This is a genomic window from Corynebacterium sp. 5QC2CO, from assembly GCF_024580435.1.
GTDB classification, from domain to species: domain Bacteria; phylum Actinomycetota; class Actinomycetes; order Mycobacteriales; family Mycobacteriaceae; genus Corynebacterium; species Corynebacterium jeikeium_D.
In genome coordinates, this window is sequence record NZ_JANIKI010000008.1 from 1 (window position 1) to 101,508 (window position 101,508).

General features: G+C 59.0%; 80 protein-coding genes and 1 riboswitch. Of the genes, 50 read left to right on the forward strand and 30 right to left on the reverse strand.

The features are described from left to right. Positions 1-832: biotin/lipoyl-containing protein (locus NQ014_RS07650; RefSeq protein WP_306438545.1), on the reverse strand; the 832-nt coding region annotated here is incomplete at its 3' end. A 173-nt stretch (positions 833-1,005) separates the two neighbouring features. Continuing rightward, positions 1,006-2,544 carry a leucyl aminopeptidase gene (locus tag NQ014_RS07655; protein ID WP_257074602.1) on the reverse strand — a complete coding sequence of 513 codons (1,539 nt, stop codon included), beginning with the start codon at positions 2,542-2,544 and terminating at the stop codon, positions 1,006-1,008. 222 nt (positions 2,545-2,766) lie between these two features. On the opposite strand from NQ014_RS07655, the gene NQ014_RS07660 reads away from it, so the two are divergent. Both NQ014_RS07660 and NQ014_RS07665 read left to right on the forward strand, forming a co-directional pair. Next, complete coding sequence (locus tag NQ014_RS07660; RefSeq protein ID WP_257074603.1) at positions 2,767-3,882, forward strand: branched-chain amino acid aminotransferase; 1,116 nt, start codon at positions 2,767-2,769, stop codon at positions 3,880-3,882. Positions 3,883-4,371: 489 nt separating this feature from the next. Beyond that, the gene (locus tag NQ014_RS07665) at positions 4,372-6,249 is read left to right on the forward strand and encodes a VWA domain-containing protein (RefSeq protein WP_257074604.1); all 1,878 of its coding nucleotides are present in this window, start codon (positions 4,372-4,374) and stop codon (positions 6,247-6,249) included. A 579-nt stretch (positions 6,250-6,828) separates the two neighbouring features. Here NQ014_RS07665 and NQ014_RS07670 read toward each other — a convergent pair. The 4 genes from NQ014_RS07670 to NQ014_RS07685 all read right to left on the reverse strand — a co-directional run bounded on the left by NQ014_RS07670 (position 6,829) and on the right by NQ014_RS07685 (position 10,218). After that, positions 6,829-7,701, reverse strand: coding sequence for an adenosylcobinamide-GDP ribazoletransferase (locus NQ014_RS07670; protein WP_257074605.1), 873 nt, complete (start codon positions 7,699-7,701; stop codon positions 6,829-6,831). Positions 7,702-7,706: 5 nt separating this feature from the next. After that, positions 7,707-8,744 carry a nicotinate-nucleotide--dimethylbenzimidazole phosphoribosyltransferase gene (gene cobT / locus NQ014_RS07675; protein ID WP_257074606.1) on the reverse strand — a complete coding sequence of 346 codons (1,038 nt, stop codon included), beginning with the start codon at positions 8,742-8,744 and terminating at the stop codon, positions 7,707-7,709. A 104-nt stretch (positions 8,745-8,848) separates the two neighbouring features. After that, complete coding sequence (locus NQ014_RS07680; protein ID WP_257074607.1) at positions 8,849-9,442, reverse strand: bifunctional adenosylcobinamide kinase/adenosylcobinamide-phosphate guanylyltransferase; 594 nt, start codon at positions 9,440-9,442, stop codon at positions 8,849-8,851. Positions 9,443-9,453: 11 nt separating this feature from the next. Then, positions 9,454-10,218 carry a DUF3043 domain-containing protein gene (locus NQ014_RS07685; protein ID WP_257074609.1) on the reverse strand — a complete coding sequence of 255 codons (765 nt, stop codon included), beginning with the start codon at positions 10,216-10,218 and terminating at the stop codon, positions 9,454-9,456. 313 nt (positions 10,219-10,531) lie between these two features. Between NQ014_RS07685 and NQ014_RS07690 the strand changes: the two genes are divergently transcribed. Further along, entirely contained in the window at positions 10,532-10,873 is a 342-nt protein-coding gene (locus NQ014_RS07690) for an iron-sulfur cluster assembly accessory protein (protein ID WP_005512007.1), read from the forward strand. Between the two features lie 186 nt (positions 10,874-11,059). On the opposite strand, the gene asnB is transcribed toward NQ014_RS07690, so the two are convergent. Continuing rightward, positions 11,060-12,985, reverse strand: a complete 1,926-nt coding sequence (asnB, locus tag NQ014_RS07695) for an asparagine synthase (glutamine-hydrolyzing) (protein WP_257074610.1) — start codon at positions 12,983-12,985, stop codon at positions 11,060-11,062. A 499-nt stretch (positions 12,986-13,484) separates the two neighbouring features. On the opposite strand from asnB, the gene NQ014_RS07700 reads away from it, so the two are divergent. Both NQ014_RS07700 and NQ014_RS07705 read left to right on the forward strand, forming a co-directional pair. Further along, positions 13,485-14,660, forward strand: a complete 1,176-nt coding sequence (locus NQ014_RS07700; RefSeq protein ID WP_257074611.1) for a cytochrome c oxidase subunit II — start codon at positions 13,485-13,487, stop codon at positions 14,658-14,660. Between the two features lie 35 nt (positions 14,661-14,695). Then, positions 14,696-15,142 (forward strand): cytochrome c oxidase subunit 4, encoded by a 447-nt coding sequence (locus tag NQ014_RS07705; protein WP_048732551.1) that lies wholly within the window; start codon positions 14,696-14,698, stop codon positions 15,140-15,142. A 163-nt stretch (positions 15,143-15,305) separates the two neighbouring features. Here the strand turns inward: NQ014_RS07705 and NQ014_RS07710 are convergent, their stop codons facing one another. From NQ014_RS07710 to NQ014_RS07730, 5 genes are all read right to left on the reverse strand, one after another. Beyond that, positions 15,306-17,033, reverse strand: a complete 1,728-nt coding sequence (locus tag NQ014_RS07710; protein ID WP_257074612.1) for an ABC-F family ATP-binding cassette domain-containing protein — start codon at positions 17,031-17,033, stop codon at positions 15,306-15,308. Positions 17,034-17,201: 168 nt separating this feature from the next. After that, complete coding sequence (locus NQ014_RS07715) at positions 17,202-18,830, reverse strand: cytochrome bc complex cytochrome b subunit (protein ID WP_257074613.1); 1,629 nt, start codon at positions 18,828-18,830, stop codon at positions 17,202-17,204. Next, positions 18,827-20,038, reverse strand: a complete 1,212-nt coding sequence (locus NQ014_RS07720) for a ubiquinol-cytochrome c reductase iron-sulfur subunit (protein WP_257074614.1) — start codon at positions 20,036-20,038, stop codon at positions 18,827-18,829. The genes NQ014_RS07715 and NQ014_RS07720 overlap by 4 nt, the downstream gene beginning before the upstream one ends. Beyond that, a complete protein-coding gene (locus NQ014_RS07725; protein WP_016423027.1) occupies positions 20,035-20,925 on the reverse strand; it encodes a c-type cytochrome in 891 nt (296 codons plus the stop codon). Before NQ014_RS07725 ends, NQ014_RS07720 begins: the two co-directional genes overlap by 4 nt. A gap of 75 nt (positions 20,926-21,000) precedes the next feature. Next, positions 21,001-21,615, reverse strand: coding sequence for a heme-copper oxidase subunit III (locus NQ014_RS07730; protein WP_088611596.1), 615 nt, complete (start codon positions 21,613-21,615; stop codon positions 21,001-21,003). A gap of 537 nt (positions 21,616-22,152) precedes the next feature. On the opposite strand from NQ014_RS07730, the gene trpD reads away from it, so the two are divergent. Continuing rightward, positions 22,153-23,220 (forward strand): anthranilate phosphoribosyltransferase, encoded by a 1,068-nt coding sequence (gene trpD, locus NQ014_RS07735; protein ID WP_257074615.1) that lies wholly within the window; start codon positions 22,153-22,155, stop codon positions 23,218-23,220. Here trpD and NQ014_RS07740 read toward each other — a convergent pair. Next, entirely contained in the window at positions 23,217-24,806 is a 1,590-nt protein-coding gene (locus tag NQ014_RS07740; RefSeq protein ID WP_257074616.1) for a DEDD exonuclease domain-containing protein, read from the reverse strand. The genes trpD and NQ014_RS07740 overlap by 4 nt on opposite strands. A 413-nt stretch (positions 24,807-25,219) precedes the next feature. After that, positions 25,220-25,362: riboswitch (cyclic di-AMP (ydaO/yuaA leader) on the forward strand. Positions 25,363-25,376: 14 nt separating this feature from the next. On the opposite strand from NQ014_RS07740, the gene NQ014_RS07745 reads away from it, so the two are divergent. The 7 genes from NQ014_RS07745 (at position 25,377) to NQ014_RS07775 (ending at position 32,594) form a co-directional block, all read left to right on the forward strand. Further along, positions 25,377-25,955 (forward strand): C40 family peptidase, encoded by a 579-nt coding sequence (locus NQ014_RS07745; RefSeq protein ID WP_257074617.1) that lies wholly within the window; start codon positions 25,377-25,379, stop codon positions 25,953-25,955. Positions 25,956-26,300: 345 nt separating this feature from the next. Beyond that, positions 26,301-27,371: an NlpC/P60 family protein gene (locus NQ014_RS07750; protein ID WP_373467715.1), complete on the forward strand. Its 1,071-nt coding sequence runs from the start codon at positions 26,301-26,303 to the stop codon at positions 27,369-27,371. Positions 27,372-27,425: 54 nt separating this feature from the next. After that, positions 27,426-28,580: a glycosyltransferase family 4 protein gene (locus NQ014_RS07755; RefSeq protein ID WP_257074620.1), complete on the forward strand. Its 1,155-nt coding sequence runs from the start codon at positions 27,426-27,428 to the stop codon at positions 28,578-28,580. Between the two features lie 9 nt (positions 28,581-28,589). After that, positions 28,590-29,603, forward strand: a complete 1,014-nt coding sequence (locus NQ014_RS07760) for an ROK family glucokinase (protein ID WP_257074621.1) — start codon at positions 28,590-28,592, stop codon at positions 29,601-29,603. A gap of 102 nt (positions 29,604-29,705) precedes the next feature. Further along, positions 29,706-30,497 (forward strand): lysophospholipid acyltransferase family protein, encoded by a 792-nt coding sequence (locus NQ014_RS07765; RefSeq protein WP_257074622.1) that lies wholly within the window; start codon positions 29,706-29,708, stop codon positions 30,495-30,497. A 151-nt stretch (positions 30,498-30,648) separates the two neighbouring features. Then, positions 30,649-31,140 (forward strand): polyadenylate-specific 3'-exoribonuclease AS, encoded by a 492-nt coding sequence (locus NQ014_RS07770; protein WP_016423018.1) that lies wholly within the window; start codon positions 30,649-30,651, stop codon positions 31,138-31,140. 68 nt (positions 31,141-31,208) lie between these two features. Further along, positions 31,209-32,594 (forward strand): class II 3-deoxy-7-phosphoheptulonate synthase, encoded by a 1,386-nt coding sequence (locus NQ014_RS07775; protein ID WP_005510339.1) that lies wholly within the window; start codon positions 31,209-31,211, stop codon positions 32,592-32,594. Positions 32,595-32,648: 54 nt separating this feature from the next. On the opposite strand, the gene NQ014_RS07780 is transcribed toward NQ014_RS07775, so the two are convergent. After that, the gene (locus NQ014_RS07780) at positions 32,649-35,018 is read right to left on the reverse strand and encodes a Stk1 family PASTA domain-containing Ser/Thr kinase (protein ID WP_257074623.1); all 2,370 of its coding nucleotides are present in this window, start codon (positions 35,016-35,018) and stop codon (positions 32,649-32,651) included. 79 nt (positions 35,019-35,097) lie between these two features. Between NQ014_RS07780 and NQ014_RS07785 the strand changes: the two genes are divergently transcribed. After that, a complete protein-coding gene (locus tag NQ014_RS07785; protein WP_005510311.1) occupies positions 35,098-35,472 on the forward strand; it encodes an Rv2175c family DNA-binding protein in 375 nt (124 codons plus the stop codon). 28 nt (positions 35,473-35,500) lie between these two features. Here the strand turns inward: NQ014_RS07785 and NQ014_RS07790 are convergent, their stop codons facing one another. The 4 genes from NQ014_RS07790 to NQ014_RS07805 all read right to left on the reverse strand — a co-directional run bounded on the left by NQ014_RS07790 (position 35,501) and on the right by NQ014_RS07805 (position 41,022). Continuing rightward, positions 35,501-36,481, reverse strand: coding sequence for a phytoene/squalene synthase family protein (locus tag NQ014_RS07790; protein WP_257074624.1), 981 nt, complete (start codon positions 36,479-36,481; stop codon positions 35,501-35,503). A 6-nt stretch (positions 36,482-36,487) separates the two neighbouring features. Further along, on the reverse strand, positions 36,488-38,104 hold the full coding sequence (locus NQ014_RS07795) for an alpha-(1->6)-mannopyranosyltransferase A (RefSeq protein ID WP_257074625.1): 1,617 nt from the start codon (positions 38,102-38,104) through the stop codon (positions 36,488-36,490). Between the two features lie 86 nt (positions 38,105-38,190). Continuing rightward, positions 38,191-39,891 (reverse strand): phytoene desaturase family protein, encoded by a 1,701-nt coding sequence (gene crtI, locus NQ014_RS07800; RefSeq protein ID WP_257074627.1) that lies wholly within the window; start codon positions 39,889-39,891, stop codon positions 38,191-38,193. Positions 39,892-39,909: 18 nt separating this feature from the next. Further along, positions 39,910-41,022: a polyprenyl synthetase family protein gene (locus NQ014_RS07805; RefSeq protein ID WP_049170256.1), complete on the reverse strand. Its 1,113-nt coding sequence runs from the start codon at positions 41,020-41,022 to the stop codon at positions 39,910-39,912. Between the two features lie 66 nt (positions 41,023-41,088). Between NQ014_RS07805 and metF the strand changes: the two genes are divergently transcribed. Beyond that, positions 41,089-42,075 carry a methylenetetrahydrofolate reductase [NAD(P)H] gene (metF, locus tag NQ014_RS07810; RefSeq protein WP_373467712.1) on the forward strand — a complete coding sequence of 329 codons (987 nt, stop codon included), beginning with the start codon at positions 41,089-41,091 and terminating at the stop codon, positions 42,073-42,075. A 3-nt stretch (positions 42,076-42,078) separates the two neighbouring features. On the opposite strand, the gene NQ014_RS07815 is transcribed toward metF, so the two are convergent. Beyond that, positions 42,079-42,753, reverse strand: a complete 675-nt coding sequence (locus tag NQ014_RS07815; RefSeq protein ID WP_257074628.1) for a DUF3153 domain-containing protein — start codon at positions 42,751-42,753, stop codon at positions 42,079-42,081. Continuing rightward, entirely contained in the window at positions 42,734-43,324 is a 591-nt protein-coding gene (locus NQ014_RS07820) for a GNAT family N-acetyltransferase (protein ID WP_257074629.1), read from the reverse strand. The genes NQ014_RS07815 and NQ014_RS07820 overlap by 20 nt, the downstream gene beginning before the upstream one ends. 207 nt (positions 43,325-43,531) lie before the next feature. On the opposite strand from NQ014_RS07820, the gene NQ014_RS07825 reads away from it, so the two are divergent. From NQ014_RS07825 to NQ014_RS07930, 22 genes are all read left to right on the forward strand, one after another. After that, positions 43,532-44,020 carry an SAV_6107 family HEPN domain-containing protein gene (locus tag NQ014_RS07825; RefSeq protein ID WP_257074630.1) on the forward strand — a complete coding sequence of 163 codons (489 nt, stop codon included), beginning with the start codon at positions 43,532-43,534 and terminating at the stop codon, positions 44,018-44,020. 229 nt (positions 44,021-44,249) lie between these two features. Continuing rightward, complete coding sequence (locus NQ014_RS07830) at positions 44,250-44,693, forward strand: DUF3040 domain-containing protein (protein ID WP_257074631.1); 444 nt, start codon at positions 44,250-44,252, stop codon at positions 44,691-44,693. A 706-nt stretch (positions 44,694-45,399) separates the two neighbouring features. After that, entirely contained in the window at positions 45,400-45,831 is a 432-nt protein-coding gene (gene mraZ, locus NQ014_RS07835) for a division/cell wall cluster transcriptional repressor MraZ (protein WP_005510286.1), read from the forward strand. 261 nt (positions 45,832-46,092) lie between these two features. Continuing rightward, positions 46,093-47,133 carry a 16S rRNA (cytosine(1402)-N(4))-methyltransferase RsmH gene (gene rsmH / locus NQ014_RS07840; protein WP_257074632.1) on the forward strand — a complete coding sequence of 347 codons (1,041 nt, stop codon included), beginning with the start codon at positions 46,093-46,095 and terminating at the stop codon, positions 47,131-47,133. Between the two features lie 64 nt (positions 47,134-47,197). Continuing rightward, entirely contained in the window at positions 47,198-48,013 is an 816-nt protein-coding gene (locus tag NQ014_RS07845) for a hypothetical protein (protein WP_257074633.1), read from the forward strand. 170 nt (positions 48,014-48,183) lie between these two features. Continuing rightward, the gene (locus tag NQ014_RS07850) at positions 48,184-50,265 is read left to right on the forward strand and encodes a peptidoglycan D,D-transpeptidase FtsI family protein (protein WP_373467713.1); all 2,082 of its coding nucleotides are present in this window, start codon (positions 48,184-48,186) and stop codon (positions 50,263-50,265) included. Positions 50,266-50,402: 137 nt separating this feature from the next. Further along, positions 50,403-51,959 carry a UDP-N-acetylmuramoyl-L-alanyl-D-glutamate--2,6-diaminopimelate ligase gene (locus NQ014_RS07855; protein ID WP_257074634.1) on the forward strand — a complete coding sequence of 519 codons (1,557 nt, stop codon included), beginning with the start codon at positions 50,403-50,405 and terminating at the stop codon, positions 51,957-51,959. 150 nt (positions 51,960-52,109) lie between these two features. Next, positions 52,110-53,636, forward strand: a complete 1,527-nt coding sequence (gene murF / locus NQ014_RS07860) for a UDP-N-acetylmuramoyl-tripeptide--D-alanyl-D-alanine ligase (protein ID WP_257074636.1) — start codon at positions 52,110-52,112, stop codon at positions 53,634-53,636. Continuing rightward, a complete protein-coding gene (gene mraY, locus NQ014_RS07865) occupies positions 53,637-54,743 on the forward strand; it encodes a phospho-N-acetylmuramoyl-pentapeptide-transferase (RefSeq protein ID WP_257074637.1) in 1,107 nt (368 codons plus the stop codon). It abuts the gene before it with no gap. Next, complete coding sequence (murD, locus tag NQ014_RS07870; protein ID WP_257074639.1) at positions 54,740-56,218, forward strand: UDP-N-acetylmuramoyl-L-alanine--D-glutamate ligase; 1,479 nt, start codon at positions 54,740-54,742, stop codon at positions 56,216-56,218. Before mraY ends, murD begins: the two co-directional genes overlap by 4 nt. Continuing rightward, a complete protein-coding gene (gene ftsW / locus NQ014_RS07875) occupies positions 56,211-58,019 on the forward strand; it encodes a putative lipid II flippase FtsW (protein ID WP_257074640.1) in 1,809 nt (602 codons plus the stop codon). Before murD ends, ftsW begins: the two co-directional genes overlap by 8 nt. A gap of 4 nt (positions 58,020-58,023) precedes the next feature. Further along, a complete protein-coding gene (gene murG, locus NQ014_RS07880; RefSeq protein ID WP_257074641.1) occupies positions 58,024-59,196 on the forward strand; it encodes an undecaprenyldiphospho-muramoylpentapeptide beta-N-acetylglucosaminyltransferase in 1,173 nt (390 codons plus the stop codon). 13 nt (positions 59,197-59,209) lie between these two features. Next, the gene (gene murC / locus NQ014_RS07885; protein ID WP_257074643.1) at positions 59,210-60,703 is read left to right on the forward strand and encodes a UDP-N-acetylmuramate--L-alanine ligase; all 1,494 of its coding nucleotides are present in this window, start codon (positions 59,210-59,212) and stop codon (positions 60,701-60,703) included. A gap of 4 nt (positions 60,704-60,707) precedes the next feature. Beyond that, positions 60,708-61,484 carry an FtsQ-type POTRA domain-containing protein gene (locus NQ014_RS07890; RefSeq protein ID WP_257074644.1) on the forward strand — a complete coding sequence of 259 codons (777 nt, stop codon included), beginning with the start codon at positions 60,708-60,710 and terminating at the stop codon, positions 61,482-61,484. A gap of 268 nt (positions 61,485-61,752) precedes the next feature. Beyond that, the gene (gene ftsZ, locus NQ014_RS07895) at positions 61,753-63,069 is read left to right on the forward strand and encodes a cell division protein FtsZ (RefSeq protein ID WP_257074645.1); all 1,317 of its coding nucleotides are present in this window, start codon (positions 61,753-61,755) and stop codon (positions 63,067-63,069) included. A 6-nt stretch (positions 63,070-63,075) separates the two neighbouring features. Then, positions 63,076-63,798 carry a peptidoglycan editing factor PgeF gene (gene pgeF, locus NQ014_RS07900; RefSeq protein ID WP_257074646.1) on the forward strand — a complete coding sequence of 241 codons (723 nt, stop codon included), beginning with the start codon at positions 63,076-63,078 and terminating at the stop codon, positions 63,796-63,798. Positions 63,799-63,920: 122 nt separating this feature from the next. Next, entirely contained in the window at positions 63,921-64,442 is a 522-nt protein-coding gene (gene sepF / locus NQ014_RS07905; RefSeq protein ID WP_257074647.1) for a cell division protein SepF, read from the forward strand. Positions 64,443-64,505: 63 nt separating this feature from the next. Continuing rightward, a complete protein-coding gene (locus NQ014_RS07910; protein WP_048731166.1) occupies positions 64,506-64,805 on the forward strand; it encodes a YggT family protein in 300 nt (99 codons plus the stop codon). 398 nt (positions 64,806-65,203) lie between these two features. Beyond that, entirely contained in the window at positions 65,204-66,217 is a 1,014-nt protein-coding gene (locus NQ014_RS07915; protein WP_257074648.1) for a DivIVA domain-containing protein, read from the forward strand. Between the two features lie 420 nt (positions 66,218-66,637). Beyond that, positions 66,638-69,898: an isoleucine--tRNA ligase gene (gene ileS, locus NQ014_RS07920; protein ID WP_257074649.1), complete on the forward strand. Its 3,261-nt coding sequence runs from the start codon at positions 66,638-66,640 to the stop codon at positions 69,896-69,898. A gap of 15 nt (positions 69,899-69,913) precedes the next feature. Beyond that, the gene (locus tag NQ014_RS07925; RefSeq protein WP_257074650.1) at positions 69,914-71,380 is read left to right on the forward strand and encodes a DNA polymerase IV; all 1,467 of its coding nucleotides are present in this window, start codon (positions 69,914-69,916) and stop codon (positions 71,378-71,380) included. A 66-nt stretch (positions 71,381-71,446) separates the two neighbouring features. Further along, positions 71,447-72,109: a DapH/DapD/GlmU-related protein gene (locus tag NQ014_RS07930; protein ID WP_257074651.1), complete on the forward strand. Its 663-nt coding sequence runs from the start codon at positions 71,447-71,449 to the stop codon at positions 72,107-72,109. 1 nt (position 72,110) lies between these two features. Here the strand turns inward: NQ014_RS07930 and NQ014_RS07935 are convergent, their stop codons facing one another. Further along, positions 72,111-73,112 (reverse strand): asparaginase, encoded by a 1,002-nt coding sequence (locus tag NQ014_RS07935; protein ID WP_257074652.1) that lies wholly within the window; start codon positions 73,110-73,112, stop codon positions 72,111-72,113. Positions 73,113-73,236: 124 nt separating this feature from the next. Here NQ014_RS07935 and NQ014_RS07940 point away from each other — a divergent pair, with 124 nt between their 5' ends. Further along, a complete protein-coding gene (locus tag NQ014_RS07940; RefSeq protein ID WP_257074654.1) occupies positions 73,237-73,980 on the forward strand; it encodes a hypothetical protein in 744 nt (247 codons plus the stop codon). Positions 73,981-74,156: 176 nt separating this feature from the next. Here the strand turns inward: NQ014_RS07940 and NQ014_RS07945 are convergent, their stop codons facing one another. Beyond that, positions 74,157-75,185 (reverse strand): hypothetical protein, encoded by a 1,029-nt coding sequence (locus NQ014_RS07945; RefSeq protein WP_257074655.1) that lies wholly within the window; start codon positions 75,183-75,185, stop codon positions 74,157-74,159. Between the two features lie 90 nt (positions 75,186-75,275). Here NQ014_RS07945 and lspA point away from each other — a divergent pair, with 90 nt between their 5' ends. The 4 genes from lspA (at position 75,276) to rarD (ending at position 78,650) form a co-directional block, all read left to right on the forward strand. Beyond that, positions 75,276-75,845, forward strand: coding sequence for a signal peptidase II (lspA, locus tag NQ014_RS07950; protein ID WP_257074656.1), 570 nt, complete (start codon positions 75,276-75,278; stop codon positions 75,843-75,845). A 68-nt stretch (positions 75,846-75,913) separates the two neighbouring features. Continuing rightward, a complete protein-coding gene (locus tag NQ014_RS07955; protein WP_042389388.1) occupies positions 75,914-76,825 on the forward strand; it encodes an RluA family pseudouridine synthase in 912 nt (303 codons plus the stop codon). Then, the gene (locus NQ014_RS07960) at positions 76,822-77,547 is read left to right on the forward strand and encodes a hypothetical protein (protein WP_257074658.1); all 726 of its coding nucleotides are present in this window, start codon (positions 76,822-76,824) and stop codon (positions 77,545-77,547) included. The genes NQ014_RS07955 and NQ014_RS07960 overlap by 4 nt, the downstream gene beginning before the upstream one ends. Before the next feature lie 134 nt (positions 77,548-77,681). Next, on the forward strand, positions 77,682-78,650 hold the full coding sequence (gene rarD / locus NQ014_RS07965) for an EamA family transporter RarD (RefSeq protein ID WP_257074659.1): 969 nt from the start codon (positions 77,682-77,684) through the stop codon (positions 78,648-78,650). Here rarD and NQ014_RS07970 read toward each other — a convergent pair. The 3 genes from NQ014_RS07970 to NQ014_RS07980 form a co-directional block, all read right to left on the reverse strand. Next, entirely contained in the window at positions 78,647-80,074 is a 1,428-nt protein-coding gene (locus NQ014_RS07970) for a D-arabinono-1,4-lactone oxidase (protein ID WP_257074661.1), read from the reverse strand. The two genes, rarD and NQ014_RS07970, sit on opposite strands and share 4 nt — an antisense overlap. Continuing rightward, positions 80,071-81,360, reverse strand: coding sequence for an alanine racemase (locus tag NQ014_RS07975; RefSeq protein ID WP_257074662.1), 1,290 nt, complete (start codon positions 81,358-81,360; stop codon positions 80,071-80,073). Before NQ014_RS07975 ends, NQ014_RS07970 begins: the two co-directional genes overlap by 4 nt. An 80-nt stretch (positions 81,361-81,440) precedes the next feature. Beyond that, positions 81,441-81,605: a hypothetical protein gene (locus tag NQ014_RS07980; protein WP_005510327.1), complete on the reverse strand. Its 165-nt coding sequence runs from the start codon at positions 81,603-81,605 to the stop codon at positions 81,441-81,443. A 246-nt stretch (positions 81,606-81,851) separates the two neighbouring features. Between NQ014_RS07980 and dnaE the strand changes: the two genes are divergently transcribed. The 3 genes from dnaE to NQ014_RS07995 all read left to right on the forward strand — a co-directional run bounded on the left by dnaE (position 81,852) and on the right by NQ014_RS07995 (position 90,548). Next, the gene (gene dnaE, locus NQ014_RS07985; protein ID WP_257074663.1) at positions 81,852-85,409 is read left to right on the forward strand and encodes a DNA polymerase III subunit alpha; all 3,558 of its coding nucleotides are present in this window, start codon (positions 81,852-81,854) and stop codon (positions 85,407-85,409) included. Between the two features lie 56 nt (positions 85,410-85,465). After that, positions 85,466-86,761 carry a threonine ammonia-lyase IlvA gene (ilvA, locus tag NQ014_RS07990; RefSeq protein ID WP_049190440.1) on the forward strand — a complete coding sequence of 432 codons (1,296 nt, stop codon included), beginning with the start codon at positions 85,466-85,468 and terminating at the stop codon, positions 86,759-86,761. 106 nt (positions 86,762-86,867) lie between these two features. Further along, positions 86,868-90,548 carry a hypothetical protein gene (locus tag NQ014_RS07995; protein ID WP_257074664.1) on the forward strand — a complete coding sequence of 1,227 codons (3,681 nt, stop codon included), beginning with the start codon at positions 86,868-86,870 and terminating at the stop codon, positions 90,546-90,548. Here NQ014_RS07995 and treZ read toward each other — a convergent pair. Further along, positions 90,545-92,461 (reverse strand): malto-oligosyltrehalose trehalohydrolase, encoded by a 1,917-nt coding sequence (gene treZ, locus NQ014_RS08000; protein WP_257074665.1) that lies wholly within the window; start codon positions 92,459-92,461, stop codon positions 90,545-90,547. The two genes, NQ014_RS07995 and treZ, sit on opposite strands and share 4 nt — an antisense overlap. Before the next feature lie 128 nt (positions 92,462-92,589). Here treZ and NQ014_RS08005 point away from each other — a divergent pair, with 128 nt between their 5' ends. Next, on the forward strand, positions 92,590-93,291 hold the full coding sequence (locus NQ014_RS08005) for a YigZ family protein (protein ID WP_373467714.1): 702 nt from the start codon (positions 92,590-92,592) through the stop codon (positions 93,289-93,291). Positions 93,292-93,297: 6 nt separating this feature from the next. On the opposite strand, the gene NQ014_RS08010 is transcribed toward NQ014_RS08005, so the two are convergent. Further along, positions 93,298-94,044 carry a helix-turn-helix domain-containing protein gene (locus NQ014_RS08010; protein ID WP_257074671.1) on the reverse strand — a complete coding sequence of 249 codons (747 nt, stop codon included), beginning with the start codon at positions 94,042-94,044 and terminating at the stop codon, positions 93,298-93,300. A 152-nt stretch (positions 94,045-94,196) separates the two neighbouring features. Between NQ014_RS08010 and NQ014_RS08015 the strand changes: the two genes are divergently transcribed. Then, complete coding sequence (locus NQ014_RS08015) at positions 94,197-94,442, forward strand: hypothetical protein (protein ID WP_005510313.1); 246 nt, start codon at positions 94,197-94,199, stop codon at positions 94,440-94,442. Continuing rightward, positions 94,443-94,835 carry an RNA-binding S4 domain-containing protein gene (locus tag NQ014_RS08020; RefSeq protein ID WP_016422972.1) on the forward strand — a complete coding sequence of 131 codons (393 nt, stop codon included), beginning with the start codon at positions 94,443-94,445 and terminating at the stop codon, positions 94,833-94,835. Here the strand turns inward: NQ014_RS08020 and NQ014_RS08025 are convergent. The 3 genes from NQ014_RS08025 to NQ014_RS08035 all read right to left on the reverse strand — a co-directional run bounded on the left by NQ014_RS08025 (position 94,783) and on the right by NQ014_RS08035 (position 100,152). Beyond that, positions 94,783-95,949, reverse strand: coding sequence for a GTP pyrophosphokinase family protein (locus NQ014_RS08025; protein ID WP_257074673.1), 1,167 nt, complete (start codon positions 95,947-95,949; stop codon positions 94,783-94,785). The two genes, NQ014_RS08020 and NQ014_RS08025, sit on opposite strands and share 53 nt — an antisense overlap. Next, on the reverse strand, positions 95,939-98,401 hold the full coding sequence (treY, locus tag NQ014_RS08030) for a malto-oligosyltrehalose synthase (RefSeq protein WP_257074674.1): 2,463 nt from the start codon (positions 98,399-98,401) through the stop codon (positions 95,939-95,941). The genes NQ014_RS08025 and treY overlap by 11 nt, the downstream gene beginning before the upstream one ends. Positions 98,402-98,514: 113 nt before the next feature. Then, positions 98,515-100,152, reverse strand: coding sequence for an exonuclease domain-containing protein (locus NQ014_RS08035; RefSeq protein WP_257074676.1), 1,638 nt, complete (start codon positions 100,150-100,152; stop codon positions 98,515-98,517). Between the two features lie 324 nt (positions 100,153-100,476). Here NQ014_RS08035 and NQ014_RS08040 point away from each other — a divergent pair, with 324 nt between their 5' ends. Both NQ014_RS08040 and NQ014_RS10985 read left to right on the forward strand, forming a co-directional pair. Continuing rightward, on the forward strand, positions 100,477-100,719 hold the full coding sequence (locus NQ014_RS08040) for a HigA family addiction module antitoxin (RefSeq protein WP_005510305.1): 243 nt from the start codon (positions 100,477-100,479) through the stop codon (positions 100,717-100,719). A gap of 131 nt (positions 100,720-100,850) precedes the next feature. Continuing rightward, positions 100,851-101,508 (forward strand): helix-turn-helix domain-containing protein (locus tag NQ014_RS10985; RefSeq protein ID WP_257074679.1); only part of this gene is annotated, 658 nt, incomplete at its 3' end.

Consider the following 101,508-nt stretch of genomic DNA (forward strand, 5'->3'; position numbering starts at 1 on the left):
CCTTGTCGGTGGAAACCTCGAGCAGTGGCTCGTCGACCTCGACGGTGTCGCCGACCTTCTTCAGCCAGGTGGTGATGGTGCCTTCGGTGACGGATTCGCCAAGCTCCGGCATCTCAACGTCAGTAGCGTCGCCAGCGTCAACGTCAGTGGAGTCTTCCTCAGTCTCCTCGTTAGCCTTTACTGGCTCCTCGTCCTTCTCGACTGCGGCAGATGCCTCTTCAGCCTCTTCCTTGGCAGCCGGAGCAGCGTCTGCATCGCCAACGCGTGCGATGACTTCGCCGACGTCAACGGTGTCGTCTTCGTCGTAGAGGACCTCGAGCAGGGTGCCTGCGACTGGGGAAGGAATTTCGGTGTCGACCTTGTCGGTGGAAACCTCGAGCAGTGGCTCGTCGACCTCGACGGTGTCGCCGACCTTCTTCAGCCAGGTGGTGATGGTGCCTTCGGTGACGGATTCGCCAAGCTCCGGCATCTCAACGTCAGTAGCAGAACCGGAAGCGGCCTTCGGTGCTTCCTTCTTTGGCTCTTCAGCGTCTTCCTTCGGAGCCTCTTCCTCGGTCTCCTCAGCGGAATCGTCAGCGCCTTCCGGCTCTTCGCCCGGCTCGCCGACCTTTGCGATGACCTCGCCAACATCGACGGTGTCGTCTTCTTCAAAGAGAATCTCGGTGAGAACACCGGCGACCGGAGATGGAATTTCGGTGTCGACCTTGTCGGTGGAAACCTCGAGCAACGGTTCGTCGACCTCGACGGTGTCGCCGACCTTCTTCAGCCAGGTGGTAATGGTGCCTTCGGTAACTGATTCACCGAGCTCCGGCATCTCAATAGAGGTCGCCATGTTTGTGCACTCCTCGAAAAGTTAAGAAATCTCGTTTTAAGACGGTTATTACAAATTAGCTTACAGGTTGAAAACTCTGCTTGCCCCGTGGGCTGCGCCCGCTTTCGACTGGTGCGTGGAATAGCTCATTCCAGCCATGATTCCAGCCGGGCGGGGCGCAGTCGGATGACCGGCTACTTCGTTGCCAAATCCTCAATCACAGAGAACATCGTCCGAACCGGAACACCAGTGCCCCGCTTCGGGGTATAACCATACTCCCCGGTGGTGTTGAAGGCCGGACCGGCAACGTCGATGTGAACCCATTCAACATCGTCGCCAACGAATTCCCGCAGGTATGCAGCTGCAACGCTCATGCCGCCAAAGCGAGAGTTCGTGACATTCCGCAGGTCAGCTACCGGCGACTTCAGGGCCTCTGCTAGCTCAACTGGAATCGGCATTGCCCAACCATTTTCACCAATGCTCTGAGACAACTCTGCAACACGGTCACGGAACTCGTCGTTCCCCAGGACACCCGGGGTGCGCTCGCCAAGAGCGACTAGCTGCGCACCGGTCAGGGTGGCGGTGTCAATCAGGTGAGTCGGCTTGTCTTCGCAGGCGCGGACAATGGCATCTGCGAGTACGAGGCGACCCTCTGCGTCGGTATTCAGAATCTCAATGGTCTTACCGCCGTACTGTGTGATGACATCGCCCGGACGGTACGCCTTACCGCCCGGCATATTCTCCGCCATCGGAACGGTTGCAGTCACCGGGGTGGATACACCTAGGCGAGCAGCCAGGACGACTGTGGCAATAACAGCCGCAGCACCGCCCATATCGGAGATCATGTTCTCCATGCTGGCGCCCGGCTTCAGCGAAATACCGCCGGTATCAAAGGTGATGCCCTTACCGACCAGGCCCAGCGAATTCTCTGCTGACTCATCGCCCTTCCAGATCAGGCGCACCAGGCGCGGCCCGCGCGAGGATCCACCACCCACGGCATTGAGGCCTCCGAAACCGCCGGCGCGCAGAGCGTCGTCGTCAAGCACCTCGACCTCGAGCCCCGCGTCACGGCCCAGCGCTGCAGCAGCGTCAGCAAACGTCTCGGGGTAGAGGTGCGACGATGCTGTATTGACGAAGTCACGCGCGGTGGCAACGGCATCCACAATCGCTGCAGCGCGCTTTACGACGTCGTCATCAGCGCCCAACACAACCACCTTCTGGGTGGCCTCGTTGCTTTCTTCGGTGCTCTTCTGGCCGGAGTAAGAGTAAGCGCCCAGTGCGAAGCCCTCGGCAGCTGCCTGCGGATCGATGGCGCCGAGAGTGTTAAAGACCACCTTGGCCTTGGTCATACCCCGGGCAGCGGCGCCGCAGGCACGGCGGATGTCCTCTGCATCCAGGTCCTCAGAACCCACGCCAACGCCCGTGACACTGTCGACATCCAGGCCAGCAGGAGCAGGGATGGTGGTCACGGATTCGGCCTTAGCGCTGGCGGAAACTGCCTCAAAGGAGGCGAGCAGCTGCTCTGCAACCGAACCGATGGCCTCGGGTGCGACCAGCTCGAGACCATCCTCGCCGTCGATAAGCGCGACGAGAACCGCGTCGGCGTCCGCGGGCAGAGACTTGTCGGTAGCGATGACCACGCGAGTGCCGATAGCCGGCAGGTAATTGGACAAAACAGCGGCGTTGCGAGAGGCGCCGAGCTGTGCCGAATCATTGTTAGCGGGGACTGACATGTAGTTGCATCTCCTTGTAGTCGTACTATGTGGTACACCACCGTATCCCTATTTGCCGGTTCGTGTCCTTCACCCCTGGACAGCGGACTGACGAGCCAGCGCCACGACTATTGGAATGTACCCGCGCCTAGTGCCCGCGACGCTGACATTGCCCTGACTAACACGGTCTTTCGGGGGCGAGTATTGATACGACTCGATCCTCGACGGTTTAGGATGAAAGACATGTCTGCTTTGGAATTTGCAATCGAACGTAACCCGAATCCACTCTCTGATGCTGAGCGCGAGGAGATTCTGGCCAACCCTGGTTTTGGTAAGCACTTCACCGACCACATGGTCCGAATTGACTGGACTGCAGACAAGGGCTGGCATGACGCCAAGCTGCAGGCATACGGTTCGATTGAAATGCAGCCGTCTTCTTCGGTCCTGCATTACGGGCAGTCGATTTTTGAGGGCCTGAAGGCGTATCGCATGCCGGATGGTTCCATTGTTACTTTCCGCCCGGAGCAGAACGCTCGTCGCTTCCAGCGCTCAGCTGACCGCATTGCAATGCCGCAGCTGCCGGAGGAGACCTTCCTTGAGGCAATCCGCCTGCTGGTTGAAGCCGATGCGGCATGGGTGCCGCCAGCGGGTGGCGAAGAATCCCTGTACCTGCGTCCAATCATGTTCTCCACCGAGAGCACCCTGGGCGTGCACCCGTCGAACTCTTACACCTTCCTGCTCATCGCTTCACCTGCTGGCGCGTACTTCTCCGGTGGTATTAACCCGGTGACCGTGTGGATCTCCCACGAGTACGTGCGTGCCGCGCCGGGCGGCACCGGTGCTGCGAAGTTCGCAGGAAACTACGCAGCTTCGCTGGCGGCTCAGCAGCAGGCAGAGGAAAAGGGCTGCGACCAGGTTGTGTGGCTGGACGCTGTCGAGCGCAAGTACATCGAGGAGATGGGCGGCATGAACCTGGCGTTCATCTACCCGGATGAGACCGCTGACGCTGGCGTTCGGTTGGTGACTCCAGAGCTGTCTGGTTCGCTGCTGCCGGGCATTACTCGGGCATCGCTGCTGCAGGCTGCCCAGGATCTGGGCATGAATGTCGAGGAGCGTCGCATTTCCACCGAGGAGTGGAAGAATGATGCCACTTCCGGTGTTATGAGCGAGGCATTCGCCTGCGGTACCGCTGCTGTCATCACGCCGGTCGGTTTCGTGAAGTCCGCTGAGGGCGAGTTTGAGGTCAACGGCGGCGAGACCGGTGAGTGGACCATGAAGCTGCGCGAGCGGCTGACCGGTATCCAGCACGGCGAGGTTGAGGACACCCACGGTTGGATTTACAAGCTCGTTGAGGCTTAGTTTCGGCGTAGGTCGGCAAAGAATAATTTAATAGTGGTTACGAGAATTAGTACTTTCGCAGCCCCTGTTCAGTATTCGCTGGTCAGGGGCTGCGTTTTTGCTTTGCTGGCTCCCCAACAGCTGTGCCGTTTTCTCATGGTTCATGAATTGTTCAGATGGCATTTGTTTAGCCGTTAAAAACATCTCTAGCGTGACCGGGGTCACTGTGAAAAACTACCAACACGATTGATTTTTGTAGTTGGGAAAACAGTTTGAGGCGCTGTGATGGTGGTAGTTCAAGACTTTTTTAAAGATAGTTTTTCGTCAAGTAGTTCAAAGCGCCTAAGAGTAACCATCGTTGTCACTCTGTTGTTGGCTGCGTGGACGGTTGGGTTTAGTGCGATTCCGGCTCCGGTCGCGGCAGCCCAAGATTCGCCTTCACCGTCCGGGGTGGAAGAGCCCGCTCCTACGGGCGAAGGGGGCACAGGCAAAGCAAAAGCAGAGCTAATCATGGATCTGTCTGGCTCGATGCTTGCCGACGACGCCGGAGGCACCCGCCTCGATGCGGCAAAGCGCGCATCCACGGAGCTGATTGACTCCCTCCCGGATGATGCGCTGCTTGGCATGCTGGTTTATGGCCAGCGCGAATCCAGTGATGAATCCAACCGCGAGCGTGGTTGCCAGGACATCGAGGTGCTGTCGCCTGTCCAAAAGGTCGACAAAGAAGGCCTGAAGAGCAGGATTGCCGGATTGGAAGCTCAGGGCTACACGCCGATCGGCAATGCACTGCGTAAGGCGGCGGATGAGCTTGGCCCAGACGGTGAGCGGTCAATTATTTTGGTCTCTGACGGTATCGACACCTGCGCGCCGCCACCGGTGTGTGAGGTTGCGAAAGAATTGGCGGGGCAGGGTGTTGGTCTGACGATTCACACCGTGGGCTTCAAGGTCGATGAAGAAGCTCGCGCTGAGCTTGAGTGCGTTGCGCAGGTATCCGGTGGACAGAGCATGACTGCGGACGATGCCACCCAGCTCGCAGACCACATGAAGTTCTTAACTCAGCGGTCAGTGCAGGGCTACGAAACCACGGGTACCCCGTTCGAGTTCTCCGAGACTAAGGAAGGCGCGAAATGGCTCGGCGAGGGCAAGTACCAGACGACGCTGGTGCCAGAGGTTGCCCAGCACGATCGCACCCCGCTCTACTACCGAATCGCAGTGCCGAAGGGACACAACGCGATTGTTACCTCAAAGGTGTTAGCGAATATCGATGCTGAGGGTAAGGGCCAGCAGGATGTCCGAACTGAAGTTGACGAAATCATCAATGAAACTGGCGGAAAATGCCAGGACGACGGTCGTATGGGGTCGCTGACTGGCGCCGAAGCTAGTGCCGATTCGTGGACTCCAACTTCGGCTGATGCAAGCATTCTTGCATGGGATAGTGACCGCATCGAATCCAGTTGCGATCAAACCAAGTGGCTCGTCGCAAACAACGTGTGGGTCTATGACGGTGATTCAGTAGCGGACTATCGTGATGAACCCGTGAAGGTCGAGGTTAGCGTCCAGTTTGAGCCAGTGCTGAAGAATCAGGATGCTGACAAGCTAAATGAAGGACGGTCTTCCTCGACTGGGGACAAAGCCTACAAAAAGGCCACTTTTGGAGAGGCCAAGCCCGTAAACGGCGGCAATAACGCAGCCCAAGCGCCGGAAGTTAAATCTGGGGAAACCATCTCTGACACAATCGTGCCCGGTGAACAGAAGTTCTACAAGATCCCTGTCGAGTGGGGTCAGCGACCAGTGATTGCTGCCCGCACCAGCAATTCGGAGCGCGACAATGCCGATTCGATGGGAGTTGCCCTGCTGAATCCGTTCGAGGTTTCCGTTGCGGATGGAACGATGCACTTTTATAGGGATTCCGAGGACCTGAATTTGGCAACAGATCGTCCGATTGAGTACAACAACCGAGAATCTAATGTTGGTGGACGACCTGTAGCCAACGCCGGTTACTACTACGCGACCGTCCGAATGGCTAACTATCGCCCAGATGAAGAGGTCAGTGGTATCGATCAGCCGTTCCAGCTCGCATTCCTCCTGGACAACAAGCCAACTAAGGGGCCTGACTGGCGACCGACCGACAAGAACGGCCCGACTCCATCCGATAAGCCGATTCTGGCCAAGGGAGAGTCGGAACAGGAATCGTCAAAGGACTCGTCAGAAGACGCGTCGAAGGAATCTGACTCCTCGGATACGGATTCTCAGGCATCCGCATCCTCGTCGGACATGGAAGACGAGGGTATGAGCCCGCTGGTTATTGGCACCGTTGTGGCAGTGGTCGCCGTGTTTATTGGCATCGTCGGCGCAATCGTCTACCAGAATAAGAAGCGCAAGGAGTAGACAAACCGTAACGTAAGCTCAGGAAGCTCCTGAGCAGGGGGAGGGAGGGGAAGGCAGCAAAAGTGTGTCCGCCTGGCGTATCGCTGTGGGCACATTTTTGCTACTTAGCCACAAAAACTGACAACTCCAAGAATTATGGGCTGCAGATGTGAAACTGTGTGAGTTTATGACACTTTCAGGCCATTTCTCGGGCCATTTTTGACATAAACGCAGTCAGTAACTCGCATCGACCCGCCGCCAGCCATAACCGCAGTCAGTAACCCCACCGAACCCACACCCCACCGAACCCAAACCCCACTGAACCCAAATCTGGGAGTGTCACCCCAACAAAGAAAAGCGCGTCCCGTGCATTGCTGCGGAGGGACGCGCTTTTTTAATTAGCTGGGAGGCTAGAAGGTGTGCTCGTTCTTGGCGCCCCGGCAAACGGTCGGCGCAAAATAATTTGGGCGAGCCCCGAAACGAGCCTCCTGTACTCCGCCTTCCCGGCGGTGTGCCCTTAGAATACGTCCGCGTCAAAGCCACCGTCAATAGTTCTTTTTAAAGAAAACCCCAACGGGGGCAATGCGCGCATTTTCCCTGCTAGAACCCTATGGCAAGTACCACGGCACAGACTGCGCACGTTACCTCAATGACTGCACCAAACACGTCGCCGTTGACCCCGCCAAACCTCTTCACGCAATGCCGCGTCAGCAGCAGTGTAACGCCAAAGCTCAGTGCACAAGCGACTACGCCTACGAGCCCAACCACCCAGCCCGACACAGCGAGCAGTAGTGTCCACCAGCAGGTCACCGTGACTGTGGACTGAGTACCGGCAGTCAGAGAGCCGAAGCCACTGTTCGAAAAAGGCGGAAATCCACGCCAGCAGGCAGTCGTTGCCGCCGCGCGAGAGGCCACAAAAGGCAAGCACAGCGCAACCACACCAGGCCACACCTGGCCACCAGACCACTGCGACAGCACACTCGCCACAATCACGGCAAAAGCAGTCGTCGTCGTCAACATCGTCAACACAATGGAGCCCACGCCCATTGGGCCGGTGCTCGGATCGCGCAGCACCTCCCGCGCCCCCTCCGGCGGCTTATACGAGCCGAGGGCATCCGCCACATCCGCCAGCCCATCCAGGTGCATCGCGCGGGTCAACATCTGTGCCACCACCATAATCAGGGCGCCGCCGAGGATCGGGGTGACGTCGTAAAGCGTGGGCGTGCGTGACGACGACGTTGCGAACAGCCCCGCCGTGATGAGAACTGCACCCGCGGCAGGAACGAGCCCAGCTACTGGCAGTGCAGCGATGGCGCGACGGCCGGTAATGCGGTCGAACACGCTCGCGCCTTTGAAAGGCAGGACGGTGAGCCAGGACAGGGCAGTGGTGATGGCCTCAGCGACGGCATTGCCGTGTGCGGAGGGATCGCCGTCGAGGTTGTCCTGGTGAGACGGGCCGGCTTTGTCGGACAAGTCGATTAGTCCTTGGTGCTTACGCCTGCGTCGGCGAAGGTGGCCATGTTGCGCAGGACGGATACGCCGGACTTGACCAGCGGTAGGGCAGCGACGGCACCGGAGCCTTCGCCAAGACGCATCCCGTATTCGAGAAGTGGTTCCTTATCCAGGTGTCGGAGGGCGAGCGCGTGCGCGGGTTCTGCCGACTTGTGGCCGGCGACCCACCAATCGCGGGCGCCTGGAGCGAGCTGGTCAGCTAGCAGAGCGGCGGATGTGACAACCACTCCGTCCAAAATCACAGGAGTGCGACGCACCGCTGCTTGCGCCAAGAATGCGGCCATCACGGTCATATCCGGTGAGGAAATACGACGGAGTACCTCGACCGGGTCATTGCGCAGGCGACGCACGCGGAACATGGCATCGCGGACGGCAGCGACCTTGAGCTTCCACCCCTCGTCATCAATGCCAGTGCCTCGGCCGACGACGACCACCGGTTCGGAGTTGGTCACGGCACCAATCAGCGCTGCGGCTGGAGTGGTGTTTCCGATGCCCAGGTCGCCGGCAATGAGCAGGTCAGCGCCTTCATCAACGGCCGCGTCGGCAATCGCGATGCCCGTACGAATGGCCTTATCGACTTCCTCCTCGGTCATCGCATTCTCCCGGTCGATAGAACCACAGCTGCGACGGATACGGTATGGCCCTTCGGCATCGTGGTCGAGGGAAATGTCCACACCGGTAACAGTGGCTCCCGCGATGTCAGCGATAGCGTTCACGCCGGCACCCTTTGCCTCGATATTGGCAAGCATCTGGATAGACACCTCGGACGGGTACGCGGACACCCCGCCCTGGGCAACACCGTGGTCACCAGCGAAGACATAAACACGACAATCGTCCAGGTCACGCGGAGGGCATTCTCCCTGGCACGCCGAAATCCAAATGCCGAGCTCTTCCAACCGGCCGAGTGAGCCTGCGGGTTTAGTCAACTGCTCATGGCGCGCGCGGGCGGCCTGTTCAGTCTCTTCGTCAGGGCGTGCTACCGGTCCAAAATAATCCGCGTTCATACTCTCAAACGCTACCCGAAAACGATTTGTGTACCGACCATTGGTGCACAGTTATTCGCATTGCTAGGCAGGCCGTTATAGGGGGGGAGCGGCATGGAGTGAATCTAGCTCGCCGCCTTGACTTCCATGGGGCAGCCAGCCACAACTAGGACAACACGATCACAGATAGCTGCGAGCTGCTGGTTGAGAAGGCCAATTTCATCACGGAAAAGCCGCCCTGAGCGGTGTTCGGGAATGACACCGAAGCCCACTTCGGGCGACACAATGAACAGGTCGGAATTTGGGGGGAAGTTGCGCACGGCGTCGACAAGCGAGTGCGTCCACGGCGCGACGCTGCCCCTCGGCGCCTCCCACAGCCCCTGCGCGTCGATGATGTGCGTCAGCCAGGTGCCGACATCGTCGAGCAGCATGCGCCGCTTCGGCGACGCGAGAGCTTCCGTCGCATCGACGTCATCAACCGCCTGCCAGGTCACTCCGTGCTCTTGTGCCTGTGCTTGACGACGAATGCGGTGCTCCTCGACCCTGGAGTGAAAGTCGCTATCACCGGGCCAGGGCCGTGCTGTTGCGATGTAGTGCAACACCGTTGAGGCTGCGGCATCTGAGGCACCGCCGGTTGAGGCTGCGGCGGTGGCTAGCAGCTCGTGCTCAGCCCATGAGGACTTGCCTGAGCGGGCGCCACCGAGAACCAGAGTGCGCATGGCAGATGAGGCTACTTGATCTCGTCGCCGATGTTGACCTGCGGACGCGGAGTACGCAGACGACGCGGCTGAGAAGCGCGGGAGTAAGCATAGAAGCCCAGTCCCCAAGCTCCCTCGGTGGTCTTCGGGAAGCGCTCACGCGTCAACTTGATGGCACGGCGGCCGATGTAAATGCCCTCGATAATCAGGGCGATGATGAGAACCATCGCGATGAGAGATGCGATGTTGGCCAGCTTCGGCAGGGAAGTGCCAATCATCATAATCAGCAGCAGAATCAGCGCGAACGGGAGGAACACGTTAGCGAGGAAGCGACGGGAATCAACCCAGTCGCGGACAAACTTGCGCTCAGCGCCCTGGTCACGCGGCAGCATGTAGCGCGGATCGCCGGCGGCCATACGCTCGTCGGCAATGCGACGCTGCTCACGTCGCTCTGCTCGCTCGCGCGCCTTGGCGGCCTTGAGCTCTTCCTTGGACATGGAGGCCTTGAGCTCCTTGCGGCGCTGGCGGGCTTCCTTAGCGGTCAGCGGCGCCTCGACCGGGCCACGGCGGATGCCGCGTTCGCGCTCAACCTCGTTGCGCTTCGGAGTGGGGCGCCCCTTCTTGGGAGTAAAAGCACCGCTGTGCTTCTTCTCGGGCTGCTGAGACTCCGAAGCGGTGTCCTTGGCTCCGCTGGATGCGGTCGCGTCGGTGGCTACGTCTCCGGCGTTGGTTGCGTCAGCTTTAGTTGCGTCAGCTGCCTTGGGCTTTTTGTCATTCTTTTTCCACGGTAGATTCACGACCCCAGATTATAAGGTCTCCAAGGTGCTTCCCTAATTAGGTTGCAGGTTGAGGGCCAGGGTCCGGGGCAAGGGCGTGGTTTTTGGGGTGGCCGCAGCGTGGGGTGGGAGGGGAGAGAGTGCGGTTGTGGCGTGGGAAGCCGTGGTGCGGTTGCGAGGTGGCGGCAAGAAGAGACTTCAGAAAAAGAGAAAGAAAAAGAGAACCCAGAATTGGGAATTAAAGACTGGTCGGTAAGGTTGTGATAAATAATGACGTAGCCGACCTTGGGGTCGACTCGCATACTTAAACACTTCAACAAGGAGGACACGCGCTATGACTACTGCTCAGAGCACTGGCGTTACCCTGACCGAAGCTGCGGCTGCCAAGGCAAAGGCACTTCTGGACCAAGAAGGTGCCACCGACCTGGCACTGCGTATTTCCGTGGCTCCGGGCGGCTGCGCCGGCCTGCGCTACCAGCTCTACTTCGATGACCGCAGCCTCGACGGCGATGTCGCCGAGGTTTTCGGTGGTGTCAAGCTGGTTGTTGATCGCCAGTCGGTTCCGTACCTGTCCGGTGCCACTATCGACTTCGCTGACACCATTGAGCAGCAGGGCTTCACCATCGATAACCCGAATGCCACTGGCTCCTGTGCTTGCGGTGACTCCTTCAACTAAGTCATTAGCTGAGCAGAGCTGTTAGCAGACGCTGTAAAAAGCGTCGGATAGTAAAAGGCTCGGACCTCACTCTTGTTAACTGGGTGAGGTCCGAGCCTTTTCTTTTGGTTGCGCCGGCTATGGTGGCAGCCTGCCGGGGCAGGATGGGGTTGAGGCGCGGGGACCGTCGTAAAGCGAACTAGCGAACTAGAGCTCGACGGGGTAGTCGCGCTGCTCGATGTCTGGCGTGATGCGGTCTTCGATGAAGATGCCGTGCCAGACCATGAAGGCCAGGATGGTCCACAGGCGACGGGAGTGGTCGCGCTCGGTTGGGTGGTGCTCGGCGAGCATCTTGAGCACGGCGTCCTTATTAATGAACTCTTCGGTCTGGGACTCGCGGATGATGTCCTCGGCCCAACCGTGCAGTTCGTCGCCTGCCAGCCAGTGACGAATCGGCACCGGGAAGCCCAACTTGCGGCGGTTGAGCACGTGCTCCGGAACAATCTGCTCCATGGCACGACGCAGCGCGTACTTGGTGGTGCCGTGAGAAACACGCATGTCCACCGGCAGCGTCTGTGCAACGTCGAAGACCACACGGTCGAGGAACGGCACGCGCAGCTCCAAAGAGTTAGCCATAGTGATCTTGTCGGCCTTGACCAGAATGTCGCCACGCAACCAGGTGAACAGATCCAAGTGCTGCATCCGGGTCACCGGGTCCCAGCCTTCAGACTGCGCGTAAATCGGCGCAGTGACATCGCTGTGATCCCATTCCTTCTTGGCCCACGGCAGGACTTCCTGCAGTTGCTCAAAGTTAAAGGAACGAGCATTGCCGTAGTAGCGCTGCTCCAGCGGGGTAGTGCCTCGCTGCAGGAGCGACTTGCCGCGCATGCCCTCTGGCAGAGCTTCGCCGACCTTAGCCAGACCGCGCAGCAGGGGAGAGGGAACCTTGTCGAACGGCTTCAGCGACAGCGGCTCCTTATAAATGGTGTAACCACCAAAGAGCTCGTCTGCGCCCTCACCGGACAGTACGACCTTAACGTGCTTACGAGCCTCTGCGGCCACGAAGTACAGCGGCACCAGTGCAGGGTCAGCTACCGGGTCATCGAGGTACCACATAATCTTCGGAATCGCCCCGGCGAACTCCTCCGGCGAGACGACCTTCACAATGTGCTCGACGCCAATGGCGGCGGCGGACTCGGCAGCCACATCGACCTCGGAGAAGCCCTCGCGCTCGAAGCCAGTGGTAAACGTCAGCAGGTTCGGGTTGTGGCGCTTAGCCAAAGTTGCAATCGCAGTGGAGTCGATACCGCCCGACAGGAACGAGCCCACCGTGACGTCGGCACGCATATGCTTCTCGACGCTGTCCTCCAGCGCACGGGCAATGCGGTCAAAAACATCCTGCTCAGCGCCCTTAGCCACCGGCTGAATCGGGAAATTCGGCTTGAAGTAGCGGGTCTGCTTAACTTCGCCACCAGGCGTAACGATGGCAGTGCAGCCCGACTCCAGGCGGACGATGTCAGTGTGCAGAGACTCCGGCTCCGGGACGTACTGCAGGTCGACGTAGTGCTCCAGTGCCCGCTTATTCAGCTTCTTCGCATCGATGCCCATCTCCGGCGCTGCCTCGAGCAGGGACTTCTTCTCAGATCCGAAAATCGTGCCGCGCTCGGTGGTGGCGTAGTAGAGAGGCTTAATGCCGAACGGATCGCGCGCCAGGAAAAGCTTGCGCTCAACGCTGTCCCAAATAGCAATGCCGAACATGCCGCGCAGGTGCTTTACGACGTCGGCTCCCCAGTGGTGGAACCCAACGACGATAGGTTCACCGTCGCCGGAGGTATTAAAGGCGTAGCCTTCCTTCTCGAGCTGCTCGCGAAGTTCGACGAAATTGTAGATTTCGCCGTTGAAGGTCATGGAGTACCGATTCGGCTGATTCTCTGGTCCCCACTGCAGCGGCTGGTGGCTGTGGGCAATATCAATAATGGATAGGCGGTTGAAGCCGAAAACTGCGTCCTCATCGTGCCACGTGCCTGCATCGTCAGGACCGCGGTGCCGCATGCAGGGCAGAGCCCTTTCGACAACGGGAACGAGCTCCGCTGCGTCAGAATTTGCAGTCAGGATTCCGAGAAGACCACACATGCTTCGTGCGCGCACCTTTCGCTTAGTGTCACTTAGTGGATTTCGACGACTTCGTAGCTAGCGGTTCAGTGCGATTGGCTGTCGCCTGAACCGGTGGCCGTGAAGGACCGCCGCGTGGCTGAGTAGTTGGGTTGAACCCCAGATTGGCGCCACATAGAAATGCTGCACCTACTTTAATGCCTTTTGGGGAAAAGGGAGAATGTCTTAGTTCGCCGTGTCTACGTCTCGGGGCGGGGTTACGTGGAACGGTGTGTGCGTCAGCTCGTGGCGCAAACACTAAAAAATTCATAGACTTGGGAGCGTCAACAGGGTGTAACTGGTGAGAATGCCACCCCCGATAGGCGGGTCTTTCTCAGTATTTTATTAGGGCAGATATACTCAAAGGCACCCCACAGCCATATTTATTGTGGAGAAAGCTTAAGAATCGACTACTCTGCTTGGGTAGGACGAAACCTTAATCGGTTATCGAAAATTGTGTGGATCAGGAAGGCAGACACACGTGAATCAGCGTAGAAAGTTCGGAGTCGCCCGTAAGCTCGGCGTCCTCGGCGTTGCCGCCGGTAGCGCAGCCTTGCTTGCCGGCTGTGATGTTAATCCTCCGGAGAACGGCTTCTTTAAGCTGCTCCGCTTTGGTTGGCCGGAAGGTGTTACCCCGGAAGCGCAGTCCATGGGTAACTTCTGGGTTTGGACCTGGGTTGCAGCTTGGATTATCGGCATCATTGTTTGGGGTTTCACCTTTTACTCGATGGCAAACTTCACAGCTAAGAAGGCTGAGAAGAAGGGCAAGGGTGAATTCCCGCGCCAGACTGCATACAACGTTCCGGTTGAGTTGTCTCTGACTATTCTGCCGATTCTGATCGTGATGACTCTGTTCTTCTTCACCGTTCAGACTCAGGACAAGGTGACTGCCCTGGATAAGGATCCGGAGGTCACTGTCGACGTCACCGGTTTCCAGTGGAACTGGAAGTTCGGTTACGCCAACATTTCCGCTGACCTGATGGGTGGCGAGGAATACAACGGTCGTATTGAGAAGCCGGCTGATGAGCAGTTCTTCACCGAGGGCGGCCACGAGGTTCCGTCCGCTGAGGATCGCGCAAAGCAGAAGGAGTACCCAGTTCACGGTCGCTCCAAGGAGAGCCTCGACTACCTCCACTATGACGAGATTGAGACTCTCGGTACCACCGAAGAGGTTCCGGTTCTCGTTGTTCCGGAAGACACTGCAATCCAGTTCGACCTCGCGTCTGCTGACGTGATTCACTCCTTCTGGGTTCCGGAGTTCCTCTTCAAGCGCGACGCGTTCCCGCACCCGGAGGCCAACAAGTCCAACCGTGTCTTCCAGATTGAGAAGATTGACTCGGAGAAGATGGCTAACCGCCCGGAGGACAACCCGAGCGACAAGGTCAAGAACGCATTCGTCGGCCGTTGTGCTGAGATGTGTGGTACCTACCACGCAATGATGAACTTCGAGATTCGTGCTGTCTCCCGCGAGGCATTCACCGAGTACATCAAGTTCCGCCAGGAGAACCCAGAAGCTACTAACGCTGATGCTCTGAAGCACATCGGTGAGCCGGCATTCGCAGTCTCCACTTCGCCGTTCAACTCCGGTCGTGTCGACACCCGCGACATGGGTGACCGTGGTGCTAACACCATTGATCTGAACGCGACCGCCAAGTAAACCCAGCAAGATTCTTACCTAAAGGAAGTTCTCAAATGAAGTCTGCAGCAAAGCTCTTCTACGGACTTACCGTGTTCCTGGGGTTCATGGCTGTCGTCTACATCTTCGGCACTCAGTACCTCCAGGACACCGGTAACGTCATCAACGAAAGCCAGGGTCGCCTCGAGTGGGCTGGCGCAACCGGCCTGGTCCTCGCAGCTCTGATGACTCTGATGCTCGGTGGATACTTCCACTTCACTGAGCGCCGCTCCGACATCACCCCGGCTGACTTCGAAGAGGCAGAGATTGCCGACGGTGCAGGTACCCTCGGTTTCTTCTCCGCTAGCTCGATCTGGCCGTTCGTGATGACCATGGGCATCCTGCTCATGGGATACGGCATCGCATTCATGGCCTACTGGCTGATTGTCCTTGGCGCGGTAATCCTGATCGTCTCCAGCACCAAGCTCAACACTCAGTACATCACTCCGCCGGAGAAGCACTAGTCCGAGTGCAATCAGACTGAACCACAGTCGTAGATAACCGAAAAGTCTCTCCCACTAACAAGGGCGTTAGTGGGAGAGACTTTTTTGTTTGGACGAGTGGGAGGGGAATCCTAACCGGTGCTACTTCGCCGGTTAGGATCCTTCGTCGGTATGTGATTCCGCATCAAGCGAATTCGACGGGTTTCTGCCCCTTAGGTAGTTCGATGACCTCACCGTCAGTCACCTGCAGATGACGCGCTTCGAGCGAGTTGATCATGCGGTGATCGTGGGTAATCACAATAATTGTGCCCTCTGCAGATGCGATCGCGTCTTGGACCTGCTCGATCAGATCCACACTCAGATGGTTCGTAGGCTCGTCGAGCAGCAAGATTTCCGGCGGGTTGGCTACGACCAACGCTAACGCCACCCGGCGCTGCTGGCCGATGGAGAGGCTTCCTACCGGTCGATTGGCATCCTCGGGGCTAAGCAACCCAAAGTCGTCGAGAGGCACGCGGGCATTGGGCGCAAGGTCGTACAACTCACGGGCGGACTTCTTTGGGTTTTCCCAGTCTTGTTCCTGAGCCAGCATGGAAACTCGACAATTCTCGCCGATACGCACCTCGCCAGCCTGCGTCTCTACCTGCCCCATGATGGTCTTAAACAAAGTAGATTTGCCGGCCCCATTAGGGCCAGTGATAACGACCTTGTCTCCGGGACGAATAGTCAGTGAACCAACCCGAATTCGATCTGGGACGACCACACCGCGCATCTTGATGTGAAAATCTTCATCGCTCCCCGAAGCAGCGCGCTTGGTCGGTAGGGGTGCGGTCAACGGGGCATCAAAGCCCAGTAGCGCCGGTGGACGCTCCACACCTTCCTCAATGAGCTCATCCAGCCGCTGCTTAGCCGAACGCACGCGGCGCGCGATTTGCCGCTCTACTCGACCGCCACGGCGGTCATAAGCCATCTTGTTATTGTCCGTCATTGCCCGGCCCGGTGAGACCTCACGAGCGCCATTCTCAATGGTGTCTTCCAACCGATTGCGTTCATGCTCCTCCGAGCGCCACTGATGCTCCCATAGCTCACGCTGGTGGCGACGGTACTTCGCGTAGTCGGAGTAATTACCACGGAACAGCCCAATACCAGGGCGACCCGGCACCAAGTCTCCAATTACAGTACAAACGGCATCCAGGAAGTCGCGGTCATGTGTTGCCACCACAACCACTCCAGGGTGGTTCTGAATGGTGTCAATCACGAGCTGGCGACCGCGTTCATCGAGATGGTTGGTGGGCTCGTCGAGAAGCAAAATCTCTGGCTTTCGAATGAGCGTAATCGCGAGCCCCAGCCGCGCCCGTTGCCCGCCGGAAATCTCCGTGGTTAGTTGCTCTGTCAGGGGAGCGCCGTCCGGAGCAGTACCGGTCAGGCCGAGGTGGTCGAGCACAATCTCCGCGTTATGCTCGGCGTTCCAGTCATCGTGAGCCATGACGTCCGAGAAGGCCTTCGAATACGCCTTCTCTGCCGCCTCAGACTCATCTGGGGTCTCTGCTAAGGCCATCGCCTCAGCAGCCTCTTCTAACTCCGCTAGACGACGTTTCGAGGGGCCGAGGGCCTCATCGATAAGCATCTGCACCGTGGAGTCGAAAGGAGCTTCCAGCTCCTGAGAGCCGAGCACACGCGTGCCAATATGAGTCACTGTACCGCTCGTGGGCCGACGACGGCCCGACAGCAGCCAAAGAAGAGTGGACTTGCCGGCTCCGTTGTCTCCAACCAGACCGAGGACATCGCCGTCGGAAAGCGTGAGCGAGACATCGCGCAAAACAGGCGTGGCCTCGTAGTCGAAGTTGACACCGTTGGCGACAAGCTGTGTGGCGTTGCTCGAGAGATCGGTGGTGGGGGAGGGACTGGTAGACATATGTTCATTTTAGTACTGGTAGACAGCAGATTTGGTATCCGACATATGTGGGGGTCAAGACGAGCGGGGAAGAATCTGGGGAACAAAAAACCACCCCGGTCGACATCCGAAGTGGATGCGGACCGGGGTGGTCTTATTTGAGCGCAGTAGAAAACCTACCGCGGAATTTTACTGCTCGAGCTGGCGACGCTCTTCAGCGTTTTGAGCTTCGAGGTCACGGAACATCTGAGCCTGCTGCTCGTGGTTCTCGTGCTCGATACGAGCTGCCTCTTCGGCAATCTCCGGGGAGTCCGGGCTGAAGAAGCTACCGCGACCCGGGCTCCCAGCGGCGCCCAGTTCGTTCATGGTCTTCGGGACGTAAGCACCCTGGTACTCGAGCGGAACGGCGTGGCCGTGCTCGTCGACCGGACCCAGTGGCTGGTGGACCTCGATGAAGGAACCATCAGGCAGCTGGTTGATGACGCCCGTCTCAATGCCGTGCTCCAGGACAGCGCGGTCAGAGCGCTGCAGGCCGATGCAGATTCGGTAAGTGACGAAGTAAGCAATCGGAGGCAGGATAATCAGACCGATACGGCCAACCCAGGTCATCACGTTCAGCGAGATCTGGAAGTGGTATGCAATCAGGTCGTTACCACCGGACAGAGTCAGCAGGGTGTAGAAGACCAGAGCCATGGCACCCAGGCCAGAGCGAACCGGCACGTCGCGCGGACGCTGCAGCAGGTTGTGGTGGGCGTCGTCGCCGGTGATCTTCGCCTCGATGAACGGGTAAGCGAAGAGCAGGACAACCAGAACACCACAGAGCAGGGCGACCCAGAAGACTGCCGGAATCGTGTAAGAGCCCAAGTAGAGCTCCCACGGCGGCATGACACGGGCAGCACCGTCAGTCCACAGCATGTAGATATCCGGCTGGGAACCAGCGGAAACCTGCGACGGGTTGTACGGGCCAAGGTTCCAAATTGCGTTGATCTGGAAGATACCAGCGAACAGCGCCAGGAAGCCGAACGTAATCAGACCGAAGGAAACGGACTTGACTGCGAAGATCGGGAGAATACGAACGCCGACGACGTTGTTCTCGGTACGACCTGCGCCAGGGAACTGGGTGTGCTTCTGGTACCAGACCAGAGCCAGGTGAGCGGCAATCAGACCCAGCAGCAGAGCCGGGAGAATCAACACGTGTGCAATGTACAGGCGCGGGATGATCATGTCACCCGGGAAGTCGCCGTTGAACATCATCCAGTGCAGCCAGGTGCCGATAATCGGCAGACCAATGATGATTGCGGACATAATACGCAGACCAACACCGGAAAGCAGGTCGTCCGGCAGGGAGTAACCCATGAAGCCCTCTGCCACGGACAGCAGCAGGAGGATGGAGCCGATGACCCAGTTAGCCTCACGCGGCTTGCGGAATGCGCCGGTGAAGAAGATGCGGAACATGTGCGCCATGATGGACACGGCGAACAGCAGAGCACCCCAGTGGTGAATCTGGCGAATGAACAGGCCACCGCGAACCTCGAAGGAGATCTGCAGGGCGGTCTCGTAGGCGCGAGACATCTCGACACCGTTGAGCGGCGCGTAGGCACCGTCATAAATGACCTTCGACATCGACGGGTCGAAGAACAGAGTCAGGTAAACACCCGAGAAAAGCAGGACTACGAAGGAGTAGAGTGCAATCTCACCCAGCAGGAAGGACCAGTGGGTAGGGAATACCTTATTGAGCTGCTTACGCATGCCGCCAGACAGGGTGTAGCGGTCATCCATATTCTTAGCAGCGGTTGCTAGTTTCGTTGGATTACTCATGACTGACGCTCCCAGAATGCCGGACCGACGGGCTCAATGAAGTTGCCCTCTGCGTACATGTAACCTTCTTCGTCAACGCTGATCGGCAGCTCTGGAAGAGCGCGAGCAGCTGGACCGAAGACCGGCTTGCCGTAGTGCAGTGCATCGAACTGCGACTGGTGGCATGGGCAGAGAATACGGTTCGTCTGCTGTTCGTACAGAGAAGTCGGGCAACCGATGTGTGTACAAATCTTCGAGTAGGCGAAGTAGTCGCCGTAGTGGAAGTCTTCCTGACCCTTGCGCAGAATTGCCTTTTCAGCGTCCTGAGAACGCAGACGGATCAGCATGACCGAGTTGCGGGAGCCGTGAATCGAGTGCATGTGTGCCTCGTAGACATCAGCATCCTTGGAGTACTTGTCGCCGTCGTTGACGTCCTCCTCTGGAAGCGGGAAGACGGTCTCCATGGCACCTGCGGACAGGTCCTCTGGGCGGAGGCGAACCAGGCGGGAAACGCCCTTGGTGGTGTAGCCGTGTACGCCCTCTTCAGCGATAGCGCCGGTGTCGCGACCCAGGTAAACCTTGTGGCCCTTCTCGACGAGAGTCCAGCCGGTGGTCCACAGGGTGCCGTCACCAGTGACGTCAACGTCGTGGCGTGGCTTCCACGGGTTCTTAATCATGCCGCCAAGCGGAAGGATCATGCCGATACCAGCCAGGACGGCGCCGGTACCAAGGAGGCCCTTGATAGCGGAGCGACGACCCAGGGTGGAGGTCTGCCAAGAATCGTTCAGCAGGGCAACGATGGTCTTCTGGTCGACCTCTTCGGACGGACCATCGTGGCGGCGCTGAACCGAAATCTCTTCCGGAATGAAGCGCTTGGTGAACTTAACTGCACCAATACCCAAGGTGACGATGCAGCCACCGATGGTGATACCCAGCAGTGGGGTGTACATGGTGTACAGCCACAGACCCTCTTCGCCGTGACCCTTGTAGTGCCACGGGTAGAACAGGTAGATGGCGATGAATGCCAGGCCAAGAATGACCGACAGTGCCAGCCAGATGGTGACACCACGAGCCGCGCGCTTTTCAGCCGGGTCGTTGGCAATCGGGAAGCGTTCCTTGCGGTAAGCAATGGTCACGTCATCGAGTTCAGCACCCAGACGAGCGAGATCCGCATTGCTCATCTTCGACAGCTCTTCGGAGCTGTACTTCTTGTTTTCGTTATTACTCATCGGCGGGATCCAATCCAAAGAGCGGCCGCTACGAGAGCGACAATGCCTACAATCCACATGACAAGGCCCTCAGCAACTGGGCCGATGCCACCAATGCCCCAACCACCCGGGGTCGGAGTTTCCTTGGCGTTCTTGATGTAGGCGATGATGTCCTTCTTCTCGTCAGCAGACAGCTGGCGGTCAGAGAACTTCGGCATATTCTGCGGGCCGGTCAGCATGGCCTGGTAGATCTCCTGCTCGTTTGCAGGATCCAGGACTGGTGCGTACTTACCGCTGGACAGTGCGCCGCCACGACCGGTGAAGTTGTGGCAGGATGCACAGTTCAGGCGGAACAGCTCGGAACCGCGAGCAACGTCAGCCTTGTCAAGCTCACCGTTCGGGCCGGCGTTCTTACCGCGCAGCGACTCCATAGCGATGGAGCCGTCCTCGTCGCGGACGATGCCGGCGCCGCCACCATTAGCCTGGACGTAGGCTGCGATAGCCAGCGTCTGCTCTTCGGAGTAACGCGGGGTCTTACGTGCTGCCTGAGCCTCGTTGCGGAGCATCGGCATACGACCGGAGTGAACCTGGAAGTAAACCGAGCCTTCGCCGACGCCAATCAGCGACTTGCCGCGGTCCTTAACGCCCTGAAGGTTGGCGCCGTGGCAAGTAATACAAGCAACGTCGTAAAGCTCCTTGCCCTGCTGAATCATTGCGGCTTCATCCTGCTGAGCAGTAGCCGTCTGTGCATCAGGGGTCAGAGCATTAGCGAGGAAGCCCGCGCCGGTGAGGGCGAGAGCCATAGCCATAATGCCGGAGGCAGTACGGCGCATCTTGCGGCGGCCCTTTGACTTCGGGGCCGCAGCCAAGGACGTGGTGTCCTTGGTTTCGGAGGTAGTGTTTTCCATCTTTTTCCCTTTAAGACTGTTCGTGGAAAGTGGATGGGCTGTAGGCCGTACTAAACAAAGGACGGCCAATACGGCCTACTGGATGAAGTAGATGGTGATGAACAGGCCAATCCACACGACGTCGACGAAGTGCCAGTAGTACGAGACCACGATGGCAGCAGTGGCCTGTGCCGGGGTGAACTTCGCCTTGGAGGTACGGATAAGCACCACAACGAAAGCCAGCACACCCGCGAGGACGTGGGCTGCGTGGAATCCGGTGGTGATGAAGAAGACCGAACCGTAAATGGAGTTCTGAATGGTCAGACCGTGGCTAACCAGGGTGAAGTACTCGTAAGCCTGGCCGACGAGGAAGATTGCACCCAGGGCGGTAGACAGTGCGTACCACTTACGGAGTGCGAAAACGTCGCCACGCTCGGCCGCGAACACGCCCCACTGGGCAGTGAACGAAGACGACACTAGGATCACGGTGATCAATAGTGCGTACGGGACATTGAGGTGGCCGGTACCCCAATCCCACGAATCGCCCTGGCCGTTCGCGCGTGACACGAAGTACATCGCGAACAGACCGGCGAAGAACATTAATTCCTGAGACAGGAACACAATCGTGCCGACACTGACCATATTTGGTCGGTTCAGTGTCGCAGCACGACGTGGTGCTGTCATACCTTGATTTTCAACTGCGCTCGTCACAACTAACAGTATGTACTGTTCTTAAGGAGTAGTCACGTTGCAACCCCCGTTTTTGTATAAAAATTCCTAAAATCCCAGGTCGCGAGGAAAGGTTTCTGAGAATTTCACTAATTTTTCCCCCTGTTGGGAACTTTCCGGTGTCTTTATCCGACGCGGGTCAATTCGAGGGTTTTGTTGTGCCGAGGTGCGCGGTGTCCATCCCCCTGGACTGCCAGGTTCACCTTCGGCGAACCTGGGTTAGCGATACTGCGGCATCGGCTGCCGGTTAGTTTATCGCAGGTTCGGCTCTATTTAATATCGTATTTTTCCAGTTGCCCCAATGGGGGTGAGATTTTCGGCGAACGCAAAAGGTGGACCTGGTGATGCGCTGGATATATGGGGGAGGTATCTTGTCTTATTACGTACATCACGGTGGGATTTTCCAGAAAGCCGCGTGATGTGGTGCACCTGGTGGGTGGAATAACCAGCAGCACCGAGGTGCAGTTGTATTAATAAAGTACGAGTACAGACTTGACTATCTAGTGGAAGGGAGTGGCGATGAGCGAGATCGGCGATAAGAGGGCGGTCGAGAACTGGCGCCATGTTCTCTCCACGATTGGCGCTGGCCGCGAAGTTTCCGGTGAGGGCATTCGATTCGCCATGGATCAGATCATGTCCGGTGCTTCCGGAGACGTGCAGACCGCAACGTTTGCTTTCGGTCTCCTCGCCAAGGGGATTACGGCTGCCGAGCTCGATGCTGCAGCTGAGGGCATGCTTTCATTTGCCCGCCCAGTTCATGATCCACAGCTCGCCGGTGTTATTGAGCGCGGTGCAGTCGATATCGTCGGCACCGGTGGTGATGGCGCAAATACCGTCAACATCTCCACGATGTCCATGATTGTTATCGCTGCCAGTGGCGTGCCGGTGCTCAAGCACGGTAACCGCGCGGCTTCCTCGAAGTCGGGCGGCGCTGACATGCTGGAGGCCTTTGGCATCGACATTGAGGACGGTCTCGTTACTTCCCCGGAATATCCGGATTTCTACGTGCGCTTCCTCTTTGCCGCTCGCTTTCATCCGGCCATGCGCTTCGCTGGACCGGTGCGCAAGGAGCTAGCGGTTCCGACAGTCTTCAACCTGTTGGGGCCGCTGACGAATCCAGCACGCCCGCAGGCGAGCTTGATTGGCTGTGCCTTCGAAGATCAGATGGAGACGATGGCGGACACCTTCGCCCGCCGTGGTCAGCGCGCGCTGGTGGTTCGCGGCAGCGATGGTCTCGACGAGATTACCGTTACTGGCCCCACCAAGGTCTTTATTGTGGAAAACGGTGGAGTTGCCGAAGATGTCATCGATCCACATGACTATGGCATGGAGTACTCCGAAATTGACGCGCTGCGTGGCGGCGACCCTGCTTACAACGCTGATGTTGCACGTCGCATTTGGGCTGGCGAGCTCGAAGGTCCGATTCGCGATGCAGTCATCCTTAACTCCGCCGCCGCAATTGCCATTTCGCGTGGTCTGGGTGGCCGTCCACTGAAGGAAGCTATGGCCGACTCCATTCAAGAGGTTAAGGAAACACTCCAGTCGGGGCTGTGCTTGGACATCCTTACCGCGGCGATGAAGGGTTAAGGTTCGCGTCGCGCTTCACGACGTGCTTGCTGCGCGTCAATTGCCCACTGAAGGTATTTTCCTGCGCCCAGCCTAGGGTAGGAAAACTCGCCTCCGGTGGGCTTTATTCGTACCTCCGGGCGCTGCAGCCATTTCCAGATAATACTGAGTTCATCAATTGATGCTCCTTTATATAAGGAGTCATCTGGAGTGACCGTTTGGGCGGAGCTCTCCATGAGGTCGATGATGTAGTTCATATCCGCGCCACGTGGTGCAGTGCTGGCGCCGGCCAACTTGCCATAGCGAATTTCCGCTAGATGCCAGCCGCCATTGCCATCGGGGAAAGCGGCCTGCAGAGATGGGATGGCGGCAAGCATGCTCAGGCGCTGCTGCTTGTCCAGGCTGATAATGAACTCCGCAGTGCGGTCACGCTGCACTGCCGCGCGTTGGAAGCGGTGTGCTTCGGCAAGTGCTGATATCTCTGCAATCATGTCTGCGATCTCGTCGGCACCGGTGGTAGAGATCCGGGTGGTTGTTATCGCAAAGTCGTCGTTAAGCGCGGAGAACCTGTCACGGATGGCAGTAGCAGTGTCGCGCGTGCGGAAAGGGCCTAGGCTGCGGGCGTCGGTGACTGCCCGGCTAATCTTGGCAGGCCGACCTGGGCTAGTGGGGACGATGTACCAGCCGCGGGTTGGTTCGGTGCGTTGTCGGTTGTAGGGCGGACGGAGTGCAGAAATCAGACGAGCCTCGCGGATTTCTGCAGCAAAGCCGTGCGGGCACTCGATAATCTCGACGCGTTCGGCTAGAGAGACCATTTCCGTAATCTTGCGACGAGAATCAGTGCCGTTGAAATACTGCAGAAGTCTACGTCGCAAATCGAGAGCTGTACCTATATATAAGGGGTCGTCATTTCTTGACCGAAAAACATAGACACCAGGGGTGTGCGGAGCTCCATCGGCAAGGTGCCGTTTAGCACGAACCTCTGGAGCGACGGTGGGCGAGTAGTGCACTAGCTCGGACGCTGTTTGTACTTCATCGCCAGCTAGTCTCTCCATGAGGTAGTGAAGGACATCGACGGTTGCGGTTGCGTCGTCAAGCGCCCGGTGGGTGGGGCGATTCGGAGAACCGACGTACCGTGCGAGCTGTGAGAGCTTGAAACTGCCAACTTGTGAGCGGTTAAGGACGCGACGCGCCAACGTGAGAGTGTCTACGACACTGGGGCTTGGCCAATCTAGGCCCAAATCTGTGCAGGCCTGGCGGAGGAATCCAATATCGAACTTGGCATTATGCGCAACCCAGACGCTTCCCCGGGCAAATTCGAGGAACTCAGTAATAACTGTGCCGAGCTGTGGGGCAGTTTCAACATCGGCGGTAGTGATGCCGGTGAGAGATGTGATGTGGTCGGGGATCTCCATGCCGGGGTCGATGAAGCTGGAAAAGGTGCCAATTGTCTTACCGCCACGGGTTTTGACGGCTCCAATTTCAATGATGTGGTCGTTCTTGGCCTTCAACCCGGTCGTTTCTAGGTCTACGACGACAAAGGTGGTGTTGAAAAGAGAATCATCGACGGTGCCTTCGAGAGGGAAGTGCTGTTGTCCTGAATTCACGTCAATAATCCTATTCTGAGCGCTCCTAGTGGTGTTAAAACTGTGAAACTTGAGCAAATTGAGCTACTGCAAGCTGGAGTGTGACATAAAACACGTTTGGAGTCCGTGATAAAAATGTTCCGACTTCAAGGCGTTAAGTGTAAAGTTCTCGGCGGACTTCAAAATGCCAGGTAGTGACACGTTTATCAAACTGTTATTATTCCGCTATAAGGGGAGTGTCTAGTTGTAACAGCTTGGTAACGGTTTAGTTCTATCGATGGTAACAACCGGGCCTCGAGCGGTTTTCTGGACAAACGGCTAGACAAAACTTGATGCCATTTCGTAACCTTATCGAGACATTGAAACGGGGCCACTGAGTTGGTGCCGATCATTGATAAGAAAACACAGAGCCTTATCGAAGGTCCTGAGGGTCTAAGTAGTGAGAGCCTCAGAGGATTCGAGCCGGGGACCCACCTCGAACCATGGGGTGAATCCCAAAGGGAAATCCCGGAGGGTAGGAAGTCTTCCATTCTTCCGAACCCGTCAGCTAACCCGGTCGGCTAAACAGGAAGATTTTGGAGTTTCAAAACAATGGGCAAGCACCACCGCCGTTCTAACTTTGCACGCAACGCAGTCGCATTTGGCGCAACCGTCGCCGGCGTTACCGCTCTCGCAGTTCCGACCGCTAACGCTAACCCGCTGAACGACATCCAGGGCGCACTGAACGGCTTCGATACCCCGCAGGTTGCAGGTCTGCAGGATGTTGTTGGCAAGTTCGATGATGTTGCAGGTCAGGTTACCTCTGGCAGCGTTGCAAACGTTGCAGCACCGTCCACTGGTTCGGCTATCGTCTCCGCTGCACGTTCCAAGATCGGTTCCCCGTACGTGTGGGGCGCTACCGGTCCGAACTCGTTCGACTGCTCCGGTCTGACCTCCTGGGCATACCAGCAGGTCGGTAAGTCGATCCCGCGCACCTCCCAGGCGCAGGCTTCCCAGGGCACCGCGGTCTCCAGCCCGGCACTGGGTGACATCGTCTCCTTCTACTCTGGTGCTACCCACGTCGGCATCTTCTCCGGTAACGGCAACGTGATTCACGCTCCGCAGTCCGGCGATGTCGTCAAGGAAGCTCCGATGAACTACATGCCGGTTCACAACTTCGTCCGCTTCTAATCTGTTTGAACGGATGACAACCTGCGGGGCTTAGATGTCCCCGCAGAGCCTTGGCTCTCTTTTTAGTGAGGGGCACTGAGGCGAGCGCCCGGGTGCTGACGCTATGCGCGTCGTAAAGCACTATAGGGAAGCTCGCCTCATTTTTGTTTTTGTACTGCGGTTACGCAATGCGTGGAGTCGAAGGGCTATCCTGGTTACTCCCTTTGGATACCCCTTTGTGCTGGCGGTTTGTCGGTGTGTTGTTCCGCGGCAAGGCTGCTACAATTTGCTCGAATGCGTCAAGTGGTTTGATGTTTTGTTTTTCGGGGAAGAAATTTGAATACACAACTTGAAAAGGGTTTGGATTTGTCGCGTCACCGTGCCTCTCGTCGTCGCCACAACTCTCGTCGCGGTGTAGTCGGGCTTACGGTCGTGACTGGGCTAACCTTTGGCGCCATAGGTTTGGCCCCGATTGCGTCTGCGCAGGATGAACAGCCAGCCCCGGATCTGGCTACTGCAGACGGCATTATTGCCGAGCTGGAGAGGATTTCTCGGGATACAGAAGCGGTTTCTGAGGAAGTTACCGAGCTGGATTCCCAGGTTCAGGCCAAGGAAGAGGAACTCCGGCACGCCGAAGGGGAACTGAAGCACTCTGAGGATCAGGTTCTCCGAGCACAGGATGATCTCAAGGCGCTCTCTGGTGAGATTTCCTACTTCGCGAAGAAGCGGATGCGTGGTGAAATCGTCGACCCGTTGTCTGCCGCCCTGGGATCTGCCAGTGCTCAGGACGCTATCGACCGTGCCGGTTACATCAACAAGATGTTCCGCGACAACGATGAAGTGGTCAGCCGTGCGGTGCAAGCCCGCAAGGATGCCGAGGATGGCAAGGCCAATGCGCTGCGTCTGCAGGGCGATATCCGCAAGCAGCTCGATGACCTGGCTAAGCGTCGCGATGATTTGGACAAGCGCAGCGCCGAATTTGATGAGCGCGCCGAGCATGTCAAGTCCATGGTTGAATCGCTGAGCCCCGAACAGCGGGAAATCTGGATTTCCAAAAACAACCCAATTACCGAAGGGCTGGACAAACTGCTCGGATCTTCCGCCGCAGTTGATGCCGCTCTGTCGAAGCTGGGTTCCCCGTACTCGTGGGGAGCTGCTGGTCCCTCTGAGTTCGATTGCTCCGGTCTGATGTACTGGGCGTACCAGCAGATTGGTAAGTCCATCCCGCGTACCTCGCAGGCGCAGCTCGCCGGTGGTACTCCGGTGAGCCGCGACCAGCTGCAGCCGGGCGACATCATCGGTTACTACCCGGGAATCACGCACGTGGGCATGTACATCGGCAACGGCCAGATTGTCCATGCCTCCGACTACGGTATTCCAGTCCAGGTCGTTTCCATTGACCAGGGTGGCCCGTACCAAGGCGCTGTCCGCTTCTAACAAGCGGCAGGTGGCTTAGCGTCTTTTTTAGTCAAGGTAGATAAACTCGGCTCCATGTCTGCGCGCGTACTGCTCATTACGAATGACTTCCCGCCTCGCGATGGTGGAATCGAGTCCTACCTGCGTGATTTCTGTGCTCGTTTGGATCCGGAGAACCTCGTAGTCCTCGCGTCCTCGCGAGCCCCCAAAGAAAAGCTCCGCGCCTACGACGAGTCGCTACCGTACCGTGTTTATCGCATGCGTGATTCCGTGCTGCTGCCACTGCCACACGTAGCTCGTCGCGCCGCTCAGATTATTCGCACCGAACGCATTGACACCGTCTGGTTTGGTGCCGCCGCGCCACTTGGTTTGCTTGCCGACGCATGCCGTCGCGCAGGTGCCACCCGCATCGTTGCTACCACTCACGGACATGAAGTGGGCTGGTCGATGCTGCCTTTGGCCCGCCAGATGCTGGGGCGCATTGGTAAGAGCTCCGATGTTGTGACCTATATTTCCCGCTACACCCGTGGTCGATTTGCGGCAGCATTTGGTCCGCAAACAGCATTTGAACGCCTGCCTTCCGGTGTCGATATCGAGCGATTTTCCCCGGATCCCGAGGCGGGACAGAAGATCCGGCAGCACCACGGAATCGGTGAGTCCCAGCCGCTTATCGTCTGTATTTCTCGGCTAGTGCGCCGAAAAGGCCAAGATATGCTGATTCGCAGCATGCCTAAGGTTCTTGAGCAGCACCCAGATGCCAGGTTGCTGATTGTGGGCGTTGGTCCGTTGAATCGAGAATTGGAGAAGCTGGCAGTAAAGCTCGGGGTCGCCGAGCAGGTCATTTTTGCCGGCAAGGTCTCCTATGACAATCTCCCCGCGTATTACAATGCGGCCAGCATTTTTGCCATGCCCGCCCGAACTCGCGGACGTGGACTCGATGTAGAAGGCCTCGGCATTGTCTACTTGGAAGCACAGGCCTGCGGTGTCCCCGTCATAGCTGGCAAGTCTGGTGGTGCTCCGGAGACAGTTATCGATGGCGAAACTGGCATCGTTGTCGACGGGGCCTCGAAGCGCAGCGTCGCCACCGGGCTGGTTGAGATTTTGGATGATCCGGAGCGCGCGGCGGCGATGGGAGCCTGTGGTCGGAAGCATGTTGTGCAGTCGTGGACCTGGGAGGTCATGGCTGCTCGGGCTCGCCGAATTCTCCGAACCTGCGCAATCCCTTTATAATCAACTGTTATGTCCACCGATATTCCGATTCATCCGAGCTCAGACGAGTCCGACGCCGCTGATCGCCCGGCTATCGGTTTTGATATTGGTGGAACAAACCTGCGCGCTGCAGTGGTCAGCGCTGATGGGCAGGTGTTGTATCGAGTTCAGACTAGTTCTGACGGCAGTGTGGATGCCATTGAGCGTGGCATTGTCCAGACATCCGAGCGCTTGGTTGAACGCTTTCCAGATGTCAGCGCCATCGGTTTAGCTGTAGCTGGTTTTTTGGATTCTGACCGCCAGACGGTTCGTTTTGCCCCGCATCTGCCGTGGCGCGATGCGAACGTCGTCAAGCGTTTATCCTTGCTTCTCCCATGCCCTCTGCAGCTTGAGCACGATGCCAACTCAGCCGCTTGGGGCGAGTATCGCTTCGGTGCGGCTCGCGGTGCGGATAATTGGGTGCTGTTTGCGCTGGGTACGGGAATCGGTGGCGCGATGATGCAGGGTGGTGAGATTTACCGTGGGGCGTACGGCACGGCGCCGGAATTCGGCCACCTCACCGTTGTGCCGGATGGTCGTCCCTGCTCCTGCGGAAAGCGTGGTTGCTTGGAGCGTTACTGCTCGGGTACGGCGTTGGTTACCACCGCTCAGGAGCTCTCTGAAACCGGTCGCTACTTCTCGCGGCTTACCGACGGCCTCGTGGCCGGCTCAGTAACTGGTACCGATGTCGTCTCGGCTGCTCGGCAGGGGGATGAATTGGCTCTAGCTGCGATTGATGACTTTGCTACCTGGCTCGGGCGTGGTCTGTCGATGGTGGGCGATGTCTTTGATCCGGAATTGATTGTTATCGGTGGCGGTGTTGCCTCGGCATCTGATCTATACCTGGACAAGGCCAAGGCCGAGTTTGCCCGCAATCTCACCGGTGCTGGCTATCGTCCGGTGGCGGATGTACGGGTCGCTGAACTGGGTGCGGATGCCGGGTTGATTGGTGCGGCGGATATTGCGCGCAGCGTTGTGGCTGCCGAGGGTGCGGCATCGTCGTAAAGCGTCAATTGGGGGATTGCAGGGGAATTCGCCCGCGAAAAGGTGGGGGAATAGCTGCGGAGATGGATCACCGGACCACGTGAACCTGTATAGTTTTAAACTGTGAATAATCGCTGGTACAAGTTCTTTAAGTACATCCTCATTGGCCCTTGGCTGCGGATCTATAATCGCCCGTACTACATCGGTGGTGAGAAGATTCCTAAGGAAGGTCCAGCGCTGATGGCGTCGAACCACCTTGCTGTGATGGATCACTTTTTCTTCCCACTGGTCTGCCGTCGTCAGCTGACGTTCCTGGCGAAGGCGGAGTACTTCACCACGCCGGGCTTTGTCGGCGGTATCCAGAAGTTCTTCTTCTCCTCGGTGGGGCAGGTGCCGATTGACCGTACCTCTGGTGATGCAGCTCGCGATGCGCTGAACGCCGGCTTGAAGGTGCTGTCACGCGGTGACCTGCTGGGCATTTCCTTGGAGGGCACTCGTAGTCCGGATGGTCGACTGTACCGCGGTAAAACCGGCGCGGCGCGTGTAGCGTTGGAGGCCGGTGTGCCGGTGTTCCCAATGGCGATGATCGATACGGAGAAGGCCAACCCGATTGGTTCGTGGATTCCTCGTCCGGTGAAGGTCGGCACGATTATCGGCGATCCGATTGATCCGTCGGAGTACAAAGCTAAGTACAGCGATGAGTATGAAGCGGCCAGGGCACTGACGGATGACCTGATTAAGGAAATTCAGAAGCTTTCTGGTCAGGAATATGTCGATGCCTATGCGACTGATGTGAAGAAGTCCTTGGAGGCCGGCACCGGCTATCCAGCGGGAACCGAGCCGGGTGGAGAGCTGACCACTCCGGCTCCGGGGCCGAAGCCGACCCCTCGTCGCTGGTTTCGACGCGCTCGCTAGAATAATTAGGCGCAGATAGTTTTCGCGACAGTGGGGCTGCACACTTCCTATGGCGATTCGGTGCATGGGGAAGATTTGCTCGGTAGGGCTCCACGGTCTTTTGGTCGCGAGGTAGCCGACGCGAGGCCGAGGCTGGAGAGGATTCCACACCGTGCGTTATTTTTATGACACCGAGTTTATTGAAGACGGCAAGACTATTGATCTTGTCTCCATCGGTGTCGTAGCTGAGGACGGCCGCGAGTACTACGCGGTGTCTACCGAGTTCAATGAGAGCAAGGCCGGGCCGTGGGTTCGGGCCAATGTGCTCAATCAGCTGCCCAACCCCTCATCTCCGCTGTGGAAGAACCGGGACACGATCCGCGAGGAACTGCTGGCATTTTTCACCGAACCCGGTACGGGCAGTCCAGAGCTGTGGGCCTGGGTAGGCGCTTACGACCACATTGCGTTGGTGCAGCTTTGGGGGGATATGACCAAGCTGCCGCAGTTCATGCCACGCTATACCCGGGAACTCAAGCAGTACTGGGAGATGGCGGGCAAGCCACGGTTGCCGAAACAGACTGCAGGTAAGCATGACGCGCTGGCAGATGCCCAACACAATCTGCTGAAGTTTCAAAAGATTGCACAGAAGTTGCCGCTCGATTAAGCAGCGGAATTCGCATATTTGGTGACCTGACTAACACCCTTCTGGCAGGGGCACTACAATGAACTTCTGTGAGTTGGACTATTGATCTCCCTGTAGATGACCTGCCCGATCTGCCACCGCTTCCCGGCGACATGGCTGAGCGCTTTGCTGATGTCGTATCCCGCCAAGCCCTACAGCAGCCAAGCTGGGATGCTCGCGCCGCTGCAAACGTGCGTCGCATTCTCGAATCGGTGCCGCCAATTGTGGTCGCGCCTGAGGTTCGTAAGCTTCGTCAGGAGCTTGCCGACGTCGCTAATGGTAAGGCCTTCCTGCTGCAGGGCGGTGATTGTGCGGAGACCTTTGAGTCCAATACTGAGCCGCACATTCGCGCCAATGTGAAGACCTTGCTGCAGATGGCCGTTGTGCTGACCTACGGTGCATCCACCCCGGTCGTAAAGATGGCTCGTATCGCTGGTCAGTACGCCAAGCCGCGCTCGAAGGACATCGACGGCGACGGTTTGCTTAGCTACCGCGGTGACATGGTCAACGGCGTTGAGCCGACCGAAGAAGCTCGAGTTCACGACCCAGCTCGAATGGTGCGTGCTTACGCCAATGCCTCCGCGGCGATGAACCTGGTACGTGCACTGACAGGTTCGGGCACCGCTGACCTGCACCGTCTGCACGAGTGGAACCGTGAGTTCGTCAGCAACTCGCCGGCTGGCGCCCGCTACGAGGACCTGGCACGCGAGATTGATCACGCACTGCAGTTCATGGCCGCCTGTGGTGTTGCGGACTCGAACCTGCAGACCGCGCAGATTTACTGCTCGCATGAGGCACTGGTTGTTGACTACGAGCGCGCTATGCTTCGCCTGTCTGAAAACGATGGCAATCAGGAGCTATTCAACCTCTCCGCGCATCAGCTGTGGATTGGTGAGCGCACCCGTGGCATTGAAGACTTCCACATCAACCTGGCTGCCATGATTGGCAACCCCGTCGGTGTGAAGATTGGCCCGACCACCACGCCGGAGGAGGCTGTCGCTTACGCCGACAAGCTCGATCCGTTCTTCCAGCCTGGTCGCCTGACCCTGACTTCGCGTCTGGGCAATGACAAGGTTCGCTCCGTGCTGCCTCCCATCGTTGAGGCGGTGGAAGCTTCTGGTCACAAGGTCATTTGGCAGTGCGACCCGATGCATGGCAACACTTACTCGGCCTCCAATGGTTACAAGACCCGCCACTTCGACCGCATTGTCGACGAGGTTCAGGGCTTCTTCGAGGTGCACCGCTCGATCGGTTCGCACCCGGGTGGTATCCACGTGGAGCTGACCGGCGAAGATGTCACCGAGTGCCTCGGTGGCGCGCAGGACATTTCCGATGTCGACCTGCCAGGCCGTTACGCATCCGCCTGTGACCCGCGTTTGAACACTCAGCAGTCGCTGGAGCTGGCCTTCCTGGTTGCCGAGATGCTGCGCAACTAGTTGCAACTAGCTCAGCTAGGTACAACTAGCCCAGCTAGTGCAGCGCCGCACTTTTTACAGAGTGCTGACCGAAATGCTGTCACCCGCCGTGGCCTTAGCGCCCGGTCGGGGTGACTGCAATACGATGCGGTCGTCCTCGTTCGCAGAGCCGTCGATGTCGAGCTGAAGATGCTGTTTCTCCGCTTCACGACGTGCCTGCGAAACAGTTTTACCCAGCAGCTGCGGAACCTTCACCGCTCTGGATACGGTCAGCGTGACAGTCGCATCATTGGGGTTAACCAGACGACCTGCACTCGGTGAGACTGCGTCGACACGGCCGTAGTCGCGCGAGGAGGAGGACGCGTCTTTTACTTCGCTTACCTCAATGCCTTCGCGCTGCAGAATTTGGCGAGCAGTATCCTCCGACTTGCCCACTACATTGGGCACTTCGATGCCGTTATTAATGGTCAACGTCACAGAACTACCGCGTTCGAGGCCAGTGCCTTCCTCAGGGGACACGGAAAGAACCTCATCCGGCTCAGCAGAGGAGGAGAACTCCGCCGATACTTCTCGGACCTCCAGCCCGGCCTTGCTCAACAGCTCACGAGCTTCATCCTCTTGAAGCCCCACGATCTTTGGCACCTTCACCGGTGCTGGCCCCTTGGAGTAATGCACAGTCACAACTGAGCCAACTTCGACGGTCTGTCCTGGAGCAGGAACCGCATATACCAAGCCGCCGGTGGAGACATCATCGGAAAAGACGGGGTCTCCGACCTCTTCTTTCAACGTCCGCTTAGCTAGGGCAGCGCTGAATACTTCCTTTGAGTGGTTCGCGGGATATGCAGGCACCGTCGGGCGGCCGAGGCTGACCAGTACGCGAACATCATCACCGCGGACAACCCGCGCTCCAGCCAGAGGGTCCGAGCCAATAATCTGGGACACTGCGACATCGTTGTCGTAGCGCTCATCAACCACCGGTTCAAAGCCCGCCTCACTGATTGCGGTCATCGCCTGTGGTTGCGACAGCCCAGTGATAGAGGGCACTTCGCCGTAACGGCCAGAGCCCAGCCACCATGCGCCAAGCCCCATGCCCAACGTGGCAACCAGGGCGATAATCAGCCACAATGCGCATCCGCGGCGCGTTCGCTGTCGGGTAGCGCGACGGCTTTTCGGCGTCTGAGTCTGAGCAGATCGCGGCTGCGGATGCTGTGGGTGCTGTGGGCTCTGAGTGCCCGGCGGCGGATATTCCGGAGCGCCCGGAACGTCGGCCGGTACGAGAGCTCCACCAGACGGCTCCGGGGATTCCCAGCCAGTGGGGTTGTACTCGTCATAGCGATCGAAAGTGCGTGTCAGCCCCGCATTCGGGTCGTCGAAATCATCGAAAATATTCGGTGGTCCCGGTGGTCGGGAAGAAACGGGGCTACCGGGGGCGTCCGTCGAGAAGCCATAGCCGTCGTGACCGAAGCGCTCGGGTGCCGTCTCTGCGGTGCCGTGTCTGTCATCGAAATGGTCGTTGCCCGGTCGGTGGAAGTCCTCTGTGAGCCCCTCCATGGCGGCAGCGTTGGCGGCTGCTGAATTTACGGGCGACGGCACGCGGAATGGTGGCAGCGCAAGTTTGTCCGCAATGTCTTCGAGTGCGTCACCGAATTCCTCGGCAGTCTCAAACCGATCCTCCGGCCTGCGGGAACAAGCGTGGGCGACCAACTCGTCGAACTCCTCGGGAACGCCGTCGATGAGCTCCGAGGGTGGCGGGACATCTTCGTTCAATCGCTTCATGGCAACGCCGAGCGAAGAATCGGCGATGAATGGAGTGGTGCCGGTAAGCAGCTCAAAGAGCAGAATACCCGCCGAATACACATCGGAGGCAGGGGAGATAGATTCACCCGTGACCTGCTCCGGAGCCAGATAAGCGACGGTGCCGACGATGACCGAGTTAGAGGTCACCTTGGCATCAGCGGCCGCCCGCACTAGACCGAAGTCCGCCAGCTTCACTCGCCCGTCCGAGGCAATCAGCACATTTTCGGGCTTGATATCTCGGTGCACCATGCCGCGGGAATGCGCCACCGATAGGGCGCGCAGAACCGAGCGCATCACGACGGCAGCTGCATGCGGAGGCATCGGACCGCGCTGACGGAGCAGCTCGCGGAGGGTCCCACCGTCGACGAATTCCATAATGAGGAACACATGCCCCGCCGGGTCCGTGCCCTGGTCGTAGACGTTGACGAGCGACTCGTCATTGAGGTGCGCGACCGCGCGGGCCTCACGTTCGAAGCGGATGCGGAAAGACTCGTCATCGACAAAACGCGGATCCATGACCTTTGCGGCCACCCTGCGATCGAGCCGCAAATCGGTGGCGCAGTACACGGTGCTCATGCCACCGTGTGCGATGGTGGCTCCGATACGGTAGCGACCATCGAGAATCTGCCCCTCGACAAGCTGCGACATAAACCAGCCTTCCCTGTTCCAATCAGTTGCTTCTAATAAGTATATGGGGACGTACCTACTGCAAGGCCAACGCGCTAAAGTGACCAGTGTGAGAAAGATTCCAACTTGCCACGATGTCCTGAGCGCCGACGAACCCACTCTCGCGCTGCCCGATGCCGCTGACCTCATTGGCGTCACCGTCACTCGAATTCACGCGTTGCTGCAGGAGGGTCGTCTTATTGCAGTCCACCGCGACGGCATTGCACAAATTCCCGCCCGCTTCTTTGAAGATGACGAGGTCGCGCGTTTTGTACCTGGCGCACTCGCATTGCTTGCCGACGGCGGCTATACGCGAGAAGAAACGCTGGAGTGGCTATTCACCGAAGATGAATCTCTGCCTGGGCGTCCGGTGGATGCCTTGCACGGTCACCTCGCACGCGAAGTAATGCGCCGCGCACAGGCTATGGCGTTGTAAAACCCGGACGGCGTCCCACGCCCGCGTCCTACGCCCCCGATAGCTCCTGTCGTAATCGCCCGGCGACTGCTGTGAAAAGCAGCGGGAGGGCGATTTTTGCTTTTCGAGCGCGTCCCACGTGAGCGCGTTGCGCAAAGACGTTGTAGTTCATGCGCTCAATTTCGCCGAGAATATCAGAGTAGAGAATCTCCGCGGCACGGATAGCCTGACGTCCTGGCACCTCCAACATGTTCACGCCGCTGCTGGCTTCGGCATAGAGCGCGCGGTTGCGAGCGATGAAGTAGGCCAATGCCTGACGTACCGCCGGGGTCGTCTGTCCCGTGGTGGCACAGTAGCCGATCTCTTCGGTACCCACTCCGAAGGCCTCCCACTCATTCAGTGGTAGGTAAATACGGCCACGGCGAAAATCCTCGGCGATGTCGCGAAGGAAATTTGTTACCTGAAAGGCTTTTCCCAGGCACTCTGCGTAGGGGGTGGCTTCCTCACAGGAGATCCCTGTGCGGGTGCCTAGGATGGGCATCATCTCAAGGCCGATGACTGCTGCGGAGCCCCACATATACGAGTCGAGCTGCTCCCATGTTTCAAAATGCGCGATATGGCAGGATGTGTCGGGCACGTCCATCAGCATGGAGTGAACAAAGTCCGCAGAGAGCTGTGGATCGATGTCGTAGTCGCGAAAAGTCTGTGCGGCCGCCGAGATGACGGCACGGTCGCGGTCGCGGTGGACGTCGTCAAGCGAACCGATGACGACAGCTGAGTGGAAAAGCTCGCTTAAGCGTGTGACCGTGGCTTCGATGTGCGTGGGCGAGCGGTCGGCATCGGCGGGGCAGTCGACGTAGTCATCGACAATGCGCGCCCAGGCGTAGAGAGACCACACCGCACGCTGTTGGCGGGGTGTCAAAAGCCTCGTGGCCAGGGAATACGTGCGACCGTGGGAGGCCATAATGTCGCGGCAGAGCTCGTAGGACTGTGGTAGCGCGATGGTCGAGAGAGGCTGTGGGGTGGGCATGGACAACTATGCGACCTCGGTCGACCGCGGCAGGGGCGCCACCGTGGAATCCGTGTTTGCGGCGGTTTTATCGTCGCGCCACGGGTACTTCCAGCTGAATTGTCCAGTGGTCAGCCAGCCGACGGCCAACCAGCCGAGAACGGTGATGATAACCATCCAGGGCACGTCGTAGAAGCGGTGATTGCCGCCGCCGGCGAACGACAGCGACAGGATGAATGTGAACAACACGGTGCCTTGAATCACCCATCGTGGCGGGCGAATCGTTCCCATGGGAGTCAACAAGCTGGCGTAGTACCAGGGCAGTGCCACGGCATTAAAGACGCAGGCCACCACATAGGCGGCAATCATGCCAGCGACATTGTTACGAGGGGTGGCTCGGAAGTAGAACCAGGAGATCACGAGTCCCACCAGCATGATGATAGAGGAGACCACGCGTGTGTGGCTGACGATGACGTTGAAACCGATGTCGTCGTTGAACCACGCCATGACGCCGGAGATCACACCAGCGACCGCTGACGGTGCTGCCAGGGGGTTAATCACCTTGGTATTGCCACTGATCTCGGAGATCCAGCCCCAGCTCGAGCCGGTCAGCCACGTCACCACTGCAAGCGTGCCGACGCAGACTGCGACCAACACGATGCCCACACCGGCAATCGCCGGAATCTTGCGCAGCATCTCTTGAACCGTGGTGATGGGCTCGCGCCTGGTCAACATAATCCACACGACGAAGGGCAGCGCCAGGACAGCGGTGGCTTTCAGCGCGACGCCGATTCCGATGAGGACAGCAGCGCCTAGGCCGCCCCGCATGTGCTCCATGCGCAGTGCAGCGACTAGCGCCAGGCTGACCAAACCAACCATCAGTGCCTCGTTGTGCATACCCGCAATCAGATGCAGTAGCACCAGTGGATTGAGCACACCGAGCCACTGTGCGAAAGCCGGATTTGCTCCAAGCTCCCGGGCGATTCGCGGGATCGACCAGACAATGGCTGCGAAGCCCAGCAGGCACACAATGCGGTAGAGAATCACGCCGACGGTGATGTTGTCGCCGACAATCCGCGTGATGACCTCGCCAATTCCCAGATGCAGCGGGCCATACGGGGTGGTGGTGTTTCGCCAGTCTGCGGATACCTCCAGCAACATCGGCCCTGGATTAGCTGCAGCTCCCTCGGTGTAGGGATCAACCCCATCGCGGACCATCGCGCCCTGCATGAGATACGAATAGACATCGCGAGAGAACAGCGGTGCGGCCAGCGCGAGGGGAATTGCCCAGGCCAACAGGATTGAATTAAACCGACGCAACGTGGACTCATCGCCGCCAGCGTTCGCTGGAACCGCAGCGTCTGCTACGTCGCCAGCATGGGCAGAACCGGCCACAATGTCCCGGATAGTCCCTTTCGAGAACAGCAGTTCCCGCCCGATGCGCAGCCACGAGATAAGCAGCAGGGCGATGCCTACCCAAATCACAATCTCACAGAAAATCTGACCGTGACCGTAGGTGATCCAGTCAAGTCCCAGAGCGTGGACAAGGCCGCCACGGTAGCGGTTCGCGCCGGAACCGTAGGAGCCCAGAGCAATGAGGATGCCACCGTAGACACCCAGCTGGGCACTCCGCGATAAATTCATGTCAACCTAAACAATCGATACATTGCTGATGCATTAATCCTAGTTGGTCAGTGACCACCGGCAGACATCCGGGAGACATTCACGAACTAAGGCGTTTCAAACCGCTGTGCTGCAAGTCGTCCCGAAATCATGACCGTCGGCACGCCAACCCCCGGCACCGTCGTCGATCCCGCCAGCGTCAGATTCTTTGGCATCTTCGGAGAGAAGTTGCGGGGACGGAACGGCCCCGTCTGTCGGAACAGATGCGCCAGCCCAAACGGGGAGCCAACGCCCATATCGCGTTCTTGCCACTGCTGAGGGGTATCGATCCGACCGACTCGCCACTTCGTAGAAATCCCGGTCAGTCCGCGCCGCTCCAGTTCAGCGGCTATTTTCGCGACATAGTCCCCACCAATTCGCGACCACATCAGATTGGCTGACTGCAAGTTGGGGCACGGCGCGAGCACACTGACGGGCTCCCACTGCACGCCATTCGCATCTGTGACAATACGCTCCGGTGCGCTCACCGCAGGCCGGGTGACCAGCAATGATGGGTCCGACATTAGCTTTCCATGGCGCGGTGACGAGATCTCTTCAAAGGTCTCGTTCCACTTTTCGCCAAACGAAATCAGGTGATGCCGTTTCGGCCACGTCGCAGTCTCCGAAACCGGAATCAGTCCGTGCGCCACCACCGCCGATGGGGAAAATCGCACTGGGAACAGCCGCCGCGCTCCCGTCCGCTTTACGACGCTCCGAAGGCCCCGCCGCTTCGATGAGCTACTGGCGGCAGAGGTAGTCGCGTCGTGAAGCCAGCTCTGCACCACAGGTAAATCGGTAGTAGCGATGACGGCATCGGTGGGACGCTCGCCAGTTGCCGTGGTGATGGCGGAGACAAATCCTGCCTCGTCGAGTTTCAGCCCAGTGACATCAACGCCGAAGTCGATGGTTCCGCCAGCTCGACGGACGGCCTCGGCGAGCAACTCGCTGACGGCGCCTATACCCGAACCGAATGCGGGGGAGTGCGGATAGTAAACCCCCATCGAGGTATCCATGTGGGAAATGCAGCCGTAGACCGCACGGGCCTTAGCGGGAGGTACACCTGCGTAAAGCGCCTGGAAGCTGAAAACGCGAGCGAGATCATTATCTCCGAGGAAGGCACGAATCTTAGGTTCGAGGGCGCCGAAGGCACCGAGTCGGAGGAGCGTAGTGAGGTCGCGAAGCGCGCCGGGCCCGGTGAATAGGTCCGTAACGCGGTCAAAGCTGCGGGACATGAAGTTGTCGAAGCAGGCATTGAAGAGAGTTTGCAGCCACGTGCGGAGTTTGCGGTAACCGGCGACGGTGGAGTCAGAGGCGCCGAAGCGGGCGAGTTCATCGGCCATCATGTCTTCGTTGGAAAACACGTCGAGTCCGCCGCGGGTGGCAAATTCCGCACGGTAGGTGGGCGTGATTGGGGAGGCCGAAAAACCCGGGTCGATATCGCGCGTGTAGAGGCCGACGGCGGCGAGGGCATCGTCGACAAGCGAGGGCATGGTCCATACAGTTGCGCCAGTGTCGAAGACTGCGGTGAGCGATTGCCCGTCGATATCGACTGTGATGGGTTCACTGGCGCAGCGTCCGCCGACGAAACTTTCCCGCTCGACAACGGTGACATCGTAGCCATCGGCGATGGCGTAGAGCGCGGCGGTAAGTCCGGACAGGCCTGCGCCGATGATGGTCAGTCGTGGTTTGGAGCCCTTATGAGGACGAGTGACCGCACGTCGCAAACGCGGAAAATTACTGGGGGCACGAGTGGGGGAAGCAGCGGGCATGACTACGCAACACCTGGTCTAATGCTGACGAGCGGTGGCGCGAACGCCCATAGCAATGAGGTTCTCGCGCGAGGTTGCAGGTAGGTCGGCATTCTCGATAGTGGAGAAAGCGCGGCTGGTCAGACGGTCAATTTCACGTTCGACGGCATCGGCAGCGCCGGAATCAGCGATGAGATTTCGTAGCTCATCAATATCTGCAGCAGACGAGACCGCTCCCAGGCGTTCATCGATAAAGCGGGCCTTTTCAGGTGCGGAATCGAGGTAGAGGCTTAAAGCCTGGCCGACCAGTACGGTTCGCTTGCCCTCGCGGAGGTCATCGCCGGCGGGCTTGCCCGTGACCTCGGGATCGCCGAAAACGCCCAGCTGATCGTCGCGGAGCTGGAATGCCACGCCGATGTCGCGGCCGAAGCTGCGGTAGGCCTCAACCAATTCCGCTGGGGCGCCGGCAATCGCGGCACCAATGTGGAGCGGCCGTTCGATGGTGTAGGCGGCGGTCTTGAACAGATTGATTTTCTCAGCGGTCTCGACGCGACTGTCCCGGCTGGCTTCGGCCGTGATATCGAGCAGTTGGCCGCCAAGTACTTCAGTGCGCATCGCCCGCCAGGGGACAAGTGCGCGGGTTAGCGCCTCCGAGCTGAGGCCTGAAGAGTGCATCATGTCATCAGCCCAGGTCAGGGCGACATCGCCGATGAGAATCGCGGCGGAAATACCGAAGCGGTCGGCGGCTCCATTCCAGCTATTGGCCTCGTGCTTGGCCTCGAATACCTTGTGGATAGTCGGTGCGCCACGGCGCGTATCAGCGTCATCGATGATGTCGTCATGAATGAGTGCACAGGCTTGAATGAGTTCCAAGGCACTCACCGCGTTCATTACAGCCAGCGAATCCTCGGCTGGGGAGAAACGGCCTTCGAGGCCGCCTGCTCCCAACCACCCCTGCCAGGCGAAGGCTGGGCGCACGCGCTTGCCCCCATTGAGGACGAAGGAGTGGAGCGAATCTATGGCCTCGGTGTACACCGCATCGACCGATGCGACATCGTCGCCACGGCTTTTGAGGTAATTCTCCAGCGTTTTGGTAACAGTAGCTGGTACTTCGCGGGGCTGTAGCGCGGCCAAATCCAGTTCTTCGCTCATGTGAGCCTCTCGTCGATGACGGGTAATGCTGACTCAAGAATAGGACACCGCTTAGTATGAGTGACTATGTCCTCAACAATGCCACTGTCGCCAGGCCGCCAAGTGACGATCCGCCAGGCGCTTTCAATGCCGAGCGCGGGCAGTATTCCCTTCTCGGTCGAGTTCATGCCCCCGCGTGACGACGCGGCCGAGGAACGTCTTCTCCGAGCAGCTGAGGCTTTCCATGATCTTGGTGCCTCCTTTGCATCGGTGACCTACGGCGCCGGTGGTTCTAGTCGCGACCGCACCCTGCGAATCGCCCAGCGCGTTTCGAGGCAGCCGCTTACAACGCTTGTGCACCTGACATTGGTAGAGCACACTGTCGACGAGCTGCGGGAAATCCTGCGCTCTTATCTCAGCGCGGGGCTGACGAATCTGCTTGTTCTGCGTGGTGACCCGCCGGGAGACCCGCTTGGCCCTTGGGTGGAGACCGAGGGCGGTCTGCACTACGCCAGCGAATTGATTGAGCTGATTAAGGCTGAGCCGGAGTTCGAGAAATTTGAAATCGGCATTGCGTCGTTCCCGGAGGGACACTACCGCTCGCCGGATTTGGACCATGACACGCAGTACACGCTGGCCAAGCTGCGCGCGGGAGCCGAATACTCGATTACGCAGATGTTCTTCGATATTGAGCACTACCTGCGTCTTCGAGACCGCCTGGTGGAAGCCGACCCAGTGCACGGTGCCAAGCCCATCATTCCGGGGCTGATGCCGATTACATCGCTGCGCTCAGTGCGCAGGCAGGTTGAGCTCTCCGGGGCACAGTTGCCATCCGATTTGGAGGAACGCCTGATTAAGGCAGCAGATGGTGACGAGCAGGCCAATAAAGATGAGATTCGCAAGATTGGTATCGAGTTTTCGACCAACATGGCAGAGCGCCTCATCGCCGAGGGCGTACCGGGGCTGCACTTTATGACTATGAACTTCGCTCGCGCCTCGCAGGAGGTTTTGCACAACCTCGGCATGGCGCCCGCATGGGGCACCGGCCAGGATATGCTGCGCGGCGGTTTTTAATTGCTAAAAGTCCTGCATGTCGCGAACTCTTCGCGCCCACAGGACACCTAGCACTGAGGCTAGGACACCGGCGGCTGTGGTCACACCGGCAAATAATAGGAATTGATTCCGCTTGGTGGATCCAGCCGGCGACGAAGCCCATACATTATGGTTCTCGCCACTGGCGAGCTGCCATTCCACCTTGTTCGGTTCGGTCTGGCGGCCATTGGAGTCAGTAACCTGCTCCGGGAACGCGACGACGAAATCAACCTTCGCGCCGGGCAGGTGAGTCAAATCCATGTGGCCGTTCATCGAAATCTTGCCGCCACCGGTACGGTCTAGGTCGATGTCTACGCGATCGTCGGAAAGCTGTCGGAGCGTATCGGTGAGTTCAATGAAGTGCAGCTCGTTGAACGAGACTTCCATCTTTCCTGTGGAGGAGTCGATCACTCCCTGCGAGACGCGGTCGGAGAGATCTTCCGGTACTTGCCACTGCTCAAATTGGGAACCGACTTCCTCCGTGGGCGTTACGTGAATTGTGCCCGAGACCCTGTCGTCGCCGGAAATGGTAATGCCAGCCTGCGCGTCAAAGCAGCCGCTGAGCGGCAAGATAGTGGCAATTCCGGCTATTGCGGTGGCAATGCGCAGAGGCGAAAGCCGTCGACGTGGTGTGGAAGGTTCACTCGGTGATGATGTCACGGGGAAGATCTACTCCTAGAACTGCGAAGGGACGGGAGTCCCCTGTGAAATAAAAGTTCCTTAAAACATCCTTGAAACCAAATTGGCGGTAGAGTTGCCATGCCCTATTGGCCTCATTCGGGTATTCCGGGGTTGACAACAGAACTCGCGTCTCCGGGCGGGAATCGACCAACTCGTGGAGCAACCGTTTACCGAGTCCCCGCCCCTGAAAGCTGGGGTGAATGTGAATCTCAGACAGTTCGGCGTAGTTGCCCAAGAGCTTGACGACGTCCGGTAGCGAGCGCCCGTCCATGAGCAGTCCATCTCTTACCTGGCGATACCACCAGTGCGTGTCCAATCCTGTACGGCAGTAGCCGATGCCGACCAATCTGCAGCGCGGGTCGCGGAGAGCCTGGGCAGGGGAGAGCTCTTCGGGGTGAGCTATGGCTGCAGCAGCCATGAAGCCGGGTTGAGTGGTTTGCTTCTGCCATTCGTGGAGACGACCGGGCAAGATCGCGGGGTTGTACTGCATCGCGGTGATGTAGAGAGCCACTGCTTCTTGCAGGCGGAGATTGAAGTCTCCTGCTGTCATCGGAACCACGCTGTATTTCACAGTGACCAGATTAGCGACTTAGACGAACTTAGTTGTGAGATTACTGCAATAACATCGAGTCGAACAGGTGTGCGAAAGTATGCCTGGCGTAGTCCGGGGTTGGGGATAGATTGCAGTCAATCCCGCTACGGGGAAGCGGAAAATCCGTGCTCATGTGAATGCTGCGTGAAAGGAGAAAGCAGGGTGGTGGCAAGGTCGAACGTGGTGGAGTTTAGGGCGATTTCGCAGTCGGGTTCGGTCGCCCCGGTCGGTGTCTCAAGGCAATCGCTGGAGCTGCTGGGGCGGGCAGAGGCTCTGCTAGTGAATGCTCGGAATACTGGCTCTGATGAGATGCTGGAGCTTTCCTACTGCGCGGCGCTGCGCTGCGCAGGCGCGCTGTTGAATCGCGACGATGCGTCGGTGGCTGGGGGTTCTGGCTCGGGCTCTCGTTCGGGCTCGGCAGGTAAGCGTCGTCGTTCAGCAACACAGAGTGCCTGGTTGCGTTTAAAGAAAGAGCAGCCCGAATTTGATAGCTGGGTCACCAAGTTCGAGCAGTTCACCGCACTGCGTGAGGAAGTCCGGTTGGGTATTTCGCGTCGCATTGACTTGCAGCGGGCGCAGGAGCTGTGGGATTTAAGTTGTGCATTCTTGGGGGCTGTCCGGGCTGAGCTGGGTATTCTGCCCGCGGCTGCATAAGCCGGTGGGGGCGTGCTAAAGCGTTGCTTTCCTAAATAAATGGGGGATTGTTCGGATTCATGGAACAATAGAGGTGAGTCGCCCGTTGAAGGGGTAAGAATGAAGCTAACGGACGCCGCGTTAGCAGCAGGTGGCCTGTGATTAACTTTGCTGTATCGGCATTGTTGGTTGAGGGTCAAGGCTCGCCAGTATCGCGGTGGGCAATGCTCAAGTAGGCGATGGAGGAATTGTGGGACTATCTGAGCACGAACAGCGGATGCTCGACGAAATCGAGTCTGCACTCTACGCTGAGGATCCTAAATTTAGTTCGACGATGGCCGGAAATGCGTTCAACTTTCCGGAGGAAAACAGCGCACCCCGTGGGTTTTCGATCCAGGTTTTTGCGCTCATGCTCCTTGGCCTGCTGATGCTGATTGGCGGCGTCGCTCTTTTCTCTGTGAGCAATTGGTTCATTGTGTTGTCGGTAGCCGGCTTTGGTCTTATGTTCGGTTCCGGCGTTTGGGCTCTGACCGGCGCCGGTAAGCAGAAGAAGTCTAGTTCCGCTTTGGGGTTGAACTTTGGAAAGTCTAAGTCCGGGGCGGCAAAGAACCGTCGAGGAACCTCAGGTGGTCGTGGTTCCTCTGGTGATTCCACGTTGGAATCGCGTTTCCGTGGCCGCTTCGAGGGCCGTTAGGGGACAGGCCTCAAGAATTAAAAGTGAGGGCAAGCCAGTGATGGCTTGCCCTCACTTTTTGTTTTTCTAGATGTGAATCGTCGCCACAAGATGTCACCCACTTTGCCCCACCACGAGTCCCCACTTTCCCCCACTTAGCTACTGGGGTGAGGGAATTCTTATCTACGGTCGTTGCTGGTATTTCCGAATGTTTGGCTCCGGCGACACAAAATTGCAGGTCAAGGCGCTAAGTATGGCGGCCGGGTTGAATTTAGATAGTTTCTGGCGGGTAGGTGGTGTGTAGTGGGGTGCAAACTGTCTTCTGTTAACAATGTGGTTGGTGTGGCGTCGATATCTGTGTGGTCGCGGGTGGGTGCCCCACTTTTTGTCTGCACTATAATTGTCGAGGCGATTCTTTAAAAGTCCAGGTCAATTGCGTTAAAACGGATGTCCTAGCGGTGGGGTTGCGCTGATGCTGTGGCTATTTTTCTCCTTCTTGTGTTGATAGTGGCAGATAGTGGGGTAAAGTGGGGCGTGATGTTGATTGAGGTTGGTCAACATTGCAGAAGTGAATATCCGATTTGCGCTTAAAGTTTGGCGAGATTTTGGCACAGCGGGAAAGCACAGCCCTCCGGCTCTGCTTGAAAGCAACGCCTAAATCCCTGAATTCGGTAAGCGTTTGTGCGTTGACATTGAGGTTGACACGGGGATAGGAGGCCAGTGACGCATGTTTCTGGGCACCTATACGCCGAAGCTTGATGACAAAGGGCGCCTGACGTTGCCGGCGAAGTTCCGTGAGGATCTCGCAGGTGGCCTGATGGTCACTAAAGGGCAGGATCATTCTCTGGCGGTGTATCCGAAAGAGGAGTTCGTCAAATTAGCTCAGCGGGCTACTAAGGCCTCTCGTACGAATGCCAAGGCGCGAGCTTTCATCCGAAATCTTGCGGCGAGCACCGATGAGCAGCGTCCTGATGGCTCGGGGCGAATCACGTTATCGATGGATCACCGTCGGTACGCGAATCTCTCCAAGGAGTGCGTGGTTATCGGCTCTATTGACTTTCTGGAGATCTGGGACAAAGAGTCCTGGGAGGCCTACCAGGCGGAGCATGAAGCTGATTTCTCCGAAGGTGAGGATGACTCGCTGTTCGGCGTTTTATAAACCGCTTGGAATAACCGAAAAGAGGGAATGTCCGCATGGACTCTGCCTGATAGCCCCTGGTGTACTTCCCCGATACCAGGTTCTGTCAGGCGGGGCCCTGTGAACATCCCCGCTTTTTGTTTTAAGCACCGATAACAGCATTCCCAGTAGTGCTCATGAGGTGCGGTCTGGTTGCTGGCACGGCACTCGTCGTTAAGCAAACCGGGAATACACTCGATAGATTCTCTGACCAGTGCAAACATACCCGGTGAGGAGGGGGAAATGAACGGATCGGCACCTGCGGATGATCGCAAGTCCGGCGAGTTTGGTCATGTCCCCGTTTTGCTTCATCGAGTAACTGATTTATTGCGCCCGGGCATCGAGGCACTGGGTGACGACGCAGTACTTGTCGACGGCACTCTTGGTGCCGGTGGGCACACGGAATACCTGTTGGAGCAGTTCCCGAAGCTCTGCGTTGTTGGACTCGATCGCGATGACAATGCATTGCGAGGGGCAGAAGAACGTCTCGCGCGCTTCGGTGATCGCTTTGTAGGGTTCCGTGTGCGTTTCGATTCGCTCGCCGAGGTGCTCAGTGGTGAGATTCCTGCAGCCGCTGGTGGAAGTGGCGCGGAGGACATTCTCGCCCGCGCCGCTGAGAAGGGCATTGCAGGTGCGCTTTTCGATCTCGGTGTTTCCTCGATGCAGCTTGACCAGGTCAATCGTGGATTCGCCTACCGTGTCGACGCCCCGCTGGACATGCGCATGGATGCAAGCCAGGGGATTACCGCAGCGGATGTGCTCAATACCTATTCGCACGGTGATATCGCGCGCATCCTATCGACTTACGGCGACGAGCGCTTCGCCGGCAAGATCGCCTCGGCAATCCTGCGTGAGCGGGAGAAGGAACCGTTTACGACCTCCGGCCGTCTGGTTGAGCTGCTCTACGAAACCATTCCGGCGGCATCTCGCCGCAAGGGCGGACACCCGGCCAAGCGTACGTTTCAGGCTCTTCGTATCGAGGTAAATCGTGAGCTTGAAGCTCTGGAAAATGTGCTGCCGCAGGTCTGCGATGCACTCGCAGTCGATGGGCGTGCAGTGTTCATGAGCTACCAGAGTCTGGAAGACCGCATCGTCAAGAAGGACTTTGCGGAGCGCGTGAAGTCGACAACCCCACCGGGGCTCCCGATGGAGCTTCCGGGGCATGAACCGCACTTTGCTCTCATCACGAGAGGTGCGGAGAAGGCGTCGGCAAGCGAAATCGAAGACAACCCCCGAGCCGCACCGGTGAGAGTTCGCTGTATCGAGCGGATTCGAGCCGATTGACCCAAACCTTTCAACCGCACCAAACGCACCCTTAACGATCTAAGTACTGGGAGAACTTTCGAGCATGGCAACGACAATCACGGAGCACGCCCCCACCCGGCGCACCTCCCGCGGCGCATCTGCAACCGTCGCCGGTGCCAAGACGAAGACTCGTCAGCGCGGTCGCAGCGCCCGCACGAAACAGGATCTTTATCAGCGCCGGCGGTTTGGGCGCACAGGTTCTCAGCAGGTCATCTCGGTGCGTGGGCGTCGCGTTACGACGTCCTCGAGGGATAACCACAAGTTTGCCGGTGCGGCCGTGATGATCATTCTCGTCGTTGCCGGAATCGTGGCGGCGATGTGGCTGTCGGGTATTTCGACCTCGACATCCTTGCAGTTGGATGCTGCGCAGACCAAGGAAAAGGAGCTGCGTAACCAGCTTGAAGTGCTCGAGCGGGATGTTGCTTACATGAAATCAACCGGTGCTATCGCGCAGCGTGCTGTGGAAGAGGGCATGGTCAATCCGGAGCAGCCTGCCGTTTTGACGACTGATCCGGAAGGCAAGGTCGTGGAAGTGCGGCCGGGCGATGAGAAGCAGCAGAAGATTGTCGACCTCAACGGTGAGTCGCCGAATATTCCGCATGCGCCGTCGTCGAACCCGAAGGACACCGAGAATGTTCCAGGGATGCAGGCACCGGCTATTGAGGAAGCGCACCCACGTCCGAACGGGTTGCCGGCAACCGCTCCGTATGCGCCGCAGAACCATGAGCCCGCACCAGCACCTGCGCCGGCTCCGGCACCCGCGCCTGAGGCTGAAGCGCCAGCGCCAGCCCCAGAAGCGCCAGCCGCGGCGCCGGAAGCACCGGAAGCTCCGGCACCCGAGCCAGCTCCAGCACCGTAGGAACTTAGAAAACAAACACGGCCAAACTGGCCAACTGTCCGATATTCTGGCGGTTCCACTGTTTCTGGTCAGGCGACTGTAGACTAATTAATTCAGTACTCGCGATGGCAGGGAATACCGCCTAACGTTATCGCGCGCGGGAGAATCGACTTAGTAGAAAGCACTAGCGCATGATTCGATCTGAAGACGACTACCCCAACCGTGGAGGGGGGTATGACTTCGGCGAACGTGCTTACCGAATTACATCCCGTGAGCGCAGAGGCCAAAGTCGCGTTCGGGATGGTCAGCGCAGCCGGGGGCTCGACGCTAATACCAACCGAAGCGTGCCCCCGCGCGAAAAAATGCGCATTAGTAATAAGGACTTCATCCGACGTCGCAACTGGCTGCAGTTTATAGGCGCTATCGCAGTTGTAGTGCTGGTCTCCCGTTTGGCTTGGGTGCAGCTCGTCGCAGGTCCTGACCTGTCGGCGGCGGCACAGAATCAGCGCACGGTGGAAGTTGTTGATGCAGCTCGGCGCGGTGCGATTCTCGATCGTAACGGAGCTCAGCTTGCCTTCACTATGGAGGCACGCAGTATTACCGTCCACCCGAACACTTTGCGCAAGTGGATTGGGGACGCCCATAAGCAGCGCCCGGATGATGTCGCTACCTACGATGAACGCCTCGAGCAGATCGCCAAGGATTTGCCGAAGCTACTCGACGTGGCCGACATCGACGCGGAGAAGTCGGGAAGCAGTCGCCGTCGTCAAGCGGAACCCGAAACCGAGGAGAACTCGGTGATGAGCGCGCCGTCCCGGGTGAGCTCGAAGGACATTCTGGAGAAGCTGCGCAATGAGGACAGCACCTATGAGGTGCTCGTGCGTAATGTCGACCCGGACAAGGCCGCTGCCATCGTGGAAAAGTATCCGGAACTGGTGGCGGAGCGTCAGGATATTCGCCAGTACCCGAATGGGGCGACGGCGGCTAACGTCATCGGCAAGATTGGCATGGATGGCGTCGGCCAGTTCGGCTTTGAAGCCTCTCGTGATGCCACTTTGCAGGGTATTAACGGTGGCAAGACCATTGATATCGCCTCTAACGGTGTGGCAATCCCGGGCTCCACGCGCGATGTCCACGCAGCTGTGGACGGTACGACTTACGAGCTGACCCTGGACCTAGACATGCAGTACTTTGTCCAGCAGCAGGTCAACCAGGCGAAGGCCAACTCGGGAGCGAAGGATGCGTCGGCAGTCGTGCTCGACGCGAAGACCGGCGAAGTGCTTGCAATGGCGCAGGCGGACACGGCTAACCCGAATAAGGATATGGGGGCCGAGCTCGAAGAGGGGCGCACTATCGGAAACTCCGCTGTATCGAACCCATTTGAGCCGGGTTCTGTAGCAAAGATCATTACCGCCGCGGCCGCTATCGAAGACGGCAAGACCACACCGGATGAGGTTCTGCAGGTCCCGGGCACTATTGATATGGCGGGTGTCACCGTGCGCGATGCATGGGAACACGGCACGGAAGCTTTCACGACGACCGGTGTATTCGGCAAGTCCTCCAACGTCGGCACCCTAATGCTGGCAGAGCGTTTGGGCCAGGACCGATTCGCTGAGATGCTGCATCTCTTCGGGCTGGGGCAGTCCACGGGTATCGAGTTGCCCAGTGAATCGTCCGGCTTGGTGCCACAGCGTCCGCAGTGGTCCGGCGGTACGTTTGCGAACTTGCCCATTGGTCAGGGTATGGCCATGACACTGCTGCAGATGACAGGAGTTTTCCAGGCAATCGCCAACGATGGCGAGCGCATCCCGCCGCGTATGATTCGCTCGACAATTTCCCCGGACGGCACGAAGACAGCAACAGAGCGCCTGGAAACAGTGCGTGTGGTTAGCCCGGAGACCGCCCAAACTGTGCGCGCCATGTTTGAAGGCGTTATGCAGTCTGATCCCACGGGGCAGCAGTCGGGTACCGCTGCCGGAAATAGTATTGAGGGATACTCGCTCACAGGCAAGACGGGTACGGCGCAGAAGGTCGACCCCGACACCGGCGCGTACTCGAATTCCAAGTACTACATCACGTTTGCAGGCATCGCGCCTGCCGACGATCCCCGTTTTGTCATTGGCATCATGCTTGACGAACCCCAGCGTGGTGTCCATGGTGACGGCGGCCAGTCAGCGGCCCCACTGTTTAAGGACATCGCCGCTTGGGCGCTTAACCGCTACAACGTACCGCCGTCGCCGCCCCGCGAGGGCAAGTTGTTGCTGCAGCCGTAACGAGGTCATCACCACAATGAAGTTACCGCGACAGCACTAATACACAGACTTTTATTACTTTGGTTTCTGCAAAGTGAATCTCTTGATTTTTCCAACCTGTTGTACACCAACGACTGACTTGAAAGAGGGAACAGCCAATGACCGCCACCCTTGCGAAATTGTGTAACCTCGCGCATGGCCGACTTGACGGTATTACCGAATCCGCGGCGGCAGGAGCGGATATCGCCGCAATCGAACTCAACGCTGCCGACGTACCTGAAGGCGGAATGTTTGCTGCCGTCCCAGGTACTCGCACGCACGGTGCGCGCTACGCGCAGCAGTCGGCTGCTACAGCGATCCTGACTGATGAGGAAGGTCTGAAAATCCTGCGGGAAGCAGGGGAGACTCGCCCAGTCCTGGTTGTCGACGATGTCCGGGCTGTCATGGGGCACGTTGCTGCAGAAATCTACGATCACCCCTCGGATTCGTTGACCATCATTGGGGTTACTGGCACCTCTGGCAAGACCACCACGACCTACATGCTGGAGGGCGCGCTGCTGGCAGCTGGATGCTCGACAGGCATCATTGGTACTACCGGCACGCGCATCAATGGCCGTGCCGTTCCGTCGAGCCTGACTACCCCAGAGGCTCCGGCCCTCCAGCGCCTGTTCCACCAGATGCTTTCCGAAGGTGTGACGCACGTTGTCATGGAGGTTTCTTCTCACGCACTGTCGTTGGGGCGTGTTGACGGTGTCAGTTTCGATGTCGGCTGTTTCCTCAACCTCTCGCAGGATCACCTGGACTTCCACAAAACATTGGAAGAGTATTTCCAAGCCAAGGCCAAGCTCTTTGATCCTGAAGGTCCGACACATGCACCGAAGGCTGTCGTGTGCATCGACGACGACTGGGGCGTCCGCATGGCGGATATCGCCGCCGGTGACCCGGATGTCCAAGTCACCACTGTCCATACTCAGCATCGCGTAACCGACAAGACGCCAGCTGCCGAGGTCTTTGCAGAATGGCACGCCGCTGCAGCCACTGTCGCCACCAACGGTGTCCAGCATGTGGAGCTAACGCGAAACAACACTGACACAGTTGAGGTGGAAGTTCCTCTGCCGGGTGCTTTCAACGTTGCCAATGCCGCAGTTGCGTGGGCTGTGCTCGATGCGCTTGGGCATGCCAATGAAGCGGCCAAGAGCGGTCTGGCACAGGTGCGTGTGCCAGGCCGCATGGAGCGCATCGATCGCGGACAGGACTTCCTGGCTGTGGTGGACTATGCCCACAAGCCAGCCGCAGTAGCTGAAGTATTGGCCACGTTGCGTGCACAGACCGAAGGTCGCGTGCTGGTTGTCGTCGGCGCCGGTGGCGACCGCGATAGTGCCAAGCGTCCAATTATGGGAGCTGAGGCTGCATGCGGTGCCGATGTCGTCATCATCACCGATGACAATCCACGCTCCGAGGTGCCCTCTGAAATTCGTGCGGCCGTGGTCGCCGGTGCGAGGGAAGCCGTTGCCAGCGGCAAGGCCAGTTCTGACACGGTTGTTGAGGAAATCGGCGATCGCGGCCAGGCAATTCGCCGTGTCGTCGAGCTTGCCCACAGCGGCGACAGCATCGTGGTGGCAGGCAAGGGACACGAAACCGGCCAGGATATCGGTGGCGTGATTCACCCGTTCGATGACCGTGAACAGCTGGCCGAAGCACTCACACAGCGATAGGAAGGATCCGCTGATTGAGATTGCTGAAATCGCTGAGGAAGCGCACCACCTGACATGCCTACTGCGAACCATTCGCGGTAAGCGAATAAAATCAAGAAATCATCCTTTACTAGGCGCCTGGAACTCTAACCAACAAGGACTATAGACATCATGATTGCCCTGACCGCCGCGGAAATCGCTCACATCGTGGGAGGTGAACTCGTCCACGTCAATGATGACGCCACAGTGACTCAGCCCGCAGAATTCGACTCCCGAAAGATTCGCGAAGGCTCGCTCTTCCTCGCCCTGCCGGGCGCGCGTGTCGACGGCCACGACTTCATCGATCAGGCTGTAGCAGCTGGAGCGACGATGGCACTGGCGGCACGAGATGTTGGGCAACCTGCGGTCGTCGTCAAGCCCCTTGGTAAGCAGGACTCCAATGCCGACGCATTTGCACACGATCCGGATGGTTCCGGGGCGGCGGTGCTGGAAGCACTTGGTAAGTTGGCGCGTTACGTCGTCGACGAGCTGAAGAAGGATCAGCTGCATGTCGTCGGTGTGACGGGTTCGGCGGGAAAGACGTCGACGAAGGACATGATGGCGACGCTGCTGCGTACCGACGGTCCGACGGTGGCGCCGAAGGGGTCGTTTAATAACGAAATTGGGCATCCGTACACGGTGCTGCAGTGCACTCCGGAGACGAAGTACCTGGTTGCGGAGATGAGCGCGCGCGGAATTGGGCATGTGGCCCATCTGGCGCGCATCGCACCACCGACGATCGGTGCGGTACTCAATGTTGGCACGGCCCACCTTGGTGAGTTTGGCTCGCGCGAGGCAATCGCGCAGGCTAAGGGCGAGCTCGTGGAAGCGCTGCCGGCTGCGGAGCAGGGCGGTGTGGCCGTACTCAATGCCGACGATGACTACGTCACTGGCATGGCTCCGCGTACCCAGGCGAAGGTAGTGTTCTTCTCTGCCGATGAGAACTCCGAACGCCACGCAACCGCGGATTACCGCGCCACGAATGTGCAGCTCGACGATTTTGCTCGTGCGTCCTTTGACCTGCATGTACCGGGTGGGCGTACATTCCCGATCCAACTGCAGGTCTATGGTGCGCACCAAGTGGCCAATGCCCTGGCGGCGATTGCGGTGGCAGTGGAGTCCGGTATTGATGCTGAGCAGGTCGCAAAGGCGATGGCCGCGCATGTGGCAGCGTCAGAGCGGCGCATGGATGTCCAGCAGCTCACTGGCAATATCGTCGTTATTAACGACTCCTATAATGCCAACCCTGATTCGATGCGTGCGGGGATTGACGCTCTGGCACGTACAGCAGCTGGCCCAACGCACCAGAACGCCTCATCGTGGGCCGTGCTGGGACAGATGGGTGAGCTTGGCGATTCCGCTGAAGATGAGCACTCGTCACTTAGCGAGTACCTTGTGGGCCGCGGCATCGATCGACTAATTGCAGTCGGGGAGAGTTCTAATGTGCATGCCCTGGCCGACAAAGCGGAAGAGTTGGGGTTAAATACTTCTAGGGTGCCGGATACATCTACTGCTGCGGATTTGTTGGCGGCCGAGGTGCATCCGGACGATGTGGTGTTAGTCAAGGCCTCCTATGCGGACGGTATGTGGCGGGTCGCAGACTCGCTGGCTGCCAAGGTTGGGACTACGCCCGAAGGTGAAAGCGGAGAGGAAAAGTAAGTGATTCAACTTATTCTCAGTGGTGCGATTGCATTCCTGGTGAGTGTCTTTTTAACACCAGTGCTTATTCGCAAATTCTCTGCTGAAGGTCTTGGCCAGGAGATTCGTGAAGAAGGGCCAAAGAGCCACCTGCGCAAGCGGGGAACTCCGACTATGGGCGGCATCGCCATCATCGCCGCAATCGTCGCTGGCTATTTCCTCTCTCACCTCGTTACGTATATCCAGACTGGCGTGGGGCCGTCCGCCTCCGGTCTGTTGGTTATGTTCCTTGTTCTGGCGATGGGTGCATTGGGCTTTGCCGATGACTTCATCAAACTTTACAAAGGACGCAACCTGGGGCTGAACAAGACGGCGAAGCTGGTTGGGCAGCTGGCGGCAGCGCTGATTTTCGGCGTGTTGCTGCTGCAGTTCCCGGATGCGTCTGGCTTGACTCCGGGTACGACGAGCTTGTCGCTGATTCGAGATATTCCGTTCCTGAATCTGGCACCGGGGCCGGTGTGGTTCGGCATGATTGTCTTCCTGGTATTTGTCTTCATCGTTATTGCCGCATGGACGAATGCCGTCAATCTCACTGATGGCCTTGACGGCCTGGCCGCTGGTGCCACCGCGCTGTTGCTGGCCACCTACACGTTGATTTCCTTCTGGCAGTTCCGTAACTCCTGCGAGGCTTCGCTGGGTAGCGGTTGCTACAACGTCCGCGATCCACTGGATATCGCCGTTATTTCCGTCGCGGGTCTGGGCGCATGCTTGGGCTTCCTGTGGTGGAATGCAGCGCCGGCAAAGATCTTCATGGGAGATACCGGTTCGTTGGCTCTTGGCGGTTTGGTAGCGGGTCTGTCATTTGTCACCAAGACTGAGCTGTTGATGGTTATCATTGGCTTCATCTTCGTGATGGAAGTTGCTTCCGTGGCAATCCAGATCGCGGTTTTCCAGACGACTGGCAAGCGCGTATTCCGCATGGCTCCTCTCCATCACCACTTCGAAAACGGAGGTTGGGCGGAGACAACTGTTGTCGTTCGCTTCTGGCTACTCGCAGGCATTTTCAACATGATTGGCGCAGCCATCTTCTACAGTGACTGGCTCTCTCAGGTAGGCGTATTTCAATGATTAACTCACCAGACCCGACCAACCTCACCGATATCCGAAATCTCGACTTAGTCGCTACGGTGCGCTCTGGTCGAGTTCTGGTGGCAGGAGCCGGAGTTTCCGGTCGCGGTGCCATTGCGATGCTCAAGGACATCGGCTGTCCGGAAATTGTCGTCGTGGACGACTCCGCTCTCGGCGCACTGGTTGCCGCTGACTTTTCGGTTCGCCATGTCACAACCGCAGACGCTCGCGACGAGCTTGCCGACGCGGTTGCGATCGTGACCTCGCCGGGTTGGCGTCCGACCAGTCCGCTTTTCGGCGCGGCAGCTGAGGCTGGAGTCCCGGTATTCGGCGATGTGGCGTTGGCTTTCGCCGGCGACTGTGCCCAGCGGTGGGGGCCGAAACGGACCTGGCTGGTAGTCACCGGCACTAACGGCAAGACCACCACCACCTCCATGCTGGCCGCCATGCTCGGGGAGCAGGGCGCAGCTGTCGGCAACATTGGTGTGGCCCTGTACGACGCACTGACTGCTGAGCCTCGTATCGAGGTCTTGGCCGCAGAGCTGTCCAGCTTCCAGCTGCACTGGGCTCCAAACATTCGCCCAGATGCGGGAGTACTGCTGAACCTGGCGGAAGACCACATCGACTGGCACGGTTCTTACGAAAACTACGGTCTGGACAAGACCCGCGCGCTGCGCGGTACTGTCGCAATCTACGGTGCGGATGACGCCGATGTAGTCGAGCACGTGGAAAAGATGCTGAAAAACGACGAGCTCGGCAAATCCGTCGTGGGCTTTACCGATGGTCCCCCGGAGGCGCACCAGGTCGGAGTTCGCGACGGCATGATTGTCGACCGCGCTTTTGGCGGCGGCGATGCCGCAGCTGACGACTCTGGTCCGGGCATTGTCATCGCACCGGTAGCGGGAATTTCTCCTCCCGGCCGGGCAGGTGTTCTCGACGCGGTGGCCGCCACCGCGATGGCGCGCAGTATCGGTACCTCACCGGAGCAAATTGCAGTGGCACTGGAGACTTTCGAAGTTCGCGCACACCGCGGTCAGATTGTCCATAAGGCAAATGATGTCGTGTGGATTGATGACTCCAAGGCCACCAACCCCCACGCTGCCGATGCTGCACTGTCCGGTCATGAGCGTGTCGTTTGGATTGTCGGTGGTCAGCTCAAGGGCGCGGAAATCTCGCCACTGGTGGCGAAGCATGCTCATCGCTTGCAGGCCGCCGTGGTTCTGGGCGTCGATAGGCAACTAGTCAGCGATGCGCTGTCCCGTATCGCACCTGCTGTACCGGTCGTTGTCATTGATGACACCGACAAGGTCGATGCCATGGCGAAGGTCTGTATGGCAGCTAGTGATTATGCCAACCCTGGGGATGTGGTGCTGTTGGCACCAGCCGCCGCCAGCTTGGACATGTACTCCGGTATGGCTGAACGTGGCGACTTGTTCGCGCAATGGGCGCAGAAGGTGACGTCAACTGATGGATAACTCCCGCAAGGCTCGTAATTTAAGCGCTAGCGCCGCGACGGCACAAAAGGGGACGAAGGCTACCAATCCACAGCGGCCCTCGTCGTCAAGCTCTAGTGCTCGAGAGCGGCCGGCGTGGGTGGAGCGTTTTAACGACTGGAAGTCGCGCCCACTGTTCGACTACCACCTGCTGATGATCATCGTCGCGCTGCTGACATCGATAGGCCTGGTGATGGTGCTGTCGGCATCCATGGCCAGCGCGGGTAACGACTCGGGCAGCGTGTGGTCGGTGTTCATCCGCCAGCTGGTCATGGTGGTGGCGGGTCTTATCTCCATGTGGATCGTGCTGAGGATGCGGGTGGAGCTGATTCGCTCACTATCGACGGCAGCGCTGATTTTGTCCTTTGTGTTGCTGGTTTTGGTGATTATCCCTGGTATCGGCATCGGCCTGGAGGAAACCGGTGCGCGTTCGTGGCTGAGTATTGGTGGTATCACCATGCAGCCATCAGAAATCGCGAAGATCGCGCTGGCACTGTGGGGTTCGAAGCTGCTGGCTGAAAAGGTCCGCACTGCTGTGTCCTATACCGATTTGTTCGGGCTGTTCGGTGCGGTCAGCTTCGTGATATTGGCACTGGTGATGCTGCAGCGTGACCTCGGCATGGTTGCTTCCATGGCGTTCGTCGTGGTGGCGTTGGCGTGGTTTGCTGGCCTGCCGCGAGTATTCATCACCGGGCTGCTTGCCGCTGCGGCTTTCGCCCTGGTGATCTTCACCGTCACCGCGGGTTTCCGTTCGGCGCGAATCAGGGTCTACTTGGACTCGCTGCTCGGTAACTTCAACGATGTGCAGGGCGATGCCTACCAGTCCTACCAAGGCTTTCTTTCGCTTGCCGACGGATCTCTCACAGGTGTCGGTCTCGGTCAGTCGAGCGCGAAGTGGGGATACCTACCGGAGGCGAAGAATGACTTCATTTTCGCCATTATCGGTGAGGAGACTGGTTTCCTCGGCGCGCTGATGGTTATTTTGCTCTACGCAGCGCTCGGCTGGGTGGGACTTCGTATCGCCGGTCGCCAGAACGATCCGTTTCTCCGTTTGCTCGCGGGCACGATTACTGCTGCAACCGTAGTGCAGGCTTTCATCAACATCGGCTACGTCGTCGGTGCGTTGCCAGTGACTGGTCTGCAGCTGCCGCTGATTTCCGCCGGTGGTACCTCGGCGATGGTGACGTTGTTCTCAATGGGCCTGCTGGCCACATGTGCCCGCCACGAATCGGAAGCAGTCTCTGCAATGCAGACTTCGGGACGTCCGGGGCTGGACAGGTTCCTGGGTATACCGGAGCCAATCCCGTATGACGAATCGCGTCGCCACGCGCCGAAGGTGCGTGCCCATCGCGATCCGCAACGCTTCGGTCCTCCCGTGGTGACCAGTGGAGCGCGTACTCCACGCGGCGAGGGGGCGCAGGTGCGGGAAACCTACAGTGGCCGAGCTGACCGACCCAATCGGGCCGGCCGTAGTGGAGGCAGCCGCAGTGGTCGAGGTGCCGCCCCGCAGCGTGGCTCCCGAACCTCCGGCAGCTCTGGAAACTCGGGCAGCGTTCGTGGCCGCGAAGTGGATTATTCCCCTCGTAGTGACGACGGACGGACGCGGGGTTTTACAGCGAGGTCGCCGCGGGCTGGACGGTCACAGGGCTCCTGGTCGTCGTCAAGCTCAGGCCGGGGCAGTAGGATTCGGGGCGAAGGCCGTGGCGGACAGTCGCGTTCGCGCCAGCGCCCGGGCCGAAACAATAGGAACGGCGGTTCAGCACCGCGGAGGAGGAATCGATAACACCATGGCAGACAAGAATCTGGGCGCAGCCGCTGGGGCGAAAGGCGCTTCGGAGTCTGAGCAGTTTCTCAAGGAAGATGGCTCTGCTCCGACCATTGTGGTGGCCGGCGGTGGTACGGCTGGCCATATCGAACCCGCACTGGCAGTGGCGGATGCGATTTTGAACCTGCAGCCGGAAGCCCGCGTCATTGCACTAGGTACGAATCGGGGGTTGGAGTCGACCCTCGTACCGGCGCGAGGCTATGACCTGGAGCTGATTCCGCCAGTGCCGGTGCCGCGCAAGCCGACTGCGGATTTGTTCAAGCTGCCTCTCAACGTCGCTCGTGCGGTGCGTGAGACCCGCAAGATTTTCAAGCGTATTGACGCTGATGCGGTCATCGGCTTTGGTGGCTACGTATCGGCACCGGCCTACATGGCGTGCCGTGCGGGGAAGAAGATTCCGTTCCTGGTTCACGAGGCCAACGCCCGTGCGGGCCTGGCCAATAAGCTCGGTGTCGGACTCGGCGGCGTCGGCTTGGCCGCCGTGACTGGCTCTGGCCTGAAGGCCGAGGTCGTTGGCAATCCCGTGCGTGCCAGCCTCGCGGCGCTGGATCGCGACGCCAAGCGTGCCGAAGCCCGCGAGTTCTTCGGTTTACCGCAGGAGGGGCCGGTGCTCTTTGTCACCGGTGGTTCGCAGGGGGCACGTTCCATCAACGAAGCTGTTACCGGTGCAGCCGCAGAGCTCGCCAACGCCGGTGTATCTGTACTGCATGCCTACGGCAAGAAGAATCACGTCGAGGTCGAGTCCATTCGCGAGGATGCCCCCTATGTCGCTGTGCCGTACATCGACCGGATGGATTTGGCGTACTCCGCCGCTGACCTGATTTTGTGCCGTTCCGGTGCGATGACGGTGGCTGAAGTCTCAGCTGTCGGCTTGCCTGCGGTGTATGTACCGCTGCCACACGGAAATGGGGAACAGGCGCTCAACGCCACCGATGTCATCGATGCTGGTGGCGGTATTCTCATCGCCGACGAGTCTCTGACTGCGGCATCAGTTTCGGATATCGTCATTCCGCTGGTCACGTCCCCAGAAAAGCTTGCCGACGGGCGCCGCGCCCTGGCCAACATTGGACATGGTAACGCTGCGGAGAACATCGCCCGTCGGGTGCTGTCTGCGGCTGTGAACTCTAAGAAGTAAAGCGAGCATAAACATGAACGTTAATTTCGATGACTTTCAGCCGGTAACGGGAGAGCTGCCCGCAAGTGTCCACATGATTGGCATTGGCGGTGCCGGAATGTCCGGTATCGCTCGCATCCTGTTGGCGCGTGGCATTCGTGTTACCGGTTCCGATGTCAAGGAGTCCCGCGCGGTGGTGGGACTGCGTGCAATGGGAGCCACCATCGCCATTGGCCATGACCGTGCGAATCTTGAGCTTGCCGGCGAGGGAGAGCCGCCGGAGGCAGTGGTCATTTCCTTCGCAGCTATTCCGAAGACGAATCCAGAGCTGGCCGGTGCACATGAGCTGGATATTCCGGTGCTCAAGCGCTCCGATGTGCTAGCGCTGTTGATGCAGGACTCCAAGGCTCTCCTGATCGCTGGTACTCACGGAAAAACCTCGACTACGTCGATGACCGTCGCCGCTTTGCAGGCAGCTGGTTTGGATCCGTCTTTTGCCGTTGGTGGTCTGATGAGCAAGGCCGGTGTCAATGCTCACCAGGGCAGTGGCGATGTCTTTGTTGCTGAGGCCGATGAGTCGGATGCATCATTGTTGACCTACCAGCCGAAAGTGGCCGTAATTACCAACATCGAGCCCGATCACCTTGACTTTTTCGGTGACGAAGAGACCTACTACGCCGTCTTTGACGCTTTTGCAGAGCGCATTAAAGATGGCGGTCATCTGGTCGTCTGTGCTGAGGATCCGCATGCGGCCGCATTGGGCGAGCGCGCGGTGGAACGCGGCATTAACGTGCTGGCTTATGGTGGGGAAGAAGCCTTGGCTCAACACCCGACGCTGCCGGTCGGTGCCGTTTTGCACGGCTGGACTCCCGTTGGTGGTGGCGCCCGCGTGGAGGCCACCGTTGGCTCGACATCGGTGAGGTTTGAACTGCATCAGCCCGGCCGTCACATGGCGCTCAACGCGCTGGCCGCAATGGTTGGTGGCGACTGCGTCGGGGCAGATTTGGGGCGTATGGCGCGCGGTCTCGGTGAATTCACCGGTGTCCGTCGCCGCTTTGACTACCACGGCAGTATCGGCGAGGGGCCATTTGTTGGCGCTCGTATTTACGACGACTACGCGCATCACCCGACCGAGGTCTCCGCAGTTCTCGGCGCAGCTCGGGAATTGGTTACCGAGGCCGGTCGTGGCGAAGTCATCGCTGTTTTCCAGCCTCACTTGTACTCGCGTACTCGCAATTTTGCCGACGAGTTCGCTGCCGCCCTGTCGCTGGCGGACAAGGCCGTCTTGCTCGATGTCTTCGGTGCCCGTGAGGAGCCGCTGCCGGGCGTCGACGGCGCGCTCATCGCCAACAAAATGACCATTCCTGTGACGTATGAGCCGCATTTCACCAGCGTCCCGGCTCGCGTTCGCGAAATCGCCGAACCGCACGATGTCATTCTGACCATCGGCGCTGGCTCTGTGACGATGCTTGCCGACGAAATCGTGCGCGAGCTCAGCGGAGACAACGACGAACAGGTGGAGTCGTAGCACTGTGAAAACCAGCCGAAAGCAATCTCAGCAGACCGACGGTGCAGACCGGGGCACAGCAGCGTCGCGGCGTCGGCGTTCAGCGCGCGCCCCGCGACGCGGCTGGCTCATCGGCGGTGGCCTGGTCGCGATTATCGCCATCGTTGCAGCGGTGGTGTGGTTTTCACCGTGGCTGGTTGTGAAAAACATCGATGTTGAGGGCGTCGTCCACGGGGATAAAGACGCGATTGTCGAGGCCAGCGGTATCTCCGAGAATCAAAAGCTCATTCGCTTGGACACGGATGCCTCAGCGCGCTCCGTGGCGGGGCAGCCGTGGGTCGATAGCGTGACTGTCAGTCGTTCGTGGCCGCAGAGCGTGACTATTTCGGTACGGGAATTCACCCCGGTGGTGTTCGTCCGTGCCACTGACGGAGAGCACCTGTTTTCCGCAAATGGTCAGGAGTTTGTCACGGCAGCCCCGCCGCCAGGTGTCATTGAGGTTGTTGATGCACCTCGCGTGGATGATCCTGTAGACGGCAAAGTTGACCCCGAACCGCGCGTAATCAAGGCGGTTTTGAACGTCGTCAAGGCGTTGCCGGAGACCGTCGCACACCGTGTGGAGCGAATTAGCGCGCCTTCTGAGGCAGAAATAAAGCTGTTCCTGACCGATGGCTACGAGGTGTACTTCGGTTCCTCGGATAATGCGGCCGAAAAGGCCCGTGCGACGGAGATTGTGCTGAACCGTGGCGAGAAGATCTGGAATGTCTCCAACCCTCGACTCCCCGCTGCTAAGGGAGAGTAGAGGACAGTGGTGTCTGGAGTGATTTCTGTGGCTAAACACTATCCCTCAAGTGCAAGTTTAAGGTAGCGACACGCGCTAAAAGGTCGCTGAATTATTTGCAGTTTTCGACCACAATGGGGTCAACAGCTTTTCGGCCATGATGCACTTCTTCCGTGCGGTGTCATGGAGAGCTGTACTGCCCGGTGGCTCCAATGCTGTCGTGCGGCCCATGTGCAACGTGGCTAGATGAAATTATTTAGGACCTATAGGAAAGGGCGAGAAACGCGCAATGACCTCCCCGAATAACTACCTCGCCGTTATCAAAGTCGTCGGTGTCGGCGGCGGTGGCGTCAATGCTGTCAACCGCATGATCGAGGAGGGGCTGAAGGGTGTCGAATTTATCGCAGTCAACACCGACTCGCAGGCCCTGATGTTCTCCGACGCTGATGTCAAGCTCGACATTGGGCGTGAGGCAACTCGTGGTCTGGGAGCTGGCGCTAACCCCGAGGTTGGCCGCACTTCCGCGGAAGACCACAAGGACGAGATTGAAGAGACCCTCAAGGGCGCCGACATGGTCTTCGTTACCGCAGGTGAGGGTGGTGGAACCGGTACCGGTGCAGCTCCGGTTGTCGCGAGCATCGCCAAGAAGTCCGGTGCCCTGACTGTTGGTGTCGTAACCAAGCCGTTCGACTTCGAGGGCAAGCGCCGTGCGCGCCAGGCCGCCGAGGGCATTGAAACCCTCAAGGAGGTCTGTGACACCCTTATCACCATTCCGAACCAGCGTCTGCTGCAGATTGGTGAGCAGGATTTGTCCATGATGGACGCGTTCCGCTTTGCTGACGAGATTCTTTACAACGGTGTCCAGGGTATTACTGACCTGATTACCATTCCGGGCATGATTAACGTCGACTTTGCCGACGTCCGCTCGGTAATGGCTGAGGCCGGCTCGGCTCTGATGGGCGTTGGCTCCGCACGCGGCGACGACCGTGTGATGAACGCCGCTACTCAGGCCATTAACTCCCCGCTGCTGGAGTCCACCATGGATGGTGCACAGGGTGTGCTTATTTCCGTCGCCGGTGGCTCCGACCTCGGCCTGATGGAGGTCAACGCCGCCGCATCCATCGTGGAGGAAAAGGCTGACCCGGATGCCAACATCATCTTCGGTACCATCATCGACGACAACCTCGGTGACGAGGTTCGCGTCACTGTGATTGCTACCGGCTTTGAGCAGGGCAACGGCAACCCGCTGGATAAGCCAGCGGCAGGTGCCGCTGCACGAACGGCTGCGCAGGATGCCGAGGCGCGTCCGGCCGCTGAGCAGGCGCCGCGACAGGGAAGCGCGCTGCCGGGAGGTGACAACCTCGGCGCTCCGGCTCCGCGTGCGGAGGAAGAGCGCCCGGTTGTACAGCCGCGCGAGCGTGAGGATCGCGACCGCTTTGTCCCGCGCACCAATCCGAACAGCGGTGGCCTGTTCACCGACAACCCGACACCGCGTACGCAGGAAAACCGCAACTACCGTGGTGCCCACCGTTACGATGACCGCGATGACCGCGACGATCGTCGTGGCTACCAGGCCTCCAGCGATCTGCCGGAGTGGGGCTTCTAAGAAATCATGACTGAATCCCGCCGCAGCCGAAAAGTTCTGACGAATCGGCGCGGCGGGTTTTCGCTGCCACCATATGATTCCTTCAATCTTGGAGGTCATGTCGGCGATGACCCGTCCGCAGTCGAACGCAACCGCCAGCGCTTGGCCGATTCTCTGGGAATCGACCGCACCCGCTTCGTCTACATGGAGCAGCTTCATACCAACACGGTCACCGTCGTCAACGAACCACAGACTGAGCCCGTCCCGGCTACCGATGCCATCGTCACGACCACGCCTGGTCTCGCGCTGGTAGTGCTCGTTGCCGATTGCGTTCCCGTCTTGCTTTCCGACGATCATGCGGGTGTCGCCGCTGCGGTACACGCGGGGCGGAGCGGTGCCCGCAACGGAATCGTACGCAAATCTGTCGAGAAGATGATTGAGCTCGGTGCCACGCCCGAGAATATCCATGCGCTTCTCGGTGCGGCAGCTTCTGGCCACAATTACGAGGTTCCTGAGTCGATGGCAGATGACGTCGAAAAGCATTTGCCCGGAGCGAAGACGCGAACGAAGCAGGGGACTGCCGGTGTTGACGTGCGTGCCGGCTTGATGAGACAGCTCTATGGCCTCGGTGTGCGTCATGTTAACGTCGAGCCCAGCTGCACGATTGACAATGAGAAGTACTTTTCCTACCGGCGGGAGGGAAAAACTGGCCGTCAGGCGGGCATCGTAATCCTGCCTGAGCAGGGCTAAGTTTCAAAGTTGTAATTTTGGCTCGCCAAATTTGCGCGTGTCTATGCGATATTGCTGACCCAGCCGGTAGGTTGTGGGTAGCACAGACTTAAATTCGCACACTAAGAAGGACGTAGTAGAAGATGGCTGATTTCTTCCGTGGGGTTTCAAATTTCTTCGGTCTTACCCCGACTGATGACGCGGCTTACGACGAGCACTACGACGAATTTGATCGCCGTGACGACGAGCGTTTTGATGACTCCTATGCCGACTCAGGTCGTGGGGAGCGCCACCGCTACGAGCTGCGCGAAGAGGCTCCACGTGAGGCTGCAAGCGTGAACTCCCGCGAGGAAGACTACCGCTACGGCAACCTGCACTCCGTTGCTGAGACCAAGGAACCGGAGCAGGTCTTCATCAAGCCGGAAAGTGGTTTCCAGGACAAGTACTCCAAGGCTCCGGACATCGGTTCGCACTTCCGCGACGGTGACATTGTCACCTTCGATCTGAGTGAGCTTGACCCATCTGAGGCTAAGCGCTATGTCGACTTCGTTGCTGGACTGGTTTTCGGTCTGCGCGGCCGGATCAAGGCTGACGGCTCCGTGTTCACCCTGTACCCGCATGGCTGCGATGTCAACGAGGGCCAGTTCGACCGGATGTCCGGCTAGTCAGCCGGCTCGCATGGCTTGTTAGTGTTTCGTATTTCGATTAATTAGCTAGACTGTTTATTCGTGTCTTCACTACTGCTAGTTCTGCTAATCCTGCTGAAGCTTTTCACCTATCTGCTGTTGGCTCGCATTGTGATTGAAATGATTCAGTCATTTTCTCGCTCTTGGCGACCAGGCAGGGTGTTTTCGTCGATTGGCGAAGTTGTTTTTGTCATTACCGACCCACCGGTAAAGCTGTTGCGCCGACTCATCCCGCCTATGCCGATGGGCAACGTGATGGTGGACATGTCTGTGCTTGTTTTGTTCTTCATCCTTATGATTCTGCGAATGGTGCTGCAGGTAGCTCTCGGCGCGGTGGCGTAAATATCGCTAACTGTTTGCTTGGGGTCCACAATGTGGATTTCGGTGGAGCTGTGTTGTTTTGACTGTCCCGAATGCGATGTTCTCGGGCATTGAATTGCCGTCGGGGGTGTTAATCGGGGGCAACAATAGGAACCCGTTGGGGAATGTAATCCCCAATGGGTTTTTATTGTGTCGGGGGTAAAGTTCTGTGGCTAAAGGTGCAGGGTAAGGGCGAGGTTTAACGTTTTACTAGAACTTTGCCATTGGTTAGAACGTGGGGGATAGAGTCCTGCCCAAAATAAATGGGGTGAGGACTGTGACTAGAGCAGGTAGGATTGGCCGGGTAAACAGTACTACTGGAAATAATTCTCTTAAGATTTCTTAAGAACTGTCCGCTCAAAGTGTTAGGGGAACTCACCATGCCGTTGACTCCGGCTGATGTGCATAATGTGGCTTTCAGCAAGCCTCCGATTGGCAAGCGTGGTTACAACGAGGACGAGGTCGATCAGTTCCTCGACCTCGTAGAGGACGCACTGGGTGAGCTCCAGGATGAAAACGCTGAGCTGCGCCAGCGCGTTGAGGACCTTGAAGGTCAGCTAGAGCAGGGTGGCGGCGCAGACTACGCTGCTTCCGGTGCTGCCGCTGCGGCGCCGGCTGTCGATGAGGACAAGCTGCGCAAGGAAATTGAGCAGGAGCTGCGCGCTGAGTACAACGAGCGCCTGAGCGCTCAGCAGCAGGAGATTGAGGCTCACTACCAGGATCGTCTGGATGCTCTTGAGAAGCGTGCTTCTGAGGCAGAGGCTTCTGCACAGCAGGCTTCCTCCGCAGCTGCGGAGCAGCCGCAGGCAGTTGCAGCAAGCACCGGCACCGAGTCGCAGGAAGTTAGCCTCCGCGCTGCTCGTATCCTGCAGGCTGCTCAGGACACCGCTGATCGCGTCACCTCTGACGCTGATGCTGAGGCCAACAAGCTTGTCACCGAGGCTCGTGAAAACGCTGACCGCACCGTGGCAGAGGCCAATGAAGAGGCCGAGCGCACTATCACCAACGCTCGCAATGAGGCAGAAGCAACTTTGGCTGATGCCAAGGAGCGCAGTGAGCAGCTGTTGGCTGATGCCCGCAACGAGTCTGAGTCGACCCTCACTGACGCTCGCCAGCGCAGCGAGCAGATGATCAGCGACGCAGACGCTCGCTCTAACGCCACCATCACCGCAGCGCAGCAGAAGGCAACCGCGCTGCAGGACGATGCAGAGCGCAAGCACCACGAGATCATGACCACCGTCAAGGAGCAGCAGACCGCTCTCGAGGGTCGCATCGAGGAGCTGCACATCTTCGAGCGCGAGTACCGCACCCGCCTGAAGACCTTCCTGGAGTCCCAGCTCGACGACCTGAACTCTCGCGAGTCGGCTGCCCCGGCCGACGGCTACAACAACTAATTACGTAGCCAACACGTAGAAAACCACCACGCTCGGCTCCCCAGGGAGGGGAGGCAGAGCACGGTGGTTTTTGTTATCTTTCCCTGCGAACCAATCGCATTCTTTGTTCCGGTCAGGGTTGTAGTAGTTGCCTGAGACACTGCTATACTGATACCCATACGCGCAATGAGCCGGCCATCACCGGGGAGCGTTTCGGAAGAACAGTCCAGTAGAAAATGGGCCCAGTAGAACCGAACGGTTTGGCACCGTTACAAAGCCTTATTAAATAAGCGGGCTATCGCGTGAAACCGCATGGTTCTTGTTCGCAAGAACCGTTGTAAAGCGTGATGCCAAGCGGGGTGGTACCGCGCGAGACTCCTTTTCAGCGTCACCAGTAACAACGCTGAAGGGGCTAGGCATGCGTCCCCGTGGTGAGTATTAATGATGTTCGACCACGGAAGTGACGTAGAAACGGTGTCTAATTCGAACGATGTAAATGCCTCTGCTGAGGCCACTCCGGCAGGTGGCGCGTATCCGCGCACTGCTGACTTTGGTAAGTACACCTCGAGCCCGAAGTTTCCGGAGCTGGAAGAAAAGGTTCTGGAGTACTGGGGCAAGGACAACACCTTCCAGGCCTCTATCGATCAGCGTGATGGTGCTGACGAATACGTCTTTTATGATGGCCCGCCGTTCGCCAATGGTCTACCGCACTACGGTCACCTGCTGACCGGTTACGTCAAGGACATCGTACCGCGTTACAAGACCATGCGTGGCTACCAGGTTGGTCGCGTCTTTGGCTGGGACTGCCATGGTCTGCCGGCTGAGCTGGAGGCAGAGAAGCAGCTCGGTATTAAGGACAAGGGCCAGATCGAGGAAATGGGTCTGGCTAACTTCAACAAGTACTGCGCAGAGTCGGTGCTGCGGTACGCGGGCGAGTGGAAGGAATACGTCACTCGTCAAGCTCGTTGGGTTGATTTCGACGGCGGCTACAAGACCATGGACATGAGTTACATGGAGTCCGTGATCTGGGCCTTCAAGGAGCTCTACAACAAGGGCCTGGTCTACCAGGGATTCCGCGTGCTGCCGTACTCCTGGGCAGAGCACACCCCGCTGTCCAACCAGGAGACCCGCCTGGATGACTCCTACAAGATGCGGCAGGACCCGACCCTGACCGTGACCTTCCCGTTCACCGGCGCCAAGGCAGGCTCTGCAGCGGAGAAGACGCTGGCGGACAACCCGGTGCTCGCTGACACTGCAGCTATCGCTTGGACCACCACGCCGTGGACGCTGCCGTCCAACCTTGGCCTGGCCGTGAACCCGAAGGTCACCTACGCCGTAGTCAAGGTCGGCGAGGATTCCTCCGTGCCGGAGTTTGCAGGTAAGACCTTCCTGCTGGCAGAAGCGCTGATTGGTGCCTACGCCAAGGAATTGGGCAAGGAACACGAGGTCGAGGCTACCTTCGCTGGTGCTGACCTGGAAGGTCTGACCTACCAGCCGATCTTCGACTACTTCGCAGATCACCCGAACGCTTTCCAGATCATGGTGGCCGATTATGTCACCACCGAGGACGGTACTGGTGTGGTCCACCAGGCGCCGGCCTTCGGTGAAGACGATATGAACACCTGTAATGAATACGGCATTGATGTCATCATTCCGGTGGACATGGACGGTAAGTTCACTTCGCAGGTGCCGGAGTACCAGGGCAAGTTGGTCTTTGACGCCAATAAGGACATCATCCGTGACCTGAAGGCCGCTGGCCGCGTCGTCCAGCACCGCACCATCGAGCACTCCTACCCGCACTCCTGGCGTTCGGGCGAGCCGCTGATCTACATGGCACTGCCGAGCTGGTTTGTGTCCGTTACCAAGATCCGCGAGCGCATGGTGGAGCTCAACCACAACGAGATTGAGTGGATGCCGGAGCACGTCCGCGACGGTCAGTTCGGCAAGTGGCTCGAGGGCGCACGTGACTGGAACATCTCCCGTACCCGCTACTGGGGTTCGCCTATTCCGGTGTGGGTTTCCGACAACGACGAGTACCCGCGTGTCGACGTCTACGGTTCCCTCGATGAGCTGGAGGCGGACTTCGGCATTCGCCCGACCACACTGCACCGCCCGGAGATTGACGAGCTGGTGCGCCCGAACCCGGACGACCCGACCGGTAAGTCCATGATGCGCCGCGTCCCGGATGTCCTGGATGTCTGGTTCGACTCCGGTTCCATGCCGTTTGCGCAGTTCCACTACCCGTTCGAGAACAAGGAGTGGTTCGAGTCCCACGCACCGGCCGACTTCATTGTGGAGTACATCGGCCAGTCCCGCGGTTGGTTCTACCTGCTTCACGTCCTATCGGTTGCACTGTTCGATCGCCCGGCGTTCAAGAAGGTCGTCGCTCACGGCATCGTGCTGGGTGATGACGGCAACAAGATGAGTAAGTCCAAGCGCAACTACCCGGACGTCAACGAGGTCTTCGACCGCGACGGCTCCGACGCCATGCGCTGGTTCCTCATGTCCAGCCCGATTCTGCGCGGCGGCAACCTGATCGTCACCGAGCAGGGTATTCGCGAGGGTGTGCGCCAGGCGCTGCTGCCGATGTGGAACGCATACTCGTTCCTACAGCTCTACGCCTCCAAGCCGGCCGAGTGGTCGGTGGACTCCGACAACATCCTGGACAAGTACATCCTGGCCAAGCTTGCAGCAACCGTCCGTGCTGTCACTGAGTGCCTGGACAACACTGACATTGCTGCTGCCACCGATGAGGTCCGTCAGTTCTGTGACGCACTGACCAACTGGTACGTGCGCCGCTCCCGTGACCGCTTCTGGGCCGGCGATGTCAAACACCCAGAGGCGTTCAACACCCTGTACACGGTGCTGGAGGTTCTCACCCGCGTGGCTGCTCCGCTGCTGCCGATGGCCACCGAGGTCATCTGGCGCTCGCTCACTGGCGGCCGCTCGGTGCACCTGGAGGATTGGCCGGACGTCGACAAGCTGCCGACCGATGACGAACTCGTTGAGTCCATGGACATTGTCCGCAATGTCTGCTCGGCAACATCGCGCATCCGCAAGGCCAACCAGCTGCGTAACCGCTTGCCGCTGAAGAAGCTGACCCTGGCATTCCCGGATGCCGAGCGTCTGCGTGAGTACACCGACATCGTTTCCTCCGAGGTCAATGTCGACAAGGTGGAGTTCACCTCCGACGTGGACTCGGTGGGGCGTTTCGAGGTCTCCGTCAACGCTCGCGTGGCCGGTCCGCGCCTGGGTAAGGACGTCCAGAAGGTCATTAAGGCTGTGAAGTCTGGCAACTACGAGGTTGTCGACGGCACGGTTGTCGCCGATGGTATTCCGCTGCAGGAGGGCGAGTACACCCGCAACCTGGTCGCGATTTCGCCAGATTCCACCGCTGAGGTCGACGGCGTCAATGGCCTGGTTGTGCTTGACACTGAGCTCGACGAGGACCTGGAGTCCCGCGGTTGGGCTGCTGACCGCATCCGTGGTCTGCAGGATGCCCGCAAGAACGCTGGCCTTGAGGTCACCGACCGCATTTCGGTGAAGTTGCAGGTGCCGGCCGAGCGTGAGGAGTGGGCCAACCGCCACGCTGACCTCATCGCCCGCGAGGTTCTCGCAACCGCCTTCGAGGTCGTCGCTGGCGGAGAGTCCCTGAGCTACGACGTGGCGGACGGCTGCTCGGCGGATATTGCCAAGCAGTAGGGGAGAGTAATCTCTATGCCGACTTCCGGGCGGTGGGTTCTGCACATCGACATGGACGCGTTCTTCGCGTCCGTCGAGCAGCTCACTCGCCCGACTCTGCGCGGGCGGCCAGTTCTCGTCGGCGGACTGGGCGGTCGAGGTGTGGTCGCCGGTGCCTCCTATGAGGCCCGCGCGTACGGCGCGCACTCGGCTATGCCGATGGCTCGCGCACGTCGTCTCATGCCACCGACCGCAGTGACGGTCAGCGCGCGCAAGGGCATCTACGGGCCGGTGTCGCGCCGCGTGTTCGCTGTAATCCGCGAGCGCGTGCCCGTGGTCGAGCAGCTCAGCGTCGACGAGGCTTTCATGGAACCCGAAGAGCTTCAGGGAGCCTCGAAGGAGCAGGTCATTGCCTGGGCGGAGCAACTGCGGGCAGATATTCGGCGGGAGACCGGCTTGGCCTCGTCGATAGGCGCGGGCGCGGGCAAGCAGTTCGCGAAAATTGCTTCCGGCCTGGCGAAACCCGATGGCGTGTACGTGCTGGACCCCGCACGCAATCACGAGCTACTACACCCATTGCCGGTAGAGAAGCTCTGGGGCATTGGCCCTGTCACCGCTGCAAAACTGCATACGCTGGGCGTGGAGACGATTGGTGATTTTGCCGCCATGTCCCAGCGCGATGTCGAGGTTTCGCTGACATCCAAAACCGGTGTGATGCTGTGGCAGCTGGCGCAGGGGACAGATGACCGGCCGGTTAAGGAACGCGATGTCGCCAAGTCTGTATCGGCCGAGTACACCTATCCCGAGGATTTGGGGTCGCAGGCCCAGCTCCACGCCGCCATCGATCGCGCAGGTGAGTTTGCTTTTCGACGGCTCAAAAAAGATGGCCGTGGTGCTCGCACCATCACTTGCAAGGTGCGTCTGTCTGACCTGAGCATCCATACCCGTTCTGAGACGCTCGCCTATGCCACACAGGATTTCGACACCCTCATGGCGGTGGCGCACCGAATTGCGTTCACGCCCGCGGAGGTCGGCCCAGTGCGACTGGTGGGCGTCGGTTTCTCCGGGCTGGATTCGCACATACAAGAAGTCCTGTTTCCTGAGCTCGACCGCGCTATCACCGTCGAAGATCGAGTACCAGCACCTGCGCTTTCCGACGCTCCCGCCGGCCTGGTCGAGCTATCTGGAACCGGCGCGTTGCCGACCGTTCGGCTTTCCGACTCCAAGTGGGTACCCACCTCTGACGTACACCACAGCGAGCATGGCCATGGTTGGGTACAGGGGTCGGGGCACGGGATTGTGACCGTCCGCTTTGAAAGCCGCACCAGCGGCCCCGGGCGCATGATCACGCTGAAGGAAGACGACCCGGAGCTGCGCCCGTGCTCTGCGGTGTGCAGTTTGGACTGGCCGGAGTGGCTGGCATCCGACGAAGCAGCAGCTCTTGACTTGCCGCAACCTGAGCGGGAAAGCGAAGACAATCTCGGCCCCGACGCGGATGCTTGATGCGGCTGACTGCCTCAGTGCCGTTCGCGGCTCTCTGTTTATGCGCTGTCCGTAAACTGGGGCACTATGACTACCGAATCCCGCATTGCAGAGCTCGAGGCAGCTCGCCGCGCCTCATTGCGCAACACCGATCGAGATCCGAATCCGTCGACCACGCTTCCCGACGACGGTCTGGATAACCGCCAGCGCATGCTGAACGGTCAGTGGTATATCGCCGATCATCCGGAATCACAGGCTCTGAACGTGCGAATTGGCCAGGTGGCCGCTGAATTTGAAGTCGCGTTCCGCGAAGATCAGCAGGCAGCACAGCAAGTGCTAGCACCGGCACTGGCGTCTTTCGGAGAGAGCAGCACCGTTCGCCCGCCAATCTACCTGGACTACGGCGATAATATCCACATAGGCGACAACGTTTTCATCAACTTTGGGCTCACCGCACTTGACGTGGTGAAGGTGACAATCTGCGACTATGCGCAGCTCGGGCCCAACGTGCAGCTGCTTCCACCAGTACACCCACTGGGAGCTGAGGCCCGCGCCGCTTATCTAGAGTCTGGTGATGAAATCATCATCGGGCGCAATGCCTGGATTGGTGGCGGAGCCATCATCCTGGGCGGTGTTCACGTCGGCGACAATTCCGTGGTCGCCGCGGGTGCGGTGGTGACTAAGGACGTTCCCGCGGGCGTAGTCGTGGCTGGAAACCCGGCGAAAATCATCCGCATCATCGAGGCGTGAATTAGAACAGCGTCTGCGGATGCACATTCGCAGCCAGCGCGGCGGCGAGAATGATGCGCGCCTGCGGTGCATGCACGCAACCAGCGCTAATCACGCCGTGTCGAGCCAGCGTCGCACCGCCACCGGCACCGCCGTAGGCGGCGTGGACATCACCACGCGGGACGCGCGTTGCCATCACGACGGTCACATCAGCGGCAATGGCCCGGTCAATGGCAGCGGCAAACTCATCGGAGACATTGCCCGACCCCAGGCCCTCTACGACAATGCCGCGTGCACCGGCGGCGACTGCCGAATCCAGCAGTGATCCATCTGCACCCAAGTAGGCGGGGATAATCTCTACCTTCGAGCCCGCCAAAGCCGCCAGAGGCAGCGGATCTGGACGAACCGGCTCCTCCGGTGCATTAGTGGCAAAAGCCAAAGGATCGGTTGTGTGCCACTTCGTCGCACCTCGTACCGGCAAGACTGCGTGGCCAAAGACAATAAGAACGCCAATTCCCTGCGCAGAGGCATCGGAAGCAATGGTCACGGCCTCAAATAGGTTCCCCGGTCCGTCGGTTTCCGGATGATCATAGGGAAGCTGTGCACCAGTAAAGACAACCGGACGCGAGTCAGCATGGAAAATATCGGCAGCCATGGCCGTTTCCTCCATCGTGTCCGTGCCATGAGTTACGACGACACCGTCCACGGAGCCGTCGTCAAGCACTTCGTGAATAGCGGCGAGAATACGGTCAACGTCGGTGAACGCGAGATTCGACGAGTCCAGCATCCCGAGCTCACGAACCTCCAGCTCTAACATGCCCTCTGGATAACGCTGCGCGACCGCTGCGACGAGCTCCGTGCCCGAGATGGTCGGGGTTAGCGCACCGCTGCGATCCGTGGTGCAGGCGATGGTGCCGCCGGTGGTGATGACAACGATTCGGCGAGGGGAGACTGTGCTAGACGAGGCCGAGCTAGAAGAAGCCGAGCTAGCCGGGGAATGATCCTGAGTCGACATGTCCACCATCTTACCCAGGCGATGTTTTGGCCTTGTGTAGGATTATGGAAGGCGTGAAGCCAGCGAATCTTCATGCAGATTTTATTGGAGTAGTGCACATATGAAAGTCCCCTGCAACCAGCGCGTTAGCGGAATGCGTTGGCGCACAGCGCGTGGTGTGACAGTAGCGGCGATGGTCTCGGTCAGCGCACTTGGGCTCGCTGCCTGCGGTGGTGGCGATACTGCAGCGCCGACGACTGAATCGAAGACATCCAGCTCGGCGGAACCCGTCATCATGCTGCCGACGCGCGCAGAGCTTAACGACGTCCTCGCACGCCTTATCAACCCCGATCTACCTATCGAGGAAAAGGCGCTGACCATCGAGGACGGCGATACTGCCGGCGATTTCTTCCACATTGTCACCAATAGTGCCAATGAGCAGGAAATCAGCTTTGATGTCATTGATCCGATCACGCCCGGCTTCACGACGAAGCAGGCCGTAGCTGGCGTCAATATCCTCCGCCCGGAGGAAGATCCGATGCTCGTGGATCAGGTGGACTTCATCTACAGGGATGGCCGTTGGATGCTGAGCAAGGAATGGGCCTGCAACCTGGCATCGACGCTTGATCCGGAGCACAAGCCGGGGTTCTGCCTCGCGCCGGGCGAAACCCCTCCGCCGCCACCTGAGCCGGAGGAAGAAGCCCCAGTTGAGGAGGCTCCGGTCGAGGAGGCCCCAGCACCGGTCGAGGAGCCAGCCCCGGCTCCGGCGCCCGAAGCACCAGCCGAGGAAGTGCCGCCGCCACCGCCTCCCGCGCCTGAACCGCCGGCTGAGGAGGTCCCGCCACCTGCGCCGGCCCCGGCGCCGGCTCCGGCGGAGGACGCGCCTCCACCGGCTTAGGTGCCGTCGGGCCAGGCATCACATCCTATTCCGGTCGGGTGCACTGGCCACACAAAAGAAAGTGTCTAGGTTTATGACAGTTCCGCCCATTTTTTGGGCAGAAAAGTGACATAAACCTAGACACTTTCTCGTCTTCTAACCTTGCGCTGGCCCGAGCTATTCTTCTGGGCTCTGGGCTACTTCTTCGGCCCGCTGCCGTCCTTAAACTCCAGCCCGCGGTGCGTCTGCTGAGTGATGCGCACATCGGAGTTGCCGTCGCCGTAGGTCACGGAGGTCACAAAGTCGATGTTGCCCTTCATCGGAAGGGGCTTGGTCAGGTCGATGGTGACGCGGTCGGCAAGCATGTCAGTCGTGGCCTCGACAACCTTCAGTGCACCCTCGCCGCCGGTGTCCAACTCCGTGACGGTCGGCACCTGCTTGACATCGACCTTCAAATTAACAATGTCGCCCGCACGGCTGAGCAGGGTATAGGTCACCTTTTGCGTCATCTTGGTTTGGCCTTCGACCTCGCTTTCGACCGTCCAGGTCGCATCCTTTCCGATGTCCTCGGAGGGGAAGACGATAGGTACGGAATGCAGCTGCTGCAGCGCCATCTCCACACCAGCGCGAGCGGTGTCGGTCGCTTTCTCCGGCGCTCCCAGCTTGAGTTCCTTGACCTCACCTGTGGCCGTTGTTGACCAATCAGAGATAAAGCCCTGCGCGGTAGCGATATCCTCATTCAGCTCATCGTTGGAGCCGTGGGGCTTACCCACCTCTGACGTCACGACACGAGTATCGTCATCGCTGGTAACAGTGCTGGTCATGGGGATTTCCAGGCGGGTGTCCGGGAAAGTCTGGTCGCTATCGGCGTTTCCGCCACGCTGCGCGAAGCCCTGCGTCACTGCCACGGTCGACTCCTGCTCCGCACCGTCATCCTTCCAGCGCACGCTCGCTAGCTCACCGCTACCAGCACTGGTCAATTCGACCTTGGGTTGTGCAACGTCCACGGGTTGCGTTTCCACCGAGCTTTCCGACGAGCACGCGGCAAGTGACACCACAGTGGTAGCGGCAACAACAGCGGTGCCGACCCTCGCCAGCAGGCCACGCTTGGGGTGACCAGGCTGGTCGCTGTGGCTAGGTCGACGGAACCACGAGGAGGTGGTGTCTCCTGCACGTCGTAAAGCAGAGGAGGCCGGAACAAACTGAGATTGGAAACGTCGAGTCACACCGGTTAGCGTACCGGTTTCGTGGTGGATAGGAACCACCCGGGCGGTGTCAGTTGGCTGAATATGGGTTTGTTAGGCCATTATGGGACAGTGACTAAGAAGGAAACGAGGACATATTTCCCGCGGCGGGGGATTCTCACTGCGGTTATTGTGTCAGTTGCGATTATTGATCAGCTGACCAAGATTATCGCTTTGAAGACTCTCGATGGCCGTCCTGCGGTGCAGGTGATTGGCGATCTCTTCGAGTTGCGGCTCGTTTTTAACCCCGGTGCAGCCTTTTCCTTTGGCACGAACGCCACCTGGGTTTTTACCACGTTGCAGCTGGTTTACATCCTGGCTGTGATGTGCTTTTCCCATTGGCTGCGCAGTCCTATCTCGGCGACTGCGGCGGGGCTTATTGCTGGTGGTGCGCTGGGCAACCTCATCGATAGGCTGTTTCGGGAACCCGGTTTCTACGTCGGCCACGTCGTCGATTTCCTGTCGGTGAAGGGTTTTGCCGTATTTAATATCGCGGACTCCGCGATTACTGTGGGCGTTATTATCCTCGTTATCTGGATGGTTTTTTCCAAGGAGCCGGATCTCTTCGCTGATCAGATTGCAGCGGAGAAGAAATCTTCCCAGAAGGATCAGAAGCAGTCGGCGGAGGGAGGACAGCAGTGACCGACAATGCAGTAAATGGTGGTGCAGCACTCGGGGGAGCGCACCAGCCCGACCGAGAAACCCGACAGATGCCCGTTCCACCGGGCTTGGCCGGTATGCGGGTAGACGCCGGTGTGGCGAAGTTGTTGGGGCTCTCGCGCACAGCGGTGGCTGATTTGGCCGCGGCTGGGGACATCACGGTCGATGGCGTGAGCGTGGGCAAGTCCGACCGACTGGAAGAAAACGCTTTCCTCTCTGTGTTGTTGCCGCCGGTGGAAAAGCCATTGGTTCCCAAAGAGGAACTCGTCGAGGGCATGGACGTGCTCTACCACGACTCCGATTTGGTGGCTGTTCACAAGCCTGTCGGTGTGGCCGCACATCCGTCGGTCGGTTGGGAAGGCCCAACGGTTATCGGCGGACTGGCGGCTGCTGGTTTCCGCATTTCTACCTCCGGTCCGCCCGAGCGAAAAGGCATCGTGCATCGCCTCGATGTTGGCACCTCTGGCGTGATGGTTGTCGCCTGCTCCGAACGGGGCTACTCCGTGCTCAAGCGGGCGTTCAAAAACCGTGAGGTGTCCAAGACCTATCACGCTCTGGTTCAGGGGCATCCGGATCCGCTGTCGGGGACAATTGATGCGCCGATTGGCCGTCACCCTTCGGCGGGTTGGCGCTTTGCCGTCCGCCAGGATGGCAAGCATGCTGTGACGCACTACGAAACGCTTGAGGCCTTCGCCCCAGCAACGCTGCTGAAGGTGAATCTAGAGACTGGGCGCACGCACCAGATTCGCGTGCACTTCTCTGCGCTGAATCACCCATGCTGCGGCGATCCCATGTACGGTTCCGATCCGGCATTGGCCAAGCGGCTGGGGCTCAACCGCCAGTGGCTTCACGCGGTCTCGCTTGGTTTCCACCATCCGGCAGATGGGCGCTGGATGGAAATCGAATGTCCATACCCAGATGATTTGAACCACGCATTGGAAGTTTTGAGGCAGAGCGCATGACGCAGACCCCATCGGGATCCAAGAACCCACCACGCCGTGAAACTCGTGTGAAAAGCACTGGTGACGGCAGTATCTCGCCAGTGATGGCACTAATCTCTGGTTTCTGTGTTGTCGTATTGGTGATTGTGTTAGCAGTCGCTTCGACCTCCGATCGGGTAAGCAAGCCGCAGAACCTCAACGGCGATGCGCTCGGCCCGGACCCGTGGGAAGCAACCGAGCAGTACGTAGAGCGTGCCGACGAGTCCCTCGAGAATATGAAGAAAGAGGACTACCGGCTAAAGACAGGCCAGCCAGTCGTGGAGGACCCGAAGTTCTGGGCGATGGTGACTTTTGACCGGCTGCTCGATGCGCAAGAAGCGGCACAGGTCTATGAAAAAGAGCCCTCTCTGCGAGTATCGACTGCAATCATCGGCGGTGTGAGCACCCGGTATTTGCCGCAGCCGAGTAAAACAGCGAGTGAAGAAAAGCTGCTGCAAGATCAGCTGGAGTTAGCGGCTGCTTACGCAGACGTCGCGATTGACGACGAACGGCTCGGCTTCAACGGGTTACTGGTCTATGGTGACGCTGAATCGTTGATGGATGTCAAGAAAATGCCCGATGTGAAAGCTGTCGAGGCGCTGCCATCAGATGCGGCGCGTGGCCGTTTTGGTATTCGCCCGGTGCTGAGTTCCGGCTTCACGGATAAAGATCCGCTCTTTGCGCCGGGGCTGAGCCAGAACTAAGCGGCCAGACCTAATAGAAGCCAGGACTAAGCGGCCAAGTCCAAACGACTAGGATGAAGCGGCTAGAACTCTGCCGTCAGTACGCCGCCAGTACGCAGTCAGTTTCAACGAGAACGAAAAGGAGTCAGTCAACAGTGATTCAGGCATTCGGTGCGTACCTTTTGTGGGCGCTGTTTCCGCTCTACTTTCCGCTGCTGGAGCCGGCGGGGGCCGTGGAGATTTTGGCGCATCGATTCGTCTGGACGCTTGTCTTTATGGTCATTGCCCTCAGCTTCATGCGCGCATGGCCAGAGCTGAAGGCCGCGAGCGCCAAGACGTGGGGCACTATTTTTATTGCTGCACTGTTGATCTCCGTCAACTGGGGTGTGTACGTCTACCTGGTCAACAATGGGCAGGTGGCGGAGGCTGCGCTCGGCTACTTCATCAACCCGCTGGTCAGCGTTTTGTTGGCGATGATTTTCTTCCGTGAAAGCATCTCGCGGTTGCAGCTCGGCAGTGTCATCCTGGCAACCGTTGCGGTCATTGTTCTCACAATCGGTGTGGGACATCCGCCGTTGGGTGCGCTGGCGCTGGCATTCAGTTTCGGTTTTTACGGACTGATGAAGAAGCGGGTTTCGCTTTCCTCCGCAGCTTCGCTGACGGCCGAGTCCGCCGTAATCACACCGATTGCGCTGGCCTACATCCTCTGGTTGACCTACAACGGGCAGAGCACCTTTACCTCCGAAGGAACTGGTCACACGCTGCTCATGATGAGCGCCGGTATCGCTACCGCCATTCCGTTGCTGCTCTTCGGCGAAGGTGCCAAGCGCTTGCCGTTGGCCACCTTGGGCCTGATGCAGTACCTCACTCCGGTTCTCCAAATCACTTTGGCAGTCACCGTGCTCGGCGAGGAGCTCGAACCGGAGCGTTGGATTGGGTTCTTCATCATCTGGGGTGCTGTCGCGCTGTTCATCTGTGACCTCATCCTGAAGATGCTCCGTCAGCGTCGGGTGCGCTGGGAACTACACAAGGCCGGTGTGGAACCGGCCACGGTTTCCGACGATGCTGCCGACCAGACGGATGGGGCGGTTACCCGGGACGTCGTAAAGCCGGCAGATAGTTAGCAGAAAAGATCGCGCAGGTGCTCGTTGAGGAAGATTCCCTGCGGGTCGACCTTTTCCCGTAATGCCTGGACCTCGCCGAACAGTGGATAGCGTTCTGCGAAATCCTCCGCGCGGAGCGTGTGCAATTTGCCCCAGTGCGGGCGACCTTCGTGGGCCTTGAAAATCGGCTCAATGAGGTTGAAGTACTCTCGGTAATTTTCCTTCCAGTAGCGGTGGATGGCGATGTAGGCACTGTCGCGGCCGTACGCAGTTGACAGGGCCACATCATCGGCTTTTGCGGAGCGCACCTCGATGGGGAAGGAGACTTTCATCCTCTTGCGGGCAATCGCATCGCGGATTTCCCCGAGGACATCGGAAGCAGCCTCGAGGGGGACGGAGTACTCCATCTCGGAGAAACGCACGCGACGCGGCGAGACAAAGACCTTGTGCGCCTCGTTGGAGTAGCGGCGCTCGGGCACTGTGTTGGTGGCAATCCGGTTGATGGTATCGGTCGTAGCGGGAATGGCTTTGGCAATCTCGCAGCACGCCAAGAGTCCCATGTTGTTGACGACTTCGTCGTTAAGATACGTGCGCGCGCTGCCCAGGCGCTGCTTCAGGCTGTTGCGGCTCGGGCGGCGGTGGCGCTGCGGTTCAATCCGAGTATTGTGCTTGACCAGCGTCTCGCGCTGTCCCGGGAACCAGAAAAACTCCAGGTGGTCAGCTTCTTTGCAGCGCTCGGCGAAGCTCTTGCGCAGGGAATCAAACTCTTCGCGGTGTTCGTCGGCGTGCAAATCAAACGCTGGCACGACGGACATCGTGACCTCCGTAAGCACGCCGAAGACACCCAGCCCCAGCCGTCCGAGGCGGTAGAGCTCGCCGTCGATTCCCTCGGCGTCCAGATGGCAGTGCCTGACGACGCCATCCGCGGTGACAATCTTGAATCCCTTAACGGTGCCCGCGAAGCCGGTGAACCCGAGCCCGGTGCCGTGCGTGCCAGTAGAGATAGCGCCGGCCAGCGACTGCGGATCGACATCGCCCTGGTTGGGAAGTGCCCAACCGAGCGGGCGCAGAATACCTGGAGTGTCGCGCAGGCGAGTGCCGGCACGCAGCGTGGCGGTCTGGTTGGCCGCGTCCAGCTCGACCAGACCAGAGCAGCGGTCGAGTTGAATGCGGTGCCCATCGGTGGTGGCCACGGAAGTAAAAGAATGACCGGCCCCCAGCGGGCGCACCGTAGTTCCTTCGGTCTTCGCCGCTTTAATTACCGAGATGACGCCCTCATCATCGTGCGGCTGATGAGTGTAGGACGGGGTGCACGATTGCGTGTGAGCCCAATTGTTCCAATGAGAGTTGGCGATGGCTTTCGCCTGCGCACGCCGACGTACGCGTGGTACGCGGGACTCAACTGTAGAGACTGTGAAGCGGGCGTTGTTCCGTGAATTGCTCATGTGAAAATCAATCCCTTTCCTCGGTACGTGGGCCAGTGGGCGATGATGGCGCCATCTCGAACTGCAATGACTTCTTGTGTGTGCTCGGCTATCTCACCGGCCTTGGCGTGGCGGAACCACACAGGATCTCCCAGCGAAATTGCATCGGCGCTCTTGCCGAGCAACGGAGTCTGCACCTCACCTGGGCCTTCCTCTGCCGCGTAGCGCAGACCAGTGGGGTACCAGGGGGTTGGCAGCCGGTCATCTCCCGCCGGTCCAGAGGCAATTCGACCACCGCCGGACACCGTGACCACGCCCTTCTTAGGGCGTCGCGTCGCTGGCAACACAAACCAGGACGCCGGGCGAAGATTGAATGTGCGATAGTTATCGAAAAGGGTTGGTGCCAGGAATCCCGACCCCGCCGCTGCCTCGGTTACTGTGGCTTCGGCGCACGTCGACTCCAGCGACCCCGTGCCACCACCGTTGACAAACTCCAGTGGTCCCGCCACTTTCTCGACTGCAGCGACAACCTTCGCGCGGCGCTTCGCCAATTCCTTCTTTGAGATGGCCTGCATCACTCGAATTGCGCGCGCACGCAGGGAGTTTCCGGCATCGCCCACTCCGGCAATGTGTCCCTCATACATCATGATTCCCGCCAGCTGCAGCTCCGGACGGGCAATGATCTGCTTGGCAAACGCCGCTGCCTGCTTCGGCGAGAACAGGCTGGAGCGCAGCGTACCGATATGCACGCCGGGCAGTGGGCGAAAGGATGCGTCGACATCCATACACACGCGGATTGGCGCATTTTCGTTTGTCGACGACGCCAGCGCCTCCAGATGCTCGGGACGGTCAACCATTACGCAGATGGCGGCACGCGCTGCATCATCGTCGGCAAGCTCTGAGATAGCGCGGGCGTCAAGTGTTGGGTAGGCGACGACGATGTCGTCGCTAATACCTCCTCGGGATAGGTACAGCGCCTCTGCCAGCGAATATGCCAGCACGCCCTGGAAACCGGGGAAGGCCAGGACGTGCGAAATAAGCTGTGGAATGCGAATCGATTTCGAGGCCACGCGGATAGGCATCCCGTTTGCACGGCGGAGCATATCGCGGGCATTGGCTTCGACCGCCGTGAGGTCGACGACGACTGCAGGAAGGGAAGTGCAGTTAAGCAGCGAGTCGGTAGCTAGTGGCGGGCGGGCTGTCTGGGGTGTCTGCGGCGGCAGCGCTTCAGGCAGGTGAGACATCGATGTCGGAGCCGGGCGGGATGTACCCGAGGACTCCGGGGCAGAAGCTCGAGAAAGTTTCATGCCCTAAAACGTAATCATTGAAAACCTGTACTGTCTTTGATTTTGAAAAGAAAGTCAGAATTTTCCAGGTCTGCGCTCTTCTAGACCAGCCAGCTGTAGCGGGCGGCATCCATGTTGGAGGTGATGACATCGCCATCGACGAGGTAGCCGGCGGCAACGGGGCGACGGTCGATGGTCGCAAGAACCTCGTCCAGCTCGGGCTTGGGGAAGTATGTGAAGTGGCCATCGGAAAGTGGTGCGAACACTGTATTGCTCCTTTGGTTCTTTGCTTGGGGTTAACACGGAAAGGCTAGCGGCCGAGAGAAAAACATGAGGGCTTCCTCACGAACTGTGATGTCGAGTATTGTCAACTGGTTTTGAAAAGTAAAGGAAGTGGCGAGGTGATGTTAAACACATCTTTAGCCATAACTGTGCAGACATAAGGGGCTGCTTCATTTTGAGTGTTCGAGGGAATCGTGTTCAATCCGGGGGATTGTCTACAATCTGGACTCATGGCTAACTCCTCCTTCGTGCACCTCCACAATCACACCGAGTACTCGATGCTCGACGGCATGGCGAAGATCGACTTGCTTGCCGACGAGGTTGCGCGACAGGGAATGCCTGCGGTCGGTGTCACCGACCACGGCAATATGTTTGGCTCGAATGCGTTCTATCGGCAGATGAAGTCCAAGGGCATCAAGCCGATCATCGGCATTGAGGCCTATATGGCGCCGGAGAGTCGTTTTAATAAAAAGCGCATTCAGTGGGGTGAACCGCATCAGCGTCGAGATGACGTCTCTGGTCGCGGTTCCTACTTGCACCAGACCATGTTGGCAGCGAATGCGCAGGGTCTGCGGAACCTGTTCTACCTGTCGTCGATGGCGTCGTATGAGGGGCAAATCAGTAAGTACCCGCGTATGGATGCCGAGTTGGTGGCGGAACGCGCCGAGGGCATTATCGCGACCACTGGGTGCCCGTCGGGTGATGTGCAGACGCGTCTGCGTCTGGGCCAGTTCGACGAGGCTCTGCAGGCTGCCGGTATGTGGCAGGACATCTACGGCAAGGAAAACTACTTCCTTGAGCTAATGGATCACGGGCTGGATATTGAGACCCGTGTGCGCAGTGAGCTACTGGAGATTGGCCGGAAGCTGAACTTGCCGCCGCTGGTTACGAATGACTGCCACTACGTCACCCGTGACCAGGCCAAGGCTCACGAGGCCATGCTCTGTGTGCAGACGGGTAAGACGCTCAATGACCCGGACCGTTTTAAGTTCGACGGTGACGGCTACTTTATTAAGTCCGCCGAAGAAATGCGTGCGACTTGGGATCATCTAGTCCCGGGTGCCTGCGATAACACACTGCTCATCGCGGAGCGCGTTGAGGACTACGACGAGCTGTGGGAGGAGCACCCGCACGACCGCATGCCGAAGGCGGACGTTCCGGAGGGGGAGACGCCGACGACATGGCTGCATCACAACGTGATGGAGGGGCTGCGCAAGCGCTTTGAGGGGCGCGAGGTGCCGGAGGAGTACATCCGGCGCGCGGAGTATGAAATCGAGGTTATTGACGGTAAGGGCTACCCGTCGTACTTCCTTATCGTGGCGGAGCTGATTCGCCATGCCCGTGAGGTGGGCATCAAGGTCGGTCCGGGGCGTGGATCCGCTGCCGGTTCCTTGGTTGCTTACGCGACGTGGATCACCAATATTGACCCGATTGAGCACGGTCTTCTCTTCGAGCGATTCCTGAACCCAGAGCGTCCGTCCGCGCCGGATATCGATATCGACTTCGACGATCGCCGCCGCGATGAGATGATTCGCTACGCCGCCGATCGCTGGGGCGAAGACAAGGTGGCGCAGGTGGTCACCTTCGGTACGGTGAAGACCAAGCAGGCTCTGAAGGACTCGGCGCGTGTGCAGTTCGGTCAGCCGGGTTACCAGATTGCAGACCGCATTACTAAGGCGTTGCCACCTGCGATTATGGCTAAGGACATTCCGCTGAGCGGCATCGTCGACCCGGAGCATCCACGCTACGGCGAGGCCGCCGAGGTCCGACAGCTTATTGAAACCGACCCGGATGTGGCTCGAATTTACGAGACGGCTCGTGGTCTCGAAGGCGTCGTTAGGCAGACAGGCGTGCACGCCTGTGCCGTGGTGATGGCGTCGGTGCCACTCTTGGATCACATCCCGATGTGGAAGCGACAGGCTGACGGCGCGATCATCACTGGTTGGGACTATCCGGCGTGTGAGGCCATCGGTCTGTTGAAGATGGACTTCCTGGGTCTTCGAAACCTGACGGTTATCGGTGACTGTATTGAGCACATCAAGTCCAACCGAGGCGAGACAGTTCTGCTCGATGAGCTTCAGACCGATGATCCGAAGGTCTACGAGCTCCTGTCGCGCGGTGACACCCTCGGTGTGTTCCAGCTCGATGGTGGCGGCATGCGTGAGCTGCTTAAGCGCATGCAGCCAACGGGCTTCGACGACATCGTGGCTTCGCTGGCGCTGTACCGTCCGGGACCGATGGGTGTGAACGCGCACTTTGACTACGCGGATATTAAGAATGGGCGCAAGCCCTACAACGCCATCCACGCGGAACTGGATGAGCAGCTGAAGGAAATCCTGGAAGAAACACACGGCCTGATCGTGTACCAGGAGCAGATCATGAAGATCTCGCAGAAGCTGGCGAATTACACCGCGGGCCAAGCAGATGGTTTCCGTAAGGCCATGGGTAAGAAGAAGCCCGAGGTACTGGCCAAGGAGTTCGTGAACTTCGAAGGCGGCATGTTGGAAAATGGTTTCTCCAAGGATGCTGTCCAGAAGCTGTGGGATATTATTCTGCCCTTCGCCTCGTACGCGTTTAACAAGTCCCACGCGGCGGGCTATGGCCTAGTGTCCTACTGGACCGCGTATCTGAAGGCCAACTACACCGCTGAGTACATGGCGGCGCTGTTGACCTCGGTGGCGGATGATAAGAACAAGCTGGCTATTTATCTGTCGGACTGTCGACACCTTGGCATTAAGGTGCTGCCGCCGGATGTCAATGAGTCGGGTATGGATTTCGAGCCGGTCGGTGAAGATATTCGCTTCGGCCTCGGCGCTATCCGTAACGTCGGCCATGATGTGGTCGCGTCGATTGTGAAGACGCGCGAGGAGAAGGGCAAGTTCACGTCGTTCTCGGACTATTTGGACAAGATTGAGACGCTGCCGTGTAACAAGCGCATCACTGAGTCGCTGATTAAGGCCGGCGCTTTCGACTCGCTTGGGCACCCACGAAAGGGCCTTGCGCTCATTCACGAAGAAGCCATTGACTCGGTGCTGTCGACCAAGAAGGCTGCAGACAAGGGACAGTTCGACCTGTTTGCGGGCTTCGGTGGGGAAGAGGACACAGGTTCTGAGAGCATCTTTGAAATCCGTGTGCCGGATGAAAACTGGGATCGCAAGCACGAGCTGACCCTGGAACGAGAAATGCTGGGGCTCTATGTCTCCGGTCATCCACTCGATGGGTTCGAAGAATCGCTGGCCGCGCAGACCGATACCGCTTTGACCACGGTCGTCGGTGGGGAAGTCGCCAACAACACTGAAATCACTATTGGTGGCATTGTCTCCAGTGTTGACCGTCGCGTGAATAAGAACGGTCAGCCCTGGGCGATTATTGGCATTGAGGACCACAACGGCGCGCGCGTGGAAGTCATGGCTTTTGCGAGAACCTACGCAATGATTGCCACCAGCATTGCTGAAGACGCCATTGTGCTTATTCGTGCTCGCGTTCAGTACCGCGATGACCGCATGAGTGTGGTCTGTGATGACCTGAAGCTGCCGGATCTTGGCCGTAATGGCTCCACTTCGGCGCCGCTGCGTCTGACCATGCGCACTGATCAGTGCACTCCGGAGATGATTGCCAAGCTGAAGTCAGTACTGTTGGACAATCCCGGCGACTCGGACGTTTACCTCAAGCTTGTCGACGGCGATTCCCACACCACTTTGGTTCTCGGCGAGCACTTGCGGGTCGACCGGGACGCCAGCTTGATTGGTGATCTGAAGGCGACGATTGGGGCCAGCATTTTGGGGTAGCTTATCGTGGCCCTGATTGTCGCAACCGGTTGTATGACCGAGTAGAGTCATAGCTCATGAGTGAGAATTCTGTGCCTGCTTCCCAGACCGAACGCCGACTTGTCCACGCGGCCGATATTCAGATTGCGCAGGCACGAATTTCTTCGGTTATTGCGGCCACTCCGCTGCAGTTCAGCCCACGTCTTTCCGAAATCACCGGCGCTAAGGTATTCCTCAAGCGGGAAGACCTCCAGGACGTGCGCTCGTACAAGATTCGCGGTGCCTACAACGCCATGGTTCAGGTCACCGACGAAGAGCGAGCAGCAGGCGTCGTTGCGGCATCTGCAGGAAACCACGCTCAAGGCGTGGCATATGCCTGTCGTCAGCTGGGTATTAAGGGGCGCATCTATGTGCCCAATGCCACGCCGAAGCAGAAGCGCGACCGTATCGCTTACCACGGCCGCGATGCCGTTGAGATTGTCGTTGTCGGGGACTCCTTCGATGAGGCCGCCGCTGCGGCGCGTGCTGACGCACAGCGCACTGGTGCCACCATGGTGGAGCCATTCGACTCCTTCAACACCATCGTCGGACAAGGCACTGTCGCAGCTGAAATTATTGCGCAGCTCTCCGGTCAGGGGTTGACTCTGGATACCATCTGCGTACCGGTCGGTGGCGGTGGTCTGCTCAGCGGTGTCACCTCTTACCTGTCGGATATGTCGCCGAACACCCAGGTCATGGGTGTGGAACCTGCGGGTGCGGCCTGCATGCGCGCAGCCCTGGAGAACAATGGCCCGATCACGTTGGGGCACACCGATCCGTTCGTCGATGGCGCCGCGGTGGCCCGTTTCGGTGACCTGCCATGGCACATCCTGGAGGCCAACCGCAACCGCGTTCATCCGATGATTGCGCCGGAGGGCGCGGTCTGTGAGGCGCAGCTGGATCTCTATCAGAACGAAGGGATTATCGCTGAGCCGGCCGGTGCGCTGTCTGTGGCAGCTCTGGAGCAGATGCAGTTTGAACCGGACGAGGTTGTTGTCTGCATCATCTCGGGCGGTAATAACGACGTGCTGCGCTATGCCGAGATCATGGAGCGCTCGCTGGTCTACCGCGGCCTCAAGCACTACTTCCTGGTCAACTTCCCGCAGAAGCCCGGCCAGCTCCGCATGTTCCTCAGCGATGTTCTCGGCCCGGATGACGACATCTCGCAGTTCGAGTACCTCAAGCGCAACAACCGCGAAACTGGCGCGGCTCTTGTCGGTATTGAGCTACGTCGTGCCTCTGACCTCGAGGAATTGCTGGCACGCATGGATGCCTCGCCGCTGAAGTGCCGCCGACTGGTACCCGGCACACCAGAGTATGACTTTTTGACCTAGACTTGCTGGGTCCAGCTGGGAAACCTCCGAGGAAGTCCTCCCAGCTCCGTTAATTAAATGAATCTTTTCGAGCAAGCTTTGTAGCGAAGGGGAGCGTCCACCCACTATGACTGGGGCAAGCAGTGTCGACCAGGGTGTCCGAGTGGAAAATACCGTGATTGTCGAAATGTGGCTGGCTGCCGCAGAGCAGGACCTGGCCACCCGGATTCCGGGTCTGCTGGAATCCGCCACACAGGCCAAAGTTGAGCCACTGTTTGTCTGGTCAGGGCTGGCGATGGACGAGGTTGAGCGTATCGACCGCTTCCTGGGAACGCTCCTGGCCCATCATCTGGCGGGTGGTACTGCTGCCGATATTGAAGCTGCGAAGAGTGTCGTTGACAATCACCCGCTGGTCACCCTTGCCTCGCTGGTAGGACGCGCCGCGCGTGTTGCGTCGGCAAGCGAAATGTGGCTGGACTGGCCAGCCGCTCTGCAGCTGGATCCAGACGCTGACACTACCGGCGCGCTCATCGAGCACCTCGCCGCCGCAGTGCCGACAATGCTGGCCAATGCTGGTTTGCCTAACGACGTCGACAGCAACCAAGCCGACGCGGATCCGCTGCAGCGGGCAGCGCAGGTGCTTCTGCTGCACGCGGGTGTGCAGCTATCAGTGATGCCACTGATTATCGAGCGCTGCGAGGAACTTGCTGGGGTAGCGGAGCTATCCGACCCTTCATCAAATGACTTGGTACAGGCGCTCTCGAAGGTTCATCCGCTGCTCGAGGAGCTGCTGACCGAAATCGCAGAGGCGGAAGATGGTGTCTACCCGCTGGCGCTGCGGCAGTTGGCCAGGACGGCACCTCGTCAGGCACACAAGTTGTTTAAGGCAACCCTCGGCTACGCCATTGCCACCGCCGCCGATCCGGCCAACTGGGAAGCTCGGGAAGAGCTGGGCCAGCTTGATGCGGGCCTTCCGCCCATGCTGGTGGCCGCTGCGCGTGAAGAGCTGCGTATGCGTCCGGCGGGTACTGCGAATCGTCGTGAAGCGGTGGGCGTGGTGGCAACGACCGGCCGCCCGCAGCTGTACTTCGATGAGCTGACGCAGACCGTTGGCGTACAGCTACCGACGCCGCTGGATCCGGCGGGACGGACCTGGCGTGTCACCTTCGGCGGCACGGTAGCAACGACGCCGGTGGTGGGCCTGCAGGATTCGCTGCCGCGTCCAGTGGTGACCATCGATGAGCCGGTGCGCGATGTGCTGGTGGAAATCGGCGATGAGAAGCACTGGCGAGTCCCTGCGATTAGCACTGACGACCCGATTCTCATTTTCGGTGCCGACGGTCAGTCAGTCACAGACAAGGTCTCGCTACACTCGACGTCCGCTACGGTGGTCTACCCGGTTGACGCCACGCTCGTTGACCCCGTCACGGGTGCTGAGGTGCCATTGCTATCGGACCCGCGCCCATTTAACTGGGAGTTGTGGCAAGTCGCTGAGATCGATCTTCGCGATGTTCATGCAGTTCAGGTTCGTCGGTCCGGGGCGGCGGGCGAGGTTCGGTCAGCGTCACCGCAGCGTCAACCGCGAATGACCATGCCCCACGCGCGTCTCGACGGCACGGTGTCTGCCTACGGCACCCCGGTTTACGCCGGTGGTCCGGTCGCTGTGTTCCCGCCGACGCTGTCCGGTAAGGACGAGTCCTGGCGCGCTATCGTCACCGATTTTGGCGGCTATGGTGCGTTTACCACGGATTCCGTCATGGTCTATGACCTCGAGGTACCCGCCGCAGGTGGCGAGGTTGAGATTCTTACCGATGACGATTATCCGTGGGTCGGCGAGTTCGTGGTTCGCCTGGTCAATCCGCGTGGGCGCAGCTTCCAGAAGCATTTCGCCATTGCGGAGCAGGCAGACCTCACGATCACTTACAGCGGTGGTGGCGACGGCTTCCGCATCCCAACCATCGACGGTCTGAGCCCCGCTGACATCCGCGTTGTCTCCGGCGACAAGCCGCTTGACGCCGAGCCCGCTATCGTGCGCCTCGGGGCGGACGAAGTCACAGGTACCGTAGAGCTTTCCACCGACGAGGGCGCATGGCTGCAGATGCAGGTCACGCCAGGCACGCTGCAGTTTGAGGTTCCGCTTGCCGACGAATCCGTCGCCCGCCGCACCACTACATTGGTCACCCGTCCGAAGCGTGTCGATGCCTTCGGCAAGATTGTCGTCAATGCCCCGGGCGAGTTGCGCCATGCGCATGTTGCAGTTTCCAGCGGTGAGCGCGACATCTGTCGCGTCCCCATCAAGCGATTCGGCGATACTGGCTACGCGGAGTTCGGCAAGTTTGCAGACCGTATCTCCCTGCTGAAGGCCCTGCGCATCAGTTTGGACTGGACACGTGTGACGGGACGGAAGCGCCTGTCTGTACCACTGGTGGAGGCTTCCTCCCGCGATGCCATCCGCCAGATTGCCTTCAACGATGAAGCCACTGACATCATCGAGGTTGATGTCTCTGACGATGTTTCGCACTTGCCGATGACCCTGTGGCTCTGGGCCGCCGGTCAGCCGTGGCGCGAACCCGTCGCCCTGGAAGTCGTGGAGGGGGAATGCGAGCTTCCCGACGAGCTCCGCGGTCTTGGCCCATTTGTCGCGCAGGTGACTCTCGGTGTGGAGAAGGAACGCCACCCGCAGTGGCCGGCGGCCGGGTCGACCATTCTGCATCATGTCGATGATGCTGAGGCCGTTGACCTCGATGGTGAGGACACCGATCCCGTTGCTCGCGCGCAGGAACTGTGGGGCGAGCTAAATCAGGATCAGCTCGCACGTTTGTGGACGCTACTGGCAACCTTGCGGGCTGGTCGTGCAACCGACATGGCGCAGGCGAATCCGCTGCTGGCCGCACCTAGGTTGGGTGCGATCTTGTGTGCTGAACCACGCGCCGGTCTGGCAGCGTTGAACCGCTCAGTCATCGCGCTCGACGATCAGCCGGGTATGTTTATCGCCTCCGGGCTCGTGCTGGGAGACTTCAGCGCTACTAAGCCAGTGCCGGGGCGTCGCCGTGTGCCGTGGCTCGGTGCATTGGCAGCATTGGCGGATCTCACTGATGAGAGCGTGGACCGTTCTCGTCAGCTGGATTACCTGCGCACAACTGGTGGCCAGGGACTGCTGGACATTGCTGCCAGCGGCCAGGACACCACTCTGGAGTCCGCCACTATCGACCAGAGCTCGGTGCAGATTACCTCGCTGCCGGAAGCGCAGGCCAGCGCTATTTTGTCGCAGGTCTTTGATCCTTACCGCATGGTTCCGGGTCCGCTGACCGACGATGACGCTCGCTTCACCGCAATCTACGAAGTGGTACGCAATCGTGCTGAGATTGTGGAATCCGGTGTGATGACCCAGCTTGCCGCTGCCTCTCGGGTGTTGTTTAAGACGGTGTCGAAGGCATCTCCACGACTGCGCAAGGCGGTCAATGTGCGCTTCCACAAGCTCGACGGCATCGATGCGGATGATCCTTCGCTGCACTGGACTCTGGTGCCGGGAACGTCACTGCTTATTGCAGTGGCCGCCCGCGTATTGGCTCGTACTCAGGCTGAGAACTCTGATGCCAGTGTCGCCGCTGTCCGTGAGCTGATTCCGATGTGGGCTCAGCTGGCGGACCTGGTTCCGACGTTGGTGATGAGCGATATTCTCATCGCAGACGCGTTGGTGGCTCACGTCCTCCACGGTGATGTCACCGAGCTGCCGTGGCCAGCACCCGGGTCGGGTGCGGCGGATGAGGAAGAGCCCGGCACCGAGGCTGAAAGTCCGGCTGACTAGCTGAGCGAGACGACAGCGTAGCCCCACGCTGGAAGCGAGATTTCGGGACCAGCAGCTTCGTCATTGACGATGCTGGCTGCTGCGTCTTCAAAAGTGTGCAGCAGGTGGGCGGAACCGAACTCGGAATCCAGGCTGACGCTGGTTTCGGCGTCGGAGAAATTCGCCACCAAAGCGACAGTTTCAAAGGCATCCGAGTTTCGGGCACCCATTTCGCGCTCATCCTGGCTGCGCACAACGACGAGGCAACGATTGTCCTCGTCATACTCAGTCACTACAGATGCCGACCACGGAGTGCGAAGCGACGGGTGAGACTTCCGTAGCGCGAAGAGATCGCGGTAGGCGGCCAGAATAGTGGCGTGCGAGCCCTCCGAGACCTCCAGCCAATTGAGCTTCGAGCGGTGGAAGGTCTCTGGATCCGATGGGTCGGATACCTCCTTCGGATCCCACCCGGCACGGGCAAACTCACGAAGGCGGCCCTCGCGCGTGAGCCGCTGCAGCTCCGGATCTTCATGGGAACAGAAGAAAGCAAACGGGGTAGAGGCGCCCCATTCCTCACCTTGGAAGAGCATCGGGGTGAAGGGACTGCAGGCGATAACTGCTGCCTTTAAAACCTGCTGCGCCGGGGTGAGGTTCATCGACGGACGGTCGCCGACAGCGCGATTACCCGTTTGATCATGTGTGGTCGTGTACGTTACGAAAGCATGCATGGGCTGTACAGACAGGTCAAAGAGGCGACCGTGAGTACGACCACGGAACGTCGACATTGTGCCCGTATGCCAGAAGCCGGTTTCCAAAGCACTAGCTAGTGCTTCCACCGACCCAAAGTCTGAGTAGTAGGCGTGGTCCTCGCCAGAGACCAGCGTGTGCAGTGCATGGTGGACGTCATCATCCCACTGAGCGTTGAGGCCAAAGCCACCGGCAGCGCGCGGGCGGACCAAACGCGGATCATTCTGGTCGGACTCTGCGATCAAAGAACGCGGAATACCAGTCTCGGCTGCGACAGTGTCTGCGACAACCTGCATCTGCTCCAGAATGTGGAATGCCCCCTCGTCATGCAGGGCATGGACTGCATCCAGACGCAGGCCATCGACGTGGTAATCCACCAGCCATTGGCGCACTGCATCCAAAATATACGCGCGCACCTCATCAGAGTTGTCGCCAGTGAGATTGACAACCTCACCCCAACCCGTCGAACCACCAGCGGTGTAGGGGCCGAAAAATCCCACATAGTTGCCGTCTGGGCCAAAGTGGTTAAAGACCACATCCAAGATGACAGCCAAACCCTTTCGGTGGCACGTATCAACCAGCTTCTGTAGACCCCGCGGGCCGCCGTAGCCCTCGTGCACGCTGTGCCAGGACACACCGTCATAGCCCCAATTACGGTCACCGCCGAAAGGCTGCACTGGCATCAGCTCAATGTGTGTTACCCCCAGCTCAATCAGGTGGTCTAGATGTTCCACCAAACCTTCGAAATCACCAGAATCGCTGAAGGTGCCCACATGCAGCTCATAAATCAGACCGCCTGGCAGAATCCGGCCCGACCAGGCCGAGTCCTTCCACTTATAGGCACCCAGGTCAACGACCTCGGAGAAACCATGCGGACCATCCGGCTGCGACTGGGAACGCGGGTCTGGCAGCGGTATTGTCCAGTCACCGACAGCGGGGGAGGAGCCGTCCCCCGATTCGTCGTCAGGCGCGCCGTATCCCGCATGTGCCCGCAGCGAAAAGGCGTAGCGATCCCCCGGTGTGCGAGCCACATCAGCTTCAAACCAACCAGAGTTGGCACCGTAGCCATCGGTGGCGTCAGCGATTGGATGCATATCAAAAATCGCCGGCGCGTCAGGATTGCCCAACAGCAGACGGACTTCGGAAGCGTACGGGGCCCAGACTCGGTAGTTGCTCATGGGCACCATGGTAGGTCAGTCAGCGGATTGGCACAGGGAAACTTTTTCGGTCACCGCTGATTTGAGGTGAGTCCAAGGTGAGGTCGAGATAGTAGCGAGCGACAGTGATTGGGTGTGCACGAAGCCCATACGCAACAATGGACACTATGACCACCGAGCCATCTACTTCGATCGAAGCGACGCAGAATCAGCGTGACATCGAGCTGATTGTCCCCGCCGACGGTGACATCGTCACGAATGAAATCGAGATTAAGAAATCTCGCTTCATTACGTGGATCGCGCGCGCCGACGACGAAGACAGTGCCCGAGAGGTCATCAATTTGGCCAAGGCGGAGTACCCGGATGCTCGCCACCACTGCAGCGCATACATTCATGAGGTTGTCGGAGGGAATCGGGTGGAGCGATCTTCAGATGACGGTGAACCTGGTGGCACGGCAGGGCGCCCGATGCTCGATGTGCTCCAGGGCTCTGGAATGACGAATGTCACCGCCGTAGTGATCCGCTATTTTGGCGGCATCAAATTGGGCACGGGTGGGCTTGTGAGGGCCTATTCGGATTCGGTCTCAGAGTGTCTAGAAAAAGTCACGCGCATGCGACGCGTGCAAAGAGCCTTGAGGGTAGTGAGTGTCTCCGCCGCAGATGCCGGTCGCATAGAAGCGGAATTGCGTGCTCGTGGCTATGAGATCGTGGAAACGAGGTGGGGTCAGAACGTGGAGTTTTCCATCGCGGTGACTGCCGATGGGATTGCCCAGCTTGACGGCGAAATGCAGGCGCTGACTAAGGGAGCTAGCGATCCGTCTACGGACGGTGGCGAAATCTGGTGGGAGCTGCGCGACTAACAGCCACTAACCCTGGCTCGGGGATTCCTCGCCGTTGTGTGCACCGCGATGGCGCTTGAGAATTTCCACCAGTCCGTCCTTATTTTCCGCAATCTTTTCCGGCCGACCGAAAACGCAGACTGCCGCGACAGTAGCACCGTCTTCCTCCACTGCGATAGAGACACCGTCAACGCCACCGCCCTCAGCAATTCCCGGGGCAGCACAGACGCCGGTCTCTGCGATTTCCCCGGCCTGGCGGAGGAAATCATCCACATAGACCTGGTCTTCCGGCCGCGCGGAGTTCAGGTAGGACCACAGTTCGCGCTTTTCAAACCGACTCATCAAAACCCAACCTGCAGAGGTGCGCAGCAGCGAGCGCGGCAGGAAGTTCTCCGTCAGGTACTGGTAGCGCATGGATTCACCGACGGTTTTGAGGTAGAAAAGCTTGCCACCAACCGGAAGTGCCAGCACGGTAATCAAGCCAGTTTCGTTGTGAATCGCCTCGAGCTCAGCCGTCGGAACGTTGACCATGCGACGACCGGCCATGACATTGAGCAGAAACGGCGCCATGCCGAGCGTGTAACGCTTGTTGGACTCGTCAAGGTAACCTGTCACAGTCAGACCGTTGACAAGGCCCTGCGTGGTACTGAGCGGATAGTTCAGCGTGTGGGCGATGTCAGTGAGGGTTAGACCTTCGTTAGAGCGCGCAACGAGCTCGAGGATCGCCGCAACGCGGTCGACCATGCGGTGGCGGGGGCGGACAGTTTCTGTCATATGACTAACACTAGCAATCAACCTACGCCATTGTGTTAATTACCTACCCAAATAGGAATATCTAGCAGGTTTGCTATGTCTGTAGAAATTTTCCCCGAATTGTACGCCCTATCGACCTATGCGATGCGGCAGAGAGACCAGAACGCTCTAATATGTACTCCATGAGCTATCTTCAGCCCCAACCTCAGAACCCCATTGAGCTCCGTAAGAACGCGGTGCGAAAGTACTCCCGCAATGCCGTTGTGTGGGCAGGCAGCGGTGTCGTCGGCGGTGCAGTGCTCGGACTTCTAGCCGGAAGCATGTCCCTATTCCTCATCCTGGCAGTCGTCGGCCTGGTCGGTGGTTTTCTCAATTGGCAAAAGGTTCAGCGGATTGTGAACTACAAGGATCCGCAGTAAATGCCTGCTCAGCAGCAATTGTCTACCGAGCCAGTGCGTATTGATGCCTGGATTTGGGCGGTCAGGTTGCTGAAAACTCGCTCATTGGCCGCAGATGCGTGCCGTGGCGGCCACGTCAAAGTCAACGGCGAAGCCGTGAAACCCTCAGTTCTAGTCGTCCCAGGGGACAGAGTGCGACTGTGGGCAAACCACCGCGAACACATTGTTGAGGTCACCAAGACGGTGAAGAAGCGGGTCGGAGCACCGGTGGCCAGGCAGTGCTATATTGACCACTCTCCGCCGCCGCCTCCGAGGGAGATTCTCGCATCGATGCCGATGCGCGACCGCGGTGCCGGGCGGCCTACGAAGCGCGATCGCCGTCAGCTCGATCGTCTTCGGGGACGTCGCTCATAGGCATCCCGGCCTCCGCTAGTTGCTGCAGTCGTGCGCGCAAACGAGCTGGTCGACGCTTCGGGTTATGGCTGGTATCCGCAGTGGCCTTAATGTGCTTGTCGCCGCGAGCCGCCAGTAGTAGGTCATCGATAACACGCACATGGCCTGGGTTAAAGCGGTACTTCATGGCCTTGCTTACCGCGCTGAGGCGCTGCGGATTAAGCAGCTCTCGCAGCTGCCCGACAGTGCGAATGCCATTGCGCTCCAGCAGTTCTTCCGCCCAGCCGTAATGCTCTGATTTCGAGCGGGGTGCATCTGGAAGCAGCATCGTCAGCACGCCGGGTAGGGTTTCCTCAGTCACCACAATGTCATCGGCTGTGGTCTTTGCCGGAGTTGAGGGCTGTTTGCCCTCTCCCTGCGCGGAATCGTCCGGCGTAGATTCCTCCAGCACGGCAACGACTTGGTCGAACTGCTGATCCGCGAGCTCAATAAGACCAGCGGCCAGCGCAAAAGCTCGATCAATCCGCGGGTCTGTCGCTCCCTCAGGGGCCTTGTAGCGAATATCGTGCTCAAATTCCGCCCACGCATGCTGCAGCACAGTGCGCAGTTGCACCTCAAACTGCATATCCGCATAGGGAGCTAGCTCTGACGGCGCCGCCGTCGACACCTTGCAGATCAAGTGCTGGGAGCCGTATCCCAACCGGCCGCTGATTCGTGTCTCCGCGGTTTTGTCAATTGTGCGCAGCACAGTCAGCGAATCTCCCAGCGCATCCATAATCGCGGGAATCTCCGTCGAATGGTACGTGGTTACACGCACACCGATGATGTCGTGGATATCGTGCCACGGGTCAGGGTAGACATAGCTGCCGTCCGCTTCACGACGCAGGGCCTTCTGCCGCAATGAGCGGAAAGACTTCACCCGCGCCGTGACATTGTCAAAGGCCAAACCGGCATCGGAGAGAATCTCTTTAATCGCATCGACAAAGTCCTGCGCGGCGGTGGGGTGCCGAGTTGCCCACGAGTCGTACTTCGACTGCAGCGCACGTGTAACCTCTCGATCCTCCGCCAACTGAGCCTTGCGGGTCTGGTCGCGGGAATCGTCGGCAAGCGAATCCTTCATGCGCTTAGTCGTCATCGTCCTCGCGTACCAGCAGTGCTACTGGGAAGGAGCTGAACAGAGAAGCCACGGCGATGGTGCCCGACCAGGTATGGCCGGTGAAACGGTCGGTCCAGAATCCCTTGGGAAGTGTCACTGTAGTGTCGCCCCAACCGCCTTCGCGCTGCAGCCCCAGCGGACGGCGCGTCACCAGCGCGATAACATCTTCCGGCTCGCCCTTCGGTCCACGTGCTGCACCGACCAGATGGCGCTCGCCCACACCGACGGCGAATACTGGCTGGTAGGCGCCGCCGACGAAGGACTCCGGGCGCTCCGCACGCAGCTTCACGCCGTGGTGAGTCACCATCAGCTTTGCGACGTCCGCATCGGCATCCGTAAAGTTCTCCGGCAGCTCAGCTGGGTGCTCTGGACTCTTAGTCACCGACGTGACCTCATCGCGGGCAACCTTATCCAGCGCAGCAACGCGCGCATCGTAGTCGACGAAGCGGCGGTTGTCGGGATCAACCAGGGAGTCCTCCGTGAACTCCGTCCCCTGGTAGGTATCGGGGATGCCGGGGCCGACGAGCTGGAGGAGCTTGCGCGACAGAGACGTGGTCAGGGCAGCTGGCGCAATGGAGCGGACGAACTCTGTGATGGAGTCGGTCAGGGGGCCGTCGAGAAGCGCGTCGATCCAGCTGCGGATGCCGAGTTCGAACTCCTCGACCGGCTCCGTCCAGGAGGTGTGCACATCTGCCTCGCGGATGGCCTTGATGGCGTAGTCGTGGAGGCGTTCGCGCAGTTCATCGGTAATTACGCCGTCGGTTGGCCAGACTCCGATGATATTCTGCAGCAGGAAGTAGCCGGTGGCATCGTCCGGGGCGGGGGTGATGGCCATCCAGTTGCGGACATTTTCGGCCCAGTCGCCGGAGACATCGGAGAGCTGGAGAATGCGGGCGCGGACATCTTCGCCGCGCTTGGTGTCGTGCGTGGACAGCGTGGTCATGGTTCGTGGCCAGAGGCGAGCACGTTCCGACTGCAACAGGTGGAACTCCGCCGCCGACATGCCGTAGCGACCGAGATCACCGCCGACTTCGTTCAGGCTGATCAGGCGGCAGGCGCGGTAGAAGGTGGTGTCTTCGACTCCCTTTGCCATGACCGCACCACAGACCTGCGCGAACCGCGTGGCGGCCTCACCACCGGCTACCAAACCTGCCGAAATGAGGTCGAGAGCAAAGACACGCGAGGGGAAACGCGCTGCCATTTCACCAATGACCGTGGAAGCCACTCGTGACAGGGAGACATAGTCGGAACGGTAGACGGGCATGGCAGCGACTAGCTTACAGATGGTGTCGATGAGCACGTCATCGCTGACGCTGGTACCGCTGATAGACCAGTTATCGCGGCGCAGGGCACGCGCTAGACGACGGACCTCCGCAGCCAGCTCGTGAGCAGCGACATCGTGCTTGAGAGCCTGCGCAGTTGCCTGCACGGCAGTCTTGTCCCAGGTTGAACCGGACTGCTGCAGAGCCAACATGCTCATGGCGTCTCGGGAGTCGCGGTTGACGAAGACATTGTCGAACTCACGCAGGGCGTCGTAACCCGTGGTGCCGTCAACCTGGAGCCTCGGATCCAGTGGTTCTTCGGCACCCAGAATCTTCTCGATAACCAGCCACTTGTCGTCGCCGAGTAGACGACGCAGCTCACTGAGGTATCCGAATGGGTTGCTGAGTCCATCCGGGTGGTCAATGCGGACACCGTCAATGATGTCCGCAGCCAGCAGCTCGCGGATGATGCGGTGTGTGTGCTCGAATACCACCGGGTTTTCCTGGCGGATGCCGGCCAGACCGTTGACGCTGAAGAATCGACGGTAGCCAATGACCCCGTCCTTCCAGTACATCAGGCGATAGGCCTGGCGATCATGTACTTCCTGCGGGGTGCCGTCCTCGGTGCCGGGGCGCACTGGGAATGTGTTGTCGTAGTAGCGCAGAAGTGGCTCGTCGCCAGAGGTGTCGAGCTCCAGCTTGTCGATATCCTCCGGGGAGCCCAGAATTGGCAACCCCATCTTGCCGTTGGCACCGTTGTCCTCGTGCCAGTCGATGTCGAAGTATGGCTCGAACTGGGAATCCTTGCCATAGGTCAGAACGTCCCACCACCATGCATTGAGCTTGGGCTCCTCAACACCGAGGTGGTTCGGTACCAGGTCGATAATGATGCCCAGACCGGCCTTGTGCGCCACCTGCGCGAGCTTCTGCAGCTCTTCCATGCCGCCGAGCTCCGGGTTTACCGTCGTCGGATCGATGACATCGTAGCCATGGTTCGAGTCCGGTACGGCGGTGAGGATAGGCGACAGATACAGGTGTGAAATTCCGAGGTCTGCCAAGTAGCCGACCTGTTCAGCCGCGTCAGCGAACGTGAAAGCGCGCCCGTTTGGGTCGGCCTTGGGGCCACGGAGTTGGAGACGGTAGGTGGACGTAATTGGTCGGCGACTCATGTTCCCCTTTATACCGCCCACCAGGAAAAGCTGCTGCCTGACCGCTGCAGCAGCAGCTAGCCCCAGAGTCTGCGCCCGCCGTCCGAATGCGAATTTCTTTTCGTGAACGTTGCCTAGAAGGGTGGCATTCCGTCATCGCCGGGCAGGGAAGTAGAACCGAACAACGGAACCGACTCACTGGAGTTGTCCCCGGCGCTGGCGCTAGGTGTCCCGTCCGCAGTGTCTCCTGCTTCGGACGCTCCATCCTCTTCCGGATTCAGCCCGAGTGCGGTGAAGAGCTCCTTCTCAGTCCAAATCTGGATCTCCTGGCCTTCGGCCTGCAGCTGTCGAGCCCTCTTCTCCTTCGACGTCACCGAATCCCACGGACCGGCGACCAAAATGGTCGTCTTCTTCGTGACACCCTTATTGATACTCGCACCTGCAAAGGCGATCTTATCCCACAGAAAACCCTTGTCATACGGGGCAAAATCGCCGGTCAGTGTCACCCGCTGCTGGTACAGCAGGCCGCTTGGATCCGCGTCCGGATTCGGGTCTGGAATGGTGTCCGGTGTCTTTGCCGCATCCCATTTCGCATTGCGACGCGGCCGACGTGACGGCGCGGAACTGCCGAACTGCGCACCAGCACCAGTTCTCGCGTTGGTCCCGGCACCAGTGCTGGCGACACCAGACGGATCGTAGCGCACCATCCGCACTCGTCCACTGCCAATCTGGCCCAAGCTCAGCGAGACCTTCTGACTCAAATCCTTAACAGAGGTCGCACGCTGCTGCTCCATCAACCACAGCGCCACCTCAGCACACGCGACCGCATCCGCCGTCGCATCATGATGATTCTCCAGCGACGTTCCCGCGGCCTCCGCCAATGTTGGCAGCTTCAAATTGGGCAGGCCCAACTGCATCTGACGAGCCCACATGTAGGTACACGCAAAATTCAACTTCGGTGCCGCGACGCCCTCAGCCCGGCACGCCCGCGACAGAGCCGTGAAATCAAACCGCGCATTGTGAGCAACTACGTCCAAATCCCCGACGACGTCAACAAACTTCGCCAGCTGCTCCGGAAATGACGGCTCACCGGCCACATCTGCCGCCGTGATGCCATGAATCGCGACATTGGCTTCATCAAAATACTCCAACCCCTTTGGCGGACGGCACATCCAGGAATAACGCTCCGTCACCTTCCCGCCACGCACGACCGCAACGCCAAGCTGAATAATCGAACCGGTGTCTTCGTTCGCTGTCTCTACATCGAACGCCGCAAACGGTGCGATGTCCGACACCGCAACCTCATCCCCCGAAGGAAGCGGCGCAAAAGGCACAGAGTGCTTTACGACGTCGCCCGCGCCCTCGACCACACTCACGCCTTCGGTGACCGCCGCGCGCTGTGCCACCCACGGCATCAACGTGGAAGTAAAAGCATCAGCTGAGCTGTAGAACTCCGGATTCTTGGCCATCTCCGCCATGAGGTCTGCCAGCAACTGCGCTGCTGCTTGGCGATGAGACATCACACGAGCTTTTGGCAAAGCTGCTCCGAGGTCTACCGTGCCGGGGAAGAAGCGGTTGGCCGGAGTGTAGACACCGTTTTTACTTGCTGATGCGACCTCGGCAGCGTCGGCAAGCGGGAGGGGCTTCGCGGGGGCGGTGCTAGCCGTGTTGATGGTGTGGGTAAGGCGGAGCCCATCTGCGGTAATAGTCACCGTGTCGCCGGTGAGCTCGAAGACGACGGCGGGCTCGGAGGATGGCGTGGTCGTAGTCATGCACTAGATGGTAGCGCCGATGGCGGATTGAGCCTCATAGAGGCTGCGGTACCTGCGGTTCTCGCCGAGTACATGTGGCTTCCGGCAATGTGGAAATGTCCACAGAAATAGGAATATTTATGGAGCGTTCGGACAGTGGGGGTGCCTGTACCCCTGAAAACCACATGTTTTGGGGGGGTTAAATGTCCGGATGCATTTTGAGCGGGCGCTCCTTATACTTTTCGACGAACGGCGGTAACTGGTCGTTCGAGCTTTCGAGCTCAAGCGTAGGGCAAAGCGGAAACAACGTATGCCAGTGAAGCGATGAAATAAGGAGTAAACATTTTGAGCACGCATCCTGTGCACCCTGGTTCTATCTTGAACGATAATTTCCTCGAGCCGCGACACCTCTCTATCTACCGACTGGCTCTTGCCATCGGCGTGCCAAGCTCAACTCTGGAGCGCTTTCGCACCGGCCGTACTGCGGTCACTACTGACCTCGCAAATCGACTGTCCGACTACTTTGACACCGAGCCGGAGTACTGGTTGAACTCTCAGGCGGAGTTCAATATGCGCGCATCTGCGTAAGAAGACTTCACGCCAGCTCGGCTCCCGCGGTGCTGTGTTGACCCAATGCGAGTTACTGACTGCGTTTATGTCAAAAATGGCCCGGTAGGTTCATGCGGTGAATGCATCACCACTTTCGACCAGGAGAAGTAGTGAAGCAAACCCGCCGAACGAAATACAGTGCCATCAAACCCACCGCGCTTCAACACATCGCCAACGGAGCATCAGCAAGCGCGGTTGGGCGCGATTTAGCGATTCCCTCACCAACTGTCAGGCGGTGGGCGCGACAAGCCGGAATTGCGATTCAGCACCAGTCGCACTACCCGAAGGTCTCGATGATGGATAAGCATCGCATGATCTACGAGATGCTTATCGCCGGCGAATATAGCGTTGCCCAGATTGCCGCACAGGCCGGGGTGTGCACATCCACGGTGTATAACCGGCGGGCTAGTTTAACCACTATGAATACCCGCAGCCGGTTAACACCCGGTGATGTATCCCGTGTTGGTACTGGTCAGCGGCTAGGGCTGGCCGAACGCTTAGTCATTGCCGATTATCTGCGGGCAGGTCATTCGCACCGGCGTATCGCCCAGGTGGTTTGTCGTAGTCAATCCACCGTCAGCCGTGAAATCGCGCGCAACAGCGTCGATGGTATCTACGATGCTTATCACGCTGATCAGGCAAGCCGCGGGCGTCTTGCTCGTCCTAAGCTGCGCAAACTCGATGGTAATCGGTTCTTACGCGCCCAGGTTGTCGATCTGCTCAACCGTGGTGCCTCACCGCGTCAGGCCAGTGACAGGTTGGCTGCAC

What these genes read in the sequence shown, in the direction of transcription:
- NQ014_RS08020 (WP_016422972.1), top strand. Translation starts at nt 94,443, where the DNA reads ATGCCTGCTCAGCAGCAATTGTCTACCGAGCCAGTGCGTATTGATGCC.
- trpD (WP_257074615.1), top strand. Translation starts at nt 22,153, where the DNA reads ATGAGCGAGATCGGCGATAAGAGGGCGGTCGAGAACTGGCGCCATGTT.
- murG (WP_257074641.1), top strand. Translation starts at nt 58,024, where the DNA reads ATGGCAGACAAGAATCTGGGCGCAGCCGCTGGGGCGAAAGGCGCTTCG.
- asnB (WP_257074610.1), bottom strand. Translation starts at nt 12,985, where the DNA reads ATGTGTGGTCTTCTCGGAATCCTGACTGCAAATTCTGACGCAGCGGAG.
- NQ014_RS07855 (WP_257074634.1), top strand. Translation starts at nt 50,403, where the DNA reads ATGACCGCCACCCTTGCGAAATTGTGTAACCTCGCGCATGGCCGACTT.
- metF (WP_373467712.1), top strand. Translation starts at nt 41,089, where the DNA reads ATGTCCTCAACAATGCCACTGTCGCCAGGCCGCCAAGTGACGATCCGC.
- NQ014_RS07915 (WP_257074648.1), top strand. Translation starts at nt 65,204, where the DNA reads ATGCCGTTGACTCCGGCTGATGTGCATAATGTGGCTTTCAGCAAGCCT.
- NQ014_RS07725 (WP_016423027.1), bottom strand. Translation starts at nt 20,925, where the DNA reads ATGGAAAACACTACCTCCGAAACCAAGGACACCACGTCCTTGGCTGCG.
- murD (WP_257074639.1), top strand. Translation starts at nt 54,740, where the DNA reads ATGATTAACTCACCAGACCCGACCAACCTCACCGATATCCGAAATCTC.
- sepF (WP_257074647.1), top strand. Translation starts at nt 63,921, where the DNA reads ATGGCTGATTTCTTCCGTGGGGTTTCAAATTTCTTCGGTCTTACCCCG.
- NQ014_RS07795 (WP_257074625.1), bottom strand. Translation starts at nt 38,104, where the DNA reads ATGAATTTATCGCGGAGTGCCCAGCTGGGTGTCTACGGTGGCATCCTC.
- NQ014_RS07705 (WP_048732551.1), top strand. Translation starts at nt 14,696, where the DNA reads ATGAAGTCTGCAGCAAAGCTCTTCTACGGACTTACCGTGTTCCTGGGG.
- mraZ (WP_005510286.1), top strand. Translation starts at nt 45,400, where the DNA reads ATGTTTCTGGGCACCTATACGCCGAAGCTTGATGACAAAGGGCGCCTG.
- NQ014_RS07745 (WP_257074617.1), top strand. Translation starts at nt 25,377, where the DNA reads ATGGGCAAGCACCACCGCCGTTCTAACTTTGCACGCAACGCAGTCGCA.
- NQ014_RS07955 (WP_042389388.1), top strand. Translation starts at nt 75,914, where the DNA reads ATGCCCGTTCCACCGGGCTTGGCCGGTATGCGGGTAGACGCCGGTGTG.
- NQ014_RS07680 (WP_257074607.1), bottom strand. Translation starts at nt 9,442, where the DNA reads ATGCGCACTCTGGTTCTCGGTGGCGCCCGCTCAGGCAAGTCCTCATGG.
- NQ014_RS07690 (WP_005512007.1), top strand. Translation starts at nt 10,532, where the DNA reads ATGACTACTGCTCAGAGCACTGGCGTTACCCTGACCGAAGCTGCGGCT.
- NQ014_RS07755 (WP_257074620.1), top strand. Translation starts at nt 27,426, where the DNA reads ATGTCTGCGCGCGTACTGCTCATTACGAATGACTTCCCGCCTCGCGAT.
- NQ014_RS08035 (WP_257074676.1), bottom strand. Translation starts at nt 100,152, where the DNA reads ATGACTACGACCACGCCATCCTCCGAGCCCGCCGTCGTCTTCGAGCTC.
- murC (WP_257074643.1), top strand. Translation starts at nt 59,210, where the DNA reads ATGAACGTTAATTTCGATGACTTTCAGCCGGTAACGGGAGAGCTGCCC.
- pgeF (WP_257074646.1), top strand. Translation starts at nt 63,076, where the DNA reads ATGACTGAATCCCGCCGCAGCCGAAAAGTTCTGACGAATCGGCGCGGC.
- ileS (WP_257074649.1), top strand. Translation starts at nt 66,638, where the DNA reads ATGATGTTCGACCACGGAAGTGACGTAGAAACGGTGTCTAATTCGAAC.
- NQ014_RS07780 (WP_257074623.1), bottom strand. Translation starts at nt 35,018, where the DNA reads ATGTCGCAGCTTGTCGAGGGGCAGATTCTCGATGGTCGCTACCGTATC.
- NQ014_RS08025 (WP_257074673.1), bottom strand. Translation starts at nt 95,949, where the DNA reads ATGACGACTAAGCGCATGAAGGATTCGCTTGCCGACGATTCCCGCGAC.
- NQ014_RS07970 (WP_257074661.1), bottom strand. Translation starts at nt 80,074, where the DNA reads ATGAGCAATTCACGGAACAACGCCCGCTTCACAGTCTCTACAGTTGAG.
- NQ014_RS07930 (WP_257074651.1), top strand. Translation starts at nt 71,447, where the DNA reads ATGACTACCGAATCCCGCATTGCAGAGCTCGAGGCAGCTCGCCGCGCC.
- dnaE (WP_257074663.1), top strand. Translation starts at nt 81,852, where the DNA reads ATGGCTAACTCCTCCTTCGTGCACCTCCACAATCACACCGAGTACTCG.
- NQ014_RS07850 (WP_373467713.1), top strand. Translation starts at nt 48,184, where the DNA reads ATGATTCGATCTGAAGACGACTACCCCAACCGTGGAGGGGGGTATGAC.
- murF (WP_257074636.1), top strand. Translation starts at nt 52,110, where the DNA reads ATGATTGCCCTGACCGCCGCGGAAATCGCTCACATCGTGGGAGGTGAA.
- NQ014_RS07660 (WP_257074603.1), top strand. Translation starts at nt 2,767, where the DNA reads ATGTCTGCTTTGGAATTTGCAATCGAACGTAACCCGAATCCACTCTCT.
- NQ014_RS07715 (WP_257074613.1), bottom strand. Translation starts at nt 18,830, where the DNA reads ATGAGTAATCCAACGAAACTAGCAACCGCTGCTAAGAATATGGATGAC.
- NQ014_RS07845 (WP_257074633.1), top strand. Translation starts at nt 47,198, where the DNA reads ATGGCAACGACAATCACGGAGCACGCCCCCACCCGGCGCACCTCCCGC.
- NQ014_RS07820 (WP_257074629.1), bottom strand. Translation starts at nt 43,324, where the DNA reads ATGACAGCAGGAGACTTCAATCTCCGCCTGCAAGAAGCAGTGGCTCTC.
- NQ014_RS07655 (WP_257074602.1), bottom strand. Translation starts at nt 2,544, where the DNA reads ATGTCAGTCCCCGCTAACAATGATTCGGCACAGCTCGGCGCCTCTCGC.
- ftsZ (WP_257074645.1), top strand. Translation starts at nt 61,753, where the DNA reads ATGACCTCCCCGAATAACTACCTCGCCGTTATCAAAGTCGTCGGTGTC.
- NQ014_RS07975 (WP_257074662.1), bottom strand. Translation starts at nt 81,360, where the DNA reads ATGAAACTTTCTCGAGCTTCTGCCCCGGAGTCCTCGGGTACATCCCGC.
- NQ014_RS07710 (WP_257074612.1), bottom strand. Translation starts at nt 17,033, where the DNA reads ATGTCTACCAGTCCCTCCCCCACCACCGATCTCTCGAGCAACGCCACA.
- treY (WP_257074674.1), bottom strand. Translation starts at nt 98,401, where the DNA reads ATGAGTCGCCGACCAATTACGTCCACCTACCGTCTCCAACTCCGTGGC.
- NQ014_RS08010 (WP_257074671.1), bottom strand. Translation starts at nt 94,044, where the DNA reads ATGACAGAAACTGTCCGCCCCCGCCACCGCATGGTCGACCGCGTTGCG.
- NQ014_RS07940 (WP_257074654.1), top strand. Translation starts at nt 73,237, where the DNA reads ATGCGTTGGCGCACAGCGCGTGGTGTGACAGTAGCGGCGATGGTCTCG.
- NQ014_RS07665 (WP_257074604.1), top strand. Translation starts at nt 4,372, where the DNA reads ATGGATCTGTCTGGCTCGATGCTTGCCGACGACGCCGGAGGCACCCGC.
- NQ014_RS07995 (WP_257074664.1), top strand. Translation starts at nt 86,868, where the DNA reads ATGACTGGGGCAAGCAGTGTCGACCAGGGTGTCCGAGTGGAAAATACC.
- NQ014_RS07805 (WP_049170256.1), bottom strand. Translation starts at nt 41,022, where the DNA reads ATGAGCGAAGAACTGGATTTGGCCGCGCTACAGCCCCGCGAAGTACCA.
- NQ014_RS07925 (WP_257074650.1), top strand. Translation starts at nt 69,914, where the DNA reads ATGCCGACTTCCGGGCGGTGGGTTCTGCACATCGACATGGACGCGTTC.
- crtI (WP_257074627.1), bottom strand. Translation starts at nt 39,891, where the DNA reads ATGCCCGCTGCTTCCCCCACTCGTGCCCCCAGTAATTTTCCGCGTTTG.
- ftsW (WP_257074640.1), top strand. Translation starts at nt 56,211, where the DNA reads ATGGATAACTCCCGCAAGGCTCGTAATTTAAGCGCTAGCGCCGCGACG.
- NQ014_RS07960 (WP_257074658.1), top strand. Translation starts at nt 76,822, where the DNA reads ATGACGCAGACCCCATCGGGATCCAAGAACCCACCACGCCGTGAAACT.
- NQ014_RS08005 (WP_373467714.1), top strand. Translation starts at nt 92,590, where the DNA reads ATGGACACTATGACCACCGAGCCATCTACTTCGATCGAAGCGACGCAG.
- NQ014_RS07935 (WP_257074652.1), bottom strand. Translation starts at nt 73,112, where the DNA reads ATGGTGGACATGTCGACTCAGGATCATTCCCCGGCTAGCTCGGCTTCT.
- treZ (WP_257074665.1), bottom strand. Translation starts at nt 92,461, where the DNA reads ATGGTGCCCATGAGCAACTACCGAGTCTGGGCCCCGTACGCTTCCGAA.
- ilvA (WP_049190440.1), top strand. Translation starts at nt 85,466, where the DNA reads ATGAGTGAGAATTCTGTGCCTGCTTCCCAGACCGAACGCCGACTTGTC.
- rsmH (WP_257074632.1), top strand. Translation starts at nt 46,093, where the DNA reads ATGAACGGATCGGCACCTGCGGATGATCGCAAGTCCGGCGAGTTTGGT.
- NQ014_RS07720 (WP_257074614.1), bottom strand. Translation starts at nt 20,038, where the DNA reads ATGAGTAATAACGAAAACAAGAAGTACAGCTCCGAAGAGCTGTCGAAG.
- cobT (WP_257074606.1), bottom strand. Translation starts at nt 8,744, where the DNA reads ATGAACGCGGATTATTTTGGACCGGTAGCACGCCCTGACGAAGAGACT.
- NQ014_RS08015 (WP_005510313.1), top strand. Translation starts at nt 94,197, where the DNA reads ATGTACTCCATGAGCTATCTTCAGCCCCAACCTCAGAACCCCATTGAG.
- NQ014_RS07790 (WP_257074624.1), bottom strand. Translation starts at nt 36,481, where the DNA reads ATGCCCACCCCACAGCCTCTCTCGACCATCGCGCTACCACAGTCCTAC.
- NQ014_RS07760 (WP_257074621.1), top strand. Translation starts at nt 28,590, where the DNA reads ATGTCCACCGATATTCCGATTCATCCGAGCTCAGACGAGTCCGACGCC.